Here is a 113,964-nt window from a genome sequence, read left to right as displayed (position 1 = left end):
AGGACTCCAAGCTGCTCACACCTGGTGCCCGGGTCGCCATGGTGCCGCGCATCCAGCGCTGGAGCCTCGCGTACGCCGTCGGCCACGCCTCGCCGGCCGAGATCGACGAGATCGGCATCATCGCGGCGCTGCGCCTCGCCGGCTGCCGGGCCTTGGCGGCCGTCGACGTCCGCCCCGACCTGGTCATCCTCGACGGCAACCACGACTGGCTGACCGCGCCCGACGACGTCGGGCTGTTCGCGTTCGCCGGCGACGACGCGCCGGCGACCCCTCCCGTGACGACGATGATCAAGGCCGACCTGAAGTGCTCCTCGGTGGCGGCCGCCTCGGTGCTGGCCAAGGTCGAGCGCGACGCGATCATGGTCGCCCATGCGCCCGAGCACCCCGTCTACGGCTGGGAGGTCAACAAGGGGTATGCCGCGCCGGAGCACATGGCGGCCCTCGAGGCCCACGGGGCGAGCGAGCTGCACCGACGGTCGTGGCGCCTTCCCGGGGTCGAGCGTGAGCCCGGACGTGAGCCCGGACGTGACCCTCGACGTGACCTCGACCCGGTCACGGACCATGATGGCGAGGACAGCACCGATGGCGGCGGCACCACGACCACCGCGCCCGAACCGGAGATGAGCACCCGATGAGTTCTGAGGACCTCGAGAAGTACGAGAGCGAGATGGAGCTCGCCCTCTACCGCGAGTACCGCGACGTCGTCGGCCTGTTCTCCCACGTGGTCGAGACCGAGCGGCGCTTCTACCTGTGCAACTCCGTCGACGTGAAGGTCCGCAGCGACGGCGGCGAGGTCTACTTCGACGTGACCATGCAGGACGCCTGGGTCTGGGACATCTACCGCCCGGCACGGTTCGCCAAGCAGGTGCGCGTCGTCACGTTCAAGGACGTCAACGTGGAGGAGCTGGCCAAGAGCGAGCTCGAGCTCCCCAAGGACTCCGGCTTCTAGTCCCTGCACAGGGGCATCGATCGGGGCGTCCGTCCACAGGCACGGCCCTGCCCGCCCGCCGTCCACAGGCCGATTCGTCCCTCTCGTCGCGCGCGTCCCGCGCGGCTTTGCTGGAGGCATGACAGAGACCACGGCAGCGCCGGCCCCGGATCCACGCCGCCTCCTCGGGAGGTATGGCGAGCAGCTCGCGGTCCGCTACCTCACCGATCGCGGGTGGTCGGTCCTGGACCGCAACTGGCGGTGCGCGCACGGTGAGATCGACGTCGTGGCGCGGGACGGCGACTGCTTGGTCTTCTGCGAGGTCAAGACCAGGACGACCGAGCGCTTCGGGGGAGCCATTGAGGCGGTGGACCACCGCAAGGCTGCTCGGCTGCGCCGCCTCGCCGCCGCCTGGTTGCAGTCCCATGACGAGCGGGCGGCGCGGGTGCGGATCGACGTCATCGGCATCCTGCGCCCCCGGCACGGACCGGCCCAGCTGCGGCACCTGGTGGGGGTGGGGTCATGACGTTCGGCCGCACGAGGTCGGTGACCCTCGAGGGACTCGTCGGGACGGTCGTGGACGTCGAGGCACACCTGTCCGGTGGGCTGCCGGCCCTGATGCTCGGCGGACTGCCCGACACCGCGTGCGCCCAGTCACCCAACCGCGTGCGTGCGGCCTGCGCCAGCATCGGTCGGCTCCTCACCCAGGACCGGCTCACCGTCAACCTCTCGCCGGCCTCGATCCCCAAGAACGGCAGCGGCTTCGACCTGCCCATCGCTCTGGCTGTGCTGGCAGCCGTGAGCGTCCTGCCGGCGTCCCGGATCGCCGACGTGGTCCACCTCGGCGAGCTCGGCCTCGACGGGACCATCCGTCCGGTGCGCGGGGTGCTCCCGGCGGTGCTCGCCGCCGCGCGCGAGGGATGCCGTGACGTCGTCGTGCCGATCGAGAACGCCGCCGAGGCGAGGCTGGTCCCGGACATCGAGGTGCACGCGGTCGCCCATCTCAAGGACCTCGTCGCGGTCTACACCGACGGTGGCGACCGGTTGTCGATCGGGGTGCCCGCTTCAGCGCCGACCCCGGCGGCCCTTCCGGGGCCGACGACCGACCTCGCGGAGGTGGCGGGACAACCCGAGGCTCGGGCGGCGCTCGAGCTGGCTGCGGCCGGGGGTCACCACCTGTTCCTGCTCGGGCCACCGGGATCGGGGAAGACGATGCTGGCCGAGCGGCTGGTCTCGATCCTGCCGCGGCTGACCCGGGAGCAGTCCATCGACGTCCTCGCCGTGAAGTCGCTGCTGGGGCTGAGTGCCTCCGAGGTCGGGGTGGAGTTCGTGCCGCCGTTCATCGCGCCGCACCACAGTGCGACGCAGGCAGCGATCATCGGTGGAGGCAGCGGTGCCGTCCGTCCCGGAGCGATCTCCCAGGCCCACCACGGGGTCCTGTTCCTCGACGAAGCACCAGAGTTCCGCACCGGGGCGCTGCAGGCGCTGCGGCAGCCGTTGGAGTCCGGGCACGTCGTGGTGTCGCGGGCCCGCACCGCGGTGCGGTTCCCGGCGCGCTTCCAGCTCGTCATGGCAGCCAACCCCTGCCCGTGCGGGCTGGGTCACGGCAAGGGCATCGGGTGCACCTGCACCCCGATGGCCAAGCGCGCCTACGTCGCCAAGCTCTCCGGTCCGCTGCTGGACCGGGTCGACCTCCAGGTGCAGGTCCCGGCCGTCACGCTGTCGTCGCTCGGTGCCGAGCCGGGGGAGTCCAGCGCAGTGGTGGCGTCCCGGGTCGCGCTGGCCCGAGAGGTGCAGGCCGATCGGTGGCGCGACACCAGCTGGCGGCTCAACAGCCAGATCCCCGGAGCATTCCTGCGACGCGGACCGCGGCGACTGCCCCGCTCGGTGACCACCGACCTGGACCGCGCTCTCGACCGGGGGCAGCTGACGCTGCGCGGCTACGACCGGGTTCTGCGCCTGGGCTGGACGGTCGCCGACCTCGGTGGGCGCACCAGCCCGGCCCGAGACGACCTGGGCACCGCCCTGACGCTGCGCAACCAAGGCCCGGTGGCGGCATGAGCCTGGTGGGTGCAGACCGCGTGCCGCGCGGTGATCGCGCAGCCCGGTTGGCCTGGGCCCGGCTCGTCGAGCCCGGCGACCCCGAGTCCGCCCGGCTCGTCGCCGCAGTCGGTGCCGAGGCGGCGCTGCACGGGATCGACCCCGCCAGCTCCCTGGGCCAGCAGGTCGCGCCGCGGCTGGCTGACCTCGACGTCGAGCGCGACGTGCGGATCGCCGCATCCCTCGGGGCCCGCCTCGTGGTGCCGGACGACGACGAGTGGCCACCGGGGTTGGACGTGCTCACCAACCCGCCGTTCTGCCTGTGGGTGCGCGGACCGCTGCACCTGGCCGAGGCGTGCGAGCGCAGCGTCGGGGTCGTGGGGGCCAGGGCCGCCTCCGGCTACGGCCTGCACCAGGCGAAGGAGCTGGCTGCAGGTCTGGCCGAACGTGGCTACACGATCGTGTCCGGGGCGGCGTACGGCATCGACGGAGCCGCCCACGAGGGCGCGCTCGCGGTGGACGGCCGCACGATCGCGGTCGTCGCCGGGGGTGTGGACCGTCCCTACCCTGCGGGTCACGCGGGACTGCTCGCCCGGGTCGCGGAGAGCGGGGCCGTCCTCAGCGAGGTGCCGCCCGGGTCGTCCCCGACCCGGTGGCGGTTCCTGAGCCGCAACCGGATGATCGCCACGATGAGCCGGGGGACCGTCGTCGTCGAGGCCGGACTGCGGTCCGGGTCACGCAACACCGCCAGGACCGCAGCCGACCACCTCCGGGTGGTGTGCGCGGTGCCCGGCCCCGTCTCCTCTGCGGTCTCGGCCGGGTGCCACCTGCTGATCCGCGAAGGGGCTCAGCTCGTCACCGATGCCGCCGAGGTGGTCGAGGCCGTGGGGCCGATCGGGGAGCTGGCGCCGGTCAAGCGGGGAGGCGTCCTCCCGGAGGACGACCTCGAGCCGATCCACCGGGCGGTCCTCAGCGCCCTGCGGGTGCAGTCGGCCACCTCGGTGGGCGCCCTGGCCAAGCAGTGCGGTGCCAGTCTGCGCGACGTCATGGGGGCGCTGGGGGTGCTCGGCGTCAACGACCTCGTCGTCCAGGACGGGGACGGGTACCGCCGGGTCCGTCGACGGCCCTCTGACCGGCCCGCGTCCCAGCGCTCAGCCACCTGACGGGGTGGCGGCTTGTGCGGGGGCCGGGGCTTTGCGACGGTGGCGGCGTGGACCCGACCGCCGGCGTGGAGCAGCCGCACGGCATCACGCTGCCCGTCGGCTGGAACGAGGTGCTCTTCGCTTTCGAGCGGCACCTGCGCAGCGAGCGAGGTCGCTCGGAGCACACGGTGCGCGCCTACCTCGGTGACGTCCGCAGCCTCGTCGGCTTCCTCGCCACGACCGGCGTCGACGACCTGGCCGGAGTCACGCTGCGCGACCTGCGCGCCTGGCTTGCTGCGCTCGCCCAGGACGGTGCGGCGAAGGCGACCATCGCCCGCCGGTCGGCCGCCGCGCGGACCTTCCTGGGCTGGGCGACCCGCACGGGCAGGATCGACCTCGACCCGTCCCTGCGCCTCGCGGCCCCCAAGCGCGGCGGGCACCTCCCGGAGGTGCTGCGCCAGTCCGACGCCTCGGCCCTGCTCGACGTGGCCGCGGTGGCGAGCGACGACCAGGACGCACTGCACCTGCGGGACCGGGCTGCCCTCGAGCTGTTGTATGCCAGCGGGATCCGCGTGGGGGAGCTCACCGCCCTCGACATCGATGACCTCGACCTCGACCGCGGGGTCGTGCGGGTCATGGGCAAGGGGGGCAAGGAGCGGACCGTGCCGTTCGGCATCCCCGCCCGCGAGGCGGTGCAGGCCTGGCTCCAGCTCGGCCGTCCCCAGGTCGTCGGGGCGGACAGCGGTCCGGCGCTGTTCCTCGGCCGTCGGGGACGTCGCGCGGACGCGCGTCAGATCCGGTCCTCCCTGCACTCCCTGCTCGCGCACGTCCCCGACGCCCCGGACATCGGCCCGCACGGACTGCGCCACAGCGCCGCGACCCACCTGCTCGAGGGCGGTGCGGACCTGCGCCTGGTGCAGGAGCTGCTCGGGCACGCGTCGCTGGCGACGACCCAGATCTACACCCACGTCTCGGTGGACCGGCTCAAGCAGTCCTACCGTCAGGCCCACCCGCGTGCCTGAGCAGCCGACCACCCCGTCTCAGCACTTCGGCCCTGACTGGCGTGCCGTCCCACGCTCAGCGGTCATCTCGGGGACAATGGGGAACCGTCACGACCAGCCGTCGCAGCGAGCGACGACCCGCCAGCCGATCCCCGAGGAGAGGTCCGGACCGAGCACGTGAGCACTCCCGGCCAGGCCGCCCAGCGGCCCTCCAGCCACCGTCAGCGCGTCAGCCGGCAGGTGCGGCTGCGGCGTACCGTCGCCGTGGCGACCGCCCTCGTCCTGCTGGGCAGCATCGGCTACCGGCAGGTGACCAAGGACGACGGCGACCCGGTGCGTGCGGTGCCGGCAGCCGCCCAGGGCTCGAGCGCGACCAGCCCCGCTGCCAAGCCGTCGGCCACCAGCAGCGCCACGAACGCCGAGGACGGGTCGCCGACGACGGAGACCACCGCTCCCGACGCGAAGTCCGTGCCGCAGAACGGCAACGGCAAGATCACCGTCGTCGCGGTGCCCGAGGTCAAGGCAGCCACCTCCGGCCGCACGGTCCGCTACACCGTGGAGATCGAGGGCGGCCTGGGCGTCGACCCGGCTGCGGTCGCCTCGACGGTCCAGTCCGTCCTGCTCGACAGCCGCGGCTGGCAGAAGATCGACGGCATCCGCTTCGTCAACGTGACACCGGCCGAGGAGGAGCGTGGCGCCCAGGTCGACATCCGGGTGACCCTCGCGAGTCCCGGCCTCACCGACAAGCTGTGCGCCCCGATGCGCACCCTGTCGCAGGTGTCCTGCTGGAACGGCGAGCGCTCCGTCCTGAACCTGCGTCGCTGGGTCCTCGGCGACGACAGCTACGGCGCCGACGTCGCCCGCTACCGCGAGTACCAGGTCAACCACGAGGTCGGGCACGGCCTCGGCCACCAGCACCGCTCCTGCCCGGCGCCGGGTGAGCGTGCGCCGGTCATGGTCCAGCAGACGCTGAGCCTCGGCGGCTGCAAGCCCTGGCCGTACCCCAGCGGCGCCTGACCCCTGAGCGACGCCTGTCCCGAGGGCGTGACACGCCTGCGGAACATCGGAGCCCGCGCGGAGCCCGGAGGCCGGTGGAGCATCCGGCGCCTCAGGGCATCGGCAGCAGTCGTACCCGGACGGACCCGAGCAGCGTCAGCGGGTCGAGGTACGTGGCCCCTCTGAGAGCGCCCAGGTGCAGGCAGGCCGCGGGTGCGCAGTGCCCGCCCTGCGCCAGCGTCCCCAGCCGCTGCCCCTGCGTCACCACCTGCCCGACCTCGACCACGGCGTCGACGGGTTCGTAGGTCGAGCGCAGGCCCGAGCGGTGCAGCACCGTCACGGTCCCGCGTCCCGCCACCACCCCGACGTGGCTGACCACGCCTGCCTCGACCGCGCGCACCTCGCTGCTCGGCGCAGCGGCCAGGTCGACCCCTCGGTGACCGGCGCCCCAGGTCGAGGTCGGCCTGATGAAGGGGCGGGTGACCGCCGGCCGCGGCGCGAGCGGCCAGGCCCAGCGTCCGCGCGGAGCCGCCGCCGGCACCGCCGTCCGCGGTCCGGTGCTGCGCTCGAGGGGTGGGCGGCCGGACCGGTGGAGGGTCGGGGCGGATACGGCGGTAGCAGCGGGCGCAGGGGGTGCGAGAGAAGCCGCCACCGGTGTTGTGGACCCGCCATCCCGGGCGACGCCGGTGGGCAGGGCGACGACCGACACGGTGGTGACGGCCAGGACCGTGGCCGCGGCCGGCAGCAGGGCTGGCACGAGTGATCGCATGCCCTCGACGGTCGTCCCCGCCCGACGGGACTGCCAGCGGCTCCGGCTCCACCTGTGGACCGCCCCCCCGCCGGCGCCGGGTTGTGGACGGCCGAGGCGGACGCCCGTGTCAGGTGCGCAGGGCCCCGAGGCGTCGGACGGCCTCGTGCAGCACCTCGTCGCGCTTGCAGAACGCGAACCGCACCAACGTCCGCGCTGCCGCGACGTCGTCGTGGAACACCGACACGGGCACCCCGACCACGCCGGCGCGCAGGGGCAGCGACCGGCAGAACTCCAGGGCATCGGTGGCGCCGAGCGGGGCTGCATCCGCGACGACGAAATAGGTCCCGTCCGGCACCGAGACCTCGAGACCGGCACCTTGGAGCCCCGCCACGAGCAGGTCGCGCTTGGCCTCCAACGACGTGGACAGGGACGCATACACCTCGTCGCCGAGGCCCAGGGCCACGGCCGCGGCGGGCTGGAAGGGGCCAGAGCCGACGAAGGTGAGGAACTGCTTGACCGTCCGCACCGCGGCCACGGCCTCCGCGGGCCCGGACACCCAGCCGACCTTCCACCCGGTCGCGGAGAAGGTCTTGCCGGCGGAGGAGATCGTCAGCGTGCGCTCGCGCATCCCGGGGAGCGTCGCGACCGGCACGTGCTCCGCGTCGCCGAAGACCAGGTGCTCGTAGACCTCGTCGGTCACGACCCAGGCGTCGAACTCCCTTGCGAGGGAACAGATGAGCTCCAGCTCGTCGCGCGTGAACACCTTGCCGGTCGGGTTGTGCGGCGTGTTGAGCAGGACCAGCCGCGTCCGCGACGAGAACGCGGCGCGCAGCGACTCCTCGTCGACGGCGAAGTCGGGGAACCGGAGCACCGACGTCCGGCGCACCGCGCCCGCGAGGGCGATCGAGGCGGCATACGAGTCGTAGTAGGGCTCGAAGGTGACCACCTCGTCGCCCGCCTCGCACAACGCCAGGATCGTCGCCGCGATGGCCTCGGTCGCACCCACGGTGACCAGGACCTCCGACCGCGGGTCGAGGTCGATCCCGTAGAAGCGCGACTGGTGCGCGGCCACCGCCTCGAGCAGCTCGGGGACCCCGGGGCCGGGCGGGTACTGGTTGCGACCGCCGTCGATGGCGGCCTTGGCCGCGTCCAGCATCTCCTGCGGTCCGTCGGTGTCGGGGAAGCCCTGGCCGAGGTTGACGGCACCGTGCTCGGTGGCGAGCCCGGTCATCTCGGCGAAGATCGTGGTGCCGAATCCGTGCATGCGGGCGACGAGCGGGTAGGCCATGCGCCGACCGTATGCCGCCTGCGCCGGGTTCGCAGCGCACCGCGCGTACTGTGCGGCCATGGCCGTCGAGCAGCAGGTGTCCGCGATCGCGGGGCGCGGGTGGTTCACGACCGACGGGCTGCGGCGTGGTGACGTCGTCGCGGCCGACCCCAACGGGCTCAACCACTCGTGCGACCCGACGCTGGCGTGGTCGACCGAGGGGGATGGCCTCGTGGCGTTCCGTGACGTCGAGCCGGGGGAGGAGCTGACGATCGACTACGCGACCTCGACCACCGACCCCGACCTGCTGGTCCGCTGCCACTGCGAGACGTACCGGTGCCGCCAGCTCGTGACCGGCGACGACTGGCAGATCCCGCAGGTCCGGCTCCGCTACGCCGGCCACCTCGCCCCGGTCGTCCAGCGCGCCGTCGACGCCCTTACCTGACCGAGGGGGCGCCCGGGGGCACCCGACCGAGCCGTCAGTCCTCGTCGGCGGCGTCGGCGTGGGCGATGTTGTCGAGCTGTCGCCACACCACGATCAGCGTCACGCCGGCCCCGACGAAGGCGAACCAGAACGGCGCCGCCGCCCCGAACTGACGTGCGATGAGCCCACCGAGGAACTGCCCGACGAGCAGCCCGACGATGAGACCGAGCCAGTAGACGCTGCCCACCCGGCCCTGGTACTCGTTCGGCGTGGCTCGCTGGCGGACCGCGGAGGACAGCGATCCCCAGACGAAGGCGTAGCCGCCGAAGAGCACCATGATCGCCATGGCGACCCACGGCACGGTGGTCAGCGCCAGCGCGAGGTGGGTGAGCACCTCCAGGCCCAGGCAGATCTTCATGAGCCGGGCCAACGGGATCCGGGCCTCGAGGCGGTCGTAGAGCAGCACCGAGATGACGCCCCCGATGGCCGAGCAGGTGGTGAGCAGGCCGAAGCCGACCGCTCCCACGCCGAGCCGCTCCTGCGCCCAGTAGACGAGCACACCCCAGGGGGCGCCCCAGGTGATGTTGAAGATGAAGATGACGAGGGTGAGCGTGCGGATCGGGGCGTTCCCGGCGATCCAGCGCAGGCCGTCGAGGATGTCGTGGCCGATGTGCTGCTCCGGCCGGACGGGGTTCTCCTCGCGTGGCAGGTGGACCTTGGTGAACAGTGCCGCCGACAGCAGGAGCGCGCTGCCCTGGACCCCGAAGGGCACCGCGGAGCCGAGCGCGAACAGCCCCGCCCCGACGGCCGGTCCGATGAACTGGTTCGCCACGAGGAACCCCGACATCTGCCGGGCGTTCCCGATCCCGAGGTCCGCCTTGGGCACGATCATCGGCAGGACGGCCCGCCACCCGGTGTCGGCGAACAGCTCGGCGACGCCCACGGCGAACAGCGCCACGAGCAGGAGGGTGATCGAGACGCTCCCCGTGGCGATGGTGACCACGAGCAGGGCCAGGACGAGGACCCGCACGAGGTTGGCGGCCAGGACCAGCCGCTTGCGGTCGACCCGGTCCGCCACGGCCCCGGCGTAGAGCCCGAGCAGCAGCGTCGGCAGGTTCTGCACCATGGCGGCCGCGGCGATGAGCGTCGGGTCGCGGGTCAGCGAGGCGACGAGCAGCGGACCAGCGGCGACGGCGATGCCGTCCCCGAGCTGTCCCACCCACGAGGAGGCGAGGTTCCAGCGGAACGGCACGCCCATCCGTGCCGGGGCGACCCACTCGCCGATGCGGGACAGGACGGTGGCCACAAATCGGACACCCTACGCCCGGCGGCGCGCAGGGCAGGGGAGCACCCGGGCGGATTTCTCGATCACCCTGCTCAGCCCGTACGATGGACGACGGTCACCGTGTGCTCGCACGCGGGGACCTAATTCGCGCGTCTTCTCGCCGGGTGACGAGGTTTCCTCCGAACCCGGGGCGCATCACAGCAGTCCGGCCAGGGTGCCGGTGGGATGCGAGCCAGACGCCAGGCAGGGCCACACCCCCATGGTGGGTCCGACGCAACTGACAACGACACATAGGAGACACGGCATGGCCGTCGTTACCATGCGCCAGCTCCTCGAGAGCGGCGTCCACTTCGGGCACCAGACCCGTCGCTGGAACCCCAAGATGAAGCGCTTCATCATGACCGAGCGCAACGGCATCTACATCATCGACCTGCAGCAGTCGCTGACGTACATCAACAACGCGTACGAGTTCGTCCGCGAGACCGTCGCCCACGGCGGCTCCATCCTCTTCGTCGGTACGAAGAAGCAGGCCCAGGAGCCCATCGCCGAGCAGGCGACCCGCGTCGGCATGCCGTACGTCAACCACCGCTGGCTCGGTGGCATGCTCACCAACTTCAACACGATCTCCAAGCGGCTCACGCGCCTCAAGGAGCTCGAGGAGCTCGACTACGACAACGTCGCGGCCTCCGGCTTCACGAAGAAGGAGCTCCTGATCTTCAAGCGGGAGCGCGACAAGCTCGAGAAGACCCTCGGTGGCATCCGCAACATGGCCAAGGTCCCCTCGGCCGTGTGGATCGTCGACACCAAGAAGGAGCACCTGGCCGTCGACGAGGCGCGCAAGCTCGGGCTCCCGGTCATCGCGATCCTCGACACCAACTGCGACCCCGACGAGGTCGACTACAAGATCCCCGGCAACGACGACGCGATCCGTTCCGTCACGCTGCTGACCCGGGTCATCGCCGACGCCGTGGCCGACGGCCTCATGTCCCGCTCCTCCGGCAAGTCCGGCGAGCAGGCCGAGGGTGTCGTCGCGACCGACGAGCCCCTCGCCGAGTGGGAGCGCGAGCTCCTCGGTGGCGACGCCGCCAAGACCGCTGACGCGGTTGCCCCCGAGGCCGGCGAGACCGCTGCCGCCGACGCTCCTGAGGCTGCTGCTGCCGAGACGACCGAGGCACCTGCCGCCGAGGCCACCGAGGCTCCCGCCGCCGAGGCGACCGAGGCTCCGGCCGACGCCGACGCCAAGGCCTGAGCAACCCTCGTCCACCGAACGCACTCCTGACAGAGAAGAGCTGAGAAACACACATGGCGAACTACACCGCCGCTGACATCAAGGCGCTGCGTGAGTCCACCGGCGCCGGCATGCTCGACGTCAAGAAGGCCCTCGACGAGGCTGACGGCGACCGCGCCAAGGCCACCGAGATCCTTCGTGTGAAGGGCCAGAAGGGCGTCACCAAGCGCGAGGGGCGCACCGCGTCCAACGGGCTGGTCACGGCCAAGGCCGGCGCCGGCACGGGCACCCTCGTGGAGGTCCTCTGCGAGACCGACTTCGTCGCCAAGGGCGAGAAGTTCATCGCCCTCGCCGACCAGGTCCTCACCCAGGCCGTCGCCTCGGGTGTGGCCGACGCGGACGCGCTGCTCGGCAGCACGCTCGAGGACGGTCGCACCGTCAAGCAGCTGCTCGACGACGCCAACGCGACCATCGGCGAGAAGATCGAGGTCAAGCGCGTTGCCCGCGTCGAGGCCCCGGTCGTCGTGTCCTACCTGCACAAGACCAGCCCCGACCTGCCCGCGCAGATCGGTGTCCTCGTCGGCGCCGAGGGTGGCGACGAGCAGGTCGTCCGCGACGTCGCGATGCACGTCGCGGCGTTCAGCCCCACGGTGCTCAGCCGCGACGAGGTCGACCCGACCACCGTCGAGAACGAGCGCCGCGTGGCCGAGGCCACGGCGAAGGAGGAGGGCAAGCCCGAGGCCGCCCTCCCGAAGATCGTCGAGGGACGCGTCAACGGCTTCTTCAAGGAGAACGTCCTGCTCGAGCAGCCGTTCGCCAAGGACGCCAAGAAGACCGTCGCCAAGGTGCTCGAGGAGGCCGGCGCGACCGCGACGTCGTTCGCCCGCTTCCGCGTCGGCAGCTGACACCGGCTCCACCGCAGTTCACGAGGCCCGTCCCCTTCGGGGGGCGGGCCTCCTGCGTGGGCGAGGGTGTGGGCGAGGGTATGGCGCGTGCCCACCCCGGGCGCCCCGAGCCGGTCCGTGATCGTCCGGAGCGTGCGCGCCGGCGGGAGCGGGCCGCATACTCGGAGCATGGGGAGAGCACGCAAGACCGCAGCGAAGGCGCCACGGACCCGCGAGCCACGGGACTTCACCCACCTGCCCGAGCGCGTGCCGCCCGAGCAGATGCGGACCGTCCAGGACGTCGACCCGGGTCCCGACCCGCGGGGCGGGCGCGACACCGAGACCGACTTCCTGCTCAGGAACGCCGGGTTCTGACCAGCCAGGGGTGGAGCAGCCGGGTCACCTGCGGCAGCACGAGGTAGGTCATCACCGGCGTGAGCAGCACGGTCATGAACAGGACCCGCAGCACGAGCGGCCAGTCGCGCGTGAACGGCATGAGCACCCACGTGAAGAGCAGGTTGGTCGGGAAGAACGCCAGCCAGATGGTCACCGCCTGCTTCCAGCGCGGCGGGGCCGGCGGCACGGGCTCGGCCAGCTCGTCGGCGGGGCGCTGCTGCGGCTCGTCGAACCAGCCCTCGATGCCGGTGCGGTGCTCGACCCGCGTGTGCTGCACGAGGTCCTGCGCCGAGCGCAGCCACATGGTGCGCTCCCGCGACTCCTCCCACAGCAGCAGGCTGGCGCGGGAGTCGAAGCGGTAGAGCATGTGCCAGTCGCGGGACCCCGGCCCCGGACGCAGCCACCCGGTGCCCAGGAAGCCGGGGAACCGCTGGGCCAGGGACGTGCCGGCCTCGACCCAGGCCTGCATGAGCTGCTCGTCCTCGGGCCGGACCCGTCGCGTGATGGCGACGGTGACGGGCGGGTCGTCGCGCAGGGTGGCGCTCATCTGCTGCTCAGAAGATGCGGACGCGCTGCTCGGGCGCGAGCCACATGCCGTCGCCCTCGCGGACGTCGAACGCCTCGTGGAACTCGTCGCAGTTGCGCACCGCGTTGGCCCGGATCTCCATGGGGGAGTGCGGGTCGATGGCGAGCAGCCGCTTGGCCTCCTCGGTCCGGGCCTTGCCCGACCAGACCTGGGCCCAGCCCACGAAAAAGCGCTGGGCACCGGTCAGGCCGTCGAGCTCAGGGACCTGCTCACCCTCGGTGGCGATCCGGTACGCGGCGTAGCCGATCGCGAGGCCACCGAGGTCGCCGATGTTCTCGCCGACCGTGAGGGCGCCGTTGACCTTGTCGTCCGGTGCGGCGAGCGGCGACAGCTCGCTGAACTGGGCGATGAGCGCCTGCGTCCGCTCGTCGAAGCGGGCGCGGTCCTCCTCGGTCCACCAGTCGCGAAGCGCACCACGGGCGTCGTAGCGCGAGCCCTGGTCGTCGAAGCCGTGGCCGATCTCGTGCCCGATGACCGCCCCGATGCCGCCGTAGTTGACCGCGTCGTCGGCGTCCATGTCGAAGAACGGCGGCTGGAGGATGCCGGCCGGGAAGACGATCTCGTTGAGCATCGGGTGGTAGTAGGCGTTCACCGTCTGCGGCAGCATCATCCACTCGTCGCGGTCGATGGGGCCGCCGAGCTTGCGCAGCTCGCGCTCGAACTCGAAGTCGTTGGCCCGCCGCACGTTCGCGACGAGGTCGTCGTCGATGGTCAGCTCGGAGTAGTCGCGCCACACGTCGGGGTAGCCGACCTTGGGGGTGAACGACTCGAGCTTCTCCAGGGCCTGCGCGCGCGTCTCGGGGCCCATCCAGTCGAGTCGCTCGAAAGAGCGGCGGAACGCCTCGACGAGGTTGTCGACGAGGGTGACCATGCGCTCCTTGGCCTGCGGCGGGAAGTACTCCGCGGCATACAGCTGGCCCACGACCTCACCGATCGCGCCCTCGACGAGGGAGACCCCACGCTTCCAGCGCTCGCGGTTCTGCGGCAGGCCGCTGATGACGCGCCCGGAGAAGTCGAAGTCGGCGTCGACGAAGGCCTTGCTCAGCAGCGGGGCGGAGGCGTTGACGAGGTGGAAGGACTGCCACGCCTTCCAGTCCTCGATGCTGTGCTCGTCGAGCAGGATCGAGACCCCGTCGAGGAAGCTCGGCTGCCCGACGACGACGTTCTCGAACGCACCCTTGGCGTCGAGCCCACGGATGTACTCCATCCAGAAGATCTCGGGGCCGAGGTCGTCGAGGTCGTAGCGCCCGTAGGGGTTGTAGGTCTTCACGGCGTCGCGCGTGGCGACGTTGTCCCAGTGGTGGGAGGCGAGCGCGGTCTCGAGCGCCACGACGGCCGCCGCGGGGGAGCCGGGCTCCGTGGAGCCCCCGCCGATCCCCACGAGGTCGAGCATGCGCGCCACGTGCGGCAGGTATGCAGCCAGCACGGCTGCGTGCCGCTCCTCGCGGTAGTACGACTCGTCGGGCAGGCCGAGGCCGCCCTGGCTCAGGTAGAGCGTGTACTCCTCGGGGTTCTTGGCGTCCGGGGCGACGTAGAGCCCGAAGAGCCCGGGGACGCCCAGGCGCTGGAGGCGGCCCATCGTGAGGAACAGCTCGTCCGTGCCCGTGATCTTGTCGATGTCCTCGAGGTCTTCGTCGATCGGGGTGTGACCCAGGGCCTCGACGCGCTCCTCGTCGAGGAAGGAGCGGTAGAGGTCGCCGACCTTGCGGGTGGCCGACCCCTTCTCGGCGGTCGTGTCCGCAGCCGCCTGCTCGATGATGCGCCGGACCCGCTCGTCGGACTGCTCGCGCAGCATGTCGAAGGTGCCGTACCGCCCCCGGTCACCGGGGATCTCCGTCTCGCGGACCCACGTGCCGTTGGCGTAGCCGAACAGGTCGTCCTGGGGCCGGACGGCGTCGTCGCGGTGCCCGGGGAGGATGCCTGACCTCATGTGCGTCTCCTTCGCTGCGTGCTGGCCGGGGAGCCGTCGAGGGGTGCTCGAGGTCCACCGCGGCCAACCCTGCCACGCGAGGGGGCCGGGGGCCCAACCCGGGACCGACCACGGGGGCGGTGGTTGGCCGCAGGTGTGGAAGTATGCGGTGACCGCCAGTACAGCCCCAGGAGGATCTGTCGTGACTTCTGCCCCTGAGCAGACCGCCCCAGCCGGATCGTCCATCGACGGGTCGCCCGCCCTGCGGCGCCGCGTCCTGCTCAAGCTCTCCGGGGAGGTCTTCGGCGGCGGCAAGGTGGGCCTGGCCCCCGACGTCGTCCGCGGCGTCGCCCGCCAGATCGCCGAGTCGGTCCGCAGCGGCATCGAGGTCGCCGTGGTCATCGGTGGCGGCAACTTCTTCCGCGGGGCCGAGCTCCAGCAGCAGGGCATGGACCGCACCCGCGCCGACTACATGGGCATGCTCGGCACCGTGATGAACTGCCTCGCCCTCCAGGACTTCCTGGAGAAGGAAGGCATCGAGACGCGCGTGCAGACCGCGATCACGATGGGCCAGGTGGCCGAGCCCTACATCCCGCGTCGGGCCATCCGGCACCTCGAGAAGGGCCGGGTCGTCATCTTCGGCGCCGGCGCCGGCATGCCGTTCTTCTCGACCGACACCGTCTCGGCCCAGCGCGCGCTGGAGATCAAGTGCGACGCGGTGCTGATGAGCAAGAACGGCGTCGACGGGGTCTACGACTCCGACCCGCGCACCAACCCCTCCGCCACGAAGTACGACGAGATCACCTACACCGAGGCCATGCAGCGTGGCCTGCGGGTCGTCGACACGGCGGCGTTCAGCCTCTGCATGGACAACAAGCTGCCGATGGTCGTGTTCGGCATGGAGGGCGAGGGGAACGTCGTCAAGGCGCTGCGCGGTGAGAGGATCGGGACGCTGGTCACCCCCGGGTGAGTCTGCGCCCGCACCACGCACGACCCACCCCGACTGACCACACACCACCGGCGGCCCCGGAACCGGGCCGCCCGAGAAGGAGCCGGACATGATTGAAGAGACTCTGCTCGAGGCCGAGGAGAAGATGGACAAGGCCGTCGAGGTCGCCAAGGAGGACTTCGCGGGCATCCGCACCGGTCGGGCGACCCCGGGCATGTTCAACAAGCTCACGGTCAGCTACTACGGAGCCCCGACCCCCCTGCAGCAGCTCGCGTCCTTCCAGACGCCCGAGGCGCGCACCATCCTCATCTCCCCGTTCGACAAGTCGGCGATGAGCGAGATCGAGAAGACCCTGCGCGACTCCGACCTCGGGGTGAACCCCAGCAACGACGGCAACGTCATCCGCTGCGTCCTGCCGATGCTCACCGAGGAGCGCCGCAAGGACTACATCAAGCTCGCCCGCACCAAGGGTGAGGACGCCAAGGTGTCGATCCGCAACATCCGTCGCAAGGCCAAGGACGAGATCGACAAGCTCGTCAAGGACGGCGAGATCGGCGAGGACGACGGCGCCCGCGGCGAGAAGGAGCTCGACGCCACGACGAAGAAGTACGTCGACAGCGTGGACGAGCTGCTCAAGGGCAAGGAGGCCGAGCTCCTCGAGGTGTGAGGCGCTCGCCCCACCGCCGAAAGGACGTTCGCAGCCCCGCCATGTCCCTTCCCCCATCCCGCAGCGCGCGACGCCAGCGTCGTGACGCATCGTCCGACGCCGTCGGCGCCATCCCGGGCGACTCCGGCGGCGGCCGAGCCGATGACGCGGCACCCGTGACCAGGCCCTCGCGGGCCGGGCGCAACCTGCCCGCGGCGATCTCCGTCGGAGTCGGCCTCGGCATCCTCATCGTCGGGTCGCTGCTGCTGCGCAAGGAGCTCATGCTCGTCGTGGTCGTGGCCGCGGTGGGGGTCGGCGTGTGGGAGCTGCGGCGGGCGCTGCTCCAGGTGTCGATCACCGTGCCCCTCGTGCCCAGCCTCGTGGGCAGCGTCAGCATGATCCTGTCGGCCTACGTGGGCGGCGGTGAGGCGCTGATCGTCACGCTCGGGCTCACCTGCGTCGGCATCCTGCTGTGGCGCATCGCCGACGGCGTCCTCGACGCGGTGCGTGACATCGCCGGCGGGTTCTTCGTCGCGGTCTACCCGTCGTTCCTGGCCGGGTTCGCGGCGCTGATGCTCTCGGCGGAGGAGGACGGCGCACGGCGGATCGTGGTCTTCATCCTCGTCACCGTCCTCAGCGACGTCGGCGGATACGTCTTCGGGGTGCTCTTCGGCCGGCACCCCATGGCCCCCTCGGTCAGCCCCAAGAAGTCCTGGGAGGGCTTCGGCGGCTCGGTGCTCACCTGCGTCGCGGGTGGTGCGGTCGCCGTGGTGCTGCTGCTCGGCGGGCCGTGGTGGGGCGGCGCCCTGCTCGGCGCCTGCGTCGCGGTGGCAGCCACGGTCGGCGACCTCACCGAGTCGACCGTGAAGCGTGACCTCGGCATCAAGGACATGAGCACGATCCTGCCGGGGCACGGCGGCATCATGGACCGCCTCGACTCCCTCGTCCTGGTCGCGCCGGTCGCCTGGGCGCTGCTCGCCTGGGTCGTCCCTGCCTGACACCGGCCTGACGTCGGCTGACGTCTGCTAACGTCGGGGCTCAGTCCTCCTCGCGCCGGGTCATCCCCAGCAGGAGCTCGAGCTCGGGTCCCGGGGTCACGGCGAGGGTGCGCTCCGGGGTCAGCCGGGAGATCTGGCGGATCTCGCCCTCGCGCCACCAGAACACGCTGGGGCTGACCGGTCCGCTGCCCTCGAGGAACCCCGCGGCGGCGAACTGCGGCAGGACCAGCAGGGCGTTCAGCGCGGCCTGCGGCTCCTCGATGACGTGGAACGCCAGCTGGTGGCGGTAGGGGACGGCGAACAGGACGCCCTTCTCGGTGGCCGGCCGCGCGGCATACCGGCGCACGACGTCCGGCAGGAGCAGGGCCAGGCTCGCGGTGTAGACGCTGTCGCCGAGCAGGCAGGAGAAGGAGGCGTCCTCGTGGGTGACCTCCTCGAGCTCGTACTGCTCGGTGTCGAGCTGCGCGCGCAGGTTGGCCAGGCCGCGGTCGAACCACGGCCCGAGGGGCGCGAATTCCTCAAGGGCGGCAGGGGGCACCACCTGCACGGTCTGCGGGGTGTCCACGACGACGACCTGACGCACGCCCGGAGCCCACTCCAGGCCGCGGTCGATCCAGTCGGGGGTCTGCCGCAGCCCGTCCTCCTCCATGAGGCGGGTCACGACGTGCGCCCGGAGGTACTCGTCGGTGAGTGGCTCGTCGTCGCCGGCGGCCATGATCGTCGTGAAGTGCTCCCGGATCGCGGACGGCCACTGCTGCGGGTCGGTCCCGGCGCAACCGGCCGCGAGGTTCCACAGGCCCCACTGGCGGCCGTCGTCGGTGGTCACGTGGTCGACGAGGACGGTGACCTCGTAGCCCATCTCGGCCAGGGTCTCGCGGACCGTCGCCCGGAACCTCGCGGCCTGAGCCGACTCGAACATCGTGAGCGCCTCGTCGACCTGGCGGGGAGCGGGCTCGTCCGGGTCGGGCGAGCCCTTGCTGCGCGAGAACAGCCCCATGGATGCACTTCCTCCCGTGGTCGGTGTTCCCACCCTAGGACGGGTCGGCCTCGGGCGATTGGGCAGTTCCGGCGGGGGCTGCGAAACTGGGGGAGCCATGACGACCTCCCTGCCCGAGCCCACGACGCAGCGCCCCGCCCCCGGCGCCCTGACGTTCACCGCACCGCGACGGGGCAAGCCCCCGCGCCACCTCGCCGACCTCTCCCCGGCGGAGCGCAAGGAAGCGGTGGAGGCCTTGGGGCACAAGGGGTTCCGCGCCAAGCAGCTCTCGACGCACTACTTCGAGCGCCTCGTCGGGTCGCCCGACGAGATGACCGACCTGCCCAAGGGCATCCGCGACGAGCTCGTGGCCGACCTCCTCCCGACGCTGCTGACGCCGCACGTGCAGCGCACCGCCGACGACGGCATGACCATCAAGTCGGCGTGGAAGCTGCACGACGGCGCCATCGTCGAGTCGGTCCTCATGCGCTACCCCAAGCGCGTCACCATCTGCATCTCCAGCCAGGCCGGGTGCGGCATGAACTGCCCGTTCTGCGCCACCGGCCAGGCCGGCCTCACCCGCAACATGTCGGCCGGCGAGATCGTCGAGCAGGTCGTCCAGGCCGCCCGCATGCTCCGCAGCGGCGACCTCGCCGCCTCGGTCGAGGGCTCCGACACCGAGGGCGCCGAGCTCGGTGACGAGGACGGCGCCCCCGAGGTGAGCGGTCCGACGCGCATCTCGAACGTCGTCTTCATGGGCATGGGCGAGGCGCTGGCCAACTACAAGGCCGCCGTCGGGGCGATCCGGCGGATGACCGACCCGGCCCCCGACGGCCTGGGCATGTCCGCCCGAGGCATCACCATGTCGACGGTGGGACTGGTCCCGGCCATCGACAAGCTCGCTGCCGAGGGCATCCCCGTCACCCTCGCCCTGTCGCTGCACGCCCCGGACGACGAGCTGCGCAACGAGCTCGTCCCCATCAACACGCGGTGGAGCGTCGACGAGGCGCTCGACGCGGCGTACCGCTACTACGAGGCGACCGGGCGCCGGGTGAGCATCGAGTACGCGCTCATCAAGGACATCAACGACCACGCCTGGCGCGCCGACCTCCTCGGGAAGAAGCTGAACGCCCGCGGACGGGGCTGGGTCCACGTCAACCCCATCCCGCTCAACCCCACGCCGGGGTCGAAGTGGACCGCCTCGCGTCCGGGGGTCGAGCAGCAGTTCGTCGAACGCCTGCGGGCCCACGGCATCCCGACGACGATCCGCGACACGCGCGGCCAGGACATCGACGGCGCCTGCGGCCAGCTCGCCGCCTCCACCGCCTGACCGGAACCCTCCCTCGCCGGTGCCGGCGCTCCCTACACTCGTGAGGTGAAGCGACGCAGCCACGGGACCCGCCGTTCGACGGCACACGCCGTCGTCACCCTGGTGGGCGTGCTGCTCCTCGGCGGGTGTGCAGGTTCTGTCGCCTCGGTCGACGACCCAGGCGTGCCCGGTGACCAGGGCGGCGCACCGGCGGCCGCGTCGACCTCGACCCCCGCCACGACGGCCCAGGGGCACGGTGCCGGACACGGCAGCGGGCACGGCGCCGCGACGTCGCCGACGACGCCCGCGGCCCCGCTGCGTGCCGGTGAGCGGTCGGTCACGCTCACCATGCCGCAGGCGTACACGCCGAAGGCCCCCGCGGCGCCGGGCACGGACGACTACCGCTGCTTCCTGCTGGACCCGGAGGTGCGCGAGAAGTCGGTGGTCACCGGCATCGACGTCCTGCCGGGCAACCCGGACGTGGTGCACCACGTCATCCTGTTCCGGGTCCCGCCGGACAAGGTGGCCCGTGCCGAGGAGCAGGACCGTGGGCAGGCCGGCCAGGGCTGGACCTGCTTCGGCGGCACGGGCGTCGAGAGCCAGGGCAGCGGTCTCGACGACGCCCCCTGGCTCGGGGCGTGGGCGCCCGGTGGCGGCGAGCGCCTCCTGGCCAAGGACCTCGGCATGCCGCTCGAGCCGGGCTCGCGGATCGTCATGCAGGTCCACTACAACCTGCTCGCGGGCGACCAGCCCGACACCACGGCGGCCCGGCTCAGGGTCGCCCCCGACGACGGCAGCCGCAAGACGCTGGAGACCGTGCTCCTGCCCGGCCCGGTGGAGCTGCCCTGTCGTCCGGGTCGCACGGGTCCGCTCTGCGCGCGGCCGGCGGCCGTCGCCGACGTCCAGCAGCGCTTCGGGTTCGCAGCCGGCTCCACCGCCAACGCCCTGCACCTGCTGTGCGGGGAGCTGCGGGCGACACCCACCCAGTCCTGCACTCGCCCGGTGACGCAGGCGGGCACCATACGGGCGACCGCCGGGCACATGCACCTGCTCGGGCGGAGCATCTCCATCGTGGTCAACAAGGGGAAGCAGGACGAGCAGACGGTGCTCGACCTGCCCGTCTGGGACTTCGACGACCAGGGCAGCAAGCCGGTCACGCCGGGGGTCCGGGTGGCGCCGGGTGACACGCTCACCGTCACCTGCCGCCACGACCAGAGCCTGCGCGACCAGCTGCCGGCGCTCGCCGGGGTGCCCGAGCGGTACGTCGTCTGGGGTGAGGGGACGACCGACGAGATGTGCCTGGGCATCGTGCTGATGACGCGCCCCTAGGCTGTCCGCGTGCACCAGTCCCTGCCTGCGTCCGCCGAGAGCGGCCGCGAGTTCGTCCTCACCGTCTCCTGTCCCGACCGCCGCGGTATCGTCCACGCCGTCTCGGGGGTGATGCTCGAGCAGTCGATGACCATCCTCGACAGCCAGCAGTTCGCCGATGCGACGTCGGGAGAGTTCCACCTGCGCATGCACCTCGTGCGTGAGGGCAGGGCGCTGCCGGTGGCCGACGTCGACGCGGCCCTCGCGCCCGTGGCTGCGGAGTTCGCGATGGAGTACGCCGTCCACGACCTCTCCCGCCGCCCCCGCGTGCTGGTCATGGTGAGCCAGCAGGGGCACTGCCTCAACGACCTGCTCTTCCGGGTCGAGAGCGGGTCGCTGCCGATCGAGGTGCCGGCGATCGTGTCCAACCACGAGGACTTCCGCGGCCTCGCGGAGTGGCACGGTGTCCCGTTCCACCACGTCCCCGTCACCCGCGACACCAAGCCTGCCGCCGAGCAGCAGCTGCGCGACCTCGTCGCCGAGCACCGCGCCGACACGATCGTCCTGGCGCGCTACATGCAGATCCTCTCCGCTGACCTGTGCGCCGACCTGCCGGGCCGCATCATCAACATCCACCACTCGCTGCTGCCGAGCTTCAAGGGGGCCAAGCCCTACACGCAGGCGCACGACCGCGGGGTCAAGGTCATCGGGGCCACCGCGCACTACGTCACGGCCGACCTCGACGAGGGCCCGATCATCGAGCAGGACTTCCGGCGGGTCGACCACCGCATGAGCCCGGCCCAGCTGGCCTCCGTCGGTCAGGAGCTCGAGGCGATGGCGCTCGCGCGGGCGGTGCGGTGGCACGCCGAGCACCGCGTGGTCCTGCGCGGCCGCCGCACCATCGTCTTCGACTGACCCACGCCCCGCCCGCACCGTGCTCCGCAGGACGCCGGTTGCGCGGCAACAGTCGGGACAACAACCCGCGGTTTCCCGCGCAACCAGCGTTGTGCGGGAGGGGTGGGGTCAGGGGGCGTCGGTGGCGCGCTGGAGGGCGCGCAGGTAGCCCAGCGCGGAGACCTTCTGGAGCTGCCAGCTCACCGGTCCGCCGAGGCGGGCCAGGAGCGTGGCGGCGCGCGCGTAGGCCCGGATGACGGCGTACACGTCATCGCCGCGGCGCTCGATGAGGAATCCCTCCTCGCCGCTCTCGATGTGGCCGCGCAGCGTGCCGTAGCCGAACCCGGTCCGGTCGGGTCCCTCGACCGCCCAGACGACGCGACAGGGGATGGGCAGGACCGCGAGGTGGCTGAGGATCTCGACGCCCTCCGCGGCCCGCGGTGCGGTCGCGACGGGCCGCAGCCCGATCCCGCGCTGCGGTGCCCAGCGCATGAGGGCCTCCGACGCCCTGGCGTATGCCGCGTCGCCGGCTCCCAGCCGGCGCTCCACCTCGAGGTGGTGGAAGCCCTCAGGGAGCGGCCCGTCGAGGGTGAGCCCGCGGGGTTCGTAGGTGAGGGGGAGGTGGGCGAGGTCGGTGAGCTTCACGGGGTGACTCGTTCCGGGTCGGGGGTGCGGCGCAGGGCGTAGAGGGCACAGAGGGCGAAGCCGACGGCGTTCGCGAGGCCGTGGGTCCACGCCATCCACTCGATCGGCAGGTGCGGCACGGCGTCGACGACGTGGCCGAGCGCCCAGTCGAGGGCGAGCAGCATCGTCGCCACGAGGGTGACGGCGCTGACCCCGAGCAGGAGACGGGTGCGCGGGTCGTTCGTCGCCGCGCGCGAGCGGGTCCACAGGGTCCACCCGACGAGCCACATCCCGGCGGTGAGGATCGCGGCGCCCAGCAGCTCGACCTCGTCGTTGACGAAGTAGCCGAGCAGGACGACGAGCGTCCCCGTCGGGACCGACCACGCGGCAGCGGTCGTCACGGCACTGGGGTGGGCGGCGGCGACGAGGTGGGCGACCAGCGCTGCGGCGAAGCCCGCGTAGTGGAAGTGGGGGACGGTGAGCGCGAGGATCTTGAGGCTGAACCCGAAGACCTCGAGCGACGAGCGCTCGCTGACGAGGGCGAAGGCGGCGATGGCCGGACACGCCAGCGCAGTGATGGCTGCTGCGTCCGTGGCCCGGAACGCCTTGCGGGACAGGCAGTTCCACGCATACCGCGCTGCGAGGGCGACGAGCAGGAGCGTACCCACGCCGTACCAGCAGGCCAGGGTCGTCGACAGCGCACCACGGGGGAGCCCGAGGGCGATGACACCGGGGACGGCGAAGACCGGGTAGATCCGGGCGACGCGGTCGGTCCCGGGGACGGGCAGCAGGCGCAGGCCGAGCGGGACGATGACGAGCATGCCGAGCGTGACGACGGCGTTGACGACGGGAGTCACGCGGCGCCCCCAGGGGCGTCCTCGATGACAGCCACCGCGTCCTCGACGGTGTCGACGAGGTGGAGGGCCTCGCCGAGGGGGCGGCCCTGCCCGAGGGCCCGCACCGCCGACCAGATCGGCACGGTGTCGGTCCAGTGCTCCTGGCCCACGAGGACCACCGGGGGCAGCGGGCGGGAGCCGAGCGCCTCCGGACCGTCGGTGGCGGAGGCGGCGTAGTACAACGGCGTCAGCGCCTGGAAGACCTCCTGCACGGTGCCGGCGGAGCCCTCGAGGACGACGAGTCCGGCGGTGGCCCGCGCGAGCAGGCCGTCCTCGCGGATGGCGTTGGAGAAGTACTTGCCGATCCCGTCGCAGAAGACGTTGGGCGGCTCGTGGCCGTAGAACCACGTGGGGATGCCGAGGCTGCGCGCGGGCGCGGGCCGAGCGGTCGCCGCCGGATCCACGCCGGGCAGAGGGCCCTCGCCGGGCTGAGGGTCCTTGCCGGGGTGCCGGACGGTGACGAGGTCCTTGCGCACGTCGAGGGCCAGCGCGGCCCAGGCGCCGATGTCGGGGCGGAAGGACGGCACCGCGGCCAGCCGGTCGAGAGCCGTCGCCAGGCCGCCCTCGTCCGGGGCAAGCGCACCGAGGTTGGCGGCCTCCATCGCCCCGGGGCCACCACCGGTGGCCACGACGAGCCCGAGGCCGGCGAGTCGGTGCCCCAGCCGCGCGGCCTCGGCGTAGGCGGCCCGTCCGCGCTCGAGCGCGTGCCCGCCCATCACCCCGACGACCGGTCGTCCGTGGACGACCTCGTCGAGCGCATCCGTGATCGAGTCGTCGTGGATCGCGCGCAGCAGCGTGACGAACGCGTCGTGGTGGTGCGTCCCGTCGAGCGCCCAGCGGTACGCGCGGGCATCGGGGGTCGCGTCGTACCCGTGCTCCCCGAGCCCCGCGTAGAGCTCGTCGGGGGAGTACAGGGTGGCGCGGTAGGGGTCGACCGGCGCGTGCGGGTCGGTCGGGAAGACGAGGGCGTGGTGGGCCCTCAGGTGCGCGTCGAGCGCCGCGGAGAGCCGACCACCGAGGACGACCAGCCCGCTGAGGTCGCTGCGGGCGAGCAGCTCAGCCTCGTGGCCGGTGAGGTCGAGGTCCTGGAGGCGGGCGCCGGTCAGCGGCCTCCCGGAGGCGAGCAGCGCCTCGAGCGCGGGCAGCGACTCGACCTCCCGGGTGGTGCTCCTGCGGGCCCCGACCATGGCTCGACTCTAGGGGTGGGCCGCTCAGACGTTGCCGAGGACCCGGTCCACGGCGATCTCGATGACCACGCGCTCGGGGTTCTCGCGAGGCACGCGGTAGCGGGCGGCATACCGCTGCTCGGCGTCGGCGACCGAGTCACGGTCGGTGAGGACGCGGGCGGGTCCCTCGAAGGACAGCCAGTGGCGGCCGTCGACCTGGCACACGACCGCGCGGGTCCCCGCCGCCGCGTTGCGCGCCTTCTGGCTGGTGCCGCTGGTGATCACCCGGACCACGAGCGCCTCGCTGTCCCAGGTGAACCCGACGGGCACGACGTGCGGACTCCCGTCCCGGCGCAGGGTGGTCAGGGTCGCGAGGTGGCGGACGGTGACGAACTCGAGGGCGGCGGCCGAGAGCTCGGCGGGAGGCGTGGACACCCTCGGAGTCTGCCAGCGACGCGGTCGTGGCGCTGGCCGCCCGGGTCAGTGGCCGGTGAGGGCCTCGAGGAGACGGCCGATCCGCGCCGGTCGGCCGGTGCGGGACTCCTCCCGGTCGGCCGCGTGCGCCAGGCGCAGCCCGGCGTTGATCCCGACCCACCGCGCCGGCTCGGGCTCCCAGCGTCGGCTGCGGTGGCCGACCCACGGCAGGTCCGTGATAGCCGTATGGCGTCCGAGGACGAGGTCGGCGAGGGTGCGCCCTGCGAGGTTGCTGGCCGCGACCCCGTCACCGACGTAGCCCCCGGCCCACCCGAGCCCGGTGGCCGGGTCGTGGCCGACCGACGGGTGCCAGTCACGGGCGATGCCGAGCGGACCGCCCCAGGCGTGGGTGAACGCGACACCCTCGATCTGGGGGAGGAGGTCGCGCAGGGTGGCGCGCAGATCGGCGAAAACTGTTGCGTCGTGGTCGAACTCGGGACTGACGCGGGAGCCGAAGTGGTAGGGCGCGCCGCGTCCGCCGAAGGCCAGCCGGTCGTCAACGGTGCGCTGGCCGTAGATGATCACGTGGCGGTGGTCGGCGAACGTCTCCCGCTGGGCCAGGCCGATCTGGTCCCAGAGACCGGACGGCAGCGGCTCGGTGGCCACCATGAGGGAGTAGACCGGGGCGACGGTGCGCCGGTGCCCGGCCAGCACCGGGGTGAAGCCCTCGGTGGCGCGGATGACGTGCCGGGCCGCGATGGTGCGGCCGTCGGCCAGGAGTGCCGACCCCGGCTCGATCGCCTCGACCCGGAACCCCTCCATGATGCGGGCGCCCTGACGGCGGACCTCGGCGGCCAGTCCGTCCACGAGGCGGCGGGGGTGCACCCGGGCGCAGTGCGGGTTGTACGTCGCGCCGAGCACGCCGTCGGCCGCGAGCCGCTCGGTCGCCTCACCGGCGTCGAGCCAGCTGGTGTCGATGCCCCACTCCTGCGCGTGGGCGACCTCGGCGTGGGCGCGGGTGGCCTGGGCCTGCGAGCGGGCCAGGCCCAGCGTTCCGCCCTTGCGGAATCCGCAGTCGATGCCCGCGGATTCCGTTGCCCTGCCGACCTCGTCGACCGTGTGGCGCAGCTCGGCCAGCATCGCCTCGGCGGCCGCCCGGCCCGAACGGCGGGCCAGCGTGTCGGGTCCGACCGGCCACAGCGCCGAGACCCAGCCGCCGTTGCGACCGCTGGCCCCGAACCCTGCGTGCCGCGCCTCGAGCAGGACCACGTCGAGCGACGGGTCCGCTGCCAGGAGGTAGTGCGCGGTCCACAGCCCGGTGAACCCGGCGCCGACGATGACGACGTCGGCGCGCGGGGGCAGCGGGTCTGGCGACGAGGTGGTGGACGAGGTGAGGGGCCCGGAAGCCGAGGAGGGCCCGTGTGCCGACGACGCGGCATACGAGCCCTCCTGCTCCGTGGCCTCGGACCAGAGTGGCTGGGTCACGAGGGCGGCCGGCTCAGAGGTGCTTCTCGGCGTCCTTGAGGACCGACCGCAGGCGGCTCTCGATGTCGTCGAACTCGGGCTGGCCGATGATGAGCGGCGGCGCGAGCTGGATGACCGGGTCGCCACGGTCGTCGGCGCGGCAGTAGATGCCGGCGTCGAAGAGGGCCTTGGAGAGGTAGCCACGCAGCAGGCGCTCGGACTCCGCGTCGTTGAACGTCTCGCGGGTCTCCTTGTCCTTGACGAGCTCGATGCCGTAGAAGTACCCGGCGCCGCGGACGTCACCGACGATCGGCAGGTCGCGCAGCTTCTCCAGGGTCGCCCGGAAGTTCGGGGCGTTCTCCTTGACGTGGTCGTTGAGGCCCTCGCGGTCGAAGATGTCGAGGTTGGCCATGGCGACCGCCGAGCTCACCGGGTGGCCACCGAAGGTGTAGCCGTGCGGGAAGCTCGTCGTGCCCTTCTTGAACGGCTCGAACAGGCGGTCGCTGGCGATCATCGCGCCGATGGGGGAGTACCCGGAGGTCATGCCCTTGGCGCAGGTGATGATGTCGGGGACGTAGTTGAAGTCGTCGCAGGCGAACATCGAGCCGATGCGGCCGAACGAGCAGATGACCTCGTCGGAGACCAGCAGGACGTCGTACTCGTCGCAGATCTCCCGGACCCGCTCGAAGTACCCGGGCGGCGGCGGGAAGCAGCCACCGGAGTTCTGCACCGGCTCGAGGAAGACGGCGGCCACGGTGTCGGGGCCCTCGAACTCGATGGCCTCGGCGATGCGGTCGGCGGCCCAGCGGCCGAAGGCCTTCTCGTCGTCGCGCAGGTGCTCCGGCGCGCGGTAGAGGTTGGTGTTGGGGACCTTGAAGGCGCCCGGCACGAGCGGCTCGAACATCTCCTTGGCGGCCGGGATGCCGGTGATGGACAGGGCTCCCTGCGGGGTGCCGTGGTAGGCCACCGACCGCGAGATGACCTTGTGCTTGGTGGGCTTGCCGGTGAGCTTGAAGTACTGCTTGGCGAGCTTCCACGCGGTCTCGACGGCCTCGCCACCACCGGTGGTGAAGAAGACGCGGTTGAGGTCGCCGGGGGCGCCGGCGGCGAGGCGCTCGGCGAGCTCGATGGCCTTCGGGTGCGCGTAGGACCACAGCGGGAAGAAGGCGAGCTCCTTGGCCTGCTTGGCCGCGGCGTCCGCGAGCTCCTGGCGACCGTGGCCGACCTGGACGACGAACAGGCCGGCGAGCCCGTCGATGTACTCCTTGCCCTTGTCGTCCCAGATCTTGTGGCCCTCACCGCGGACGATGACGGGGACCTTGCCGCCCTCCTCGTACGTGGAGTGGCGGGTGAAGTGCATCCACAGGTGGTCGCGGGCGGCGTCTGCGTAGGCGGTGCCGGCCGGGGTCGTGGACGTGGAATCGATGCTCATCGGGTACCCCAGTTGTAGTGCTGCTTGTTGAGTTTCAGGTAGACGAACGTCTCGGTGGACTGCACCCCCGGCAGGGGGCGGATCCGCTTCGTGAGGAGCTCGAGCAGCTCGGTGTCGTCCTCGCAGACGACCTCGGCGAGGATGTCGAACGATCCTGCCGTGGTGACGACGTAGTCGACCTCAGCCATGGCCGACAACGCGTCACCGACAGGCGTCAGGTCCCCGTCGACGCGGATGCCGATCATCGCCTGGCGCCGGAACCCCACCTGGAGGGGGTCGGTGACGGCGACGATCTGCATGACCTCCTGGTCGAGGAGGCGCTGCACCCGCTGGCGCACCGCCGCCTCCGACAGCCCGACGCGCTTGGCGATCGTGGCGTAGGACTGCCGCCCGTCCTCCTGCAGCAGCTCGATGATCGCCTTCGACACGTCGTCGAGGCGCACATCGGTGCCGTTGCCGGGGGTGCGGGTCACGCGGCCATGGTGTCGTTTGATCGTGTTCGGCGCAAGTCCCTGCGCGACTGATTCCGTTGCCGAAATGTAAATTCGATGTTGATTTCCGCAACGAACCCTCGAGAACCTATTGAAATCCGTGGAGCTGGGTCTACAGTGCCAACCACCGGAATCCGTTCCCGAGCTTCCTTGGAGTGTCAGTGACTGCCACGCACGCCGGCGCCACACCCCCCGCACCGTCCTCAGCACCGTCACCGGCGCCAGCGTCGGACCCGTATGCCGCGACGGCCGTCGGCGACCCGGGCGCCGGGTCCGCCCCGCGCAGGCTGCGCAACTTCGTGGGCGGTCGCTACGTCGACGCCCAGACCGACGTCCGCGCCGACATCGTCAGTCCCGTCACGGCACGGGTCGTCGCCACCGCCGCGGTGTCCACGGCGCAGGACGTCGACGACGCGTACGCCTCGGCGAGCGCGGCGTTCGAGGAGTGGGGCCAGACCACCCCGAGCGAGCGCCAGGCCGCGCTGCTCAAGTTCGCCGACGCCATCGAGCGCCGCGCCGACGAGTTCGTCCGGCTCGAGTCCGAGAACACCGGCAAGCCGCACGCCCTCACCGCGAGCGAGGAGGTGCCGCCGATGGTCGACCAGATCCGCTTCTTCGCCGGTGCCGCCCGCGTGCTGGAGGGCCGCTCGGCCGGCGAGTACATGAGGGGCCACACGAGCTGGATCCGGCGCGAGCCGATCGGCGTCGTCGGCCAGGTCACCCCGTGGAACTACCCGATGATGATGGCGACGTGGAAGATCGCCCCGGCCCTGGCCGCGGGCAACACCGTCGTGCTCAAGCCCTCGGACACCACGCCCGAGACCACCTTGCTCATGGCCGAGATCGCCTCGGAGTTCCTGCCGGCCGGCACGTTCAACGTCGTCACCGGCGACCGGGAGACCGGCCGGGCCGTGGTCGAGCACCGCACGCCAGCGCTCGTCGCGATCACCGGCTCGGTGCGGGCAGGCATGCAGGTGGCCGAGAGCGCGGCCCGCGACCTCAAGCGGGTGCACCTCGAGCTCGGGGGCAAGGCGCCGGTCATCGTCTTCGACGACGCGGACCTCGAGGCCGCCGTGGAGGGGATCGCCACCGCGGGCTACTTCAACGCCGGCCAGGACTGCACGGCCGCCACCCGCGTGCTCGTGGCCCCACGGATCCACGACGACTTCGTCGCCGCGCTGGCGGAGCACGCGAAGACCTCGGTCAAGGTGGGCCTGCCCGAGGACCCCGACGCCCTGCTCGGACCGGTGAACAACCGCAACCAGCTCGAGCGCGTCGAGGGGTTCCTGTCGCGGCTCCCGGACCACGCGACCGTGGCCGCCGGTGGGCACCGTCTGACCTCGCTCGGCGACGGGTTCTTCCTGGAGCCGACCGTGCTGTCGGGGCTGGCCCAGGACGACGAGGCCATCCAGGACGAGATCTTCGGCCCGGTCATCACCGTCCAGCGGTTCACCGACGAGCAGGAGGCGATCCGCTGGGCCAACGACGTGGACTACGGCCTGGCCTCCAGCGTCTGGACCAAGGACTTCGGCCGGGCGATGCGCGTCTCCAAGGCGCTCGACTTCGGCTGCGTCTGGATCAACACCCACATCCCTGTCGTCGCGGAGATGCCGCACGGCGGCTTCAAGAAGTCCGGTTATGGCAAGGACCTGTCCATGTACGGCTTCGAGGACTACACGCGCATCAAGCACGTGATGGCCAACATCGACAGCTGACCTCCGTCCCACCCGGCCGGTGCCCTCGGGCGTCGGCCGGCCGAACCCTAGTGAGTGCCGATGAAACCACTGCGACCCCCCGCAGACCCCGTCACCCGCGGCCTGGTCCGTGCCGCGATGTCCGCCGGTCGTGACCGGTCGATGACCCGTCGAGGCCTCCTCGGCGCCTCGCTCATGGGAGGTGCTGCGGCAGCGCTCTCGGCGTGCGCACCGCCCGCGCCGCCGGCCAGCGGCGCCGTCGCGGTCAAGCTGCCGACGGACGTCTCCGCAACCGACAAGACCCTGAAGTGGGCCAACTGGACGGCGTACCTCGACTACGACGAGGACACCAAGAAGTACCCCACCCTCGAGGCCTTCATCAAGAAGACCGGGATCCAGGTCACGTACAGCGAGGACGTCGACGACAACGACTCCTACTTCAACAAGATCGCGCCGCAGCTGCGGGCCAAGCAGGACATCGACCGCGACATCTTCGTCTTCACCGACTGGATGGCCAACCGCGTGATCCGGGACGGCCTCGCCCAGCCCCTCGAGCTGATCCGCATGCCGCACGCGGCCAACCTGCTCGACTCGCTCAAGGACGTCTCCTTCGACCCGGGTCGCCAGCACTCGCTGACCTGGCAGAGCGGGTTCGCCGGCATCGGCTACGACAAGTCCAAGGTGGGGCGCGAGCTCAAGAGCCTCGACGACCTGTGGCAGGACGACCTCAAGGGCAAGATCGTCGTGCTGAGCGAGTTCCGCGACACCCTGGGGCTGGTCATGCTCCAGCAGGGCGTCGACATCTCCGGCGGGTTCGGCAAGGCGCAGTTCGAGGCAGCGGTCGCCGAGATCGACAAGCGGATCAGCGACGGCTACATCCGACGGGTCAAGGGCAACAGCTACCTCGAGGACCTCAAGAGCGGCAACGCCATCGCCGGGATCGTCTGGAGCGGCGACCTGTTCGTCCTGCGGGCCGAGACCGAGAACGACAACTGGGAGTTCGTGATCCCCGAGTCGGGCGGCACCCTCTGGAGCGACAACATGATGATCCCGATCACCTCGACGCACCGGAAGAGCGCCATGGCGCTCATGGACTACTACTACCAACCGGAGGTCGCGGCCGAGGTCGCCGCGTACGTCAACTACGTCTGTCCGGTCACCGGTGCCCAGGCCGAGATGGAGAAGATCGACCCCGAGCTCGCCAAGAGCCCGTTCATCTTCCCCAGCGAGTCCTACATCAAGGACAACAACATCAAGGGTTTCCGGGCGCTCTCCGCACAGGAGGACGCCGACTACAGCGGCATCTGGGCAAAGGTGGTCGGTAACTGATGGCACTCTTCTCCTCCGGCGGGTCCGGTTTCCGCACGGCCAAAGGCGACCTCAACCTCGAGTCGGTGACCAAGCAGTTCGCCAGCTTCACCGCCGTCGACGACCTGAGCCTGACCGTCCCGCGCGGCTCGTTCTTCGCCCTGCTCGGCCCGTCCGGCTGCGGCAAGACGACGACCCTGCGCATGGTGGCCGGTCTCGAGCAGCCGACCCGTGGCCGCATCCTCATCGGTGACACGGACCTCACCGGGTCCAAGCCCTACGAGCGTCCCGTCAACACGGTGTTCCAGAGCTACGCGCTGTTCCCGCACCTCACCATCCGTGACAACGTCGGCTTCGGTCCCAAGCGCCGCGGCGACGCCGACGCGGCCAAGGCCGCCGACGACGCGCTCGAGCTCGTGCAGATGTCGGGCTTCGCGGCCCGCAAGCCGGCTCAGCTCTCCGGTGGCCAGCAGCAGCGCGTGGCACTGGCCCGGGCCCTGGTGAACCGTCCCGAGGTCCTCCTGCTCGACGAGCCGCTCGGTGCCCTCGACCTCAAGCTGCGTCGTCAGATGCAGGTCGAGCTCAAGCGCATCCAGACCGAGGTCGGCCTGACCTTCATCCACGTCACGCACGACCAGGAGGAGGCCATGACCATGGCCGACACCGTCGCCGTGATGAACGCCGGGCAGATCGAGCAGATGGGTCACCCCGAGGAGCTCTACGACCTGCCGCGCACGTCGTTCGTGGCCAACTTCGTCGGGCAGTCCAACCTCGGCGTGGGCGAGGTCACCGGCACCGACGGTGACAACCTCGTCGTCGACGTCGCCGGCACGTCCGTGCGGATCCCGAAGGCCAGGTCGGCCGTCCACAGCGGCAAGATCATGTTCGGGGTGCGTCCCGAGAAGGTGCGGATCACCACCGACCAGCCCACCGGTGCCGGGAACGACGTCAAGGCCACGCTGGTCGACGTGTCCTTCACCGGGGTCGCGACGCAGTACCTCGTGACCGTCCCCAGCGGCAGCACCTGGGCCGTCTACGAGCAGAACCTCGACGTCGAGCGCAACACCCTGCGCCCCGGCGACACCGTGTGGCTCGAGTGGGACTCCGGGCACGCGTTCGGGGTCGAGGTGGACGAGGCAGCTGCGGCCGAAGCCAAGGTCGCGTCGTGAGCGCCCTCGCCCACGTGGGCGGGGGGACACCGGCGGCACCGGACCACGGACCGCCGCAGGAGCGCGGCGGTCGGTCGTGGGCGGCATACCTGCTGCTCGTCCCCGGCGCCCTGTGGTTGCTCGTCTTCTTCGTGCTGCCGCTGGTGCAGCTCTTCACGGTCTCGCTCCAGAGCGGGTTCCCCGGCTACCCCGGCTACTACTACCGGGACGTCAACTTCGGGAACTACCTCACGGCGATCACCGACTTCGCACCGCACTTCGGGCGGTCCCTGCTGTATGCCGGCCTGGCCACCTTCTTCGCGTTCGTCCTGGCCTACCCCCTGGCGTACGCGATGGCGTTCAAGGCCGGTCGCTGGCGCAGCGTCATGATGATCTGCGTCATCGCCCCGTTCTTCACCTCGTTCATCCTGCGCACCATCGCGTGGCGCCAGATCCTCGCGGACAACGGGCCGGTCGCGGACACCCTCAACTTCCTGCACCTGCTGCCCGGGGGCCGGATCACCGAGACGTGGGTCGCGGTCGTCGCGGGCCTGACCTACAACTTCCTGCCGTTCATGGTGCTGCCGATCTACGCCTCGCTCGAGCGGGCCGACCCCAAGGTCATCGAGGCCGGTGGCGACCTCTACGCCAACGGCCTCACCACCTTCCGCAAGGTCACGCTCCCGATGAGCCTGCCGGGCGTCATCGCCGGCACGCTGCTCACCTTCATCCCGGCGGCGGGTGACTACGTCAACGCCGAGCTGCTCGGCTCGGACCGCAGCACCAAGATGGTCGGCAACGTCATCGAGAGCCAGTTCTTCCGGGTGCTCGGCGGCTTCCCGACCGCTGCCGCGCTCAGCTTCACCCTCATGGCGATCATCCTCGCGATGGTGTTCGTCTACATCCGCAAGTTCGGCACGGAGGAGCTCCTGTGACCGCCACCGCCTCACGCCCCCGCACGGGTGGGTCCACGCCCCCTCGGTCGGACGCCGCCGGTCCGACGACCGGCGCCCGGGTGAAGACCTGGCTCACCACGCACGTCGCGATGATCGCCGCGCTCGCGGTGCTCGTCTACCTCTTCGTCCCGGTGGCCTACACGTTCGTCTTCTCCTTCAACGACTACCGCAAGTCCAACATCGTCTGGAACTCCGCGGCCGGTCCCACGCTGAAGCACTGGAAGGACCCCTGCGGCGCCCCCGGCGTGTGCGAGGCGCTGGTGACCTCGATCCAGGTCGGGGCGATCGCGACGGTCGTGGCCACGGTGCTGGGCACGATGCTCGCCTTCGCGCTGGTGCGGCACCGCTTCCGCGGGCGGGCGACGAGCAACGTGCTCGTCTTCGTCCCGATGGCGACGCCCGAGATCGTGCTGGGAGCCAGCCTGCTGACGATCTTCGTGCAGGGCTTCTCCCGCTTCGGCCTGCGGCTGGGGTTCTGGACGATCGTCATCGCCCACGTGATGTTCTGCATCAGCTTCGTCGTCGTCACGGTCAAGGCCCGGCTGCAGAGCCTGGACCCGCGCCTCGAGGAGGCGGCCCAGGACCTGTATGCGGGGCCGGGTGGGACGTTCTGGCGGGTCACCTTCCCGCTGGTGCTCCCGGGCATCGTCGGAGCCGCGCTGCTGGCGTTCTCGTTGTCCTTCGACGACTTCATCATCACCAACTTCGTGTCCGGTGACGAGACGACGTTCCCCAAGTTCGTCTACGTCTCGTACCTGCGCGGGATCCCCGCCCAGGCCAACGTGATCGGCTTCTCGATGTTCGTCATCGCGGTGCTGCTCGTCGTGGCCGGCCAGCTCATCGGCAACGCGCGCAAGCGCTGACCCACCAGACAAGGAACACCCATGCGGATCCTCATGATCGGCGCCGGTGGCGTCGGTGACGCCGCCGCGCGCATCGCCGTCGAGCGCGACTTCTTCGAGCTGCTCGTCGTCGCCGACTACGACCTGGCGAGGGCCGAGGCGACGGTCGCCAACGCCTCGGCACGACGGGAGGGGGAGACCCGCCTCGTGGCTGCGGTGGTCGACGCCTCCGACGGTGCGGCGGTCGCAGCGGTGGCGGCGCAGTACGCCGTCACCCACGTCTTCAACGCGGTCGACCCCCGCTTCGTGATGCCGATCTTCCGCGGTGCACTGGCCGCCGGGGCGAGCTACCTCGACATGGCCATGAGCCTGTCGCAGCGCCACCCCGAGGAGCCCTATGCCAAGGCGCACGTCAAGCTCGGCGACGAGCAGTTCGCGATGGCGGGGGAGTGGGAGGCGTCGGGGCAGCTCGCGCTGCTGGGCATGGGCGTCGAGCCCGGCCTGTCCGACGTGTTCGCGCGCTACGCGTCCGACCACCTGTTCTCGCACATCGAGGAGCTCGGCACCCGCGACGGCGCCAACCTGGCCGTCCACGACGCCGACGGGAACGAGACCTTCGCGCCCGGGTTCTCGATGTGGACGATCATCGAGGAGTGCCTCAACCCGCCCGTGGTGTGGGACCGGGCACGGGCCGAGGCCGCCGGCGGTGACGTCGAGGCGGGGTTCTCCACGCTCCCGGCGTTCGCCGAGCCCGAGGTGTTCGACTTCCCCGAGGGCATCGGCCCGGTGGAGTGCGTGCACGTCGAGCACGAGGAGGTGCTCCTCATGCCGCGCTGGGTCGAGGCAGACCGGGTCACCTTCAAGTACGGCCTCGGCGAGGAGCTCATCAGCATCCTCAAGACGTTGCGCACCCTGGGCCTCGACCGCACCGACATGGTCACCGTGAAAGGCGTGCAGGTGTCGCCGCGGGACGTCGTCGCGGCGGTTCTTCCCGACCCTGCGACCATCGGACCGCAGATGAAGGGGAAGACCTGTGCGGGCCTGTGGGTCACCGGCACCGGCAAGGACGGGCAGCCCCGGCGCACCTACCTCTACCACGTGTCCGACAACGAGGACACGATGAGGGAGTACGGCGCCCAGTGCGTCGTGTGGCAGACCGCCGTGAACCCCGTCGTGGCCCTCGAGCTCATCGCCAACGGCACGTGGAGCGGCAGCGGGGTGCTCGGCCCGGAGGCCTTCGACGCCGTGCCGTTCCTCGACCTGCTGAAGGCCCCGAAGCCCGAGGGCTACGGTTCCCCCTGGGGCATGGAGGACCGCTGAGACCGATGACCGCTGACGCGGCTAGGGTCGGATCATGACGCGATACGGGCAGCAGTACGGACCCGACTTCACCTTCCTCGGCGTGGACCGCTGCGACCTCGACGACGAGAGCACGTATGCCGACGCGGACGTCGTGATCCTCGGTGCACCCTTCGACGGCGGGACCTCCCACCGTCCGGGGACCCGCTTCGGACCGCAGGCGATCCGCATGACGGACTACCTGCCGCACGACGGTTCCCGGCCCTCCCTCGCGATGCGGACCGACGGCCTCGTCGACCTGCGGGTCGTCGACGCCGGGGACGTCGAGATGTACTCCGGCGACATCGAGCGGTCGCTACCCAAGCTCGAGGCAGCGGTCGAGAAGGTCACCCGGGCGGGCGCCATACCGGTGGTCCTCGGTGGGGACCACTCGATCGCGTTCCCGGACGCCAAGGGAGTCGCCAACGTGCTCGGCCACGGCCGCGTGTCGATGATCCACTTCGACGCGCACGCCGACACCGGCGACATCGAGTTCGGCTCGCTGTGGGGCCACGGCCAGCCCATGCGCCGCCTCATCGAGTCCGGCGCCCTGCGCGGCGACCGGTTCCTCCAGGTCGGGCTGCGCGGCTACTGGCCGCCGCCGGAGACGCTGGACTGGATGGCCGGCCAGCAGATGCGCTCGTTCGAGATGACCGAGATCGTGCACCGCGGCCTCCAGGAGTGCCTCACCGACGCGTTCGCCATCGCCACCGACGAGTGCGAGGGCGTCTTCCTCTCGGTCGACATCGACGTCTGCGACCCGGGTCACGCGCCGGGCACCGGCACGCCCGAGCCCGGCGGGCTGTCCGCCCGCGAGCTGCTCGACTCGGTGCGCCGGATCTGCCTGGAGCTGCCCGTCGTCGGCGTCGACGTCGTCGAGGTCAGTCCGCCCTACGACCATGCCGACATCACCGCGGCCCTGGCGAACCGCGTTGTCCTCGAAGCGCTCTCGGCCATCGCCCGCCGTCGCCAGGACGCCCGGGAGGGGACCCGCTGGGACCCCGCGCAGCCCCTGCTGGCGGGCCGCGCCGGCGCCATACCGGAGGGGCACATCCCCTCGCACCACCACACGCACGAGACGCACGACCACGCACCCACGGAGGAACAGTCCTGATGGCCATCACCCAGAAGTCGCTCATCGAGTCCGTCCCGAAGGGCCTGCTCATCGGCGGGAAGTGGCGCGACGGCAGCGACGGCCTGACCATCGCCGTCGAGGACCCGTCCAACGGCTCGACGCTGGCCCACGTCGCCGACGCCTCCGTCGAGGACGGCAGGGCTGCGCTCGACGCAGCCGTTGCGGCGCAAGGGGACTGGGCGAAGACGCCGCCCCGCGACCGCGGTGAGATCCTGCGCTCGGCCTTCGAGAAGCTCACCGAGCGGGCCGAGGAGTTCGCCACGCTGATGACGCTCGAGATGGGCAAGACCCTGGCCGAGTCCCGCGGCGAGGTGACCTACGGCGCCGAGTTCTTCCGGTGGTTCTCCGAGGAGGCCGTGCGCATCAGCGGTCGCTGGTCGACCGCCCCCAACGGTGCGACCCGGTTGCTGACCATGAAGAAGCCGGTCGGCCCCACGCTGATGATCACGCCGTGGAACTTCCCGCTGGCGATGGGCACCCGCAAGATCGGGCCCGCCGTCGCCGCCGGGTGCACGATGGTCGTCAAGCCCGCGAGCCAGACCCCGCTGACCATGCTGGCACTGGCCGAGCTGATGCGGGAGTGCGGCCTGCCGGACGGCGTCCTCAACGTCGTCACCACGTCGCGCACCGGTGAGGTCATGGAGCCCATCATCCGCGACGAGCGCCTGCGCAAGCTCACCTTCACCGGCTCCACCAACGTCGGGCGACGCCTCGTCGAGCAGTCGGCCGAGCAGCTCCTGCGGGTCTCGATGGAGCTCGGCGGCAACGCCCCGTTCCTCGTCTTCGAGGACGCCGACCTCGACCGGGCCGTCGACGGCGCGATGCTGGCCAAGATGCGCAACATCGGCGAGGCCTGCACCGCGGCCAACCGGTTCTACGTCCACGAGAGCGTCGTCGAGGAGTTCGCTGCCAGGCTCGCGAAGCGGATGGGTGCGCTCACCCTCGGCAAGGGCACCAAGAAGGGCGTCGACGTCGGACCGCTCATCGACGGCAAGGCCCGTGACGGTGTCGCCGAGCTCGTGGACCACGCCCGCGAGCAGGGCGCCACGGTCGTCACCGGAGGCAAGGCCGCGCCCGGCCGCGGCTACTTCTACGAGCCGACCGTGCTGACCGGTGTCGCCAAGGACGCCCGCATGATGCGCGAGGAGATCTTCGGCCCGGTGGCGCCGATCGCGTCGTTCAGCACCGAGCAGGAGGCCATCGACCTGGCCAACGGCACGGAGTACGGCCTGGCGTCCTACGTCTTCACGAACGACCTGAGCCGGGTGATCCGGGTCAGCGAGGCGCTGGAGTACGGGATGATCGGCATCAACCAGGGGATCATCTCGAACCCGGCCGCTCCGTTCGGCGGCGTCAAGGCCTCGGGATTCGGCCGCGAGGGCGGGTTCGAGGGGATCGAGGAGTACCTCGAGACGACGTATGTGGGGATCGCGCCCTGATCGCACCACACGTCCGGTAGGTCCGGTAGGTCCGGTAGGTCCTCGGAGGATCGTGAGATCCCTCGAGGAACTTGGCCGAAGTGCTCCCGTCCGGAGGGCAATGGGGGTTCAATCGCCCCATGACCACCGTCGAGTCCTCCGAGGCCTCGGCCGAGCCTGCCCCCGAAGCTGCTCGTGAACCTGCGCCAGCCCCTGCACAAGGGCCGAGCGTGCTTCCGGGGCGGGCGGCACCGCGGCTTCGGTCGCTCACCGAGGTCCTCGCCGAGACCGACGAGAAGATGCGCACCGGCCGAGCCGCCGGAGCCCGGGTCTGGCCGACCGGTTTCGACACCCTGGACGTCGCCCTCACCGGCGGCTTCCGCTCCGGTGAGCTGATCCTCCTCGGTGGCCCGCAGGGCCTGGGCAAGACCGCGATGGCGCTGCAGATGCTGCGCAACGCGGTCGCCGCCAACCGGTCGGCGGTCTTCTTCTCCTACGAGCACGACGCGCACAGCGTCCTCGAACGCCTGCTGGCGATCGAGGCGGGTGCGATCGCCGGGTCCGACGGCATCAGCCTCACCAAGATCCGACAGCGGTTCGAGGCCCGGCACAGCAACGCCCACTCCATGCACGAGCGCTTCGCCAACGCCCGCGGCGGCGCCGAGGCCGTCGTCGCGCTCGAGGGGTATGGCGAACGGCTGCACGTGCACACCTCGAGCGGCCTGCACACGACGCTGGACGAGATCCGCACGGCCATCGAGCAGGTCGTCAGCCGGGAGAGCCAGCCGCCGCTGGTCCTCGTGGACTACCTCCAGAAGGTGCCGGTCGCGAACTTCTCCGGGAGCGAGGAGGAGCGCGTCGCCGTCGTCGTCGAGCGGCTCAAGGACCTGGCGCTGGAGTTCCAGGTGCCGGTGCTCGCGATCGTGGCCGCGGAGAAGGGCAGCCTCGTCGCCGGCAAGCGCATGCGCGTCAACGACCTGCGCGGCTCCTCGGCGCTCGCCTACGAGTCCGACGTCATCCTCATCCTCAACGACAAGTACGACGTCGTGGCCAAGCACCACCTCGTCTACCACTTGGAGAACGCCGAACGCTTCCGCCAGTGGGTCGTCATGTCGATCGAGAAGAACCGCAGCGGCGTCGACCACGTCTCGCTGGAGTTCCGCAAGCGGTTCGAGCAGGGCCGCTTCGAGCCCGAGGGGCGCCTCGTCGAGGAGCAGCTCATCGAGGAGCGGGTCTTCCGCGAGTGAGCCCGTCCTCCCGTCGCGTCGTCCACGGAGTCGTCGGTGCGGTCGCGGTCGCCGCGATCCTCTGGCAGCTCGCGCTCGTGGTGTCCGGTGCGTCCGTGCTCGAGACGGCTGCCCAACCCGGTCTGGTCACCCGGCTCGCCAGGTTCGTCTCCTACTTCACGATCTTGTCCAACCTCCTCGTCGCAGGAGTGTCGTTCGCACTGGCCCGCGACCCCGCGAGGGACGGGCGCCGCTGGCGGGTCGTGCACCTGGCCACCCTGTCGAGCATCACGGTGACCGGGGTCGTCCACTGGTTCTTCCTGCGCCCGATCCTCGACCTCCAGGGGGCGAGCTACGTCGTCGACAAGCTGCTCCACGTCGTCGTGCCGGTCCTGGCCGTGGTCGCGTGGGTGGTGGCGGGTCCCCGGGGGAGGGCGGTCCGTGCCGCGATCCTTCCGTCCCTCGGCTGGCCGCTCCTGTGGGGTGCGCTCACCCTGGCGCGCGGGACCGCCACCGGGTGGTGGCCCTACCCGTTCATCGACGCCGACACGCTCGGCTGGGGGCGCGTCCTGCTCAACCTCGTGGCGATCGCCGTCCTGTTCGCCGTGGTGGGCAGGGCGCTGGTGGCGGTGGACCGTGCGCTGGCGGCCCGGCAGGTGCCCGCCGAGCGGTCCGGGCGGTCCGCCGACTGAGCCCGACGGCGGGGACTGCGACAATGGGAGCGTGACCTCCCTGCGCACCGTCGCCATCCTCGGCTCGACCGGATCCATCGGGACCCAGGCGCTCGACGTCATCTCGCGCAACCCCGACCGGTTCCGCGTCACGGCCCTGTCGGCCGGCTCCAACCTCGACCTCGTCGCCGAGCAGGCCGTGACCTTCGAGGTGGATCTCGTGGCCGTGGCCACCGGCACCTCCGAGCAGGTCGCCGAGGCGATCGGTGCGTATGCCGCCCGCGCCGGCCGCGCGGCATACCGGCCCCAGATCGTGGTCGGGGACGACGCCGCGGTGACGGCGGCCTCGTGCGGTGCGGACGTGGTGCTCAACGGGATCACCGGCGCCATCGGGCTGCGGCCCACCCTCGCGGCCCTCGCGGAGGGCTCGGTCCTGGCGCTGGCCAACAAGGAGTCGCTCATCGTCGGTGGCCCGCTGGTGAGGGCCGCGGCCCGACCCGGGCAGATCGTGCCGGTGGACTCCGAGCACTCCGCCATCGCGCAGAGCCTGCGCGGTGGGCGCGCCGAGGAGGTCCGGAGGCTCGTCGTGACGGCCAGCGGTGGTCCGTTCCGCGGTCGGTCGCGCGAGTCCCTGCGCGACGTGACGCCCGAGCAGGCGCTGGCCCACCCGAACTTCACGATGGGCCGGGTCATCACGACGAACTCGGCCACGCTGGTCAACAAGGGGCTCGAGGTCATCGAAGCCCACCTGCTCTTCGACATCCCGTTCGACCGGATCGACGTCGTCGTCCACCCCCAGCAGATGATCCACTCGATGGTGGAGTTCGTCGACGGCTCGACCATCGCGCAGGCCGGTCCGCCCCGGATGCTCGTGCCGATCGCCCTCGGGCTGTCGTGGCCCGAGCGGCTCGCCGACGTCGACGTCCCCGTGGACTGGACGAAGGCGCAGTCGTGGGAGTTCGAGCCGCTGGACGACGAGGCGTTCCCCGCGGTGCGGCTGGCGCGCCAGGTGGGGGAGGCCGGCGGCACGCACCCCGCCGTCTACAACGCCGCGAACGAGGTGGCCGTCGACGCGTTCCACGAGGGACGGATCGGCTTCCTCGACATCGTCGACACGATCGACCGTGTGGTCGCTGACCATGCTGACCACGCGAACACCGTTGCCGTGGGGATCGAATCGACGACACTGACCGTTGAGGACGTGATGCGCGCCGACAGGTGGGCTCGCGAGCAGGCCCGAGCAGTGCTGGGCCTGGCCGACGACAGACTCACCGATGATCGACTGGCTGACGAACCACTGACCGACGCCGAGGGGGCGCTTCGCTGATGACCGTGCTGTTGTTCCTGCTCGGGGTGCTGTTCGTGGTGCTCGGGGTGGGGCTGTCCATCGGCCTGCACGAGATCGGCCACCTCGTCCCTGCGAAGAAGTTCGGCGTGAAGGTCACGCAGTACATGGTCGGGTTCGGCCCCACGCTCTGGTCGCGCACCCGCGGCGAGACCGAGTACGGCATCAAGGCGATCCCGCTGGGCGGCTACATCCGCATGATCGGCATGTTCCCCCCGCGCCCGGGTGACAAGCCCGGGACGCTGCGGGTGTCGAGCACCGGTCGCTTCTCCCAGCTCGCCGACGAGGCCCGCCAGCTCAGTCTCGAGGAGGTCAAGCCGGGCGACGAGGACCGCGTCTTCTACAAGCTGCCGGTGCACAAGAAGGTCATCGTCATGCTCGGTGGACCGATGATGAACTTCGTCATCGCCGTGGTGCTGCTCACCGGGATCCTCACGACGTACGGCGTCGCTACCGCCCAGGCCGGCGCCCGCGTCGCCAGCGTCTCCGAGTGCGTCGTGCCGGCCAGCGAGGCGGCCACCAAGACCACCTGCGCGGCGGATGACCCGAAGACCCCGGCCTTCACCGCAGGCATCCTGCCCGGCGACGAGATCGTCTCCGTGGCGGGCCAGCCCATCACGACGACCGCCGACGTGGGCAAGCTCATCCGCCCGCGCGTGGGCCAGCAGGTGGACGTCGTGGTGCGCCGTGACGGCGTCGAGAAGACGCTCACCGCGACGCCGATCCGCAACTCCGTCCAGCAGGTCGGCCCCGACGGGACACCGCTCGTGGACGCCGACGGCCGGCCGATCGTCCAGGAGACGGGGTTCCTCGGCGTCTCGTCGGGGGCGATCATCGGCTACGAACGGCAGTCGGTCACCGCGGTCCCCGGGTTCGTGGGGGAGCAGCTGCTCGCCACCGCCGGGGTCGTCCTGAAGATCCCGCAGAAGATGGTCGGCGTCGCCCAGGCGGCGTTCGGCTCCGGCGAGCGCGACCCGAACGGCCCGGTGTCGGTGGTCGGCGTCGGCCGGATGGCGGGCGACGCCACCGCCGGCAAGATCCCGTGGATCGGCGGCGAGAATGGCATGGACCCGTTCGTCTTCCTGCTGTCGCTGATGGCCTCGCTCAACCTCGCGCTGTTCGTCTTCAACCTCATCCCGCTCCTACCGCTCGACGGTGGTCACGTCGCGGGCGCGCTGTGGGAGGGCACCAAACGTGGGTTCGCCAGGCTCCGCAACCGCCCCGACCCCGGTCACGTCGACGTCGCCAAGGCGCTGCCGGTGGCGTATGCCGTGTCCTCGGTCCTCATCGTGATGTCCGTCCTGCTCATCTACGCCGACCTGGTCAAGCCGATCAGCCTCGGCGGCTGAGCCTCTTCGCGCCCCGGGGCCCCCGCCCGGGGGCGCCGTCCCGAACCCCCTGGGAGATACTTCAACCATGACTGTTGGACTCGGCATGCCGTCCCTGCCCCCGCCCGTGCTCGCGCCGCGGCGCAAGACCCGCAAGATCAAGGTCGGCAAGGTCGAGGTCGGCGGGGACGCTCCCATCTCGGTGCAGTCGATGTGCACGACGCCGACGACGGACATCAACGCCACGCTCCAGCAGATCGCCGAGCTGACGGCCTCGGGGTGCGACATCGTCCGGGTGGCGTGCCCGAGCCAGGACGACGCCGAGGCGCTGCCCGCCATCGCCCGCAAGTCGCAGATCCCCGTCATCGCCGACATCCACTTCCAGCCGAAGTACGTCTTCGCCGCGATCGACGCCGGCTGCGCGGCCGTCCGGGTCAACCCGGGCAACATCCGCAAGTTCGACGACCAGGTCAAGCAGATCGCCGCCGCGGCCAAGGACGCCGGCGTCTCGATCCGGATCGGCGTCAACGCGGGGTCCCTCGACCCGCGCCTGCTCGAGAAGCACGGCAAGGCCACCGCCGAGGCGCTCGTGGAGTCCGCGGTCTGGGAGGCGTCGCTCTTCGAGGAGCACGACTTCCACGACTTCAAGATCTCGGTGAAGCACAACGACCCGGTCGTCATGGTCAAGGCCTACGAGATGCTGTCGGAGCGAGGCGACTGGCCGTTGCACCTCGGGGTCACCGAGGCCGGCCCTGCCTTCCAGGGCACCATCAAGTCGGCGACGGCGTTCGGCGCCCTGCTGTCCAAGGGCATCGGCGACACCATCCGGGTCTCGCTGTCCGCTCCTCCCGTCGAGGAGGTCAAGGTCGGCAACCAGATCCTCCAGTCGCTCAACCTCAAGCCCCGCAAGCTCGAGATCGTGTCCTGCCCGTCGTGCGGACGCGCCCAGGTCGACGTCTACAAGCTGGCCGACGAGGTCACCGCGGGCCTCGAGGGCATGACCGTCCCGCTGCGCGTCGCCGTCATGGGCTGCGTCGTCAACGGTCCGGGGGAGGCCCGCGAGGCCGACCTCGGGGTCGCCTCGGGCAACGGCAAGGGCCAGATCTTCGTCAAGGGCGAGGTCGTCAAGACGGTCCCCGAGTCGCAGATCGTCGAGACCCTCATCGAGGAGGCCATGCGCATCGCCGAGGAGATGGGCGAGCCCATCGACGAGGCGAGCGCGGGCGCACCCTCCGTCACCGTCGGCTGACGCGCCGCCTCGGCAACGCGCTCGTTGTCCAGAGGGCGTCCACATGGTGGGCGAAGCGTGACCCCGGTTATCACTCCGCGTTATGGCTGGGATAACTTTCTGATGTGTTCATGACGAGCGGCCGCAGGGTCGCGGTGCCGGCTCCCGGCCCCGCGCGGGTCTGTCCGTAGCCGCACGCGCACGACGCCTCCGGGTGGCCCGCGTGCGGCACGCCCGCGTCATACCCACCGACACACCCTCACGCCGCTGAGGCACCACCGACGCGAACGGTCTGTCCGTCCGCGCCCGGGTCACCGCCGACCCGACCGTCTCCCCCGACCCAAGGAACCGATCACCCATGTCCGTGCGCCGTCGCGCCCTCGCCCTCGCCACCTCCGCCGCGCTCGCGCTGTCCCTCGCCGCCTGCGGTGGGGGGAGCAGCAGCTCCGACGAGGCCAACCCCTACGACCTCCAGCAGCCGGGCACCCTGCGTGTCGGCACGCTCACCGACGCCCCGCCGAACGTCTTCCTCAAGGACGGCAAGTTCACCGGCTTCGACAACGACCTGCTCACCGCGGTCGCCGCCAAGATGGGGCTCAAGGTCGAGTTCGTCGGCACCGAGTTCAGCTCGTTGCTCGCCCAGGTCAAGACCGGCAAGTACGACCTCGGGTCGTCCTCGATCAGCATCACCGACGCCCGCAAGAAGACGGTCGACTTCTCCAACAAGTACGACTTCGGCTTTCTCGGCCTTGACGTCCCGAAGGGTTCGCCCATCACGTCGTTCGACCAGCTCGCCGGCAAGCGCGTCGTCGTCGTCCAGGGCACGGTCCAGGACGACTTCGCCACCCGCGAGAAGCTCGACCCGGTGCGCGTCCCCGACTACAACGCCGCGCTGAACCAGCTCAAGTCCGGCACGGCCGACGCGTGGATCACTCCCGCGGAGATCGGCGAGAAGACCGCCGGCGAGTCCGGTGGGAAGGTGCTCGCCGTCGCCAAGCAGCTCGACGTCGGTGGCCAGGCCTATGCCGTCAACCAGCAGAACGACGCGCTTCGCGAGGCCGTCAACAAGGCCCTCGACGAGGTCATCGCGGACGGCACCTGGGCCAAGCTCCAGAAGCAGTACTACCCGAGCCGTGAGATCCCCGCCGACTTCAAGCCGGGCAGCGGCTCGGTCGCCATCGGCGCCGCGAAGTAACCACCCACCTGCGAGAGGAGGGCCAGCGAGATGGATGTCCTGAGCACCCTGTGGCAGACGTTCTTCGACGTCGACGCCATGCGCACCGCGCTGCCCGAGCTGATCAAGGTCGGTCTGCCCAACACCCTGATCCTGGCCCTCACCTCGGCCGTCATCGGCACCGTCGTCGGCATGGTCCTGGCCATCGCCGGCCTGTCCAGCAGCCGGTGGCTGCGGTGGCCGGCGCGGGTCTACACCGACATCTTCCGCGGCCTGCCGGCGGCGGTCACGATCCTGCTCATCGGGGTCGGGCTGTCGCCGGTCGGGCTGGAGATCTGGGGCCCGAACCCGTACCCGCTCGGCATCCTCGCGCTGTCGCTCATCGCCAGCGCCTACATCGGTGAGATCTTCCGCTCCGGCATCCAGAGCGTCGACGCCGGCCAGCTCGAGGCTGCCCGGGCGCTGGGGTTCTCGCGGCCCAGCGGCATGCGGCTGGTCGTCATCCCGCAGGGCATCCGCCGGGTGCTCCCGGCGCTGGTCAACCAGTTCATCGCCCTCATCAAGGAGTCGTCGCTCGTCTACTTCCTGGGGCTGCTCGCCAGCCAGCGCGACCTGTTCCGCATCGGCCAGGACGCTGCCGCCAACACCGGCAACGAGTCGGCGCTGCTGCTGGCGGGCCTGTTCTACCTGCTCATCACCGTCCCGCTGACCCACGCGGTCAACGCCATCGACCGGCGGTTGCGCGACGGCCGCCGCGCCGACGGCGCCGAGCACGCGGACGACGACCCGACCGGTCCCGCGGCTCCGTCCCTCGACCTCGCCCAGGAGGCCCACCGATGACCACCACCGCCACGTCGGGCACCACCCCGGCCACCACGCCCGGGGTCTCGGTCGCCACCCGCGACGTCCACCTCTCGTTCGCCACCAACCACGTCCTGCGCGGTGTCACGCTCGACGTGCCGGCTGCGTCCACGACCTGTGTCATCGGGCCGTCGGGCTCGGGCAAGTCGACGCTGCTGCGCGTCGTGAACCGCCTCCTGGAGCCGGACTCCGGCGACGTCCTGCTCGAGGGGCGCAGCGTGCTGGCCGACGACCCGGACGAGCTGCGCCAGCGCGTCGGCATGGTCTTCCAGCACTTCAACCTGTTCCCGCACAAGACCGTCCGCGACAACATCACCCTCGGCCTCACCCGGCTGCGCGGCCTGTCCAAGGACGAGGCGGCCGAGCAGGCGCTGGTCCAGCTCGACCGGGTCGGCCTGCGGCACAAGGCCGACGTGCGTCCCGGCACGCTCTCGGGCGGCCAGCAGCAGCGGGTCGCGATCGCCCGGGCGCTGGCGATGCAGCCGCAGGTGATGCTCTTCGACGAGGCCACCTCGGCGCTCGACCCGGAGCTCGTCAAGGGCGTCCTCGCGACGATGGCCGACCTCGCGGCGGGGGGCATGACCATGCTCGTCGTCACCCACGAGATGGGCTTCGCCCGCTCCGTCGCCGACCAGGTGCTCTTCATGGACCGCGGCGTCGTCGTCGAGTCCGGCTCGCCCGACACGGTGTTCGAGGACGCCCGCAGCGACCGGCTGCGCCGGTTCCTGTCGCAGGTGCTGTGAACGGACGGCGTCGCGTCGTCCGTCGATAGCGACGCGGCGAGGTCGCGCAGCGCCTAGGCTGGCTCCGTGCTGCGCACCCGGAACCCGGTCCACGCCCTGACGGCGGCGGACCGCGACGACGCCCTCGAGGTGTGTGCGCGCAACCTCCCGGCCAACGTCTTCGTGGCCGCCCGCCTGCTCGAGGGCGTGCTCGTGACGCAGCCGGGCACCGTCCTGGGCCACCGGGTCGACGGCCGGCTCCAGTCGTTGTGCTGGTCCAGCGCCAACCTCGTCCCCGTCGAGGCGGACGACACCGAGATCGCCTTCTTCGCCGACCGCGTCCGCCGCTGGCGACGGCACTGCGCCTCGATCCTCGGACCGGCCGACCAGGTCACCGAGCTGTGGCGCCACCTCGCCCCGGCCTGGGGACCGGCGCGGGCCGTGCGCGCCGAGCAGCCGCTCATGAGCGCCATGGACCTGCCGTCGTCCCTGGGCGTCGAGCTCGACCCGCGCGTACGCCCGGCGACCCCGGACGAGGTGGACCTCGTCATGCCCGCCGCGGCGCACATGTTCGAGGGGGAGATCGGGTACCCGCCCTACTCGGGCTCCGGCGCGGCATACCGGACCGCCCTCCTGGCCCTCATCGACCGGGGACACACGTTCGTCGTCGTCGAGGACGGCGCCGTCGTCTTCAAGGCGGACGTCGGGTCGGTGGCCCTCGGCTGCGCCCAGCTCCAGGGCGTGTGGCTGGCGCCGCACCTGCGCGGACAGGGCCTGGCGGTGCCGCTGATGGCCTCGGTCGTCGAGCAGGTCATGACGACCCGCGCGAAGTGGGTCACGTTGTACGTCAACGACTTCAACACCAGTGCGCGGGCGACCTACGCCAGGGTCGGCTTTGAGGACGTCGGTTCGTTCTCGACCGTCCTGCTCTGATGCAGCAGGACGCTCCTCGCGAGGACGACCCGGCCGCAGGCAACGCCCTGGTGTGGTTCACGGGGTCGCTGCTCGCCTTCGGGCTGTTCGTCGTCATCGTCCCCGGTGTTCAGCCCGCGGGCCGGACGTGGCTCTGGGTGGGGACCGCGCTGGTCGCCCTCGGTGGCGTCACCTTCGCGCTCGCGCTGCGGGCCCGGCTCCGCTGGCTCGCCGAGCACCGCGCCCCCGAGCCGGACAAGATGGACCCATGACCGCATCGAGCACCCTGCGCGCCGTCGGCGACACCACCCCACCGCTGAGCAAGGACGTCGCCGGACTGGCCGCCCTGTTCCTCACCTCGGGGGTGACCCACCTGGCCAAGCCGGAGGTGTTCGAGCCGCTGGTGCCGAATGCGCTGCCGCGACGGCGCGAACTGGTCTACGCGTCCGGGGTCGCCGAGCTGGTCTGCGCGGCGGGGCTGCTGCATCCCCGCACCCGTCGGCTCGCAGGCTGGGCCAGCGCGGCCCTGCTGGTCGCGATCGTGCCGGGCAACGTCCAGATGAGCGCCAACCACGCCAAGCGGGCCCAGCGGAAGCAGACCACCGGGGCGAAGGCGATGTTCGCCGGCACCGTGGCCCGACTGCCCCTGCAGATCCCGCTCATCCGCACCGCCCTCAGGGCCGCCGGCCGCTGACTGTCGGGTCTTTGAGCGCCTGACCACGTCCTGGCGTGGTCAGGCGCTCAAAGACCTGGGGTATGCAGTCGGGCCGGGTCAGTAGAGGCCGGTGGAGTACTGCTCGCCGTAGTACTTCTCGAGCTCCGCGACCGAGTCCTCCGGCCGCTCGAGCGCCTTGGCGATCTCGGGTCGCGAGCCGACGGCCATCGGGTCCCAGGTCGCCGGGTGCCACAGCTTGCTGCGCATGAATGCCTTGGCGCAGTGGAAGAAGACCTCCTCCACGTCGACGACGAGCGCCAGCACCGGGCGGTGGCCCTTGACCTCCATCTCGTCGAAGAACGGGGCGTCGCTGACCAGGCGGGCGCGACCGTTGACCCGCAGCGTGTCGCCGCGACCGGGCACCAGGAAGAGCAGCCCGACGTGGGGGTTCTCGAGGACGTTGAGGTAGCCGTCGACGCGCTTGTTGCCCTTGCGCTCGGGCACGGCGAGCGTCGTGTCGTCGAGGACCTTGACGAACCCGGCCGGGTCGCCCTTCGGGGAGGTGTCGCACCGCCCCTGGGCGTCCGAGGTCGCCAGGACGCAAAACGGCGACGCCGCGATCCAGTCGCGGTCGAGCTCGTGCAACGACGTCCGCACCTTGTCGCGCACGCGGGGGAGCGGCTCGCCGACGAGTGCGCGCAGCTGCTCCTCGGTCTCGATGCGGTGGGTGTCGACGGCGTCCGTGGGTCGCATGCCGCCAGTGTGCCAGCGCCCACCCGGCCGACCTGCGGACCACCGCGGGAGTCCGCGGGCACAACTGGGGTGAGCGGGCGCCATACGCACCGATATCCTCTGGTGGTTGTCCACCACCTGAGGAGTCCGAAGTGGCACTGCGCATGTCGACCCTGTTCCTGCGAACCCTTCGCGAGGACCCGGCCGATGCCGAGGTGCCGAGCCACCGGCTGCTCGTCCGGGCCGGCTACATCCGCCGCGTCAGCCCCGGCATCTACACCTGGCTGCCGCTGGGCCTGAAGGTCCTGCGCCGCGTCGAGACCATCGTCCGCGAGGAGATGGACCAGATCGGCGCCCAGGAGCTGCTCTTCCCGGCGCTGCTGCCCAAGGAGCCCTACGAGGCCTCGGGTCGCTGGACCGAGTACGGCGACAACATCTTCCGTCTCCAGGACCGCAAGGGCGCCGACTACCTGCTCGGCCCGACGCACGAGGAGATGTTCACCCTCGCGGTGAAGGACCTCTTCTCGTCGTACAAGGACCTGCCGCTGTCGATCTACCAGATCCAGACGAAGTACCGCGACGAGGCGCGTCCGCGCGCCGGCATCCTGCGCGGCCGTGAGTTCGTCATGAAGGACTCCTACTCCTTCGACATCGACTCGGCCGGGCTGGACAAGAGCTACCAGCTGCACCGCGACGCCTACGTGCGCATCTTCGACCGCCTCGGCTTCCACTACGTCATCGTCCAGGCGATGGCCGGCGCCATGGGTGGGTCCAAGAGCGAGGAGTTCCTCGCCACCGCGGAGAACGGCGAGGACACCTACGTCCACTGCCGCAACTGCGGGTATGCCGCGAACGTCGAGGCCGTGCAGGTCCCGGTCCCCGACGCGGTGCCCTACGACGACGCGCCCGCCGCGCACGCGGAGGACACCCCGGACACCCCGACCATCGACACCTTGGTCGACCACCTCAACGCGGCGTTCCCGCGCGAGGACCGCCCCTGGGCGGCGGGCGACACCCTGAAGAACGTCCTCGTGGTGCTCGTGCACCCCGACGGCACCCGCGAGCCGCTCGCCATCGGCGTGCCCGGCGACCGCGAGATCGACGAGAAGCGCCTCGGCGCCCAGGTCGAGCCCGCCGAGGTGGAGGCCTTCGAGGAGAAGGACTTCGCCGCCCACCCGGCGCTCGCCAAGGGCTACATCGGGCCCGGTGCGCTCGGCTCCGAGTCGGCGTCGGGGATCCGCTACCTGCTCGACCCCCGCGTCGTCGAGGGCACCCGCTGGGTCACCGGCGCCGACGTGGCCGGCAAGCACGTCATCGACCTCGTCGCTGGCCGCGATTTCACCGCCGACGGCACGATCGAGGCGGCTGACGTCCGCCCCGGCGACGCCTGCCCGTCGTGCAACCACCCCCTCGAGGCCGCCCGTGGCATCGAGATGGGCCACATCTTCCAGCTCGGCACGAAGTACGCCGAGGCGCTCGACCTCAAGGTGCTCGACCAGAACGGCAAGCTCCAGACGGTCACCATGGGCTCCTACGGCGTCGGCGTCTCGCGTGCCGTGGCGTGCGTCGCCGAGGGCAACCACGACGAGCTCGGCCTCTGCTGGCCGCGCGAGATCGCCCCGGCCGACGTGCACCTCGTCGCCGCCGGCAAGGACATGACGCGCGACCCCGAGGTCTTCACGAAGTCCGAGGAGCTGGTGCGCGGGCTCGAGGCAGCCGGGCTGACCGTGCTGTTCGACGACCGGCAGAAGGTCAGCCCCGGCGTGCGGTTCAAGGACTCCGAGCTCATCGGCATCCCCACGATCGTCGTCGTCGGCAAGTCGCTGGAGAACGGCATCGTCGAGGTCAAGGACCGCGCCACCGGTGAGCGCACCGAGGTCCCCGTCGACGACGTCGTCGCGACCGTCCTCGCGGCGGTGCGTGGGACGGCCTCGGGCACGGCCAGCGCCGACGGCGCGGCCGGCTGATGGTGGGGCAGCACGCGCCGCTCCAGGCGGTCATCTTCGACTGGGGCGGCACGCTCACGCCGTGGCACACCGTCGACCTGCCCCAGCAGTGGCGGGTCTTCGCGCGCGAGGTCCACGGCCTGCCGGTCGAGGATCCGGCCATGCCGGTCGACGACCTCGCCGAGGCGGACTCGCTCGCGTTGCGGATCCACGAGGCCGAGGAGAAGGCCTGGGCCCGCGGACGCCAGACGCACGAGAGCGCGTCCATCGAGGCGATCCTCGCGGAGGCCGGCGTGGACCCCGAGCACGACCGGCACCTGCTGGCGCTCGCGGCATACCGGAGGTTCTGGGAGCCGCACACCCACACCGACCCGCAGGTCCGTCCACTGTGGGAGGGGCTGCGCGATCGTGGGCTCAAGGTGGGCGTGCTGTCCAACACCATCTGGACCCGCGCGTACCACCGTGAGGTGTTCCAGCGCGACGGCGTCCTCGACCTCCTCGACGGCGACGTCTACTCCTCGGAGATCCACGTCGTGAAGCCGCACCGCGAGGCGTTCCTCGCCGCGTGCGCGGCCGTCGGGGTCGAGCCGGAGTCCGCCGCCTACGTGGGGGACCGCCCGTTCGAGGACGTGCACGGCCCGCAGCAGGTGGGGATGCGCGCGATCTGGGTGCCGCACAGCGACATCCCCGCGACGCAGCAGGTCGCCGTCGACGTCACCCCCGACGCCGTGGCGCACGAGCTGCTCGACATCCTCGACGTCGTCGACGGCTGGCTGGGCCGGTAGGTGCAGGCTCCCGACCGTGCCTGACCTCGACCTGTCGACGATCCTGCTCATGGCCCTGGCGGGGTTCGGCGCGGGCTGGATCGACGCCGTCGTCGGGGGTGGCGGGCTCGTCCAGCTGCCGGCCCTGCTGCTCGGCTTCCCCGGGGCGACCCCGGCGCAGCTGTTGGCCACCAACAAGATCGCCGGCATCTTCGGGACCACGACGAGCTCGATCACCTACTGGCGCAGGGTCCGTCCCGACCTGCGCACGGCCCTGCCCATGGCCGCGGTAGCGTACTTCGGTGCCATCGGTGGCGCCCTGCTCGGGCTGCACATCCCGAAGTCGGCGTTCAACCCCGTCATCCTCGTCATGCTCGTCGTCGTGGGTGCCTACACGGTCGCCAAGCCGAGCCTGGGGCACGAGACGGCCCTGCGGTTCGACGGCCACCGGCACACGGTCATCGCCATGGTCACCGGGTTCGTCATCGGGGTCTACGACGGGGCGCTCGGCCCGGGCACCGGCTCGTTCCTCGTCTTCGCGCTCGTCGGGCTGATGGGCTACGCCTTCCTCGAGGCCAGCGCCAAGGCCAAGATCGCCAACTTCGCGACCAACCTCGGCGCGCTCACGGTCTTCGTGCCCGGCGGCCACGTCATGTGGAAGATCGGCGCGGTGATGGCCGTCGCCAACATCCTCGGTGGCTACGTCGGCGCCCGGACAGCAGTGGCCCGCGGGAGTAGGTTCGTGCGCGTGGTCTTCGTCGTCGTCCTCGTCGCGTTCATCGTGCGCATCGGCGGTTCGGTGCTGGGGTTCTGGTCATGACCCCGATCGCGGACCCGCGCCTGCTGGACCGCTGTGCCGCTCTCGTGCGGGCCGCGGCGGAGGGCACGGACGGCGCACGCGGCCATCGACGCATCGTGGGCATCAGCGGTGCTCCCGGAGCGGGCAAGACCACCCTCGTCCTTGCGGTGCTCGCGGCAGCCGCGGCGGACCCCCGACTGGCCGGCCGGGTGGCCCACGTCCCGATGGACGGCTACCACCTGCCGAACGCCGACCTCGACCGCCTCGGCCGCCGTGACCGCAAGGGGGCGCCCGACACCTTCGACGTCGACGCGTATGCAGCCACCCTCGCCGCAGCTCGCGCCGTCCCGCGGGCGGGCCTCTGGGCTCCGAGCTTCGACCACGGCGTGGGGGAGCCCGAGCCGGACACCATCGAGGTGCCGCTCGACGCTGACCTCGTGCTGACCGAGGGCAACTACCTGCTGCTCCCGGACGGTGGCTGGCCGAGCGTCCGGGAGCAGCTCGACGAGGTATGGTTCTGCGACCTCGGCGCCGAGCAGCGCCGTAGCCGGCTCGTGGAGCGGCACGTGCTGACCGGGCGCGAGGTCGACGACGCCGAGGCGTGGGTCGACCGCTCCGACGAGGCGAATGCGCGGCTCGTCGTCTCCGGGCGGGACGCGGCCGACGTGGTCGTCGTCGACGGCGCCGTCACCAGCTGACCCCGGGCCGCTCGGACCCAGAGCGAGGTCACGGCCGGTCCACAGCAAACTCCTAGGGTCGCGCCCCACAGTTCATCTCGTGACCACGATCAACGTGCCCGCACCGGCGGTGCCCGCCCCCACCCACGCCGACCCGGCGGCATACCGGAGCCGTGCGGTCCGGACCGTCCCGCGCTGGTGGCGTGACGCCTCCGCAGCCGCCTTCTGGGTCGTGCTGCTGTGGGTCACCGCCCTCTGGGTGGCGAACGGTGGGGTCCAGGACCTCGGGTCCGTCGCCGGGGCGCTCACGAGCACCGGTCGCCTCACCGGGCTCATCGCGTCGGCGCTGCTGCTCGTGCAGGTGTTCCTCATGGCGAGGGTGCCGTGGTTCGAGCAGGCGTGGGGCCAGGACGAGCTCGCGCGGACGCACCGGCTGGTCGGGTTCACCTCGTTCAACCTCCTTTGGGCGCACATCGTCCTCATCACCCTCGGGTACGCCGCGGGCACACCCACCGGCATCTGGGGCACGCTGGTCGACCTGGTGCTGCACTACCCGGGCATGCTCCTGGCCACCGCCGGCACGGTCGCGCTCTGCCTGGTCGTCGTGACCTCGGTGCGCAGGGCGCGGCGCCGCCTGCGGTACGAGTCGTGGCACCTCATCCACCTCTACGGCTACCTCGGCGCCGGGCTCGCCCTCCCGCACCAGCTGTGGACCGGCCAGGAGTTCCTCGCCTCCACCGCCTCGACGATCTTCTGGTGGAGCCTGTATGCCGCGTGCGCGGCTGCAGTGCTCGTCTTCCGGATCGGGGTGCCGGCCTGGCGTTCGCTGCGGGCTCCGCTGCGGGTCGCCTCGGTGGTCACCGAGGGCCCCGGGGTCACCTCGGTCGTCGTCGCCGGTCGCGGGGTCGAGAAGCTCGACGTGGCCGCCGGACAGTTCCTCCAGTGGCGGTTCCTCGACGGCCCCGGCTGGAGCCGCGCCCACCCCTACTCGCTCTCCGCAGCCCCCGACGGCCGGACCCTGCGGATCACCGCTGCCGAGGTCGGCGACGGGACGGCCCGCCTGGCCACGATGGAGCCCGGCACCCGGGTGCTCATCGAGGGGCCGTACGGTCGGCTCCACCCGGGCGTCCGGACCCGCCGCAAGGTCCTGCTCATGGGGGCTGGGATCGGCATCACGCCGATCCGGGCCCTGCTCGAGGGCCTCGACCAGGACCCCGGCGACGTCGTCGTGGTCCACCGCGCCCACAGCCGCGACCAGTTCGTCTTCGCCGGCGAGCTGTTCGAGCTGGCGCGGGAGAAGGGCGCCCGGTACGTCACCGTGGAGGGCCCCCGCGTCCCCGGTCGTGACTCGTGGCTGCCGGCCGCTGCCGCGCACCTGACCGACGCCCAGGCGCTGGGCCAGCTCGTGCCCGACGTGGCCGAGCGCGACATCTTCCTCTGCGGAGCACCGACGTGGATGGACGCCGCCCGCCGGGCCGCCCTCGACTGCGGTGTCCCCTCCGACCACATCCACCTCGAGCTGTTCGAGTACTAGGAGAACCTCCCGTGCGACGCATCACCCTGTGGAGCCTGTCCACCCTCACCACGCTGGTCCTGCTGTTCAGCTACCACACGTCGACCTCGAGCAAGGGCTCGACGGTGGCTGCCCCCGTCATCGCCCAGGCGGCGAGCCCCGCGGCGGTGCCGACGCCGGAGTCGACCACGGAGTCGACTCCGTCCACCGACAGTTCCGGCGACGACTCGACCTCGGCCGGGTCCTCCGGGACGTCGACCGACACCCCGACCGACACCCCGACCGACACCCCAAGCGACACCTCCACGTCGTCCTCGTCCAGCTCCTCGTCGGGGTCGTCGTCGGGGTCGTCGTCGGGGTCGTCGTCGGGGTCGTCGTCCCAGTCGGCCGCCAAGACCTACGACGGTGACGCGGTAGGCACGAGGTACGGCAACGTGCAGGTGCAGATCACCGTGGCCGACGGCAAGATCACCGCATCGCAGGTGCTCCAGGTCCCGTGGAACGACCACCGGGACCAGGAGATCAACTCCTACGCCGTGCCGATCCTCAACCAGGAGGCGGTGTCCTCGCAGAGCGCGAGCATCGACATGGTCTCGGGGGCGACGTACACCTCGGACGGCTACATCCAGTCGCTCCAGTCGGCCATCGACCAGGCCCACCTGTGAGCGCCTCGACGCTGGAGCGCTCCCCGGCTGCCGGCGCGGATCCCTCCGGCCGGTCCAGCGCCCGGCGCGCGTTCGTCATCCAGGTGATGGGCCTGCCCGTCTCCGCGCACGTCCGCGGACGCACCGACGCCCCCGAGGTGGAGGAGGCCGTCGGCCAGGTCTGGTCGATGCTGCGCAAGGTCGACAGCCTGTTCAGCACCTGGCGCGAGGACAGCGAGCTGATGCGGCTTCGGCGCGGCGAGCTCGACGGCGCCGCGGCACACCCGTGGCACGAGGAGGTCGCGCTGCTCTGCGCCGAGGCGCACCAGCGCACCGCCGGCCTGTTCGACGCCTCGTACCCGGGCGCCGGCGGCTACGACCCCACCGGCCTGGTCAAGGGCTGGGCGGTCGAGAAGGCGGCGGCCCACCTCGCCAACGTGCCGGGGATCTCGTTCTGCCTCAACGCCGGTGGCGACCTCGTCGCAGGGGCGGGACGGGAGGCGTCGCCGACCGCATGGCGGGTCGGGATCGAGGACCCCGCGCGCGCCGGCAGCATCGCGGCCTCGCTCGACATCGTCACCGGCGGGCTCGCGACCTCCGGCACCGCGGCGCGCGGCGCGCACATCGCGGACCCGCGTTCGGGTGGCGTGGTGGAGCGCGCCGGCTCGGTCACCGTCTGGGGCCCGAGCCTGGTGTGGGCCGACGTGTGGGCGACGGCCCTGTTCGTCGACCCGGTGGCAGGACGTGCGGCGTTGGCCACGGCCGACCCGCAGTACCGCTCCTTCGTGCTCTGAGGTCCTCTGGCACAGTGGCCGGGTGCAGGTCTGGTACGCGAGCTACGGCAGCAACCTCGCCCGCGACCGCTTCCTCTGCTACCTCCAGGGCGGTCGCCCACCCGGCGCCACCCGCACCTACCCCGGGGCCCGGGACACGACGGCCCCGGCGGACGACCGTTCGCTCACGCTGCCCGGCGAGATGTTCTTCGCGTGGGAGTCGCCGACGTGGGGAGGGGGCATCGCGTTCTACGACGCCACCTCGCCGGGGACGACCCTGGCTCGGGCCTACCTGCTGAGTGACCAGCAGTTCGCCGACGTCGCGGCCCAGGAGATGCACCGCCAGCCGGGGCAGGACCTCGACCTCGCGACGGTGCTGGCGCGGTCACGCCACGACCTCGGGCCGGGAAGGTACGAGTCGCTGCACCTCGTGGGCGAGCTGGAGGGCCACCCGGTGCTCACCTTCACGACGCCGGATCCCACTGGGCTGCAGCGGAATCCGCCTACCCCTCCCTATGTCACGATGATCGCCCGCGGCCTCGCCGACACCCACGGGCTCGGCGCGGACGAGATCACGGCCTACCTCGCTGCTCGCCCGGGCGCCGAGCTCGGGTGGGACGAGGCATCCCTGCGCGACGTCGTCAGCTCAGCGCTGCGCTGAGGGAATCCACGTCGGTCACGGGTGCGTCGCAGACGAACCCGCGACAGACGTATGCCGCCGCCCCGCCGGCGACCAAGGGTCGCTGCGCCAGCAGCGGGATCCCTTCGGCATCAGGCTCGCCCACGATGCTGACGAGGCCGGGTGACGTGGACCGGCGCACCACTGCCGCCAACGCCTCGGCCTTCGGACCACTGCCGACGACCGCCACCTGGAGGGGGCCGGCAACATCTGCCTCGGCGACGGCGAGGGCCCAGCCACCGAACCGGGGGTCGCGGGACGCCAGCTGACCCGAGGCGGCGAGGGCGGCTTCGGCCCGCTCGCGCATCGCGGGGTCGCCGGTGAGGGCGGAGCAGGTGAGCAGAGCCCCGGCGAGGGCGGACTGCCCGGACGGCTCGGCGTTGTCGGCGGCGCTGCGCGGACGGGTGAACAACGCCTCGGCATCGTCCGCGGTGTCGTGGAAGCCGCCGTCCTCGGCGGTGAAGCGATCAGTGGCGGTGCCGAGGAGCTCCCGCGCGACGGTCAGCCACCGGGCCCGGCCGGTCGCCTGGTGGAGGGCGAGGAGCCCTTCGGCGAGGTTGCCGTAGTCGTCGGCCACCCCGGCGGCGGCCCCCACCACGCCGTCCCGCGAGGCACGCCGCAGGCGGCCGTCGACGAGGTGGGTGCCCACGACGAACTCGGCGCAGCGCTCGGCCGCCTCCAGCAGCGACGCGTCCCCGAGCAGCGCACCCGCGTCGGCAAGGGCAGCGATGGCGAGCCCGTTCCACGACGTGACCACCTTGTCGTCGCGGGCCGGCTGGGGCCGCTGGTCGCGGGCCGCCAGCAGACGGGTCCGGGCGGTGGCCCACCATTCCTCGTCGTCCGGGTCGTCCAGCAGTTGCAAGGTGGAGGAGCCGTGCTCGAAGGTCCCCGCCTCCGTGACCGTGAGCAGCGCAGCCGCCCGCGCACCGTCCTCCTCGCCGAGCACCTCGACGAGCTGGGCGGAAGTCCAGGCGTACGTGAGACCCTCGACCCCGTCGGTGTCGGCGTCCAGGGCAGAGGCGAAGCCACCCTCGTCGGTGCGCAGGTCGCGCAGCAGGAACTCGGCCGTCTCGACCACCACGCGACGCGCGAGGGCATCACCCGTGCTGCGGAACAGGTGGGTGTACACGCGCAGCAGCTGGGCGTTGTCGTAGAGCATCTTCTCGAAGTGGGGGACCACCCAGCGGGCGTCGACGCTGTAGCGGGCGAAACCACCCCCGAGCTGGTCGTACATCCCTCCGCGCGCCATCGCCTCGCACGTCCGGGCAGCCATCGCCAGGGCGTCCGGCGACCCGGTGCGGGCGTGGTTGCGGAGCAGGAACTCGAGCACCATCGACGGCGGGAACTTCGGCGCACCGCCGAATCCGCCTGCACCGTGGTCGAACTGGCCGCGCAGCGTGTCCACCGCGGCGTCGAGAACCTCCGCGGCGAGGGCGTGCCCGGTCGCCGGAGCGGACAGGCCCCGCAGCGTCTCCGCGATGTGCGAACCGCTCTCCAGCACGCGGTCGCGCTGGTCGGTCCACGCGCTCGTCACGCCGGACAGCAGCTGCAGGAACTGTCCCTTGGGAAAGTAGGTCCCCGCGAAGAACGGGTCACCGTCCGGGGTGAGGAAGCAGGTCATCGGCCAGCCACCGTGACCCGTCAGCGCGGTCGTCGCGGCCATGTAGACGGCGTCGATGTCCGGACGTTCCTCACGGTCGACCTTGATCGCCACGAAGTCGGCGTTGACCACCTGGGCGACGCCGTCGTCCTCGAACGACTCGTGGGCCATGACGTGGCACCAGTGGCACGCTGCATACCCGACCGAGAGCAGGACCGGGACGTCACGGCGACGCGCCTCCGCGAAGGCGTCGGGGCCCCACTCCTGCCAGTCGACGGGGTTGTCCCGGTGCTGGAGGAGGTAGGGGGAGGTCGAGTTCGCGAGGCGGTTGGCCATGCGCCCACCGTATGCGGCGGGTGCGGCGGGTCGCCTGCGCGTCCACGCAGATCCGCCCGTTCCGCCACGAAGAGGACGCTGGCGACCGTACGATCTCGCCGGAATTCTGGATTCTTGGGGGAACTGTGACTCGCTTCGTCGGACACCGCCGCGCGGGACTGCTCGCGACCGTCCTCGCCGTGCTCGCCGGCGTCCTGGCGGCCTCGCCTGCCCGGGCGACCGAGCCGCCGGTCGTGACGTCGATCTCGGTCAGCCCGACGACGGTGACAGCACCGGGCTCTGTCGTTGTCGGCTACGTCGGCAGCAGTGACGTGCCCCTGTGGGACGCATGGGCGTACTTCATCGACAGCCGCAACCGGTTCCAAAGGGTGGACCTGAACTCCACCCTGCCCAGCGGCGAGGGGACCCTCTGGGTGCCGGAGGGCGCCGAGAGCGACACCTGGCGCATGACCTCGATGAACCTGCGTGGTCCGAACGGGACGGCCAAGGTCTGCGGGAGGTCCCAACCGTCATGCACCGAGATCCGCGACCTCTCGGCGTACGACATGCACGTCAAGGGCGTCGCGCCCGAGTTCGACGCCCCCCGGCTGCGGAGCGTGAGCGTCAGCCCGTCGTCCCCCGCCTCGGTGCGTCCCCAGCGCCCGGTCACCCTCGCCTGGACGCTGCAGGCCCCTGCGCCCGACCTCGCCGAGGTCGATGCGACCTTCGGGAAGGGCGCGGACCCGGACGGCGAGTTCCACCTCTCCTGCCGCTGCGGGTCCGCGCTCGCCGGCGGGTCGGTCGCGGTGTCCGTGCCTGCGCACGTCGCGAACGGCGACTACACCCTGCGAACGCTCGCCCTGACGGACCGGCTGGGCAACCGCGCGGAGTACCGGCCGGACGGGTCGGTCCTGCTCTCCGGCGGGGCGCGGACGCCGACCGGCGCACAGCCGACCTTCGCTGCACCGTCCCTGCGCGTCTACGAGGACCGGGTCCCGCCGTCCCTGACCTCGCTGGTCCCGGTCAACGCCCCGGTCGGCGTCGGCACCTCCGTCAAGGTGGACTACCGGGTCGATGACGAGCAGTCCGTCCTCGGCCGCGTGCGGCTCTTCTACACAGCCCTCGACGCCGAGAACCGTGACTTCGACGTGATGGCCGACGCCGTTCCCCGGTCTGGCCGGCTCAGCCAGGTCGTCGCCTCGATCGGGCGCTACCGCCTCGACTCGGTGTTCGTGGACGACGGCTACCAGACCTCTGCCTACCTTCGCGACAAGACGCTGTGGCACGGCGCCAACCGGGTCGGCGTGCACGCCTTCGACTTCTCCGCGCTGGACGTCCGGGTGGTGCCCCGGGCGCCGAAGATCACCGGCAGGGCGTGGCCGCACGGTGCGAAGGTCTCCTTCGGCTCGGTGCCGGGCAACGAGAGGTCCACCGGGTACGAGGTGGTGGCCGAGCCGGGGCACCACGTCCGCAGGCTCACCGGCCCCAACATCTACACCGCGGTGATCGACGGGCTGACCGCGGGCACGACCTACACGGTGTCGGTCCGGGCCCTGAGCGACGCGGGGCCCGGACCGTCGGCCACCTTCACCACCACGCCCCTGCTGACCTCGTCGGTCGTCGGGGTCGGTGACCTGAGCAAGGACGGTCGTGGCGACCTCGTCGCGTTCCAGCGCGACTCGGTCGCCACGCGCGGCTACTGGGGCAACGGCAAGGGCGGCATCTCCGGGGGCGCGCACCTCATCACCGACGTGGTCCCGGCCACCCGGGTGACCCCCGGCGGGGACATGAACGGCGACGGCAGGCCAGACCTGTTGGCGGACAACGGTGGTCGGCTCCAGCTCTACCTGGGCTCGACGGGTGGCTTCCTCACCGACCCGTTGCTCGTCGGGACGGGCTGGGCCGGCATGCGCTTCATCACCGGCGGGGGAGACTTCTCCGGCGACGGTCGCGCGGACGTCCTCGTCGTCGACGCCCAGGGTCGGCTCAACCTTTACGCAGGCAACGGAAAGGGCAAGGTCTACGCCGGCCGCACGATCGGCACCGGATGGGGCAGCTTCGTGGCGGTGTTCGCCACCGCCGACCTCAACGGTGACCGCACCCGCGACGTCATGGCCATCGACCGGGCCGGCGCGCTCTGGCTCTACCCCGGCAACGGCAAGGGCGGCTTCAAGGGGGCCCGCACGAAGGCCGGCAGCGGCTGGGCCGGTCTGGCCATGGCCGGACCTGTCGGCGACTTCACCGGCGACGGGCGCGCAGACGTGCTCGCCGTCACCAACGACGGGACGCTGCGGGTCTACGCCGGCGACGGCAGGGGCCACCTCACTTCGGCCCGCACGGTCAGCACGGGGTGGCGTCGCTACTTCTGAGTCGCGGTGCCCGCTCCCGGCCAGGACCCCCGGCTGACCCGGTAGAGGACGTGGCGACGCGTCGGATCGCCCTCCGCGATGAGGGGGTGGTCGAAGTCGGCGGACTCGTCGCGCGCCATACCGATCTTGCGCATGACGGACTGCGAGCGGTCGTTGGCGGGGATCGTCATGGCGACCACCTCGTCGAGGCCCAGGGGACCGAAGGCGTGGGCCAGCGCCGCGCGGGCAGCCTCGGGGGCGTACCCGCGGCCCCAGGAGGAGCGGGCCAGGCGCCAGCCGATCTCGACGCACGGCGTGAAGTGCTCCTCGAAGCGCGGGATCGACAGCCCCACGAACCCGATGAACTCCCCGGTCTCGAGCACCTCGGTGGCCCAAAGCCCCCAGCCGTGCTCGGCCAGGAAGGCCTCGATCCGGTCGGCCATGGCGTCGCTGGCCTCCCGTGTGAGACGGCCCGGGAAGTGCTCCATGACGCCCGGGTCGTCGTTGAGCGCGGCGAACGGCGCCCGGTCCTCCGGGCGCCACTGGCGCAGCAGCAGGCGTTCGGTGCGGAGCTCGGTGACGGGAGTGGTCGGGTCGGCCATGCGCCCACCGTATGACGCCTGCGTCACCCCCGCGGGCAGGCGTGGTCCGTCCGTGGCACGGTGAGTCCATGCATGACGTCGTGGTGGTGGGGGCAGGGCTGGCCGGGCTCACGTGCGCGGTGGCGCTCGAGGAACGCGGGCTCGACGTGCTGGTCCTCGAGGCGGCCGACGAGGTCGGCGGCCGCGTGCGGACCGAGGTCGTCGACGGCCACCTGTGCGACGTGGGCTTCCAGCTGCTCAACCCCGCCTACCCGGCCGTGCGCCGCCTCGTCGACGTCGACGCCCTCGCCCTGCAGACCTTCGGCGCGGGGGTCGAGGTATGGCGCCGGCAGGGCAGTGGGCGCACCGTCACCGCGCTGCTGGCCGACCCGCGCCGCGAGCCGGCGAGCGTCCTGCGCACCCTCGCCAGCGGCATGCTCGCCCCGGGTGAGCTGGCGTCCCTGGCGCGCTGGGCGGCGCCGTCGCTCGGCCCCGTCCGGCGCCTGCTCGACGGGCCGGACACCTCCCTGGCGACCTCCCTCGACGCCGCAGGCGTCCACGGGGCGCTCCGCTCCGAGGTGCTCGAGCCCTTCCTGGCCGGGGTGCTCGCCGACGGCGAGGGGGCCACCTCCGCGGCGTTCGTGAAGCTGCTGCTCAGGTCGTTCCTGCTCGGCACGCCGGGCCTGCCCGGCGATGGCATGCGGGCCCTGCCGGCCCAGCTCGCTGCCCGCCTGCGGCGGCCCGTGGAGCTCGGTGCGCGTGCCACCCTCGGCGACGGGACGACGGTCCGGACCGGCTCCGGGGAGGTGGCCGCGCGTGCAGTCGTCGTGGCGACGGATGTCGCGTCGGCCTCCGACCCCTCCCTCGACGTCATCGCGCCCGCGCCCACGAGGGGGCTGCGGACCTGGTGGTTCTCCACGACGGACCCGGCGCCGACCAGCCGGTGGCTGCGCGTCGACGGCTCGCGGGGTCCGGTCGTCAACACGGCGATCGTCTCCGACGCCGCACCGTCGTACGCCCCACCCGGTCGCAGGCTCGTCCAGGCGACGACGCTGGCCACTGCCCCCGATGACGAGGCGCTGGTTCGCCGCGAGGTCGGGCGGCTCTGGTCGACCCCGACCCGGTCGTGGGACCTGTTGGTACGACACGATGTCCGGGCCGCGCTGCCCTTCGTGCCGCCGCCGCTGTTGGTGCGACGGACGGTTGCCCTCGGCGAGGGCCGGTTCGTCGCCGGTGACCACCGCGACACCTCCTCGATCCAGGGGGCGATGGTGTCGGGACGACGAGCCGCCCGCGCGGTCGTCGCCCACCTCGGCGCACCCTCATGAGGACCGACCCCGGGTCGGGACCGGTCCTCGACCCGCAGGGGCCACCCCTGCCGACGACGCAGATCATGAGCCAGTGGTGGCGCGACATCGCCTTCCTGCACTGGCCGGTCGAGCCGGCCCTGCTCGCGCCACTGATGCCCCGGGGCGTGCGGCCCGACGAGTTCGACGGCTCGGCGTGGGTCGGGCTGATCCCGTTCCGCATGGTCGACGCCGGCGTCCTGCGTGGCGGTCCGGTGCCGTGGCTCGGGACCTTCCCCGAGACGAACGTCCGGATCTACTCGGTGGACGACCGCGGCCGGAACGGGGTCGTGTTCCTGTCGCTCGAGGCGTCGCGGCTGCTCGTCGTGCTGGGCGCCCGCCTCGGGTTCAACGTGCCCTACCAATGGGCCTCGATGCGGGTCCGTGACGCCGTCGGTGCGGGGACCGCCGAGGACGTCGGCGCCCGCGGCGCCGGCCGCGCTGATGCCCCTGGGCGGGTGCTGACCTACACGACGCGCCGGGCCACCCGGTCCCGGGTTGCCGGCATCGGACGACCGCACTCGCGGATCAGCATCCGGGTGGGGGAGCCGGTCACGGAGCCGGAACCGCTGGACCTGTTCCTCACCGCGCGGTTCGGGCTGCACACCTCGGTCGCCGGCCGGTCGCTCTGGGTGCCGAACACCCACGGGCCGTGGCCGTTGCGCCGGGCCGAGGTGCTCGAGCTCGATGACGACCTCGTCGCAGCGGCCGGCCTCGGGTCGTTCGCGCGGACCACACCGCCGACGAGCGTGCTGTTCTCCGAAGGCGTCCGCACCACCTTCGGCTTCCCCCAACACCTCTGACGCCGGCCGCCCTGAGGCCCCTGGCAGACACGCACGCCACCACTGCTGCCGCGAGGGCAGAGGTGGTGGCGTGGGGCGCCATACGGCCACGAGTCCTGCCGTGCGGGCAGAACTCGTGGCGCGGGCGTCAGTGTCCGGCGGTCACCGAGTCGGGATCGCCGACGCGGTCCGGTTCGTGGTCGTCGACCATCGTGGCCTCGTCGAACGGGTCGTTCCCGGCGAGCACGTTGTCGAGCTTGGCCCGGTCGAGCTCGCCGACCCAGTGGCCGATGAGCACCGTCGCGATCGAGTTGCCGGCGAAGTTGGTCAGCGCGCGGGCCTCGCTCATGAGGCGGTCGATGCCGACGATGAAGCCGACACCGTCGACCAGGTCGGGGCGGTGCGACTGCAGGCCACCGGCCAGGGTCGCCAGGCCTGCACCAGTGACACCGGCAGCACCCTTGGAGGCGATGATCATGAACACCAGCAACGAGATCTGCTGACCGATGGAGAACGGCTTGTCCAGGGCCTCGGCGATGAACAGCGACGCCATCGTCAGGTAGATCGCCGTGCCGTCGAGGTTGAACGAGTAGCCCGTGGGGACGGTGATGCCGACGACCGGGCGGCTGACACCGAGGTGCTCCATCTTGGCGATGAGGCGGGGGAGGGCCGACTCGGAGGACGACGTCGAGAGGATGAGGAGGAACTCGCGGGCAAGGTACTTCAGCAGCGAGAAGACGTTGATGCCGGTGACGATCTTGAGGATGCCACCGAGGACGACGAACACGAACAGCGCGCAGGTGATGTAGAACGCGACCATGATCAGGCCGAGGCTCTTGAGGGCCTGGATGCCGGTGGCACCGACGACGGCCGCCATCGCGCCGAACGCACCGATCGGCGCGACGTACATGATCATCGCCATGAGGCGGAAGACGAGTCGCTCGAGGTGCTTGATGCCACCGAGGATCGGCTCACCGGCCTTGCCCATCTTCTGCAGCGCGAACCCGACGAGCAGGGCGACGAGCAGCGTCTGGAGCACCGAGCCGGAGGTCAGCGCCGACACCAGGGTGTCGGGGACCAGGCCGAGGACGAAGTCGGTCGTCGACTCGCTGGCCTCGCCGACCTGCTTCTGGCCGGTGGCCGCGAGCTCGTCGGTGAGGTTGAGGCCGGCACCCGGCTTGACGATGTTGCCGACGATGAGGCCGATGGCCAGGGCCGCGGTCGACATCGTGATGAAGTAGCCGAGGGCGAGGCCACCGACCTTGCCGACCTGCGCCGCGCGGCGGACCGAGCCGATGCCGAGGACGATGGTGCAGAAGATGATCGGGCTGATCATCATCTTGATGAGGTTGACGAAGGCCGTGCCCAGCCACTTCAGGCTGACGCCGAAGTCGGGGAACAGGAAGCCCACGGCGATGCCGAGGACCATGGCGATGATGACGGCGATGTAGAGGTAGTGCGTCCTGTCGCGGCGTGGTGCCGGACGGTCGACGGCGCTGTCGGCTGCGGTGCTCACGTGTACTCCAGTGGACTCGTGGTGGGGCTCCCTCCCGGGAGGCGCCCGGGGTGGGGTGAACTCCGCACGAGTATGGACGGCCCAGTGACTAGGGTCACCCTTGTGTTCATTGAGTTCCGACGTGTCGCCGGGGAAGGCAGGGGCGGCGGCCGCCGTGGCGGGCAGGCCGAACGTCCGGGCGTCGGTCACGTGGTCGACGCGGGCGCCGGTCACCGGATGTGCACGACGCGGTGCGGCGTATGGCGCTGAGCCACCGGCGGTGGGCGAGCTCACCGGCGCGCTGGAGCGTGGCCGGCCAGACGTTCGCGCTCCAGGTGCTCGTCGCCCTGCTCGTCGTCGGGATCGGGACCGGGGCTGCCTACGCGCAGGCGCAACGGGCGGGCACGCAGGAGGCGACGGCACGGGCCCTGGCCGTGGCCCGCACGGTCGCGAGCAGCCCGGACGTCGTCGCCGCCGTCCAGGACGGCGACAGGGATGCCGCCCTGCAGCCCTTCGCGGAAGAGGTCCGGCGGAGGACCGAGACCGACTTCGTCGTCGTCATGAGCCCCAGCGGGATCCGTTACTCCCACCCCGACACCTCGCTGATCGGCAAGCAGTTCATCGGTCACATCGAGGACGCCCGGGCCGGGGGCACGGTCGTGGAGGACTACACCGGTTCGCTGGGCCCGTCCCGGCGTGCCGTCGTGCCGGTGCGGGCGGGCGACAGCGCCGACGCACCCGTCGTCGGCCTGGTCGCCGTCGGCATCCGCAACGCGGTGGTGAGCCAGCGGCTCGAGGGGCAGCTGGTCGCCCTGCTCGCGGCCGGGCTGGCGGCCGCCGTCCTGACCGGGCTGGCGACGGCCCTGGTCGCCCGACGGGTGCGCCGCCAGACGCACGGGCTGGGGGAGCGCCAGCTGCGCGAGATGGTCGAGTACTACGACGCGGTGCTGCACGCGGTGACCGAGGGACTGCTCCTCATCGACCTCGAGGGTCGGCTGCGGCTGGCCAACGACGAGGCGGTGCGGCTGCTCGGGCTCGGCGAGGGGGCGGTCGGCACCCGGGTCGAGGAGCTGGCGCTGTCGGGGCCGCTGACCACGGCCCTCACCGACGACACCCCACGCAGCGACGAGCTGCACGTCACCGCAGCCCGCGTGCTCGTCCTCAACACCGCACCGGCACGCTGGGACGGCAAGGTGCTGGGCCAAGTGGCCACGTTGCGCGACCGCACCGACCTCGAGCACCTCACCGGCGAGCTGGACTCGGCGCGGGGGCTGACCGAGGCCCTGCGCTCGCAGGCCCACGAGTCCGCGAACCGGCTGCACACCATCGTCTCCCTCATCGAGCTCGGCCACCCCGACCGGGCGCTGGCGTTCGCGACCGAGGAGCTCGAGCTGTCCCAGCTGCTCACCGACCGTGTCGTCGCCGGGATCGAGGAGCCGGCCCTCTCGGCGCTGCTGCTGGGCAAGGCCGCCGAGGCGAGCGAGCGGGGCATCGACCTGCGCATCGACGAGGGAGCGGTGTGGCCGGTGGACGCCCTGCCCGCCCGTGACGTCGTGACCATCGTCGGCAACCTCATCGACAACGCCTTCGACGCCGTCACCGGCCAGCCCGGGGAGCGCCAGGTGCGCGTGGACACCCGGCTCGACGAGCAAGGATCCCACGGCGCGGCGCTGCTGCTCACGGTCGCAGACACGGGTCCAGGCCTGCCGCCGGGCGCGGTGGCCCGGGCGTTCGAGCGGGGTGTCTCGACCAAGGAGCAGGGCGGGGAGGGCCGCCGCGGCATCGGCCTGGCGCTCGTGGCGCAGGTGGTGAGTCGGCTCGGCGGTTCCCTGTCGGTCGGCGGCGGCCCCGGGGCCGTCTTCACGGTCCGACTACCGCTGACCGGAGGCGGCCATGACTGACTCGTCCGACCTGCGCGTCCTGGTCGTCGAGGACGAGCCGGTCGCCCTCGAGGCCCACGCCGCCTACGTCGGCCGGGTCGCGGGGTTCGTCGTGGTGGCCACGGCGAGCACCGCCCAGGCCGCCCTCCAGGCGCTCCAGGACCGCTCGGTCGACGTGGTCCTGCTCGACATGAACCTTCCCGACGGGCACGGGCTCGACATCATCCGAGCCATGCGGGGAGCCGGGCACCGCGCCGACGTCATCGCCGTCACCTCGGCCCGCGACCTCGACGTCGTCCGGGGAGCGGTGTCGCTCGGGGTGGTGCAGTACCTGCTCAAGCCGTTCGTCTTCGCCACCCTGCGCGACCGGCTCGAGGCGTATGCCGCCTACCGCCGCCAGCTGCCGTCGGCGGAGCACGTCGACAGCCAGGCGGAGGTCGACGACCTGCTCGCCGGGGTGCGGCCGGCCACGCGGACCTCGCTGCCGAAGGGGATGAGCGAGGACCTGCTCGCCCAGGTGACCCGGACGCTGCGTGGTCGTGGTGCGACCGCGGGGATGTCGGCCAGCGAGCTCGCCGAGGAGGTCGGCGTCAGCCGCGTCACTGCTCGCCGCTACGCCGAGTTCCTCTGCGAGACAAGAACGGTCGCACGCCGGTCGCGGTATGCGGGGCAGGGGCGCCCCGAGGTCGAGTACCGCTGGGTGGGGTGACCCACCACCGACGGGCAGCGTCCTCGGGGGGCCCCGTTGCTCAGCGGCCGATCTCGGTGAGCCTCGGCGCGACCTGCTCGCCGAACGCGGTGACGGCAGCCGCAGGGTCGGGAGTCATGGCCCGCAGGTGGATGTGCTCGACCCCGAGGTCGGCGTACTCCTGGGCGAGCCGCAGGAAGCCGTCGACGTCGTCGAGCGGGTCCCCCTGCGGACCCATGACGGTCTTCTCGATGGTGTCGTAGTCGCGGCCGAGGTCGTCGCAGTGCCTGCGCAGGACGTCGAGCTTGTGCGCCAGCTCCTCGGTCCCGGACACGATGAGGTTGGTCGCGTCGGCATACTGCGCCACCAGCCGCAGCGTCTTCTTCTCGCCGCTGCCGCCGATGACGATCGGGGGGTGCGGACGGGTGAGGTTGCCGGGCTCGTTGATCGTCTCGGCGAGCTGGTAGTGCCTGCCCTCGAACGCGCCCTCGTCCTCGCCCCACATCTGCAGGATGATCTGCAGCGCCTCCTCGAGGCGCTCGAAGCGCTCGCCCAGCGGCGGGTACGGCACGCCCAGGGCCTTGTGCTCGCGCTCGTACCAGGCGGCGCCGATCCCCATGAAGGCCCGACCCCCGCTGAGGACGTCCAGCGTCGTCCCGATCTTGGCGAGCAGGCCGGGGTGGCGGTAGGTCACGCCCGTCACCACGGTGCCGAGCTTGACCTTCTCGGTGACTCCGGCGAGGAAGCCGAGCGTGGCGTAGGCCTCGAGCATCGGGTCGTGGGCGGTGCGGAAGAACTCCATCTGGAAGTAGTGGTCCATCACGGTGAACCACGAGGCGCCGACGTCCTCGGCGGCAGCCGCGGTCGAGCGCAGGGCCGGGGCGTAGGACGCCGGGCCGTCTGGGAGGTTGAAGTCGAGGAAGTGGAATCCGAAGCGCATGGGTGCAGTGTGCAACTTCTCCGCCGGATGTGCACTCGGTCCCGCGTCGGGCAGGAGGCTCCGCGCCATACCGGGCCGGATCCGCGGCTCAGCCGTCGAGGGCCTTGAGCAACGCGATGTTGAACGACACCCCGCTGGTGTCGTCACCGCCTGCGGCCCAGCGGGCCTCCATGGCGGTGTGCACGTAGGTCCAGGCGAGGGCCTCGTCCTCGTCGATGCCGGCTGCCTCGCAGGTGACCTCGAGCCGGCGCCGGACGAGGTAGCGGAAGGCCGACCCGGTCCCGAGCTCGTCGACCCGGTTGCGCAGCAACGGCTGGATCTCGAAGCCCGGGTGCCCTGCCATCGGGTGCGGGTCGATGGCCAACCACGAGGGTCGGTCCGAGCCCGGGAGGCTGTGCAGGACGTTCCGGTAGTGCAGGTCGGTGTGCACGAGGGTCGCGTCGCAGGCCGGGTCGGAGGTCAGGTCGCGGACGAGTCCGGCCGTGCGTTCGACCATCCGGCGGGGGAGCAGGCCTTCGGTGTCCTGGAGCTTGCGGACCTGGTCCTGCGCGAAGTCCGACAGCCGCCGCAGCCCGGCCGGTGCCGGGACGTGCAGGTCGCCCAGCAGGCGCCCGGCCACCTCGCAGGCGCTGTCGACGTCCTGCGAGGAGAGGTCGCGGGAGGCGTCGAGGGCCTCGAGCAGGAGGGCCCCGCGGCCGGGGTCGGCGGCGACGAGGCGCACCGCGCCGCGGCCGTCCCAGTGGCGCAGGGCCAGGGGTTCGTCACGGGCCTCGACGTGCGGCCAGACGAGCTTGAGCGCCAGCGGTAGCCCGTCACGACGGACGGGGACGACCAGCGCGGTCCAGCCCGTGCGGGCGTCGCCGGCGACTTCGAGCTGCCAGTCGTCGAGGACCTCGGCGAGCAGCCGGGGGAGCCGGTCGGCCCAGTCCGCTCCGGAGGGTCCGTGGACCCCGCCGTCCTCCGCGGTGAACCGACCGACCGCGTCGCGGAACGCCGTCGGCACCAGCGCCGCAGCGTCCTCGGTCCGGAGCCGGTGCCCGGGGCTCACGTGGACCCGGGGTTCACGTCAGCCCGGGGAACGGCTCGAGCGCCACACCCCAGCGGGACGCCAGCACCTCGGTGTCGGCGAGCCACTGCACCACCGCACCGAGCGGGCCGACCTCGCCGCCGGTCGAGGCCAGCTCCCGGGCGACGGCGGCCCGCAGGTCGGTGAGCACCCGGACCGCAAGAGTCCGGGCCGCGGCCGGCGTCGTGACGGTGAACGGCAGCGGATACCCGAGCGCCGGAGGCGTGGCCGCCGCACCGGCGAGCGCCTCCTGCTGGCCGGCACGAGCCTTCAGGGTGGCGAGGGTCGCGAGGGCCAGCGTGCGCTGGGCGCCCTTGGGCGACTGGGCCGCGACGACCTCGAAGGCGTACGTCGCCGCGCGGGTGCTCTCCAGGTAGGACGCCGCGAGGGACGGCTCGGACCACGTCGGCTCGGGCCAGGTCGCAGCCTCGCCCAGCAGCGTCGCGGCGGCCGCCCGCTGCGCGAGCACCGCGCCCGCCAGCGGCATCGTCTCTGGGACCACGGTGCCGAGGGCAGTGATCGCCGCCGGGCCGAGGTCGGTGGCCTCGGCGGCGGCGAGGGCCGCAAGACCGGCCGCTCCCGACGCGGAGGACGGCCCGGTGGACGGTGCGGTGGGGGCCGTCGTGGTGGTCGCGCTGGTCGATGCGCCGGGGGTGGCGGTCGCGACGGGGGCGTCGAGCACGGTGCGCGGCACCCCGAGGCGCAGGAGCTCGGTCTCCAGGACCGCAGCCTGACGGGTGTGCAGCGTCGCCAACCGGGCCGGCACGGACCTCGACGAGCCCCCAAGGGCGCGGGCCTGGCCGGCGAGGTCGGTGCAGTGCTGGCGCAGGGTGAGCAGCCAGGCCTCGCCGGCGACCGGTTGGCGCGTGGGCAGGCCCGGAAGGCGTGGTGCGTCGTCCTCGAGGCGGATGCCGCAGGCCGTCAGGGAGGCCGCGACGACAGCGCCTCCGCCGAGCTGCAGGCCCATCGAGAGCACGCGGCGCCGGGTCGGGCGCGGCAGCGCGACGGCGGGCTCCTCGGGCATGCGCCGATCCTGCCATGCGCCCCGACGCTGGCATGCGTCCCGCTCCCGGCGTGGATAGAGTGGGCCCCGCACGACCACCAAACTTCAGAGAGGACGAGTCAGTTGAGCGTCAAGGACCAGATTCGTCCCGCAGTCGAGCAGCCCCTCGCGGCCCTCGGTCTGCTCGTGGAGGACGTCGCGGTGACCGCGGCCGGGAGACGGCGGCTGGTCCGGATCTGGATCGACCGGGTGCTGGCCGCGTCCGCCGACGCCACCACGACCGTCACCGCCCCCCTCACCCTCGACGAGGTCGCCGACGCGACCCGCGCGGTGAGCGACACCCTCGACGAGACCGACGTCATGGGGGAGCAGCCCTACACCCTCGAGGTCACCTCACCGGGCGTGGACCGCCCGCTGACCGAGGCGCGCCACTTCCGCCGCAACGTCACCCGCCTCGTCACCCTCACCCCCACCGAGGGCCCCGCCGTGACCGGCCGCATCGTGCGCGCCGACGACGAGACGGTCACCCTCGAGGTGCCCGCCGCCAAGAAGACCCCCGCCCGGACCGTGAGCCTCGCGTATGCCGCGGTGGAGCGGGCCGTGGTCGAGGTCGAGTTCTCGCGTCCGTCCGCCGACGAGCAGGGCGCCGACGACCAGGGCGCCGACGACCAGGGCGCCGACGACCCCGACCAGCCTGACGACCAGCACGACGACCTGCACGACGACACCGAGGAGAACTGACGATGGACATCGACCTTGCGGCCCTGAGGGCGCTGGAGCGCGAGCGTGACATCTCCCTCGACATCCTCATCCCGGCGATCGAGCAGGCGCTGCTCGTGGCCTACCACCGCACCGATGACTCCTACCGCACCGCGCGCGTCGAGCTGGACCGCAAGACCGGCCACGTCGTGGTGTGGGCCCAGGAGGAGCTGGAGCAGCCCGAGCCCGTCGAGGGCCAGGAGCGTCCGCCGCGGGAGTACGGCCCCGAGTTCGACGACACCCCGACCGGCTTCGGTCGCATCGCTGCGGCCACCGCGCGCCAGGTCATCGTCCAGCGCCTGCGCGACCTCGAGGACGACGCCATCATGGGCGACTTCAAGGGCCGCGAGGGCGACGTCGTCGCGGGCGTGATCCAGCAGAGCCCCGACCCGCGCCACGTGACCGTCGACTTCGGCACCGTCGAGGGCATCCTGCCGCTGTCCGAGCAGGTCCCGGGGGAGAAGTACGTGCACGGGGAGCGCCTGCGCTGCTTCGTCGTCTCCGTGCGCCGCGGACCCAAGGGCCCGCAGATCGGCCTGTCCCGCACCCACCCCAACCTCGTCCGCAAGCTCTTCGCGCTCGAGGTGCCCGAGATCGCCGACGGCTCCGTGGAGATCGCGGCCCTGGCCCGAGAGGCCGGTCACCGCACCAAGATCGCGGTCCACTCCAAGATCGCCGGTCTCAACGCCAAGGGCGCCTGCATCGGCCCGATGGGCGCTCGCGTCCGCGCCGTGATGACCGAGCTGCACGGCGAGAAGATCGACATCGTCGACTACTCCGAGGACGCGCGGACCTTCGTGGCTGCCGCCCTCTCGCCCTCGCGGGTCGAGTCGGTCGAGATCGTCGACCCCCAGCTGCGCTCGGCACGGGTGGTCGTCCCCGACTACCAGCTCTCGCTCGCCATCGGCAAGGAGGGCCAGAACGCCCGCCTCGCCGCCAAGCTCACCGGCTGGCGCATCGACATCCGCCCGGACACCCAGCCCGCGGACGGCCAGGGCGCTGGTGCTGCCGGTGCTGGTGGTGGGAGTGCGGCGCGAGGTGACTCCCGAGGTGGCTCCCAGGGTGGCTCCGGCGCCCCGCGGCGCAGCACGGGTGACGCACCCGAGCGCCGCTAGGGGATAGACTGGTGGTGACCGACCGGACTGGACCCCAGCCCGCAGCACAGGACGACACCACCCGCACGACGGCCCGGACTCCCGTCCGGACGTGTGTGGGGTGCCGCGGGACGGATAGCTGGTCGGCACTCCTGCGAGTGGTCGCGGAGACGGACGACACCGGGGCGACCCGGTTGGTGCCCGATCTGTGGCGCCGCCTGCCGGGGCGTGGCGCATGGCTGCACCCCACGGGCGACTGTCTCGAGCAGGCCCTACGCCGCCGAGCGTTCGGTCGAGCGCTGCACACCAGCGCACCGACCGATCCCGAGGCGGTCGCACGACACGTTCGGCAGCTGGCCGGTGACCTCGGTCCCGACCACACGCCGGACAGTCTTTGAACCAACCGTCCATCGCTATGGGAACCGACCATGACTCTGAACAGAGAGTGGGTTTGACCGCTGATGAGCACCCGATGAGAACTCAGCAATGAGCTCCCCCCAGCAGTAACGACGGTCCGCGCCTGTCCTGGCACGGACCAGGAACAGGAGAAACGTGGCCAAGGTCCGTGTAAGCGCGCTCGCGAAAGAGCTCGGCACCGACAGCAAGACGCTGATCGCCCACCTCAACAGCATTGGCGAGTACGTCAAGACCGCCAGTTCGACCATTGAGGCCCCCGTCGTCCGCAAGGCGACGGAGACTTTCCCGGAGGACAAGAAGTCCCCGGCCTCCAAGGCTGCCCCGGCGAAGCCGGCAGCTGCCGCTCCCGCCGCCCCGGCGGCACCGACCCCGCCGGCCCCGGCCAAGCAGGCACCCGCAGAGCCCCAGGCTCCTGCGGCCACCGCTGCCCCGGCACCGGCTGCCCCCGCCGCCAAGGCGTCGCCCGCCCCGGCGGCACCGGCGCCCGCGGCTCCTGCTGCACCGGCCGCCAAGGCGACCCCCGCAGCCCCCGCCCCTGCTGCTCCGGCGGCTCCTGCCGCCAAGGCGGACGTGCAGTCCGCCCGCGACGGTGGCAAGCAGTCCTCCGGCGTCCCCGCCTCACCGCGTCCCGGCTCCGCGCCGCGCCCCGGTGGCTCGGCCCCCCGTCCCGGCGCTCCGCGTCCGGGCAACAACCCGTTCGCGCCCAGCCAGGGCATGCGCACGGGTCGTGACGGCGGCCGCGACGGCGGTCGTGAGGGTGCCCGCGAGGGCGGCGCTCCCCGTGAAGGTGGCTCGCGCGAGTCCACCCGTCCCGGGAACAACCCGTTCGCCCCGTCGCAGGGCATGCCGCGCCCCCAGAGCCGCCCCGGCGGCCCCGGTGCAGCCGGCCCGCGTCCGGGTGGCACCGCCGGTCCCGGTGGGCCCCGTCCCGGTGGTCCGCGTCCCAGCCCGGGCATGATGCCCGACCGCAGCGCGGTCGGCCGTCCCGGTGAGCGTCCCGCCCGTGGTGGCGCCCGTGGCCCCGGTGGTCCCGGCGGTGCCGGCCGTGGCCCTGGTGGTCCCGGTGCCGGTGGTGGCGGCGGTTTCGCCGGTCGCCCCGGTGGCGGTGGCTTCCGTGGTGGCGCAGGTCGCGGTTCGACCGCGGGTGCGTTCGGTCGCGGTGGCGGTCGTCCGGTCCGAGGCCGCAAGTCCAAGCGCGCGAAGCGCCAGGAGTTCGAGCAGATGCAGGCGCCGTCGCTCGGTGGCGTCAGCGTGCCCCGTGGCAACGGCGACACCCTCATCCGGGTGCGTCGCGGCTCGTCGCTCAGCGACTTCGCCGACAAGATCAACGCGAACCCCGGTGCACTGGTGACGGTGCTCTTCCACCTCGGCGAGATGGCCACGGCCACCCAGTCGCTGGACGAGGACACCTTCAAGCTGCTCGGTGCCGAGCTCGGCTACAACATCGAGGTCGTCTCCCCCGAGGAGGAGGAGAAGGAGCTCTTCGACGCCTTCAACATCGACCTGGAGACGGGTATCGAGGGTGAGGACGACGACGACCTCGAGGCGCGTCCGCCGGTCGTGACCGTCATGGGTCACGTCGACCACGGAAAGACCCGCCTGCTCGACGCCATCCGCAACGAGGACGTCGCCGGTGGCGAGTCCGGTGGCATCACCCAGCACATCGGTGCCTACCAGGTGCACAAGATGCACGAGGGCGTCGACCGTCCGATCACCTTCATCGACACCCCGGGTCACGAGGCGTTCACCGCCATGCGTGCCCGTGGTGCGAAGGTCACCGACATCGCGATCCTCGTGGTCGCGGCCGACGACGGCGTGATGCCGCAGACCATCGAGGCGCTCAACCACGCCCAGGCTGCGGACGTCCCGATCGTCGTCGCGGTGAACAAGATCGACGTCGAGGGTGCGAACCCGTCCAAGGTCCGCCAGCAGCTCACCGAGTACAACCTCGTGGCTGAGGAGTACGGCGGCGAGACGATGTTCGTGGACGTGTCCGCCAAGGCCGGCCAGAACATCGACGCCCTCCTCGAGGCCGTCCTGCTCACCGCCGACGCGGCCCTCGACCTGCGTGCCAACGCCGACCGCGACGCCCGCGGCGTCGCGATCGAGGCCAACCTCGACCGTGGCCGTGGCGCCACGGCCACGGTGCTGGTCCAGGCCGGCACGCTGCACGTCGGTGACGCCATCGTCACGGGTTCGGCCTACGGCCGCGTCCGCGCGATGCTCGACGAGCACGGCAACAACCTCAAGGAGGCGGGTCCGTCCCGTCCCGTGCAGGTGCTCGGTCTGTCCTCGGTCCCGCGCGCCGGTGACACCTTCGTGGTGGCCCCGGACGACCGCACGGCCCGTCAGATCGCCGAGCGGCGCGAAGCGGCCGACCGCCAGGCCTCCCTGGCCAAGGCCCGCAAGCGCATCTCCCTCGAGGACCTCAACGAGGCGCTCGCGGCCGGCAAGGTCGAGACGCTCAACCTCATCCTCAAGGGCGACGTGTCCGGTTCTGTCGAGGCGCTCGAGGACGCGCTCCTGCAGATCGACGTGGGCGACGAGGTCGACCTGCGGATCATCGACCGCGGCGTCGGTGCGATCACGATGAACAACATCAACCTCGCGATGGCGTCCGACGCCATCATCATCGGCTACAACGTCCGGGCCGAGGGCCAGAACGCTGACTACGCCGAGCGCGAGGGCGTCGAGATCCGCTACTACTCGGTGATCTACCAGGCCATCGAGGAGATCGAGGCAGCCCTGAAGGGCATGCTCAAGCCGGAGTTCGAGGAGGTGGAGCTCGGCACCGCCGAGATCCGCGAGATCTTCCGCTCCAGCAAGTTCGGCAACATCGCCGGATCGATCGTCCGCAGCGGCGAGATCAAGCGCGGCACCCGCGCCCGGATCACCCGCAACGGCGTGGTCATCTCGGAGAACGTCGAGATCGCCGGCCTGCGCCGGTTCAAGGACGACGTCACCGAGGTCCGCGAGGGCTTCGAGTGCGGCATCAACCTGGGGTCGTACAACGACCTCCAGCTCGGCGACCTCATCGCCACCTACGAGATGCGCGAGAAGCCGCGCGCCTGATCGTATGCAGCGTGAGCCGGGGGCGGCCTGTGGTCGCCCCCGGCTTCGCCTTCGCCCCACCCCTGAGCTCATCGACTGCAGCAGCAAGGAGTCCCGTCATGGCTGACACCGGACGCGCCCGCAAGATCGCCGACCGCATCAAGGTCCTCATCGCGGCCAACGTCGTGTCGATCGTCAAGGACCCCGACCTCGGTTTCATCACCATCACCGACGTGCGGGTGACCGGTGACCTCCAGCACGCATCGGTGTTCTACACCGTCTTCGGCGACGAGGCGCAGCGCGCGAAGACCGCTGCGCTGCTCGAGAAGAACAAGGGTCGGCTGCGCTCGTTCGTCGGGCAGCAGATCAAGATCCGCCTGACGCCGAGCCTGGACTTCTTCGCCGACGCCATCCCGGAGACGGCCTCGCACCTCGAGGACCTCCTGCGCGAGGCCAAGGAGCGCGACGCCGCGGTGGCCGCCGCGGCTGCCGGCGCGACGTACGCCGGTGACGCCGACCCGTACCGCAAGGACGAGGACGTCGACGCGCTGGGCGACGAGACGGACCTAGGCGAGGACGACGTCTCCGCGGACGTGACCGAGGACGGTACGGCGCCGAATGCCCGCGCCTGACGGCCTGCTCGTCGTCGACAAGCCGGCAGGCTGGACCAGTCACGACGTGGTGGGGCGAGGCCGCCGACTCTGCGGCACCCGCAAGGTCGGCCACGCCGGGACGCTCGACCCCATGGCCACGGGCGTCCTGGTCCTCGGCATCGGCCGGGCGACGAAGCTGCTGACGTTCCTCGTCGGCTGCGACAAGGACTACACCGCGACCATCCGCCTCGGGCAGTCGACGATCACCGACGACGCCGAGGGCGAGGTCACCACGGCGGTCGCCGCTGACGGGGTCACCCGCGCGGAGGTCGACGCGGCGGTCGCCACGCTCACCGGGCCGATCCAGCAGGTGCCGAGCAGCGTCTCGGCCATCAAGGTCAACGGGCAGCGCTCCTACCACCGCGTCCGCGCCGGGGAGGACGTCCAGCTGCCGGCCCGACCGGTGACCGTCGAGCGGTTCACGGTGCTCGACACCCGGGCGCACGAGGTCGACGGCACCCCGGTGGTCGACGTCGACGTCGAGGTCACGGTCAGCTCGGGCACGTACGTGCGCGCGCTCGCCCGCGACCTCGGCACCGCGCTCGGCGTCGGGGGTCACCTCACCGCCCTGCGCCGCACCCGCGTCGGGGCCTTCACGCTCGACGGAGCGCACGACCTCGAGGACCTCGGGCGGCTCGAGGGTCCCGAGCACATGCCGGTCACCACGCTCGCCGACGCGGCCCGCGCGCAGTTCGCCGTGCGAGAGCTCAGCGAGGAGCAGGCCCGCACCATCGGCTACGGCCAACGGGTCGACTCCGCCGAAGCCGGACGCACCGAGCCGGTCGCGGCCTTCGCCCCCGACGGCACCCTGGTCGCCATGCTCGATGAGTCCGGTCACAAAGCCCGGTCGCACGTCGTGTTCGCTCCCGCGGGTTCGTAGAGTGTCCTCCGTGCACCGCTGGACCGACCCCGCCCAGACCCCTGACCCGCTGCGACGCAGCGTGGCCACCTTCGGCAACTTCGACGGCGTCCACCTCGGGCACCGTGCCGTGCTGGGCCGGCTGGTCGAGGAGGGGGTGCAGCGCGGCCTGCCGAGCGTGGCCGTCACCTTCGACCCGCACCCGGCGGAGATCTTCCACCCCGAGGGCGGCCTCGAGCTGATCGCCCCGGGACGGCTGCGCGACGAGCTCCTGGCGCAGACCGGGATCGACGGGCTGCTGGTGCTCGACTTCACCCGCGAGTTCGCCGAGCAGACCGCCGAGGAGTTCATCGTCCGCACCTTCGTCGAGACGCTCGGGGTCGCCGCCCTCGTCGTCGGCGCCGACGCCCGGGGCTTCGGCCGCGGCTACACCGGCGACGTCGACACGCTGCGAGAGCTCGGTGCCGTCCACGGCTTCGACGTCGTGGTCCTCGACGACCTCGGTGACGGGGAGCGCTGGTCGTCCTCCGCCGTGCGTCGACACCTGGGCGCGGGCGAGGTGGCCGCCGCGGCCGCGATCCTGGGACGCCCGCACCGCATGACCGGCACGGTCGTCCACGGCGCGCACCGCGGTCGTGAGCTCGGCTACCCGACGGCCAACCTCTCCGACGACGCCCTCGGGCTGGTCCCCGCCGACGGGGTGTACGCCGGTTGGCTGACCCGCACCGGGCTGGACGGCCAGGACCCCGAGCGCACCCTCCCGTGCGCCATCTCGGTCGGGACCAACCCGACCTTCGACGGCACCGTCCGCACGGTCGAGGCCTACGTCCTCGACCGCACCGACCTCGACCTGTACGACGAGCAGGTCACCGTGGAGTTCGTGGAGCACATCCGCCCGACGCTGCGCTTCGAGTCGATCGAGGAGCTGCTGGAGGCCATGGCCGGGGACATCGAGAAGTGCCGACGGGTCCTGGCCTCGATCGTCCCGTCCTGACCGGAGCCCGCCGAGGAGGGGGCTGGTCCAGGGCGAGCGGGGGAGCCGCCCTGTGGGCCCGCAGCGACTGGGGCCTGGTCATCGCCGCCCTCGGTCTCTCCCTCGTCGGTGCGCTGCTCGTCTGGTCCGCGACCCGGCAGGTGGCCGGGTCGGCATACCTCGTCCGGCACCTGTTCACCACGGCGGTCGGCGTGGTCATCGCCGCACTGGTGACCCGGATGGGCCACCAGCTGCTGCGGGCGATCGCCCCGCTGCTCTACCTCCTGTCCGTCGGTGGGCTGCTGCTGGTGCTGACCCCCGTCGGGTCGACCGTCAACGGGTCGCACTCGTGGATCCTGCTGCCGGGTGGTTTCTCGGTGCAGCCCTCGGAGTTCGCCAAGGCGGCGCTGTGCCTCGGGCTGGCGATCATCCTCGGCGAGCGGCTGGACCGCGGGGCCGCGCCCAACGCGCGCGACCTGGCTCTGGCCGTCGTGGTCGCCGCCGTGCCCGTGGGCCTGGTGCTGCTCCAGCCGGACCTCGGCTCGGCGCTCGTCCTCGGGGCGCTGGCCCTCGGGGTCGTGGCTGTCGCAGGCACCCCCAAGCGCTGGCTGGCCCTGGCGGCCGGGCTGGTGGCCGCCGCGGTCGTCGTGGCCCTGACGACCCCGGTGCTCAGCGGCTACCAGCGGGACCGCCTCACGGCGTTCGTCGACCCCGATGCAGACCCCCAGGGGATCGGGTACCAGACGCGGCAGGTGCGGATCGCCATCGGCTCCGGGGGATGGCAGGGGCAGGGCCTGTTCGAGGGACGGCAGACCCAGGGTGGGTTCATCCCGTTCCAGCAGACCGACTTCGTCTTCTCGGTGGCGGGGGAGGAGCTCGGGTTCGTCGGAGCAGCGGGCCTGCTCGTGCTGCTGGGGTTCGTCGTGCTCCGGGCCGTCCTCGTCGCGGCACGGGCCCAGGACGCCTTCGGGCGGTTGATGGCGATCGGGGTGGCGACCTGGCTGCTGTTCCAGGTGTTCGAGAACGTCGGGATGAACCTCGGCCTCACCCCGGTGACCGGTCTGCCGCTGCCCTTCCTCTCCTACGGTGGGTCCTCGATGTTCGCCTGCTGGCTCGCGATCGGCCTCGTCAACAACGTGCACTTGTCGACATACCGGGCGTGACGCACCCGGCGCGGGTCGCCATTCGGTGTCAATCACGCTGATCGGCCCCACGCCGTCCGGTGGCATGGCACGATCCACGGCATCCACTCATCGTCGAGCCGAGGAAGGTCATGTCGACCACCACACAGCGCCGCGCCACCGCACTGGACGAGCGCGTGAACACCACCGCCATCGAGGGGCGCGCCCAGAGCGTCGCCCACCTCTTCCGTGACCGGGTCGCCAAGACCCCCGACGCCGAGGCCTTCCGCTTCGCCGAGGGCGGACGCACGCAGACGTGGAAGTCGGTGACCTGGACCGAGGTGCGCGAACGCGCCTACCGTCTGGCCGCCGGCCTCATCGCCCTCGGGGTCGGCCCCGAGGACCGTGTCGCCATCGCCTCCTCGACGCGGTACGAGTGGGCCCTGACCGACCTCGCCGTCATGTGCGCGGGTGGTGCGACGACGACGATCTACCCGACGACGATCGCCCCCGACGTCTCCTACATCGCGGCCAACTCCGGCAGCCTCGTCGTGTTCGCCGAGGACGACGAGCAGGTGGCCAAGCTGCGTGACCGCCGCGTGGACATGCCCGACGTCGCCCGGGTGGTGACCTTCACCGGCACCCCTGACGGAGACTGGGTCATCGGGCTCGACGAGCTCGAGGCGATGGGCGTCGAGCTGCTCGCCACGAACCCGTCGGCCGTCGACGACCGCATCGACGCGCTCCAGCCCGACCAGCTCGCGACGATCATCTACACCTCGGGCACCACCGGCCGCCCCAAGGGCGTGCGCCTCACCCACGACGCCTGGACGTACGAGGCCGCGGCCGTCGACGCCATCGGCATCCTCAACCGCGACGACCTCCAGTACCTCTGGCTGCCGCTCGCGCACGTCTTCGGCAAGGTGCTGCTCACCCTCCCGCTCCAGGTCGGCTTCCCGACCGCCATCGACGGACGGGTCGACAAGATCGTCGACAACCTCGCCGTCGTGCAGCCGACGTTCATGGGGGCTGCGCCGCGCATCTTCGAGAAGGCCTACGGCCGGATCACCACGATGATGGCCAAGGAAGGTGGGCTCAAGGAGAAGCTCTTCCACTGGTCGGTCTCGGTCGGCAGCGAGGTCGCCGGCATGCGGGCCCGTGGCGAGGAGCCGAGCGGCATGCTCGCCAAGAAGCTGGCGCTCGCCGACAAGCTGGTGCTGCACAAGGTCCGTGGCCGCTTCGGCGGACGCATCCGGTTCTTCATCTCCGGCTCCGCCGCACTCAACCGCGACATCGCGACCTGGTTCGACTCGATCGGCCTGACCATCCTCGAGGGCTACGGGCTCACCGAGACCAGTGCCGCGTCGTTCGTGAACCGCCCGTCCTCCAACGAGATCGGCACCGTCGGTTGGGCGCTGCCCGGCACCGAGGCCAAGATCGCCGAGGACGGAGAGGTGCTGCTGCGCGGCCCCGGCGTGATGCAGGGCTACCACAACAAGCCCGACGAGACGGCCGAGACCAAGGACGCCGAGGGCTGGTTGCACACCGGCGACATCGGGGAGCTCGACGACCGCGGCTACCTGCGGATCACCGACCGCAAGAAGGACTTCTTCAAGACCTCGAGCGGCAAGTACGTCGCCCCGTCGATGATCGAGTCCACCTTCAAGGGCATCTGCCCCTACGTCAGCCAGTTCATGGTCTACGGCGCCGACCACAACTTCGTCACCGCGCTGGTCACGCTCGACCCGGACTCCATCCAGGACTGGGCGGCCAACCACGGCGTCTCCGGGTCGTACCGCGAGATCGTGACCTCGAAGGAGGCGCACGACATGGTGCAGGTCTACATCGACACCCTCAACGTGAACCTCAACCGCTGGGAGCAGATCAAGAAGTTCACGATCCTCGACCACGACCTCACGATCGAGGACGGCGACCTCACGCCCAGCCTCAAGCTGCGCCGCAAGGCCGTCAGCGAGAAGTACCAGGGCATGCTCGACAGCCACTACACCGGCTGAGCACACGCCGACGCCGACACGACGCCGACGCCGGCCTGACGCGCACACGACGCCGCCGACACCTCCAGGGTGTCGGCGGCGTCGTCCTTCCCCTGCAGTAGGTTCGTCGGCTCGACCACCACGACGGACGGAGAACCATGCGCGACGCGACCTACTACGTCGCCACGAGCCTCGACGGCCGGATCGCCGCCCCGGACGGCGACTGGAGCGCCTTCCCGGTCGAGGGCGACCACATGGCGACGATCGTCGGCGAGTACACCGACACGCTGCCCGGTCACGTCCAGTCCGCCCTGGGGCTCACCGCCGACTGCTCGATGTTCGACACTGTCCTCATGGGCTGGAGCACCTACACGCCTGCCCTCGACGTGGGCATCGACAGCCCGTACCCCCACCTGCGGCAGGTCGTCGCCTCGAGCAGGGACCGCACCGTGCCCGACGACGTCGAGCTCACCGCCGACCCGCTCGGTCGCCTCCGCGAGCTCAAGCAGGAGGACGGCACCGGGATCTGGGTGGCCGGTGGTGGGACCCTCGCCGGGGCCGTGATCGACGAGATCGACCACCTCGTGCTCAAGATCAACCCCGTCGTCCTGGGAGCGGGCATCCCCGTCCTCGGGTCGACGACGTATGCCGCCCGCGACTTCCGGCGGACCCGGCTCCGCTCGTTCGAGTCCGGCGTCGTGATCGCCGAGTACAGCCGCGCGGGGGGCTGACTCAGCGGCCGGGGGCCTGCTGGGTCGCGTGGTGCGACGTGGGGGCGGGGTCGGGTCCCGGCCCGATCCAGTGCGCCGACATCGCCACGGCGAGCAGCAGGCCGAACCCGGCGATGATCCTGACCGTCGACGCACGCATGGGTCGGGAGGCTACGACGACGGTCTGGGAACTTGCTGGGAGTCGCGCTCGGCCAGCTCGGCGAAGGTCCGCAGCTGCTTGCGCATCATGACCAGGTCGCCCCAGTCCAGCAGGACACCCGCCGCTCGACGGGGGAGCGAGGGTCTCGGGGCGCAGTGCATGACCCCGACGATCCGGCTGCCGCCACCTGTCGCCGACGGAGCCGGCCACACGGCGTACGTCGAGCGGATCTGCCCGAACGCGGCGGTCGCGCGCCCCGGGCGCAGCGTCATGGTGAAGCTCTCGCCCTGGACGAACGACTCGAGCACGAACACGGTCGCGACCACCTGCCCCGGTGCGAGGTCGGCCACCGCCGGGTCGAGCGTGCGGGGGCTGCGACGGCCGAGGTTGTCGACCCAGTCGTAGGAGTAGGGCGCCCGGCGCATCATGCACAACCACGGCCACAGCGCCTCGGGCGGGGCGGAGCACGAGACCCCACGCATCAGGCGGACCCAGCCGGGACCGGTGCCCTCGTCGCACGGGAGTGCCGTCGCCCACTCCTGCTCCGTGACGCCCCAAGCACGGGGGAGGCCGGGCAGGGGACCCAGGACCGGACCGGTTCGTCCCGCTGGGGGCTGCGCACGCTGCATACCAGCCAGTCTCGTCGTTTTCGGCAGCGGCGGCCCGCCCGGTTACCCTTGTCCCACCATGACCGACACCCCAGGCACCTCTGTCTTCGCCCGCCTCGAGCCGCTGCTCGAGCAGGTCAGCAAGCCCATCCAGTACGTCGGGGGCGAGCTCAACTCCACCGTCAAGGACTGGGACTGCGGCGGCTTCGGCCCCGGGGGCGAGGCGCTGACCACGCGCTGGGCCCTGATGTACCCGGACGCGTACGAGGTGGGCGTGCCCAACCAGGGCGTCATGATCCTCTACGAGGTGCTCAACGAGCGCGAGGACGCCCTCGCCGAGCGCACGTATGCCGTGTGGCCGGACCTCGAGGCCCTGATGCGGGCCGAGGGCGTGCCGCAGTTCACCGTGGACGCGCACCGCAGCATCCGCGACTTCGACGTGCTCGGCATGTCGTTCTCGACCGAGCTGGGCTACACCAACATGCTCACCGCGCTCGACCTCGCCGGCATCCCGCTGCACGCGGTCGACCGCGGTGACGAGGACCCGCTGGTCATCGCGGGTGGGCACGCCGCCTTCAACCCCGAGCCGATCGCCGACTTCGTCGACGCCGCCATCGTCGGTGACGGAGAGGAGGCCGTGCTCGCGGTCACCGACCTCATCGGCGCCTGGAAGGCGCAGGGTATGCCGGGTGGTCGCCGAGAGCTGCTGCTGCGGCTCGCGCGCACCGGCGGGGTCTACGTCCCGTCGCTGTACGACGTGTCCTACCTCCCCGACGGCCGCATTCAGCGTGTCGCCCCGAGGGCCGACGCGACGGGTGTCCCGTGGCGCGTCTCGAAGCACACCGTCATGGACCTCGACGCGTGGCCGTACCCCAAGCAGCCGCTGGTGCCGCTCGCTGAGTCGGTCCACGAGCGGATGTCCGTCGAGATCTTCCGTGGCTGCACCCGCGGCTGCCGCTTCTGCCAGGCCGGCATGATCACGCGCCCCGTGCGGGAGCGAAGCATCACCGGCATCGGCGAGATGGTCGAGCGAGGCCTGGCAGCAACGGGTTTCGAGGAGGTGGGGCTGCTGTCGCTCTCCTCCGCCGACCACTCCGAGATCGCCGACATCACCAAGGGTCTGGCCGACCGCTACGACGGCACCCAGACGGGTCTGTCGCTGCCCTCGACCCGCGTCGACGCGTTCAACATCGACCTCGCGAACGAGCTGACCCGCAACGGTCGTCGCTCCGGCCTGACCTTCGCGCCGGAGGGCGGGAGCGAGCGGATCCGCAAGGTGATCAACAAGATGGTGTCCGAGGAGGACCTCATCAGCACCGTCGCCGCGGCGTACGGAGCGGGCTGGCGCCAGGTGAAGCTCTACTTTATGTGCGGCCTGCCGACCGAGACCGACGAGGACGTGCTCCAGATCGCCGAGCTCGCGAAGAAGGTCATCGAGACCGGTCGGCAGGTCAGCGGTCGCCGCGACATCCGCTGCACCGTGTCGATCGGTGGTTTCGTGCCGAAGCCGCACACGCCGTTCCAGTGGTGCGGCCAGCTCGGCGCGGAGGAGACGGATGCCCGCCTGGCCAAGCTGCGCGAGGCCATCCGGTCCGACCGCCGCTACGGCTCGTCGATCGGATTCCGTTACCACGACGGCAAGCCCGGCATCGTCGAAGGACTGCTGTCCCGTGGTGACCGCCGCGTCGGCAAGGTGATCGAGCAGGTGTGGCGCGACGGCGGCCGGTTCGACGGCTGGAGCGAGCACTTCTCCTACGAGCGCTGGATGACCGCGGCAGAGACGGCGCTCGCCGAGCTGCCCGTCGACGTCGCCTGGTACACCACCCGTGACCGCGCCGAGTCCGAGGTGCTGCCCTGGGACCACATCGACTCCGGCCTCGACAAGGAGTGGCTGTGGGCCGACTGGCAGGACGCCCTCGACGAGACCGAGGTCGACGACTGCCGCTGGACCCCGTGCTTCGACTGCGGCGTGTGTCCCCAGATGGGCACCGACATCGAGGTCGGTCCCACCGGCAAGACCCTGCTCCCGCTCACGGTGCTCGGCTCCGGCCGCGAAGCGATGCTCGAGTCCCACACGCACTGAGGAGCAGTCAGGTCCCGGGCGTCCACGGCGAGAAGACCGCGCGATCCGGGACCTGTCGGATCTGGCTCGCAGATCGATGACATTTGTCATCGGCGCGGGGCCCTCGTGCAGTGTCGAATGGGACTGCCAGCAAGGGCCGGTCACCCCCGGCCCCCAGTGGTAGGCGTGGTGCACGCGGTCGATCTCCTCCTGGCCGCACACGCGTCGACAGGACGGCCCCTTCACCGCCCTGTCGGTGAGTGCCTCGGAACGCTCGTGCGGAGAGCTTCGAGGACAGCCGCCCGCTCACCCAGGCCCTCGGGCCAGGGGTGAGCGGGCGGCATACCTCGTTCTGGGGCCTCTTTCGGGGGGCCGCGTTTCGGGGCCGGGTTTGCTGGTGCGAACCCGGCGTCAGCTCACGAGCTTCGGGTCACTCGAAGAGCGCGCCCACGACCTCGCGGAAGACCTCGGTGTGCCGGTCGACGTCGACCCGCGTCGTCTCCGGGCACATGAGGGCCATGTTGTGGAACGGCGTCATCAGCACACCGCGGTTGCACAGCGCGAGGTGCAGGTAGGCGTCGAGCTCGTCGTCGGCCGCCGCCGCGGACTCCTCGCCGGTGCGCGGCGCGGGGCGGGCGAAGCGGTACTCCGCGCGGGCTCCGAGCTGGGAGACCGACCACGGGACGTCGAGCTCGTCGAAGGTGGCCTGCACGCCGGCCGTGAACGCCGTGGCGAGTTCGACCATGTGGGCGAACGCGTCCTCGGTGAGCACCTCGCCCAGTGTCGCGCGCATGGCTGCCGTCGACAGCGCATTGCCGGCGAGGGTGCCGCCGACCCCGCCCACGTCGACGATGTCCGCCTCACCGGCATCGGTGTGCCGAGTGACCGCCGCCGCGACCTCGCGGGTGATGCCGTAGGCGCCGCAGGGGATCCCGCCGCCGATCGACTTGCCGATCACGAAGATGTCGGGCTCCAGGCCCCACGCGCGGGTGGCCCCGCCCCAGCCGGCCGAGAACGTGTGGGTCTCGTCGATGAGCAGCAGCGCACCGTGCTCGGTGGCGAGCTCGCGCACGCGCTCGAGGAACCCGTCCTCGGGCAGCACGATGCCGATGTTGGTCAGGGCGGGCTCGGTGAGGACGACGGCCACGTCGCCGTGGGCGAGAGCCGCCTCGACCGACTCGATGTCGTTCCAGGTCGCGACGCGCGTCGTGAGGTCGAGGTCGACCGGGGGAGCGACGTTGCCCGGGCGGCTCTGCGCCTTGCCCTCGGGGCCGGGCAGCGCGAACGCCTCGTCCACCGACCCGTGGTAGCAGTACGCGAAGACGAGCACCTTGGGCTTGCCCGTCGCCAGCCGGGCGAGGCGGATGGCCCACCGGTTGGCGTCGGTGGCCGACAGGGTGAAGCTCCACAGCGGCATACCGAACCGTCGCTCGAGCTCGGCTCCCACCCACTGGGCGTCGCCCGTGGGGAGCATCGTCGTGATGCCGCCGAGCTCGCCGGCACGTCGCTGCACCGCGGCCACGGTCGGCTTGGGCGAGTGACCGGCCATCGCGCCGGTGTCACCGAGGGCGAAGTCGACGTAGGTGTGCCCGTCGACGTCGGTGACCCGGTTGCCCGTCGCGTGGTCGAGGTAGAGGGGGAACCCGCCGGTCCACATGTTCATCCACGTCATCGGCACCCGGCCGAAGAGGTTGTCCGCCTGCCCGAACAGCTCACGGCTGCGGGGGTGGTTGCTCGTGTATGCGGCCTGCTCCTGCTCGAGGAGGGAGGCCAGTCGTGCGCGGTCCAGGGTTGCCATGGGGCAACGCTAGGGGTGGCAGGGGGAGTGCCGCACGGGAGTCCGGATTCCGTGGGTGGGCGGCCTCGCCCCTAGGCTTGCCCACCATGGCTCGACAGCGCGTACCCGAAGGCCCGCCCCCCGCCCCGGCGGTGATGAAGCTCCGGATCAGGTACGCCAAGCGCGGTCGCCTGCGCTTCTCCTCCACCCGTGACTTCCAGCGGGCCCTCGAGCGGGCGCTGCGGCGGGCGGGCGTGCCCATGGCGTTCTCCGCCGGGTTCCACCCGCACCCCAAGGTCAGCTACGCGAACGCGGCGCCCACCGGCACCGCCAGCGAGGCGGAGTACTTCGAGATCTCGGTGACCGAGCGGGTCGACACCGAGTCGCTGCGGGCCGCCCTCGACGAGGCGCTGCCCGACGGACTCGACGTGCTCGAGGTCGTCGAGGCGGCACCGGGGTCGCTGGCCGACCGGCTGCAGGCCAGCGACTGGGTCATCGAGTTCCGCGGGGTACCGGTCGAGGAGGTCCATGCGGCGGCCGACGAGCTGCTGTCACGTGACGTCGTCGAGGTGAGCCGCACCTTCAAGACCGGCCCGAGGACCTTCGACGTGAGGTCGGCCGTCGTGTCGTTGGCCGTCAGCGCGTCAGAAGAGGCCGACTGTGCGATACTGCGGGTGGTCGTACGGCACACCACACCGGCCGTACGCCCCGACGACGTCCTGACCGCGCTGCGAGCAGTAACGGAGCTGGCACCACCGACACCACCCCTGGTGACCCGACTGGCGCAAGGCCCGCTGCACTCCGCAACCGCTGGGGTGGCTGATCCACTGGCTGCCGACGAGAACGACGACGGCGCCTGACCCGGTGCCGCGCGACCTGCGCGAGCCTCGTCGGACGTAAGCCAAATGACTTCCGTGTCGACAGCACCCGTTGCCGACACGACTGCACGAACCGCGCACCACGTGGCTGATCGGAAGGCCCTGACGGGACCTTCGGGTGTGGCCCTCACCTCGTGGGTGACGGAAGGACGCCGAGATGGCCTCCACGGAAGACCAGTTCCCCACCAACGACGGCACGACGGGCACCCAGCAGCCCGCGGATGCCACCACCGATGCCCCCACCGACGTCCCGGCCAAGGCTCCGGCGCGCAAGCGCGCGCCACGTCGCGCCACCAAGAAGACCTCCGCCCCGGCTCCGGCCCCCGTGGACGGCCTGGCAGAGGCACCCGTCGACGCGGTGGCCGAGCCGGTCGCGCCTGCGGACATCGACGTCGTCACGACCGAGGCCGCCCCGATGCACGAGGCGACCGACCTGCCCGCCGCGACCGACGGCGACACCGGGGACGATGCGCCGGCACCGGCGAAGAAGACGGCCCGCAAGGCCACCGCCAAGAAGACGGCGAAGAAGGCCGCCACCAAGCGCACCTCGAAGAAGGCCGCCGCGGCTGCGCCCGCCGAGACCGGTGCGGCCGTCCTCGACGCGGACGCCCTCGAGCTGACTGCCGACCCATCGGGTGACCCCGCCCCCCTCGCCACCACCTCCACGGACGGCGACGGGGTGCTCCCGGCCGTCTCCGAGGACGCCAGCGTGGCCGAGACCGACGAGGAGGCCGAGGCTGCTGCTGCCGCCGAGGCTGCCGCGCAGGAGGCCTCCGCCGCCGCGACCGTGCCGAGCTTCGGGCTGCTGTTCCAGGCTCCGGACCCGGCCAAGGCCGCGCCGCGCCGCCGACGGGCAAGCGCCGCCGCTGGTGCCCCCGCGCCCGCCGGGCCGGCACAGTCCAGTGCCCCCGCCTCGTCCTCACCGTCGGCCTCCACGCCGGTCGAGGCCGACGAGCGCAGCGGGCAGGGCGACACCGACACCACCACCGACCAGACCGACCGGACCGACGCCCGCGAGGGTGGGCAGGGCGGCGACGCCGAGCAGCCGACCGGTTCGCGACGCAGCCGTGGCCGCGGTCGTGGCCGCGGATCGCGCGGTGGCGCCTCGGCCGACGCCGGCGAGGCCACCGACAGCGCCACCCTCGAGGGTGACGCCGAGGACCAGGACGGCGCGGGGCCCGGCGACAACGACGCCAGTGACGACGAGACGTCCTCCGAGGGCGGCCGCCGTCGTCGTCGCCGTGGCGGCAAGGGCCGTGGCCGGGGCCGTGGCCAGTCCGACTCCGACGCGTCCGACACGACCGACTCGACCGACTCGGATGCCTCCGACTCCGCGGACTCCGACGAGGCCACCGACCAGACGTCGACCGGTCCCGACTCCGACGACGAGCAGGGCGACTCCGAGAGCACCTCGAGCCGTCGTCGCCGTCGTCGCCGCCGCAGCGGTTCCTCCGCCGAGGGTGACGACCCGCCCGGCACCGTGACCAGGGTCCGCGAGGCGCGTCGCCAGAGCGACGAGCCCCAGAGCGTCAAGGGTTCCACCCGCCTCGAGGCCAAGAAGCAGCGCCGCCGCGAGGGTCGAGAAGCCGGCCGCCGCCGCACGATCATCACCGAGGCCGAGTTCCTCGCCCGTCGCGAGAGCGTCGAGCGGGTCATGGTGGTCCGCGAGCGCGAGGGGCGCACCCAGATCGGTGTCCTCGAGGACGACGTGCTCGTCGAGCACTACGTCTCCCGCGAGACCAATGTGTCGATGGCGGGCAACATCTACCTCGGCCGGGTCCAGAACGTGCTGCCCTCCATGGAGGCCGCGTTCGTCGACATCGGCAAGGGCCGCAACGCCGTGCTCTACGCGGGTGAGGTCAACTGGGACGCCGCCGGGCTGGACTCCAACGCGCCCAAGCGCATCGAGAACGCCCTCAAGTCCGGTGACTCCGTGCTCGTGCAGGTCACCAAGGACCCGATCGGCCACAAGGGCGCCCGCCTCACCAGCCAGATCTCGCTGCCCGGCCGCTACCTGGTCTATGTGCCCGAGGGCAGCATGACCGGCATCTCCCGCAAGCTCCCCGACACCGAGCGCGCCCGCCTCAAGGGCATCCTCAAGGAGGTCGTGCCGGACCGCGCAGGCGTCATCGTGCGCACCGCCGCCGAGGGTGCGAGCGAGGAGGAGCTGCGGGCCGACGTCGAGCGCCTGACCAAGACGTGGGAGAAGATCAAGGCCAAGGCCGACTCCAAGTCCGGCGGCAAGGGCAAGGGCGCCGCGCCGGTCCTCGTCCACGGCGAGCCCGACCTCACCGTCCGCGTCATCCGCGACGTCTTCAACGAGGACTTCACCTCGCTCGTCGTCGCGGGCGACCAGGCCTACGGCGAGGTCAGCGAGTACCTCGGCGACGTCGCCCCCGACCTGGCCGAGCGCCTGCACAAGTGGACCTCCGAGGAGGACCTGTTCACCCACTACCGGGTGGACGAGCAGATCGCCAAGGCCATGGACCGCAAGGTCTGGCTGCCGTCCGGTGGCTCGCTGGTCATCGACCGCACGGAGGCCATGACCGTCGTCGACGTCAACACCGGCAAGTTCGTCGGCTCCGGGGGCAACCTGGAGGAGACCGTCACCAAGAACAACATCGAGGCGGCCGAGGAGATCGTGCGACAGCTCCGGCTGCGCGACATCGGCGGCATCATCGTCATCGACTTCATCGACATGGTCCTCGAGAGCAACCGCGACCTCGTGGTCCGGCGCCTGCTCGAGTGCCTCGGTCGCGACCGCACCAAGCACCAGGTCGCCGAGGTCACCTCGCTCGGCCTCGTGCAGATGACGCGCAAGCGGGTCGGCTCCGGCCTCATCGAGGTGTTCTCGGAGAACTGCGAGCACTGCGGTGGTCGCGGGATCATCGTCCACGCCGACCCCGTCGACAAGGCGTCCGGCGGCGACAACGGTGGCTCCGGCGCCGGTGGCGGCTCCCAGCGCAGCGGCGCGGCCGGTGCCGGTGGCGGCAGCACGCGCAGCCGTCGCGGCGGCCGCGCCGGCTCAGAGGCCCAGGGTGCCCAGGGCTCCCAGGGTTCCCAGGGCTCCTCGTCCCAGGGTGGTCGTGGACCGTCCTCGGGCGGTCAGGACTCCGGCGCCCCGGTGCACTCGGGGCCGACCCCGGCCCAGATCGCGGCTGCTGCCCACGCGGCGGCGCTGAAGTCGGCGGGCGAGCACCACGACGAGGACGCGCTGCTTGCCGTCCCGGCCCAGGACGAGCCCATCGTTCAGGTGCGCGAGGCCGACAGCCAGGACGAACCCGAGCCCAAGGCCGCGGTGGAGGCCTCGACCGAGCCCACGACCGAGCCCATGACCGAGCCCACGACCGAGCCCGCAGTCGAGCCCGAGCCGGTGGTGGAGTCCGAGCCGACCCCCGCGCCCGAGCCCTCCAGTGAGCCCGACGCCGAGAACCCCGCCGAGCCCGAGCCCTCCGTCGAGCCGGCGGGCGCAGCACCTCAGGTCGAGGAGCCGACCCCCGTCGCCGAAGAGCGGGCCCCCGTCGCCGAGGCGCCCGCCCCCAAGCGGCGTCGCCGTGGCCGGGTCGTCGCCCCGGCCGGCCCGCCGCGTGCCGCCGAGGTGGGGGAGTCCACCGACTCCGCCCCGTCCGGCTCCTGATCACCGCTGGTCAGCCCTGCCGAGCCGGTTTGGTCGGCAGGGCAACCACCGGGTATTCTCAACTCTTGGTGCGCCCACCGCTCTGATGTCCGCGTCTTGACTCGTCAAGCCGGGTAGCTATCGGACGGTCCAGACAGAGAGCGCGTGCCTCCCGAAGTACTGAAAGAGAGTTCCACGTGTACGCGATCGTTCGCGCAGGTGGTCGCCAGGAGAAGGTTTCCGTCGGCGACGTCCTCATCATCGACAAGGTCAAGGGCGCGGCTGGCGACAGCATCGACCTGACCCCCCTTCTCGTCGTCGACGGCTCGACCGTGACCAGCGATGCTGCCAAGCTCGCCAAGTTCACCGTCAAGGCCGAGGTCGTCAAGCCCACCAAGGGCCCGAAGATCACGATCATGAAGTTCAAGAACAAGACGGGTTACCGCAAGCGTCAGGGCCACCGTCAGCACTCGACCCAGGTCAAGATCACCTCGATCGACGCCTGAGTCGGCACCCTTTTCGGAACCCCAGAGACTTAGCAGAAGGCAGGCACTGACATGGCACACAAGAAGGGTGCGTCCTCGACCCGCAACGGTCGCGACTCCAACGCACAGCGACTCGGCGTGAAGCGCTTCGGCGGCCAGCTCGTCAACGCGGGCGAGATCATCGTCCGCCAGCGCGGCACGCACTTCCACCCCGGTGAGGGTGTCGGCCGCGGTGGCGACGACACGCTGTTCGCGCTCGTCGCGGGCAACGTGGAGTTCGGCACCAAGCGTCGCCGCAAGGTCGTCAACATCGTCCCGCTCGAGACCGCGGACGCCAGCTGACATTCGGTATGCCGCGTGGCCCGGCCACGCGGCATACCTCCTCGAAGGGGGCGGACCTGAACGGGTCCCGCCCCCTTCTGCTGTCCGTCACGGCGAACGACCCCAGCACGTCCCCTCCTAGACTCGGGGACGGACCGACCAGATCAGAGAGAAGAGCCCCATGACCAGCTTCGTCGACCGCGTCGTGCTGCACGTCGCCGCCGGCGACGGTGGCCACGGTGTCGCTTCCGTCAAGCGTGAGAAGTTCAAGCCCCTCGGTGGACCCGACGGCGGCAACGGCGGTCGCGGAGGCGACATCATCCTGCGCGTGGACCCCCAGGCGACCACGCTGCTCGACTACCACCGCCACCCCCACCGCACGGCCACCAACGGCAAGCCCGGCGCCGGTGACGAGCGCAACGGCGCCGACGGAGGCGACCTGGTGCTGCCCGTCCCGGCCGGCACCGTCGTCAAGGACACCGACGGCACCGTCCTGGCCGATCTCGTGGACCAGGACGCCGAGTTCGTCGCCGCCCGCGGTGGCCGCGGTGGCCTGGGCAACAAGGCGCTCGCGTCGGCCCGCCGCAAGGCACCCGGCTTCGCCCTGCTCGGTGAGCCCGGCGACTCCGGCGACATCCTGCTCGAGCTCAAGTCGCTCGCGGACGTCGCCCTGATCGGCTTCCCCTCGGCCGGCAAGTCCTCGCTGGTGTCAGTGCTGTCCGCAGCCCGGCCGAAGATCGCGGACTACCCGTTCACGACGCTGGTGCCCAACCTCGGTGTGGTGCAGGCCGGCGAGTTCCGGTTCACCGTCGCCGACGTGCCCGGCCTCATCCCCGGCGCGAGCCAGGGCAAGGGCCTCGGCCTGGAGTTCCTGCGCCACGTCGAGCGCTGCTCGGTGCTCGTGCACGTCATCGACTGCGCGACGCTCGAGCCCGGTCGCGACCCGATGACCGACCTCGAGGTGATCGAGGAGGAGCTGGCGCAGTACGTGCCGGACGAGACCCTCGGTGGGCGCCCGCTCGCAGAGCGCACCCGCATCGTCGTCCTCAACAAGGCCGACGTGCCCGAGGCCCACGAGCTGGCCGAGATGGTCAAGCCCGACCTCGAGGCCCGTGGCATCGAGGTTTTCATCGCCTCGGCCGTGGCCCACACCGGCCTGCGCGAGCTGATGTTCGCGATGGCCCGCCACGTCGGCGAGGCGCGCAAGGAGCTCGAGATCGCCTCGGCGACGCCCAAGCGCGTCATCATCCGGCCCAAGTCGGTCGACGACAGCGGCTTCAAGATCGTGCGGGAGAACACCCCCGACGGCGAGGTCTTTCGCATCGACGGCGAGCGCCCCACCCGGTGGGTCCGCCAGACCGACTTCTCCAACGACGAGGCCGTGGGTTACCTCGCCGACCGCCTCGGACGCCTCGGTGTCGAGGAGGCTCTGTTCAAGGCTGGTGCCGTCGCCGGCGCCACCGTGCTCATCGGGCCCAAGGACAACGCGGTCGTCTTCGACTGGGAGCCCACCCTCATCGCCGGTGCCGAGCTGCTCGGCCAGCGCGGGACGGACCTGCGCCTCGAGGAGGCCACCCGGCCCACCCGTGAGGACAAGCGCGCCGACTACGCCGACCGTCGGGCTGCCCGCACGGCCGCCCGCGCGGAGCTCGCGGAGGAGCGCAAGGCCGGTCACTGGGCGACGGCCAAGAGCGAGGACGTCGAGGACGCCGAGGGCTCCCAGGGATGAGCGTGGCCGACCGCCGGCGCGACGTGGCTCGCGCCCGGCGCCTGGTGGTCAAGGTCGGCTCGTCGTCGCTGACCGAGCCGGGGGGCGGGTCCCTCGACGAGGCCAGGCTGGTCGCCCTCGTCGACGCCCTCGCGGCCCGACGCCTCGCCGGCCAACAGGTCGTCCTGGTGTCCTCGGGCGCCATCGCCGCCGGGATCGGCCCGCTCGGGCTGGCCCGGCGCCCCGGTGACCTCGCGACCCAGCAGGCCGCCGCGAGCGTGGGGCAGGGAGCCCTCGTCGCGGCATACCAGCGGGCGTTCGGTGCCCACGGGCTCACCGTCGGCCAGGTGCTCCTCACCGCCGACGACGTGACCCGGCGCTCGCACTACACGAACGCCAGGCGCACCCTGGACCGGCTGCTCGAGCTCGGCATCGTGCCGATCGTCAACGAGAACGACACCGTGGCGACGCACGAGATCCGCTTCGGCGACAACGACCGTCTTGCTGCGCTGGTGGCCCACCTCGTGCACGCCGACGGCCTGCTCCTGCTCACCGACGTCGACGCCCTGTACGACGGTCCGCCGTCCCGCGCCGGGAGCCAGCGGGTCCCGTCCGTGGTCGGGGGAGAGGGTCTGGAGCAGCTGGACATCGGCGGCACCGGCTCGAGCATCGGCAGCGGCGGCATGCTGACCAAGGTCGAGGCGGCGACGATCGCGAACGCCGCGGGCATCACCACCGTCCTCACCTCGGCCGACCGCATCGTCCGGGCCCTGGGCGGCGAGGACGTCGGGACGGTGTTCGTCCCCACCGGGTCACGACGCACGTCCCGCAAGCTGTGGCTCCAGCACGCGACCACCCCGCGCGGCAGGCTGCTGCTGGACCCGGGCGCCGTGCGTGCGGTGACCGAGCGCCGTACCTCGTTGCTGCCCGCCGGGATCACGGGTGTCGAGGGGACGTTCGCCGACGGCGACGCGGTCGACCTGTGCACGCCCGACGGGACGGCGATCGCCCGCGGCCTGGTCAACTACACCTCGGTCGAGCTGCCGGGCATGCTCGGCCGGTCGACGCGCGAGCTGGCCAAGGAGCTCGGGCCGGAGTACGAGCGCGAGGTCGTCCACCGCGACGACCTGGTCCTGCTCTAGGGGTCAGCCCTCAGCGGACCTGGGTGACCTCGAACTGGAGGCGCGGGTTGGCCAGGGCCTCCTGGGACTGCACCAGCTGGAGCTCGCGCTCGCCGGAGTCCAGGGTCGTCTGCAGCAGGTCGAAGACGCTGCTCGCCGTGCGCGCCAGGGCGACAGCGGGGTCGCCGGTCTCCAGCAGGTGGGCGGTGAACAGGGCAGCCGTCACATCGCCGGAACCGTTGGCCTTCATGGGAAGTCGCGGCGTCTGGACGATCCATGCCCCGTCACCGGTCACGGCCATCATCTCGATGGTGTCCTCGGGGGCATCGGGTCGCTCGACGCTGGTCACCAGCACCGTCGACGGCCCCATCGCGCGAGCCAGGTCGACCGAGGCGAGGGTGTCCTCGATGGTCCGCGGCTCGGTGTCCGTGAGGAACCCGAGCTCGAACTGGTTGGGCGTAATGAGGTCGGCCGCCGGGACCACGCGCTCGCGCAGCAGCACCGGGATTGCGGGGTGGACGAAGCAGCCGCTCCTGGCGTTGCCCATCACCGGGTCGCAGGCGTAGATCGCGGCAGGGTTCGCGGCCTTGACGCGGGCGACGGCGTCGAGGATCACGTCACCGATCTCCTCGCCACCCTGGTAGCCCGAGAGCACCGCATCGACGTTCGGGAACGCGCCGCGCTCCTCGACGCCCTCGATCACCGCGCGCACGTCGTCGGCCGGCATGAGCGGGCCCTTCCACGCGCCATACCCGGTGTGGTTGGAGAAGTGCACCGTGTGCACCGGCCACACCTCCACGCCGAGCCGCTGGAGGGGGAAGACGGCGGCGCTGTTGCCGACGTGGCCGTACGCGACGGAGGACTGGATCGACAAGATGCTCACCGGTGCATTCAACCAGTCCTCCCACCCCCGACCTCGTACCCGCCCTTCCGCTCACGAGGACTCCCACCGGCCAGATGGGCGGAACATCGGTCACGGGGTCGGGGTGGGGGTGGTCTGAGGGACGGGACGCACGGCCGGGTGGCGGACGGCGCGGCCTACCCTTGGACCATGGCCGAGATCGATCCCGCCGCCGTCGCCCAGGTCGCCGACGCGGCCCGCGCTGCCCGCACCGCCTCCCGCCGCCTCGCCCTGCTCTCGCGGGCCGACAAGGACGCCGCGCTGCGTGCCCTCGCCGATGCCCTCGACGCCGCCACCGACCGCATCGTGGCCGCCAACGCCGAGGACCTCGACCGGGGCCGCGAGTCCGGTATGGCGCAGGGCCTGCTCGACCGCCTCGCCCTCAGTCCGGAGCGGGTCGTCGCCGTGGCCCAGGCCCTCCGAGACGTCGCGGCGCTTCCGGACCCGGTGGGGGAGGTGGTGCGCGGCTCGACCCTGGCCAACGGGCTGGAGATCCGCCAGGTCCGCGTCCCCATGGGCGTCGTGGGCATGGTCTACGAAGCCCGCCCCAACGTCACCGTCGACGCGGCCGGGCTCGGCCTCAAGTCCGGCAACGCCGTCATCCTGCGCGGGGGTTCGGCCGCCGGGTCGACCAACCGCGCCCTCGTCGACGTCCTGCGCGACGCCCTCGTCACCCAAGACCTCCCCGCCGACTCGATCACCCTGCTCGAGGGTGGTCGTGACGCCGTCCGAGCGCTGCTCACCGCCCGTGGCCTGGTCGACCTGATCATCCCGCGCGGGGGAGCCGGCCTGATCCAGACCGTCGTCACCGAGTCGACCGTCCCCGTCATCGAGACCGGGGTCGGCAACTGCCACGTCTATGTCGACGCCGCGGCCGACCTCGACAAGGCGCTCGCGATCGCCGTCAACGCCAAGGTCCACCGCCCGAGCGTCTGCAACTCCGCCGAGTCGCTCCTCGTCCACGAGTCCGTCGCCGCCGACTTCCTTCCCAAGGTGCTCGCCGAGCTCTCCGGCGCGGGGGTCGTCCTGCACACCGACGACGCCGCCGGGGCTGCGGCCGAGCGCGCCGGGGTCCCGCACGAGGCCGCGACCGAGGAGGACTGGGGCACCGAGTACCTCGCGCTGGAGATGAGCGTGCGCGTCGTCCCCGACCTCGACACCGCCATGGAGCACATCAGGACGTACGGCTCGGGTCACACCGAGGCGATCGTCACCGAGGACCGCGCCGCTGCCCGCCGGTTCACCAGCGAGGTCGACGCCGCGGTGGTCATGGTCAACGCGTCCACCCGCTTCACCGACGGTGGCGAGTTCGGCTTCGGTGCCGAGATCGGCATCTCGACCCAGAAGCTGCACGCCCGCGGGCCCATGGCGCTGCCCGAGCTCACGACGACCAAGTGGGTCGTCGAGGGCGACGGACAGGTGCGCAGCTGAGCCGGCGACGCGGCATACGCAGCGCCGCAGCGGACGCGTCCCGGACCCGGACTGACCGCATGGCAGGATGAGCGCCCGTGGAAGGCACTGAGGTCCGAAAGCTGGCCGCGCTCGAGGACGCCCACTGGTGGTACCGCGAGCGCCGGCACCTGCTGTCCAGGATGGTCGCCGAGGTCACTCCCGGGACGGCCCTCGACATCGGTGCCGCCGGCGGCGGCAACACCCGCGTCCTGCAGGCGGCGGGCTGGTGCGTGGCAGCCCTGGAGTATGGCGCGGACGGCGCCGAGGTGGCTGCCGAGCGCGGGCTGTCCGTCCTGCGCGCGGACGCCACCGCACTGCCTGTGGCCGACGACTCGCTGGACCTCGTCGTGGCGTTCGACGTCCTCGAGCACATCCTCGACGACGACGCCGCGGTCGCCGAGGTGGCCCGCGCCCTGCGACCCGGTGGCCGGTTCCTCGTGGCCGTCCCCGCCGACCCTCGGCTGTGGTCCGACCACGACGTCGCCGTCGACCACGTCCGTCGCTACACGCGGACCACGCTGCGCGAGGTGCTCGAGCGCGGGGGGTTCGAGGTGGCCTCGATGACGTCGTGGAACGTGCTGCTGCGTCCGGTCGTCGCGCTGCGCCGCCGGACCTCGAGCGGGTCCGACCTCGACACGGTGCACCCGGTGGTCAACCTCGGGCTGCGCGCCATCGTCACCGTGGAGCGCTGGCTGCCGGTGAAGGCTATGCCCGGCGTGACTCTGCTGGTAGAGGCTCGTCCGCGGGCGTGACCGGCCCCGTCAGGGAGTCGTAGGCCACGAAGTAGGTGGGCCTGGCCTGGAGGTGGGCGTACATGCGCCCGACGTACTCGCCCAGGATGCCCAGGCACAGCAGCTGCACCGCGCCGACACCGGCGACGGCGACGACCGTGGACGTCCAGCCGGGCAGCGTGTGGCCCGAGGCGCTCGCGACGAGGGCGTAGGCCAGCAGCAGGAACGCCGCGGCGCCACCGACCAGCCCCAGCCAGGTCGCGGCCCGCAGGGGAGCGGTGGAGAAACCGGTAACGCTGTCCAGCGACAGCCGGATCATCTTCGCGAGCGGGTACTTGGACTTGCCGGCGGCCCGCTCGTCACGACGGTAGGTCACCGAGGCGGACGGGAAGCCGAGCGCCGGGACGACGAACCGCAGCACCCGGTGGTGCTCGGGGAGCGCGTTGATGGCATTGACCGTCGCCCGTGACATGAGGCGGTAGTCGCCTGCGTCGACCTGCGCCCGCGTCCCGGACAGCACCCGGATGAGGCGGTAGAAGGCGCGGGCGCTCAGCCGCTTGAACACCGAGTCGGTGGAGCGGTCCGAGCGGACGCCGTAGACGACGTCGGCGCCGTGGGCACGGGCCTGGGCCAGCATCTCCGGGATGACCTCGGGCGGGTCCTGCAGGTCGGCGTCGAGGGTGACGACGTAGCCGCCACGGGCGCTCGCGAGGCCGGCCGAGATGGCCGCCTGGTGTCCGGCGTTCGCGCGGAGCCGGACGATTCGCAGCTGCGGCCACTCTCGCAGCATCCGCTGGAGCACCACCGGGGAGGAGTCGCTGCTGCCGTCGTCGACCGCGACCACCTCGTAGGTGGTGTCGAGCGCGTCCGCGACGGGGCGCAACCGGGCCGCGAGCAGGGGCAGGACGTCCTCCTCGTTGTACACGGGGATGACGATGCTGAGCTCCGGCGACATGCTCCAAGACTAGGCGGTGGGCCGGGCCCGGCGGGTGAGCGCGCGCCATACCTGCGTCGTGGTCCGGGGCCGTGCGCGCACGGTGCCGGACAGGGGAGAAGGGCACGGCAGGAAAGAGGTGAGGGCCCCTCGACGTATGAGATCGAGGGGCCCCCAGGTCGACCGCGCACGGTCCGGCGAACCGGGTCGTGCCCACTGCGACGGTGGCGTCCCTGTGCACCGGCGGACCGGGCACCGGGTCGGTGCGATCTGGTCAGCGGTCTCGGAGTTCCTCCGCGGCGTCGCCCGCGGACCCGTGGCCCGGAGGCCGCAGGACCTCTCCCGGGCGAGCCCGGTCGAGGCGGTCCACCGTTATCCGGCTGACCTGTGCCCTGGTCCTCGAGCCGGTCCGGGTTGCCCCTTCACGACCCTCCGACCGGAGCGCGTGAGAGATTTCTAGCGCTCGGTTCTGTTTGCCCGCAAGGGCTTTCGACAGGCTCTTTCTGTCCACGGGTTGCCCACACCGTCGTCCACATCCGGCTCTGCTCGCACCCGCCGTTGTGCACAGGGGTGTGCACAACATCCGTGGACAACGGGCGTGAGGCGACCTGCCCCGCGACCGGTAGGCTGAGGCCCATGACGTCGTCCCTGTCGAATCTGTTCGCCGCTGCCGAGGAGCCCCTCCGCGAGCTGCCCATGTCGCCGTACGCCTTCGGGGCCATCGCGTTCATCGCCTTCCTCGCGCTGCTCGGTGTCCTCTGGGGTTTCCGCGGCACGGCGCAGAAGCTCGCCGCCGGGTCCCACCACGGTGAGCACAGCAACCACAGCACCCACAACACACAGGGCGGCCACCACTGAGCATGCGTCTCGGGGTGATGGGCGGGACGTTCGACCCGATCCACCACGGCCACCTCGTGGCCGCCTCCGAGGTGCAGACCCGGTTCGGGCTCGACGAGGTCGTCTTCGTCCCGACGGGGGAGCCGTGGCAGAAGGACGCCCGGGAGGTCAGCCCCGCCGAGCACCGCTACCTCATGACCGTCGTCGCGACGGCGTCCAACCCGCGGTTCACGGTCAGCCGGGTCGACATCGACCGGCCTGGACCCACCTACACGATCGACACCCTGCGTGACCTGAAGACGCAGCGTCCGGACGACGAGCTGTTCTTCATCACCGGTGCCGACGCGCTCGCCCAGATCCTGTCCTGGAAGGACGCGGACGAGCTGTTCGACCTGGCCCACTTCGTGGGGGTCACCCGCCCGGGCTACGTCCTGTCGGAGTCCGGCCTGCCGGCCGACAGGGTCAGCCTGCAGGAGGTGCCGGCCATGGCCATCAGCTCCACGGACTGCCGCGCTCGCGTCGAGCGGTCCGAACCCGTCTGGTACCTCGTGCCCGACGGCGTCGTCCAGTACATCAACAAATACCGCCTGTATGCCGCCGACTCACCTGTCGGCGCAGCGGCACGAACGTAGGAGTGCAGTGCCAGCCACCGACCGAGCCCTCGAGCTCGCCAAGACCGCAGCCATCGCCGCTGACGACAAGCTCGCGACGACCGTCGCCGGCATCGACGTCAGCGAGCAGCTCGCGCTGACCGACGTCTTCGTCATCGTCTCCGCCAGCACCGACCGCCAGGTCGGCGCCATCGTCGACGCCGTCGAGGACTCGCTGCGCGAGAAGGGCGCCAAGCCCATCCGCCGTGAGGGTGAGCGTGACGGCCGCTGGGTCCTGCTCGACTTCGGCGACATCGTCGTGCACGTCCAGCACGACGAGGAGCGCGAGTTCTACGAACTCGAGCGCCTCTGGAAGGACTGCCCCGAGATCGACCTCGGCGTGCCCAAGCGCCGCGACGCGTGAGCGCTGCCCGGCGGGTCCTGCTGGTCCGCCACGGGGAGACCGAGCACAACGCCGGGGGCGTCTGGCAGGGCCAGCTCGACACCGCCCTGTCCGAGCGCGGCGTGGAGCAGGCGCGTGCCGCGGGTCGGGCCATCGCGGCATACCGTCCCACCCGGGTGCTCGCCTCCGACCTGGAGCGGGCCCGGGTCACGGCCGAGCACGTGGCCGAGGCGGCGGGCGTCGAGGTGACCCTCGACGCGCGCTGGCGCGAGATCCACGTCGGTCAGTGGCAGGGGCTGCACACCACCCAGGTGCGCGCCCAGCACGGCGACCTCCTCGAGCAGATGGACGGCGAGGACATCCGTCGCGGCGTCGACGGCGAGACCCTCGCCGAGGTCGGGGCGCGCACGGGGGAGTCCCTGCGGGAGCTCCTCGAGGCGCTCGGTGACGACGAGACCGTCGTCGTCGTGGCGCACGGCGTCTCCACCCGGGCCGCCGTGGCTGACCTGCTCGGCCTGGACCAGCACCTGGCCACGCAGGCCCTGCGCACGCTCGGGAACTGCCACTGGGCCGAGCTCGCGGAGAGCCGGATCGGGTGGCAGCTGGGCGTCTGGAACGCGCACGCCTGACCCGATTTGGTGAAACGGGTGGGTCACTGGGTAAACTTCCGCAGTCGCCTCCGGGGGACACCCTCTCGGGGAAACTCGGGGCTGTGGCGCAGTTGGTAGCGCACTTCCATGGCATGGAAGGGGTCAGGGGTTCGAATCCCCTCAGCTCCACCGAGAAGACGAAGGCCAGGCACCGAGTGCCTGGCCTTCGTCGCGTCCGGGCTGCCGGATGGGTGGGTTGACCGGTTGGCGGAAGATTCTCGACCGTTCGGTCAGGCTGCACTGGCCGCTCGTCCGGGATGACCTCGGAATGCTCAGTACGGCTCGGCCGATGAGGAACGCTTGACCCATGTTCTCCCCCACCTCCCCCGAGCTCTTCATCCTGGTCTTCATGGCCGGCGCCCTCCTGCTGACCTTCGGTGCCGTGGCCGTCCTGATGCGCACCGCGACCGCCGCCCCGCGTGGCGTCGCCGTCACCGGCCGGTTCGACTCGCGCACCGGTCGCTGACCCGACCAGACCGCGCTCGCCCCGTAACGACCCCCAGAGCCCCACACACAAGGGGGTCATGATCCGCCCGTTTTGTCCGTAGGTTCGCCGGAGACCACTTCCCGGGACCACGGAGGCGACACATGGCCGGCACCCCGACGCAGGAACGCCACCGCGCGGGCGTGGTCCACCTCGCGCCCTACGTGCGCGAGCACCGAGGTGCGTTCACCGTCCTGATCGCCCTGTCCCTGCTCGCCTCGGCCACCGCCCTGGTCCAGCCGTGGGCCGTCACCCAGGTCGTCGACACCGGTGTGGCCGGTCGGCCCGTCACCGGGGTCGTGCTGGTCCTGGTCGCGGTCTCGGTGGGCGACCTGGTCCTCGCCGCCGTCCAGCAGTACCTCCTCCAACGCACCGCCCACGGCCTGGTCCTCGGTGTTCGAGAACGGTTGCTGCACAAGATCCTGCGGTTGCCCGTGCGGGAGTACGACCAGCGGACCATGGGCGACCTCGTCTCCCGCGTCGGAGCCGACACGACGGCCATCCACTGGGCCGTCACCGCGGGACTCGTCGAAGCCGCTGCGGCCGGGTTCATGGTCGTCGGCGCGGTCGTCCTTGCCTTCCTCATCGACCCGCTGCTCGTGGCGCTCACGCTGGGGCTGATGCTCACCGGCATCGTCGGGGCGTTCCTGCTCATGCGCACGGTGCAGGACCTCGCCCGGGTGGAGCAGGACGAGTTCGCCCAGCTCACGGCAGCGACGCTGCGCTCACTCACGGCGATCCGGACCATTCGCGCATGCGGTGCCACCGACCGTGAGACCGATGTGGTGACCGGTCGGGCCCGGATGACGTATGCCGCCGGCATCCACACCGCGAAGGTCGCCGCCGCATCGCTGCAGCCGGCCTCGGCGGCCTTCAAGGCGGCCAACATCGTGGTGCTGTGCGTGGGTGCCTTCAAGGTGGCCGACGGCCAGCTCACCCTCGGGCAGCTCGTGTCCTTCATCCTCTACGTCAACCTCATCATCGGGCCGTTCCAGGTCCTGGTGTCGTCGTGGAGCCGGCTCCAGCAGGGGCTGGGTGCGATGCAGCGGATCGCCGAGGTCGAGGCCCTGCCCACCGAGGCTCAGGCATCGCCCGTCGTTCCGTCGCCAGCACCCCGCGCGGAGGACGAGGTCCTCGTCGCGCTGCGCGGCGTGAGCTTCGAGTACACCCGGGGCGGCGGCGGCCTGCGCGACGTGAGCTTCGACGTCCGCCGCGGGTCGACGGTGGCACTCGTGGGACCGTCCGGCGCCGGCAAGTCGACGGTCCTGGCCCTGATCGAGCGGTTCTACGAGCCGGGCGTGGGGGCAATCGCCCTAGAGGGCACCGACGTCCGTGCCCTCAGCCACGACGAGCTGCGCTCGCGGATCGCCTACGCCGAGCAGGACCCGGCCGTCCTCGAGGGAACCCTGCGCTCCAACGTCGCGCTCGCGGCGCCCGACGTCCACGACGACGTCGTCCGCGAGGCGCTGGCCGGGGTCAACCTGTCCGGTCTGGAGGAGCGCTCCGACGACGGCCTCGACGTCCAGGTGGGCGAGCGTGGGACCCGGCTGTCCGGTGGGGAGAAGCAACGCCTGACCATCGCCCGCGCCCTGCTCCCGGTGCGCGACCTGCTCCTCCTGGACGAACCCACCGCCCAGCTCGACCCGGCCAACGAGGACCAGCTGCGGGACGCCATACGGGCCCGCGACGGGCGCACCGTCGTCGTCGCCGCGCACCGGCTGTCCACCGTCATGGACGCCGACCAGATCGTCGTCATGCAGGACGGAGCGGTGGTCGCCACGGGGAACCACGACGAGCTCGTCGCATCGTGCCCGCTCTACCTGTCGATGGCGCAAGCCCAGCGGCTCGCCTGACACGCACCCGGCCCGTTCGGTCGGGAACGGACCCGGCGACGGGCGGTGGACCCACGCCCTTGAGACGATGGCGGGGTGTCCGTGACCTTCGACTACGACAACACCAGCGGCCGCCCGACAGGGGCGTTCATGGCGGTGCTCCAGGCGCTGCTGCCCGGAGTCCGTTCGGTGCGGCGCCAGATCGACCCGTACGCGCAGGACTGGGCCGAGGCGAACCGCGCCGCGCTCGCCGCCGACGGACCGTTGTGGGTCGCCCTGGGTGACTCGATGACGCAGGGGATCGGCGCCTCCTCCTTCGACCGCGGCTGGGTCGGCCAGCTCGCCGACCATCTGCGGGAGCGGGGGCGCCCGCACCGGGTGGTCAACCTCGCCGTCACCGGGGCTCGCATCGACGACGCGCTCGAGCGCCAGGTGCCGGCGCTCGAGGCCCTGGTCGCCGCGGGCCAGGTCCCCGACCTGATCACGGTGGTCCTCGGCTCCAACGACGTCGTCACGCCGCGGTACCGCGCAGGGATGACCGATCGCTTCGCCACCCTCCTCGACCGGCTGCCCGACGGTGCCGTGGTCCTCAACCTCCCGAACCCGCACAAGGAGGCCCGCCGACTCGACGCACTGCTGCGCGAGCGCCAGGCGCAGGGTCGCCTCGTCCTGGCCGACATCCGTCGGCACGGACCGCGCTCGTGGCGTGGCCGCCTCGCGCCGGACCGCTTCCACCCCAACGACGAGGGGTATGCCGCGATGGCCCGCGTGTTCGAGCTCGCCCTCGAGGGGCGTGAGACCTCGCCCCGCTGACTTCGTCCAGCGGGGTTTGTCGTGCGGGCACTGCGGGTAGGCCGCAGGCATGACCGAATCGACGAGCACCACCCCCACCACTGCCGGCAACGGTGACCGCCTCACCGCCCTGGCGATCACGTGCAGCCTCAAGCCGTCGCCTGCCGACTCGAGCACCGACCTGCTGACGCGCCAGCTCCTCGACGCGCTGGAGCGGCACGGCGTCGATGGCGAGCTGGTCCGAGCCGTCGACCACGACATCCGTCCGGGCGTGGAGGCCGACATGGGCGACGGTGACGGCTGGCCGGCGCTCCGGGAGAAGATGCTCGCGGCCGACATCCTCGTCATCGGCACCCCGACCTGGATGGGCCAGCACTCCAGCATCGCCCAGCGCGTCCTCGAGCGCCTCGACGCCGAGCTCTCCGACACCAACGAGGCAGGCCAGCCGCGCACCTACGGCAAGGTCGCCGGTGCCGTCGTGGTCGGCAACGAGGACGGCGCGCACCACATCAGCGCCGTCATCTTCCAGTGCCTCAACGACGTGGGCTTCACCATCCCGGCCGGGGGAGTGACCTACTGGAACGGCGAGGCGATGCACGCGACCGACTACCAGGACCTCGACGAGACGCCCGAGAAGACCGCCTCCACCACGGCGACCCTCGCCGCGAACGCCGCCCACCTCGCGCGCCGGCTCCGCGACGCGGCATACCCGGCGGCCTGAACCGACCGCACACGGTCCGGCTGGCGCGCCCGGTCGGACCGCCCGTGCCAGAGTGGGCGCACCAGCCCGAACCCCGACGAAGGAACCCATGCCCGTCAGCACCGCAGATGCCGTCGTCGTCGGCGCCGGACCCAACGGCCTCGTGGCCGCCAACGCCCTCGCCGACGCAGGGTGGGACGTCGTCCTCGTCGAGGCCAACGACGAGGTCGGTGGGGCGGTCCGCAGCGCCGAGGTGACCGCGCCCGGGTGGACCACCGACCTGTTCAGTGCGTTCTACCCCCTCGCCGCCGCGAGCCCGATCATCCAGGACCTGCACCTCGAGGAGCACGGCCTGGTCTGGCGCCGCGCCCCGCACGTCCTCGCCCACGCCCTCGACGACGGCAGCGCAGCGCTGCTGTGCTCGCGGGCGGAGGACACCGCTGCCGGTCTGGACGCCGAGGCACCCGGCGACGGTGACGCGTGGATGGAGCTCGTCGAGGGCTGGGACCGCATCCGCGACCCGTTGCTCGACGCCCTGTTCACCCCGTTCCCGCCAGCTTCCTCCGCCCTTCGTATGGTGCGCCGCATGGGCGCCGGGGGCACGCTCGACTTCGCGCGGCTCGCCGTGACCCCGTCCAGGCGGATCGGTCAGGAACGGTTCGCCGGGCAGGGGGCCGGGCTGCTGCTCACCGGCAACGCGCTGCACAGTGACGTCCCGCCCGATGCCGCTGGGAGCGGGTTGTTCGGCTGGCTGCTGTGCATGCTCGGCCAGGACGTGGGGTTCCCGGTGCCCGAGGGCGGGGCCGGGGAGCTCGCCGGGGCGCTGCGGCGCCGGGCGGAGAGCCGAGGGGTGCGGGTCCTGACGGGGACCCCGGTGACGTCCGTGACGACCAGCGGCGACCGGGCCACCGGGGTGAGGCTGGCCGACGGCACCGAGCTGCGCGCCCGCCGTGGCGTCCTCGCGGACGTGCCGGCGACGACCCTCTACCGCGAGCTGCTCACCGACCACCCGCTGCCGGCGAAGCTGCACCGCGACCTCGACCGGTTCCAGTGGGACAACGCCACGGTCAAGGTCAACTGGGCGCTCGACCGCCCGGTGCCGTGGACGGCCGACGCCGCCCGCGGGGCGGGGACGGTGCACCTCGGCGTCGACAACGACGGCTTCGTCGACTTCGCCGCCGACCTGTCCGTCGGGCGGGTGCCGCAACGGCCGTTGCTGCTCTTCGGGCAGATGACGACCTCCGACCCGTCCCGGTCCCCGGCCGGCACCGAGTCGGCCTGGGCCTACACCCACGTGCCGCACGGCGAGTGGGGCGAGCAACAGCTCGCCGACCACGTGGAGCGCATGGAAGACGCGGTCGAGCGCGTCGCCCCGGGCTTCCGGGACAGCCAGGTTGCTCGCCACGTGCAGGGACCCGCCGACCTCCAGGGCGAGGACGCGAGCCTCGTCGGGGGTGCGATCAACGCCGGCACGTCGGCCCTGCACCAGCAGCTGGTGTTCCGCCCCACGCCGGGGCTGGGCCGACCCGAGACCCCCGTCCCGGGTCTCTACCTCGCCAGCGCCTCAGCCCACCCCGGTGGTGGAGTCCACGGAGCCTGCGGCTGGAACGCCGCCCGGGCCGCGCTCGGTGCCAACGGGCTCACCGGAGGCGTCCGACGGGCACTGACCCGCACCGCGTGGGACCGCCTGCTCAGGACGTGACGCGCTCGCGGTAGCGGCCCTCGGCGAGATAGGCGAGCCGACGCAGGGCTTCGACGTTGCGCGGCCCGATCGCCATCTGCCGCAACGGCTTCGGCACCAGCGCGCCTGGACCCTTCACCGCGTCCTCGGCGATGGCGACGGTGCAGGTCTCGTCCCCGCGCGCGGTGACGGTGATGACGACCGCGGCCTCCCCGGCCGGCCAGCCCCGCGCCACGAGGGTCAGGGCGGTCGGCGGGGTGGAGGCGATGACCTTGGAGGTGTCGGAGATGAGAAGCGGCCACACCCCGAACGAGTGGTGCAGCTGGGCGCCCTCGGCGGGCCAGGAACGGTCGACGGCCCGGACGCGGGAGGCGCCGACCACCCAGGTGGCGTAGTCCCAGCCGTCAGCCAGGACGTCCCAGACGGCCTGGACCGGAGCGTCGACGTCACGGCTCACCGTGACGATGCCCTCGTGGTCGGTGCTGCTCGTGGTGCTCATCGGCGGAGCTTCTTCCTGGTTGCGTACGAGGTGAGGGTGGCGGCGGTGGCTGCCGCCCCGACGGCTGCCGGACGCAGCCAGTGTCGTCCCCAGCGGCCGTGCAGGGCATCGCCCGTGGGTTGGGGATGCAGGACGTTGCCCGGCGAGTTGGCAGTCGCTGATCGGGAGATGCCTCCGGCGCGCATCAATGGGGTGACGAGGCGGTCGAAGATCGCTGGAAACACTCGGAACCCGAGCACTGCAACATGGTTCGCTGCTCCCACCGAGACCTCGCGACGGGGGTGCGTGAGCGCCCGGACGATCGCCCGAGCCACCTTCTCGGGGGAGTCGACCGGAGGCGGCGGCCGTCCGTGCCGCTCGAGGTAGGTCCCGGCCTGGAGGTAGACGGGGGTGTCCACGCCACCCGGGGAGACGAGGGAGACGTGGATGCCGGGGGTGCTCCGCGCCTCGACCTGAAGGGTCCGGACGAGCCCGTGGACGCCCCACTTGGCGGTGACGTAGGAGCTCATCCACGGTGTGCTGATCTTGCCGAGCAGCGACCCGACGACGACGAGAGAGCCGCCGTCCGGGGAGAGGGAGAAGGCGGACAGCGCGCTGCGCGCGACGTTCGCCGTACCACCCAGGGTGGTCCGCAGTGCCGCGTCGAAGACCTCGACCGGCACGTCCTCGAACCGGCCGTAGGCCAGCACTGCGGCAGCGTGCACGACGGCGTCGACCCGACCGAAGACCCGCTCGGCCGAACGGAAGGCGCCGGCGACCGCTTCGGCATCGCCCACGTCCGCCACGGCGACCAGCGCCCGTGCGCCGAGGTCGACGCACTGGGCCTGGACCTGCTCCAGCGGAGCGAGCGACCGGGCGACGAGGACGACGTCGGCACCCCGGCGGGCGAGCAGGATCGCGGTCGCCCGCCCTATGCCGCTGGAGGCCCCGGTGACCAGGACGGTCCGGGCGGCGAGGGAGGTCACGGTTGCAGGACCACCTTGACGCAGCCGTCGGCCTTGGCCTGGAAGAGCTCGTAGCCCCGCGCTGCGTCGGAGAGCGGCAGGACGTGGGTCGCCAGCTGGGCCGTACCGAGCGGGTCGGCGGGGTCGAGGACGAACGGCATGATCTCGTCGATCCAGCGCTTCACGTGGCACTGGCCCATCCGTACCGAGATCCCGCGGTCGAACATCTCCATCAGCGGAAGCGGGTCGACCTCGCCGCCGTAGACGCCGCTGATCGACACGGTGCCTCCGCGGCGCACTGCCTTGAGCGCGGACAGAAGCGCGTCGAGCCGGTCCACCGCGAGCTTGTCGATGAGGGGCTTGGCGAGCGCGTCGGGGAGCAGGCCCACCGCCGCCTGCGCGGTCTTGGCGACCGGGTTGCCGTGCGCCTCCATGCCGACGGCCTCGAGGACACCGTCGGGCCCGCGGCCACCGGTCATCTCGATGAGTGCCTCGGCGACGTCGTCGACCTCGCGCAGGTCGAGCGTCTCGATCCCGTGCTCGCGGGCCAGGGCCAGGCGCTCGGGGACGAGGTCGACCCCGATGACGCGGCCGGCGCCGAGCTGCTTGCCGATCCGGGTGGCCAGCTGGCCGACCGGACCGAGCCCGATGACGGCGAGGGTCCCGCCCTGAGGCACCTCGGCGTACTTCACGCCCTGCCACGCGGTGGGCAGGATGTCCGAGAGATAGAGGAAGTGCTGGTCGGTCGGGCCCTCGGGCACGACGATCGGCCCGAACTGAGCCTGCGGCACGCGCAGGTACTCCGCCTGCCCACCGGGTACCGCGCCGTACAAGCTGGTGTAGCCGAACAGGCTCGCGCCCTTGCCCTGGTCGCGGTTCTGGGTCGTCTCGCACTGGGCGAACAGGCCACGGGTGCACATCCAGCAGTGGCCGCAGGAGATGTTGAACGGGATGACGACCCGGTCGCCGGGCTTGAGGTTGGTGACCTCGGGGCCGACCTCCTCGACGATCCCCATCGTCTCGTGACCGAGGATGTCACCGGGCGTGAGGTACGCGCCGAGGACCTCGTACAGGTGCAGGTCGGAGCCGCAGATCGCCGTCGAGGTGACCTTGATGATCGCGTCGGTGGGCGCCTCCAGCTCGGGGTCGCGCACCTCCTCCACGCGCACGTCGCGCTTGCCCTGCCAAGTCAGTGCCTTCACCGGTGATGTCCTCTCGTGGGGTGCGGCGACCGGGTCCGGTCACGCGCGTCGTCCTAGGTGTTCTGTGCCCCGTGAGGGCATCGCGCAAACCTCGACGGGGGAAGGGTGAGCCGCCCGGCCCACGCTGTTGGAGCCGGACGGCCCCACCTCGTGAGTACCCCGGGGAAGCAGTCCAAAACGGACAGCGCGGTCCGTCTCACGCCGTGACGACCCAGCGGTCGCTCGCCGGGTCCAGCGCGGCGAGGCCGCGCTCGGAGAAGGCGGCCAGCCACCCCTCCATCGGGAACCATCCCCACCGCTCACGAAAGACGTTGGCGTTGCGGACGATCGAGACGAGGTGCCGCACCGGTGGTGCCTCCGTGGGGTGGTGCTGGTGGTATGCCGCGGCACCACCGACCCAGAGCATCGTGCCGTTCGCGTCCCTCACGCGCTGACCGAAGTCGGTGTCCTCGGCGCCGTACCCGAGGTAGTCCTCGCTGAACCCGCCGAGGCGTTCCCAGTCCGCGGAGGTCAGGGCGAAGGACAGCGACCAGAAGAGGCGCAGGTCGTCGGCCACGAGGACCTCGTCGCCGGTGGGGACTGGACGACCGGGGTGCGGGTCGGCCAGTTCGGAGAGGGCGTCGGTGCGGTAGTCCTCGGGATGGTCGACGGGCGGCAGGTAGGCCACGGTCCCGCACGCGACCACCGGCCGGGCGGCGACCGGCTCTGCGGCGACAGGTGCGGCGACGACCGCGGCGTCGAGGACGGCGGCGTACCGCTCCAGGGTCGGTGGGGCGGGGATGCAGTCGACGTCGAGGAACACCAGCCGGTCTGCCCCGGCCGCGATGGCGGCGCGGGCGCCGACGTTGCGCGCGCGGGCCAGGGGGAGCTCACCGTCGTCGTCGAGGTCGACCGCGACGACGAGGGTGGTGGAGGTCTCCCGCGCAACGACCTCGGTGATGGCGGGGTCGCCCATCGCCACGACGACGTGCAGATCGGCAGGGGCGCTCTGCTGGGCCAGTCCCCAGAGCTGGCCGCGCAGGTGGTCGTGCCGGCCGTGGGCGATGGTGATGACTGCCGTGCGGCGAGGCGTGGTCACGGTGCGACCGGCACGGCGGTGAGCCGGGCGAGGTGGTCGGCGACCTGATGCGCGCCGGTGCCGTCGGACCAGCGCGACCAGCCGTGACCGCCACGGGCGGCAGCGAGGTCGAGCAGCTCGGGCCAGGTGTCGGCCTCGGGCCAGTCGGTGCGCCCCACCGCGATGCGCCAGTCGTCGATGCGCCGGGCGGTCGACTCCTGCTCGGCGTGCGGGCGGGGCTGCGCCACGATGACCGCCGGGCGGCGCGCGGCGGCGATCTCGGCGACGGCGTTCTGCCCGGCGTGGCTGACCACGACATCGGCCCGCTGGAGCTCGTCCCACAGGTCCCGGGTCCCGTCGACTGCGGGGGAGCGTTCGACCCAGGTCCAGCCGGGGGTGGCGTCCTGGGCCGCGCGGACGTCGGCGGCGGTGGTCGTGCGCCCGCCCGCACCCCACAGCAGCAGGACGGTCCGTGGCTCCTCGCCGGTGTTGGTCGGCTGCTCCGGGTCCACCGGGGACTGCGACGAGACCGCCGACACCGACGCCGAGGTCGGCACATCGCGACCGTCGAAGCGGGAGATCCCCCCGACGAACCACGCCTTGTCGACCCAGCGGTCAGGCCAGTGCAGGTCGTGCGCACCTCGCGGCCACGGGGCGAGCAGGGCGTCGGCGGTGTCGTACGCGAGCCGGTGGGCCGGGTCCTCGCGACGTCCCGGCATGGCCACGACGACGGTCGGCACGCCGGACAACCGCGCCAGCAGGGCCACCTCGACCGAGACGTCGACGACGATGGCGCGGGGCTGCTCGTCGGCGGCCCAGGCGGTCAGCTGGGCGGCTCGCCGGGCGAGCCCGCGGTGGTGCTGCGGCACCCAGTGCAGGGCGCCGTGTGCGGTCACGTCCCTGTCGCCGACGTGCTCCGGCCACGGCTCGTCGTCCCGGGCGAGGGTCGTCCAGCCGCCCTCCCAGCCGGGCGGGCAGGGAGCCGAGCTGAGGCCCCATACCGGCTCGTCGAGGACGGCCGCGATGCTCTGCATGCGCGTGAGGTGGCCGGCGCCCTGGTGGTGCGCGTAGTAGCCGATCACGCGGCGGCCAGGGTGGCGCGGCTGAGGGTGAGGTAGACGTCGAGGTAGGCGTCCACCATGGCGTCGAGGGAGCAGTGCTCGACCGCGTGGGCCCGGCAGGCGTCCCTGCTCAGCCGCGTGACCGACTCGACCGCGGAAGCGGCAGCGGCGACGTCACCGGGGTCGACGAGCACGCCGCAGCCGTCGATGACGAACTCCGGCAGCCCACCACGGCGGTAGCCGAGCACCGGTGTGCCGCAAGCCATCGCCTCGGCGGCGACCAGGCCGTACGGCTCGTCCCACGCCGGGGTCACGAGCATCGCGGCGCTGGACCCGACCAGGGTGCGGAGGCTGGGGACGTCGAGGTGACCGACGTACTCGGCGGCCGGACCGAGGAGGGGTTGGAGCACCTCGCGGAAGTAGACGGGGTCGCCGATCGGCCCGGCCAGTCGCAGGTGGCGCCCGCTCGCGGCAGCGATGCGCACCGCCTCGTGGGGCGCCTTCTCGGGGACGACGCGACCGACCCAGACGAGGTCGTCACCGCCGAGGCCGGGCGTCCAGACCTCCGTGTCGACCCCGTTGTGCACGACCGCAGCGTCGGTGACGTGACCCCACTGCTGCGCGGTGTAGCCGCTCACGGCGACGAACTGCGACCGGCGCTGGTCCATCAGCCGGATCGCGGGTTCCAGCCACGGCGTCGGCGGGGTGTGGAGCGTGGTGAGCATCGGGGCTGGGCACGACTGCGCCAGAGCCACGGGGAGGTGGTGCAGGCTGTTGTTGTGGATGAGGTCCACGTCGGTGCGCCCGGCCAGCTCGAGCATCACCTGGAGGTAGGCGTGGTGCTCCTGGAGCCACGGCTCGGCCGGCATCGAGACGTCGGCGCGCGCAGCGTCGCTGAGCTCCAACGGCAGCACGGTGATCTCGCGGGCGTCGAGAGCGGGGTCGCTGCCCGGTCCGGCGAACAGCGTCACGTCGACCCCACGGGCACGCAGCCCCTTGACCAGGGCCCAGGTGAGCGACTCCAGGCCACCGGCGAACGGCTGCTGCAGCGGGTGGCGGGCCGAAGCGAGGATCACGACGTGCATGCGAGCCTCCGCAGTCCCGCGCGGGCGACGGACCGCGTGTAGATCGCCTCGTGCGCCCTGGCCAGCGAGGCCCGTTCGGTATGGCGCTCGCGCACCGAGGCGCGCGGCGCCACGTCACCGTCGAGCCAGTGGTCGTGCGCCGTCCGCACGGCGTCGACGAAGGAGGTCACGCGGCTCGGGCCGGACGCGGCATACGACAGGACCGGGCGCTGGTCGGCGTAGAAGCCGCAGTCGGGCGCCACCACCCAGGTGCCGAGGTCGTGGCAGGCCTCGAGCCAGCCGGAGTGGGTGCCGAAGCGGTAGGCGAGCACCGACACGTCGAGCCCGTGCAGGTAGGCGAACAGCTCGTCGTCGGTGAAGAAGTCGTGCACCGCCAGCTCGAGCCGTCCGTCGTCGGCCAGCGACTGCAGGCGAGCGGACAGCTCCGCGTCGTGGCGGGGGAAGCCCTCCGTCATGACGTCGGTGTGGGCGTCCACCCGCAGCACCGCGCCGGGCAGGGAGGGCAGCGCCTCGAGGAGCGCGTCGACGAGGGGGATCGGGTCCATGTTGGCGCGCAGGCTCTTGGCGTGGATGCCGATGACGAACGCCTGGCCGTCGATGCGCGGCTGCTTGAGCCACTCGTCGGAGACGACGTGGGGGTGCGGCAGCACGGTCGCGGCCCGTCCCCAGCGGCGCAGGATGCTGGCCGCCGCGCCCTCGGTGAGCGTGATCAGCTCGTCGGCCTCGGCCACGAGGACACCCAGCTGGGCCTCATGGGTCTCGGGGTCCTCGTGGTGGGGGTTGCGCAGGTCGTGCACCGTGAGGACCAGGGGCTTGTCGTGCGCGC

Annotated in this window: 109 protein-coding genes and 1 tRNA gene (2 of these 110 running past the window's edge); 78 read left to right on the top strand and 32 right to left on the bottom strand. The window is 71.8% G+C overall.

Translation table 11 applies throughout. The features are described from left to right. The 7 genes from ABD286_RS04695 to ABD286_RS04665 all read left to right on the top strand — a co-directional run. A protein-coding gene (locus ABD286_RS04695) for a ribonuclease HII (RefSeq protein ID WP_344190775.1) crosses the window boundary here: on the top strand, positions 1–635 show its 3' portion. Its footprint begins 196 nt before the window's first position; only the last 635 of its 831 coding nucleotides appear in the window; its start codon lies beyond the left edge, outside the window; it ends in the stop codon at positions 633–635. Continuing rightward, positions 632–949, top strand: a complete 318-nt coding sequence (locus ABD286_RS04690) for a DUF2469 domain-containing protein (RefSeq protein WP_056883649.1) — start codon at positions 632–634, stop codon at positions 947–949. Before ABD286_RS04695 ends, ABD286_RS04690 begins: the two co-directional genes overlap by 4 nt. Before the next feature lie 118 nt (positions 950–1,067). Further along, positions 1,068–1,454 carry a YraN family protein gene (locus ABD286_RS04685; RefSeq protein WP_344190772.1) on the top strand — a complete coding sequence of 129 codons (387 nt, stop codon included), beginning with the start codon at positions 1,068–1,070 and terminating at the stop codon, positions 1,452–1,454. Continuing rightward, positions 1,451–2,989, top strand: a complete 1,539-nt coding sequence (locus ABD286_RS04680; protein ID WP_344190770.1) for a YifB family Mg chelatase-like AAA ATPase — start codon at positions 1,451–1,453, stop codon at positions 2,987–2,989. The genes ABD286_RS04685 and ABD286_RS04680 overlap by 4 nt, the downstream gene beginning before the upstream one ends. Continuing rightward, entirely contained in the window at positions 2,986–4,131 is a 1,146-nt protein-coding gene (dprA, locus tag ABD286_RS04675) for a DNA-processing protein DprA (RefSeq protein ID WP_344190768.1), read from the top strand. Before ABD286_RS04680 ends, dprA begins: the two co-directional genes overlap by 4 nt. A 47-nt stretch (positions 4,132–4,178) precedes the next feature. Next, on the top strand, positions 4,179–5,132 hold the full coding sequence (locus ABD286_RS04670) for a tyrosine recombinase XerC (RefSeq protein ID WP_425565313.1): 954 nt from the start codon (positions 4,179–4,181) through the stop codon (positions 5,130–5,132). Between the two features lie 156 nt (positions 5,133–5,288). Continuing rightward, a complete protein-coding gene (locus ABD286_RS04665) occupies positions 5,289–6,128 on the top strand; it encodes a DUF3152 domain-containing protein (protein WP_344190766.1) in 840 nt (279 codons plus the stop codon). Between the two features lie 91 nt (positions 6,129–6,219). Here ABD286_RS04665 and ABD286_RS04660 read toward each other — a convergent pair whose 3' ends face one another. Both ABD286_RS04660 and ABD286_RS04655 read right to left on the bottom strand, forming a co-directional pair. Then, a complete protein-coding gene (locus ABD286_RS04660) occupies positions 6,220–6,876 on the bottom strand; it encodes a murein hydrolase activator EnvC family protein (protein WP_344190764.1) in 657 nt (218 codons plus the stop codon). 109 nt (positions 6,877–6,985) lie between these two features. Then, complete coding sequence (locus tag ABD286_RS04655) at positions 6,986–8,146, bottom strand: pyridoxal phosphate-dependent aminotransferase (protein WP_344190762.1); 1,161 nt, start codon at positions 8,144–8,146, stop codon at positions 6,986–6,988. Between the two features lie 58 nt (positions 8,147–8,204). Between ABD286_RS04655 and ABD286_RS04650 the strand changes: the two genes are divergently transcribed. Further along, positions 8,205–8,570: an SET domain-containing protein-lysine N-methyltransferase gene (locus ABD286_RS04650; protein ID WP_344190760.1), complete on the top strand. Its 366-nt coding sequence runs from the start codon at positions 8,205–8,207 to the stop codon at positions 8,568–8,570. A gap of 34 nt (positions 8,571–8,604) precedes the next feature. Here ABD286_RS04650 and ABD286_RS04645 read toward each other — a convergent pair whose 3' ends face one another. Next, complete coding sequence (locus tag ABD286_RS04645; protein ID WP_344190758.1) at positions 8,605–9,855, bottom strand: MFS transporter; 1,251 nt, start codon at positions 9,853–9,855, stop codon at positions 8,605–8,607. Positions 9,856–10,138: 283 nt separating this feature from the next. Here ABD286_RS04645 and rpsB point away from each other — a divergent pair, with 283 nt between their 5' ends. The 3 genes from rpsB (at position 10,139) to ABD286_RS04630 (ending at position 12,321) form a co-directional block, all read left to right on the top strand. Next, positions 10,139–11,083, top strand: a complete 945-nt coding sequence (gene rpsB, locus ABD286_RS04640) for a 30S ribosomal protein S2 (protein ID WP_344190756.1) — start codon at positions 10,139–10,141, stop codon at positions 11,081–11,083. Positions 11,084–11,136: 53 nt separating this feature from the next. Then, entirely contained in the window at positions 11,137–11,967 is an 831-nt protein-coding gene (gene tsf / locus ABD286_RS04635) for a translation elongation factor Ts (protein WP_344190754.1), read from the top strand. A 168-nt stretch (positions 11,968–12,135) separates the two neighbouring features. Beyond that, the gene (locus ABD286_RS04630; protein ID WP_344190752.1) at positions 12,136–12,321 is read left to right on the top strand and encodes a hypothetical protein; all 186 of its coding nucleotides are present in this window, start codon (positions 12,136–12,138) and stop codon (positions 12,319–12,321) included. On the opposite strand, the gene ABD286_RS04625 is transcribed toward ABD286_RS04630, so the two are convergent. Next, the gene (locus ABD286_RS04625) at positions 12,302–12,889 is read right to left on the bottom strand and encodes an antibiotic biosynthesis monooxygenase (RefSeq protein WP_344190750.1); all 588 of its coding nucleotides are present in this window, start codon (positions 12,887–12,889) and stop codon (positions 12,302–12,304) included. The two genes, ABD286_RS04630 and ABD286_RS04625, sit on opposite strands and share 20 nt — an antisense overlap. A gap of 7 nt (positions 12,890–12,896) precedes the next feature. Next, the gene (locus ABD286_RS04620) at positions 12,897–14,858 is read right to left on the bottom strand and encodes a M13 family metallopeptidase (RefSeq protein ID WP_344190748.1); all 1,962 of its coding nucleotides are present in this window, start codon (positions 14,856–14,858) and stop codon (positions 12,897–12,899) included. A 223-nt stretch (positions 14,859–15,081) separates the two neighbouring features. Here ABD286_RS04620 and pyrH point away from each other — a divergent pair, with 223 nt between their 5' ends. The 3 genes from pyrH to ABD286_RS04605 all read left to right on the top strand — a co-directional run bounded on the left by pyrH (position 15,082) and on the right by ABD286_RS04605 (position 17,430). Beyond that, positions 15,082–15,807, top strand: coding sequence for a UMP kinase (gene pyrH, locus ABD286_RS04615; protein WP_344193257.1), 726 nt, complete (start codon positions 15,082–15,084; stop codon positions 15,805–15,807). Positions 15,808–15,895: 88 nt separating this feature from the next. Next, positions 15,896–16,453 carry a ribosome recycling factor gene (frr, locus tag ABD286_RS04610; RefSeq protein WP_344190746.1) on the top strand — a complete coding sequence of 186 codons (558 nt, stop codon included), beginning with the start codon at positions 15,896–15,898 and terminating at the stop codon, positions 16,451–16,453. A 155-nt stretch (positions 16,454–16,608) separates the two neighbouring features. Continuing rightward, positions 16,609–17,430 (top strand): phosphatidate cytidylyltransferase, encoded by an 822-nt coding sequence (locus tag ABD286_RS04605; RefSeq protein WP_344190744.1) that lies wholly within the window; start codon positions 16,609–16,611, stop codon positions 17,428–17,430. A gap of 40 nt (positions 17,431–17,470) precedes the next feature. On the opposite strand, the gene ABD286_RS04600 is transcribed toward ABD286_RS04605, so the two are convergent. Further along, entirely contained in the window at positions 17,471–18,427 is a 957-nt protein-coding gene (locus ABD286_RS04600; RefSeq protein WP_344190742.1) for a hypothetical protein, read from the bottom strand. A gap of 97 nt (positions 18,428–18,524) precedes the next feature. On the opposite strand from ABD286_RS04600, the gene rlmN reads away from it, so the two are divergent. Genes rlmN through purU form a run of 3 tightly spaced genes read left to right on the top strand, consistent with a single transcriptional unit; the run spans position 18,525 to position 21,938 of the window. Next, complete coding sequence (rlmN, locus tag ABD286_RS04595; RefSeq protein ID WP_344190740.1) at positions 18,525–19,736, top strand: 23S rRNA (adenine(2503)-C(2))-methyltransferase RlmN; 1,212 nt, start codon at positions 18,525–18,527, stop codon at positions 19,734–19,736. A gap of 45 nt (positions 19,737–19,781) precedes the next feature. Then, the gene (locus ABD286_RS04590) at positions 19,782–21,044 is read left to right on the top strand and encodes a monooxygenase (protein WP_344190738.1); all 1,263 of its coding nucleotides are present in this window, start codon (positions 19,782–19,784) and stop codon (positions 21,042–21,044) included. 9 nt (positions 21,045–21,053) lie between these two features. Beyond that, entirely contained in the window at positions 21,054–21,938 is an 885-nt protein-coding gene (gene purU, locus ABD286_RS04585; protein WP_344190736.1) for a formyltetrahydrofolate deformylase, read from the top strand. A 108-nt stretch (positions 21,939–22,046) separates the two neighbouring features. Here purU and ABD286_RS04580 read toward each other — a convergent pair whose 3' ends face one another. From ABD286_RS04580 to ABD286_RS04550, 7 genes are read right to left on the bottom strand one after another with little or no spacing between them, the layout of a single operon-like run. After that, positions 22,047–22,562 (bottom strand): DUF1990 domain-containing protein, encoded by a 516-nt coding sequence (locus ABD286_RS04580; RefSeq protein ID WP_344190734.1) that lies wholly within the window; start codon positions 22,560–22,562, stop codon positions 22,047–22,049. Then, a complete protein-coding gene (locus ABD286_RS04575; protein ID WP_344190732.1) occupies positions 22,559–23,398 on the bottom strand; it encodes a YndJ family protein in 840 nt (279 codons plus the stop codon). Before ABD286_RS04575 ends, ABD286_RS04580 begins: the two co-directional genes overlap by 4 nt. Then, a complete protein-coding gene (locus ABD286_RS04570) occupies positions 23,395–24,624 on the bottom strand; it encodes an LOG family protein (protein WP_344190730.1) in 1,230 nt (409 codons plus the stop codon). The genes ABD286_RS04575 and ABD286_RS04570 overlap by 4 nt, the downstream gene beginning before the upstream one ends. A gap of 24 nt (positions 24,625–24,648) precedes the next feature. Further along, the gene (locus tag ABD286_RS04565) at positions 24,649–25,038 is read right to left on the bottom strand and encodes a pyridoxamine 5'-phosphate oxidase family protein (protein WP_344190727.1); all 390 of its coding nucleotides are present in this window, start codon (positions 25,036–25,038) and stop codon (positions 24,649–24,651) included. Positions 25,039–25,083: 45 nt separating this feature from the next. After that, on the bottom strand, positions 25,084–26,502 hold the full coding sequence (locus tag ABD286_RS04560; protein ID WP_344190725.1) for an NAD(P)/FAD-dependent oxidoreductase: 1,419 nt from the start codon (positions 26,500–26,502) through the stop codon (positions 25,084–25,086). Between the two features lie 13 nt (positions 26,503–26,515). Continuing rightward, positions 26,516–27,913 carry an aspartate aminotransferase family protein gene (locus ABD286_RS04555; protein WP_344190723.1) on the bottom strand — a complete coding sequence of 466 codons (1,398 nt, stop codon included), beginning with the start codon at positions 27,911–27,913 and terminating at the stop codon, positions 26,516–26,518. After that, positions 27,910–28,386 (bottom strand): Lrp/AsnC family transcriptional regulator, encoded by a 477-nt coding sequence (locus ABD286_RS04550; protein ID WP_344190721.1) that lies wholly within the window; start codon positions 28,384–28,386, stop codon positions 27,910–27,912. Before ABD286_RS04550 ends, ABD286_RS04555 begins: the two co-directional genes overlap by 4 nt. 305 nt (positions 28,387–28,691) lie before the next feature. Here ABD286_RS04550 and ABD286_RS04545 point away from each other — a divergent pair, with 305 nt between their 5' ends. From ABD286_RS04545 to ABD286_RS04455, 19 genes are all read left to right on the top strand, one after another. Continuing rightward, a complete protein-coding gene (locus tag ABD286_RS04545; protein WP_344193255.1) occupies positions 28,692–30,119 on the top strand; it encodes a gamma-aminobutyraldehyde dehydrogenase in 1,428 nt (475 codons plus the stop codon). A gap of 60 nt (positions 30,120–30,179) precedes the next feature. Beyond that, the gene (locus ABD286_RS04540) at positions 30,180–31,427 is read left to right on the top strand and encodes an ABC transporter substrate-binding protein (protein ID WP_344190719.1); all 1,248 of its coding nucleotides are present in this window, start codon (positions 30,180–30,182) and stop codon (positions 31,425–31,427) included. Beyond that, positions 31,427–32,575, top strand: a complete 1,149-nt coding sequence (locus tag ABD286_RS04535) for an ABC transporter ATP-binding protein (protein WP_344190717.1) — start codon at positions 31,427–31,429, stop codon at positions 32,573–32,575. The genes ABD286_RS04540 and ABD286_RS04535 overlap by 1 nt, the downstream gene beginning before the upstream one ends. Beyond that, positions 32,572–33,489, top strand: a complete 918-nt coding sequence (locus tag ABD286_RS04530; RefSeq protein WP_344190715.1) for an ABC transporter permease — start codon at positions 32,572–32,574, stop codon at positions 33,487–33,489. The genes ABD286_RS04535 and ABD286_RS04530 overlap by 4 nt, the downstream gene beginning before the upstream one ends. Positions 33,490–33,599: 110 nt before the next feature. Next, positions 33,600–34,373 carry an ABC transporter permease gene (locus ABD286_RS04525; RefSeq protein ID WP_344193253.1) on the top strand — a complete coding sequence of 258 codons (774 nt, stop codon included), beginning with the start codon at positions 33,600–33,602 and terminating at the stop codon, positions 34,371–34,373. A gap of 21 nt (positions 34,374–34,394) precedes the next feature. Continuing rightward, the gene (locus tag ABD286_RS04520; RefSeq protein ID WP_344190713.1) at positions 34,395–35,672 is read left to right on the top strand and encodes a saccharopine dehydrogenase family protein; all 1,278 of its coding nucleotides are present in this window, start codon (positions 34,395–34,397) and stop codon (positions 35,670–35,672) included. Positions 35,673–35,706: 34 nt separating this feature from the next. Continuing rightward, positions 35,707–36,804, top strand: coding sequence for an agmatinase (gene speB / locus ABD286_RS04515; protein ID WP_344190711.1), 1,098 nt, complete (start codon positions 35,707–35,709; stop codon positions 36,802–36,804). After that, positions 36,804–38,264, top strand: a complete 1,461-nt coding sequence (locus ABD286_RS04510) for an NAD-dependent succinate-semialdehyde dehydrogenase (protein WP_344190709.1) — start codon at positions 36,804–36,806, stop codon at positions 38,262–38,264. Before speB ends, ABD286_RS04510 begins: the two co-directional genes overlap by 1 nt. Positions 38,265–38,383: 119 nt before the next feature. Beyond that, a complete protein-coding gene (locus ABD286_RS04505) occupies positions 38,384–39,490 on the top strand; it encodes a DnaB-like helicase C-terminal domain-containing protein (protein WP_344190707.1) in 1,107 nt (368 codons plus the stop codon). Beyond that, positions 39,487–40,161 (top strand): Pr6Pr family membrane protein, encoded by a 675-nt coding sequence (locus ABD286_RS04500; protein WP_344190705.1) that lies wholly within the window; start codon positions 39,487–39,489, stop codon positions 40,159–40,161. Before ABD286_RS04505 ends, ABD286_RS04500 begins: the two co-directional genes overlap by 4 nt. A gap of 31 nt (positions 40,162–40,192) precedes the next feature. Beyond that, the gene (gene dxr, locus ABD286_RS04495; protein WP_344190703.1) at positions 40,193–41,467 is read left to right on the top strand and encodes a 1-deoxy-D-xylulose-5-phosphate reductoisomerase; all 1,275 of its coding nucleotides are present in this window, start codon (positions 40,193–40,195) and stop codon (positions 41,465–41,467) included. Next, on the top strand, positions 41,467–42,834 hold the full coding sequence (locus ABD286_RS04490) for a M50 family metallopeptidase (RefSeq protein WP_344190701.1): 1,368 nt from the start codon (positions 41,467–41,469) through the stop codon (positions 42,832–42,834). The genes dxr and ABD286_RS04490 overlap by 1 nt, the downstream gene beginning before the upstream one ends. A gap of 67 nt (positions 42,835–42,901) precedes the next feature. Then, a complete protein-coding gene (ispG, locus tag ABD286_RS04485) occupies positions 42,902–44,062 on the top strand; it encodes a flavodoxin-dependent (E)-4-hydroxy-3-methylbut-2-enyl-diphosphate synthase (RefSeq protein WP_344190698.1) in 1,161 nt (386 codons plus the stop codon). Positions 44,063–44,399: 337 nt separating this feature from the next. After that, entirely contained in the window at positions 44,400–45,236 is an 837-nt protein-coding gene (locus ABD286_RS04480) for an ABC transporter substrate-binding protein (protein ID WP_344190696.1), read from the top strand. Positions 45,237–45,266: 30 nt separating this feature from the next. Then, a complete protein-coding gene (locus ABD286_RS04475) occupies positions 45,267–46,055 on the top strand; it encodes an amino acid ABC transporter permease (RefSeq protein WP_344190693.1) in 789 nt (262 codons plus the stop codon). Further along, entirely contained in the window at positions 46,052–46,819 is a 768-nt protein-coding gene (locus ABD286_RS04470; RefSeq protein ID WP_344190690.1) for an amino acid ABC transporter ATP-binding protein, read from the top strand. Before ABD286_RS04475 ends, ABD286_RS04470 begins: the two co-directional genes overlap by 4 nt. A gap of 66 nt (positions 46,820–46,885) precedes the next feature. Further along, positions 46,886–47,731, top strand: a complete 846-nt coding sequence (locus tag ABD286_RS04465) for a GNAT family N-acetyltransferase (RefSeq protein ID WP_344190687.1) — start codon at positions 46,886–46,888, stop codon at positions 47,729–47,731. Then, positions 47,731–47,982: a hypothetical protein gene (locus ABD286_RS04460; RefSeq protein WP_344190685.1), complete on the top strand. Its 252-nt coding sequence runs from the start codon at positions 47,731–47,733 to the stop codon at positions 47,980–47,982. Before ABD286_RS04465 ends, ABD286_RS04460 begins: the two co-directional genes overlap by 1 nt. After that, on the top strand, positions 47,979–48,404 hold the full coding sequence (locus ABD286_RS04455; protein WP_344190683.1) for a DoxX family protein: 426 nt from the start codon (positions 47,979–47,981) through the stop codon (positions 48,402–48,404). Before ABD286_RS04460 ends, ABD286_RS04455 begins: the two co-directional genes overlap by 4 nt. A 78-nt stretch (positions 48,405–48,482) precedes the next feature. Here ABD286_RS04455 and ABD286_RS04450 read toward each other — a convergent pair whose 3' ends face one another. After that, positions 48,483–49,118, bottom strand: coding sequence for a pyridoxamine 5'-phosphate oxidase family protein (locus tag ABD286_RS04450; RefSeq protein ID WP_344190681.1), 636 nt, complete (start codon positions 49,116–49,118; stop codon positions 48,483–48,485). Positions 49,119–49,249: 131 nt separating this feature from the next. On the opposite strand from ABD286_RS04450, the gene ABD286_RS04445 reads away from it, so the two are divergent. The 8 genes from ABD286_RS04445 to ABD286_RS04410 all read left to right on the top strand — a co-directional run bounded on the left by ABD286_RS04445 (position 49,250) and on the right by ABD286_RS04410 (position 56,874). Next, positions 49,250–51,064 carry a proline--tRNA ligase gene (locus tag ABD286_RS04445; protein WP_344190679.1) on the top strand — a complete coding sequence of 605 codons (1,815 nt, stop codon included), beginning with the start codon at positions 49,250–49,252 and terminating at the stop codon, positions 51,062–51,064. Next, positions 51,064–51,828: an HAD family hydrolase gene (locus tag ABD286_RS04440; protein ID WP_344190677.1), complete on the top strand. Its 765-nt coding sequence runs from the start codon at positions 51,064–51,066 to the stop codon at positions 51,826–51,828. Before ABD286_RS04445 ends, ABD286_RS04440 begins: the two co-directional genes overlap by 1 nt. A gap of 49 nt (positions 51,829–51,877) precedes the next feature. Next, complete coding sequence (locus ABD286_RS04435) at positions 51,878–52,627, top strand: TSUP family transporter (RefSeq protein WP_425565355.1); 750 nt, start codon at positions 51,878–51,880, stop codon at positions 52,625–52,627. Then, entirely contained in the window at positions 52,624–53,304 is a 681-nt protein-coding gene (locus tag ABD286_RS04430) for a nucleoside/nucleotide kinase family protein (protein ID WP_344190673.1), read from the top strand. Before ABD286_RS04435 ends, ABD286_RS04430 begins: the two co-directional genes overlap by 4 nt. Positions 53,305–53,383: 79 nt before the next feature. Further along, entirely contained in the window at positions 53,384–54,817 is a 1,434-nt protein-coding gene (locus ABD286_RS04425) for a ferredoxin reductase family protein (protein ID WP_344190671.1), read from the top strand. 11 nt (positions 54,818–54,828) lie between these two features. After that, positions 54,829–55,461, top strand: coding sequence for an FMN-binding protein (locus ABD286_RS04420; RefSeq protein ID WP_344190669.1), 633 nt, complete (start codon positions 54,829–54,831; stop codon positions 55,459–55,461). After that, positions 55,458–56,234 carry an FAD:protein FMN transferase gene (locus ABD286_RS04415; protein ID WP_344190667.1) on the top strand — a complete coding sequence of 259 codons (777 nt, stop codon included), beginning with the start codon at positions 55,458–55,460 and terminating at the stop codon, positions 56,232–56,234. The genes ABD286_RS04420 and ABD286_RS04415 overlap by 4 nt, the downstream gene beginning before the upstream one ends. Positions 56,235–56,256: 22 nt before the next feature. Then, the gene (locus tag ABD286_RS04410; protein ID WP_344190664.1) at positions 56,257–56,874 is read left to right on the top strand and encodes a histone deacetylase; all 618 of its coding nucleotides are present in this window, start codon (positions 56,257–56,259) and stop codon (positions 56,872–56,874) included. On the opposite strand, the gene ABD286_RS04405 is transcribed toward ABD286_RS04410, so the two are convergent. Then, positions 56,855–58,828, bottom strand: coding sequence for a thioredoxin domain-containing protein (locus ABD286_RS04405; RefSeq protein WP_344190662.1), 1,974 nt, complete (start codon positions 58,826–58,828; stop codon positions 56,855–56,857). The two genes, ABD286_RS04410 and ABD286_RS04405, sit on opposite strands and share 20 nt — an antisense overlap. Before the next feature lie 125 nt (positions 58,829–58,953). On the opposite strand from ABD286_RS04405, the gene ABD286_RS04400 reads away from it, so the two are divergent. Then, a complete protein-coding gene (locus ABD286_RS04400; RefSeq protein ID WP_344190660.1) occupies positions 58,954–61,176 on the top strand; it encodes an FG-GAP-like repeat-containing protein in 2,223 nt (740 codons plus the stop codon). Here ABD286_RS04400 and ABD286_RS04395 read toward each other — a convergent pair. After that, the gene (locus tag ABD286_RS04395) at positions 61,167–61,757 is read right to left on the bottom strand and encodes a GNAT family N-acetyltransferase (RefSeq protein ID WP_344190658.1); all 591 of its coding nucleotides are present in this window, start codon (positions 61,755–61,757) and stop codon (positions 61,167–61,169) included. The genes ABD286_RS04400 and ABD286_RS04395 overlap by 10 nt on opposite strands. A gap of 68 nt (positions 61,758–61,825) precedes the next feature. Here ABD286_RS04395 and ABD286_RS04390 point away from each other — a divergent pair, with 68 nt between their 5' ends. Beyond that, the gene (locus ABD286_RS04390) at positions 61,826–63,064 is read left to right on the top strand and encodes an FAD-dependent oxidoreductase (protein WP_344190656.1); all 1,239 of its coding nucleotides are present in this window, start codon (positions 61,826–61,828) and stop codon (positions 63,062–63,064) included. Further along, positions 63,061–63,885, top strand: a complete 825-nt coding sequence (locus tag ABD286_RS04385; RefSeq protein ID WP_344190654.1) for a YqjF family protein — start codon at positions 63,061–63,063, stop codon at positions 63,883–63,885. The genes ABD286_RS04390 and ABD286_RS04385 overlap by 4 nt, the downstream gene beginning before the upstream one ends. A 127-nt stretch (positions 63,886–64,012) precedes the next feature. Here the strand turns inward: ABD286_RS04385 and ABD286_RS04380 are convergent, their stop codons facing one another. Next, positions 64,013–65,380: a cation:dicarboxylate symporter family transporter gene (locus tag ABD286_RS04380; RefSeq protein WP_344190652.1), complete on the bottom strand. Its 1,368-nt coding sequence runs from the start codon at positions 65,378–65,380 to the stop codon at positions 64,013–64,015. 239 nt (positions 65,381–65,619) lie between these two features. On the opposite strand from ABD286_RS04380, the gene ABD286_RS04375 reads away from it, so the two are divergent. After that, positions 65,620–67,260, top strand: a complete 1,641-nt coding sequence (locus ABD286_RS04375) for a sensor histidine kinase (RefSeq protein WP_344190650.1) — start codon at positions 65,620–65,622, stop codon at positions 67,258–67,260. After that, on the top strand, positions 67,253–67,948 hold the full coding sequence (locus ABD286_RS04370) for a response regulator (RefSeq protein ID WP_344190648.1): 696 nt from the start codon (positions 67,253–67,255) through the stop codon (positions 67,946–67,948). Before ABD286_RS04375 ends, ABD286_RS04370 begins: the two co-directional genes overlap by 8 nt. A gap of 40 nt (positions 67,949–67,988) precedes the next feature. On the opposite strand, the gene ABD286_RS04365 is transcribed toward ABD286_RS04370, so the two are convergent. The 3 genes from ABD286_RS04365 to ABD286_RS04355 form a co-directional block, all read right to left on the bottom strand. Beyond that, complete coding sequence (locus tag ABD286_RS04365; protein WP_344190646.1) at positions 67,989–68,867, bottom strand: LLM class F420-dependent oxidoreductase; 879 nt, start codon at positions 68,865–68,867, stop codon at positions 67,989–67,991. Positions 68,868–68,955: 88 nt separating this feature from the next. Continuing rightward, the gene (locus ABD286_RS04360; protein ID WP_344190644.1) at positions 68,956–69,915 is read right to left on the bottom strand and encodes an aminoglycoside phosphotransferase family protein; all 960 of its coding nucleotides are present in this window, start codon (positions 69,913–69,915) and stop codon (positions 68,956–68,958) included. A 13-nt stretch (positions 69,916–69,928) separates the two neighbouring features. Then, entirely contained in the window at positions 69,929–70,957 is a 1,029-nt protein-coding gene (locus ABD286_RS04355; RefSeq protein ID WP_344190642.1) for a DUF4439 domain-containing protein, read from the bottom strand. A gap of 102 nt (positions 70,958–71,059) precedes the next feature. On the opposite strand from ABD286_RS04355, the gene rimP reads away from it, so the two are divergent. From rimP to ABD286_RS04305, 10 genes are all read left to right on the top strand, one after another. Then, the gene (gene rimP / locus ABD286_RS04350) at positions 71,060–71,677 is read left to right on the top strand and encodes a ribosome maturation factor RimP (RefSeq protein WP_344190640.1); all 618 of its coding nucleotides are present in this window, start codon (positions 71,060–71,062) and stop codon (positions 71,675–71,677) included. A gap of 2 nt (positions 71,678–71,679) precedes the next feature. Next, a complete protein-coding gene (gene nusA / locus ABD286_RS04345) occupies positions 71,680–72,810 on the top strand; it encodes a transcription termination factor NusA (RefSeq protein ID WP_344190638.1) in 1,131 nt (376 codons plus the stop codon). An 11-nt stretch (positions 72,811–72,821) separates the two neighbouring features. Then, entirely contained in the window at positions 72,822–73,187 is a 366-nt protein-coding gene (locus tag ABD286_RS04340) for a YlxR family protein (protein WP_344190636.1), read from the top strand. 154 nt (positions 73,188–73,341) lie between these two features. Then, on the top strand, positions 73,342–76,278 hold the full coding sequence (gene infB, locus ABD286_RS04335) for a translation initiation factor IF-2 (RefSeq protein ID WP_344190634.1): 2,937 nt from the start codon (positions 73,342–73,344) through the stop codon (positions 76,276–76,278). 98 nt (positions 76,279–76,376) lie between these two features. Continuing rightward, entirely contained in the window at positions 76,377–76,889 is a 513-nt protein-coding gene (gene rbfA / locus ABD286_RS04330; RefSeq protein WP_344190632.1) for a 30S ribosome-binding factor RbfA, read from the top strand. Next, positions 76,876–77,790, top strand: coding sequence for a tRNA pseudouridine(55) synthase TruB (gene truB, locus ABD286_RS04325; protein WP_344190630.1), 915 nt, complete (start codon positions 76,876–76,878; stop codon positions 77,788–77,790). The genes rbfA and truB overlap by 14 nt, the downstream gene beginning before the upstream one ends. Before the next feature lie 10 nt (positions 77,791–77,800). Beyond that, positions 77,801–78,763 carry a bifunctional riboflavin kinase/FAD synthetase gene (locus ABD286_RS04320; RefSeq protein WP_344190628.1) on the top strand — a complete coding sequence of 321 codons (963 nt, stop codon included), beginning with the start codon at positions 77,801–77,803 and terminating at the stop codon, positions 78,761–78,763. Then, entirely contained in the window at positions 78,727–79,905 is a 1,179-nt protein-coding gene (rodA, locus tag ABD286_RS04315) for a rod shape-determining protein RodA (protein WP_344190626.1), read from the top strand. Before ABD286_RS04320 ends, rodA begins: the two co-directional genes overlap by 37 nt. Before the next feature lie 110 nt (positions 79,906–80,015). Then, the gene (locus ABD286_RS04310; protein WP_344190624.1) at positions 80,016–81,878 is read left to right on the top strand and encodes an AMP-dependent synthetase/ligase; all 1,863 of its coding nucleotides are present in this window, start codon (positions 80,016–80,018) and stop codon (positions 81,876–81,878) included. A gap of 137 nt (positions 81,879–82,015) precedes the next feature. Beyond that, positions 82,016–82,588, top strand: coding sequence for a dihydrofolate reductase family protein (locus ABD286_RS04305; RefSeq protein ID WP_344190622.1), 573 nt, complete (start codon positions 82,016–82,018; stop codon positions 82,586–82,588). Position 82,589: 1 nt separating this feature from the next. On the opposite strand, the gene ABD286_RS04300 is transcribed toward ABD286_RS04305, so the two are convergent. Together ABD286_RS04300 and ABD286_RS04295 are read right to left on the bottom strand one after the other, a co-directional pair. Continuing rightward, a complete protein-coding gene (locus ABD286_RS04300; RefSeq protein WP_344190621.1) occupies positions 82,590–82,727 on the bottom strand; it encodes a hypothetical protein in 138 nt (45 codons plus the stop codon). Between the two features lie 11 nt (positions 82,728–82,738). After that, the gene (locus ABD286_RS04295) at positions 82,739–83,356 is read right to left on the bottom strand and encodes an SRPBCC family protein (RefSeq protein WP_344190619.1); all 618 of its coding nucleotides are present in this window, start codon (positions 83,354–83,356) and stop codon (positions 82,739–82,741) included. A 58-nt stretch (positions 83,357–83,414) separates the two neighbouring features. Between ABD286_RS04295 and ABD286_RS04290 the strand changes: the two genes are divergently transcribed. After that, positions 83,415–85,418: a TIGR03960 family B12-binding radical SAM protein gene (locus ABD286_RS04290; RefSeq protein ID WP_344190617.1), complete on the top strand. Its 2,004-nt coding sequence runs from the start codon at positions 83,415–83,417 to the stop codon at positions 85,416–85,418. Between the two features lie 409 nt (positions 85,419–85,827). Here the strand turns inward: ABD286_RS04290 and ABD286_RS04285 are convergent, their stop codons facing one another. Continuing rightward, positions 85,828–87,195, bottom strand: coding sequence for a transaminase (locus tag ABD286_RS04285; protein ID WP_344190615.1), 1,368 nt, complete (start codon positions 87,193–87,195; stop codon positions 85,828–85,830). 86 nt (positions 87,196–87,281) lie between these two features. On the opposite strand from ABD286_RS04285, the gene ABD286_RS04280 reads away from it, so the two are divergent. The 6 genes from ABD286_RS04280 (at position 87,282) to proB (ending at position 95,324) form a co-directional block, all read left to right on the top strand. Then, positions 87,282–88,034 carry a TIGR03936 family radical SAM-associated protein gene (locus tag ABD286_RS04280; RefSeq protein WP_344190613.1) on the top strand — a complete coding sequence of 251 codons (753 nt, stop codon included), beginning with the start codon at positions 87,282–87,284 and terminating at the stop codon, positions 88,032–88,034. Positions 88,035–88,209: 175 nt separating this feature from the next. After that, positions 88,210–91,689, top strand: coding sequence for an Rne/Rng family ribonuclease (locus tag ABD286_RS04275; protein WP_344190611.1), 3,480 nt, complete (start codon positions 88,210–88,212; stop codon positions 91,687–91,689). A 176-nt stretch (positions 91,690–91,865) separates the two neighbouring features. After that, on the top strand, positions 91,866–92,174 hold the full coding sequence (gene rplU / locus ABD286_RS04270) for a 50S ribosomal protein L21 (protein ID WP_344190609.1): 309 nt from the start codon (positions 91,866–91,868) through the stop codon (positions 92,172–92,174). A gap of 51 nt (positions 92,175–92,225) precedes the next feature. Continuing rightward, on the top strand, positions 92,226–92,495 hold the full coding sequence (gene rpmA, locus ABD286_RS04265) for a 50S ribosomal protein L27 (protein ID WP_344190607.1): 270 nt from the start codon (positions 92,226–92,228) through the stop codon (positions 92,493–92,495). Between the two features lie 160 nt (positions 92,496–92,655). Next, complete coding sequence (gene obgE, locus ABD286_RS04260) at positions 92,656–94,203, top strand: GTPase ObgE (RefSeq protein WP_344190605.1); 1,548 nt, start codon at positions 92,656–92,658, stop codon at positions 94,201–94,203. Then, positions 94,200–95,324: a glutamate 5-kinase gene (gene proB, locus ABD286_RS04255; RefSeq protein ID WP_344190603.1), complete on the top strand. Its 1,125-nt coding sequence runs from the start codon at positions 94,200–94,202 to the stop codon at positions 95,322–95,324. Before obgE ends, proB begins: the two co-directional genes overlap by 4 nt. 10 nt (positions 95,325–95,334) lie before the next feature. Here proB and pdxY read toward each other — a convergent pair whose 3' ends face one another. Continuing rightward, entirely contained in the window at positions 95,335–96,186 is an 852-nt protein-coding gene (pdxY, locus tag ABD286_RS04250) for a pyridoxal kinase PdxY (protein WP_344190601.1), read from the bottom strand. A 168-nt stretch (positions 96,187–96,354) separates the two neighbouring features. Between pdxY and ABD286_RS04245 the strand changes: the two genes are divergently transcribed. Both ABD286_RS04245 and ABD286_RS04240 read left to right on the top strand, forming a co-directional pair. Continuing rightward, entirely contained in the window at positions 96,355–97,635 is a 1,281-nt protein-coding gene (locus ABD286_RS04245; RefSeq protein WP_344190599.1) for a glutamate-5-semialdehyde dehydrogenase, read from the top strand. Between the two features lie 77 nt (positions 97,636–97,712). Beyond that, complete coding sequence (locus ABD286_RS04240; protein WP_344190597.1) at positions 97,713–98,408, top strand: class I SAM-dependent methyltransferase; 696 nt, start codon at positions 97,713–97,715, stop codon at positions 98,406–98,408. Here ABD286_RS04240 and ABD286_RS04235 read toward each other — a convergent pair. After that, the gene (locus ABD286_RS04235; RefSeq protein ID WP_344190595.1) at positions 98,362–99,342 is read right to left on the bottom strand and encodes a glycosyltransferase family 2 protein; all 981 of its coding nucleotides are present in this window, start codon (positions 99,340–99,342) and stop codon (positions 98,362–98,364) included. The genes ABD286_RS04240 and ABD286_RS04235 overlap by 47 nt on opposite strands. 615 nt (positions 99,343–99,957) lie before the next feature. Here ABD286_RS04235 and ABD286_RS04230 point away from each other — a divergent pair. From ABD286_RS04230 to ABD286_RS04185, 10 genes are all read left to right on the top strand, one after another. Further along, a complete protein-coding gene (locus tag ABD286_RS04230; RefSeq protein ID WP_344190593.1) occupies positions 99,958–100,179 on the top strand; it encodes a hypothetical protein in 222 nt (73 codons plus the stop codon). Between the two features lie 2 nt (positions 100,180–100,181). Further along, complete coding sequence (nadD, locus tag ABD286_RS04225; protein WP_344190591.1) at positions 100,182–100,790, top strand: nicotinate-nucleotide adenylyltransferase; 609 nt, start codon at positions 100,182–100,184, stop codon at positions 100,788–100,790. A 7-nt stretch (positions 100,791–100,797) separates the two neighbouring features. Then, a complete protein-coding gene (rsfS, locus tag ABD286_RS04220; protein WP_344190588.1) occupies positions 100,798–101,172 on the top strand; it encodes a ribosome silencing factor in 375 nt (124 codons plus the stop codon). Next, positions 101,169–101,780, top strand: coding sequence for a histidine phosphatase family protein (locus ABD286_RS04215; RefSeq protein WP_344190586.1), 612 nt, complete (start codon positions 101,169–101,171; stop codon positions 101,778–101,780). Before rsfS ends, ABD286_RS04215 begins: the two co-directional genes overlap by 4 nt. Before the next feature lie 77 nt (positions 101,781–101,857). After that, a tRNA-Ala gene (locus ABD286_RS04210) sits at positions 101,858–101,930 on the top strand. 178 nt (positions 101,931–102,108) lie between these two features. Further along, positions 102,109–102,267 carry a hypothetical protein gene (locus tag ABD286_RS04205; protein WP_344190584.1) on the top strand — a complete coding sequence of 53 codons (159 nt, stop codon included), beginning with the start codon at positions 102,109–102,111 and terminating at the stop codon, positions 102,265–102,267. A gap of 122 nt (positions 102,268–102,389) precedes the next feature. Continuing rightward, positions 102,390–104,138, top strand: coding sequence for an ABC transporter ATP-binding protein (locus tag ABD286_RS04200; RefSeq protein WP_344190581.1), 1,749 nt, complete (start codon positions 102,390–102,392; stop codon positions 104,136–104,138). 75 nt (positions 104,139–104,213) lie between these two features. Next, positions 104,214–104,930 (top strand): SGNH/GDSL hydrolase family protein, encoded by a 717-nt coding sequence (locus ABD286_RS04195; protein ID WP_344190579.1) that lies wholly within the window; start codon positions 104,214–104,216, stop codon positions 104,928–104,930. Positions 104,931–104,979: 49 nt separating this feature from the next. Next, the gene (locus tag ABD286_RS04190) at positions 104,980–105,630 is read left to right on the top strand and encodes a flavodoxin family protein (protein ID WP_344190577.1); all 651 of its coding nucleotides are present in this window, start codon (positions 104,980–104,982) and stop codon (positions 105,628–105,630) included. 88 nt (positions 105,631–105,718) lie between these two features. Then, positions 105,719–107,311 carry a phytoene desaturase family protein gene (locus ABD286_RS04185; protein ID WP_344190575.1) on the top strand — a complete coding sequence of 531 codons (1,593 nt, stop codon included), beginning with the start codon at positions 105,719–105,721 and terminating at the stop codon, positions 107,309–107,311. Here the strand turns inward: ABD286_RS04185 and ABD286_RS04180 are convergent. The 7 genes from ABD286_RS04180 to ABD286_RS04150 form a co-directional block, all read right to left on the bottom strand. Beyond that, positions 107,301–107,789, bottom strand: a complete 489-nt coding sequence (locus tag ABD286_RS04180; RefSeq protein ID WP_344190573.1) for an SRPBCC family protein — start codon at positions 107,787–107,789, stop codon at positions 107,301–107,303. The genes ABD286_RS04185 and ABD286_RS04180 overlap by 11 nt on opposite strands. Then, complete coding sequence (locus ABD286_RS04175) at positions 107,786–108,754, bottom strand: SDR family NAD(P)-dependent oxidoreductase (RefSeq protein WP_344190571.1); 969 nt, start codon at positions 108,752–108,754, stop codon at positions 107,786–107,788. Before ABD286_RS04175 ends, ABD286_RS04180 begins: the two co-directional genes overlap by 4 nt. Further along, positions 108,751–109,935, bottom strand: a complete 1,185-nt coding sequence (locus tag ABD286_RS04170; protein ID WP_344190569.1) for a zinc-dependent alcohol dehydrogenase — start codon at positions 109,933–109,935, stop codon at positions 108,751–108,753. The genes ABD286_RS04175 and ABD286_RS04170 overlap by 4 nt, the downstream gene beginning before the upstream one ends. 196 nt (positions 109,936–110,131) lie before the next feature. Beyond that, positions 110,132–111,013, bottom strand: coding sequence for a glycosyltransferase family 2 protein (locus tag ABD286_RS04165; RefSeq protein ID WP_344190567.1), 882 nt, complete (start codon positions 111,011–111,013; stop codon positions 110,132–110,134). Further along, positions 111,010–112,074: a glycosyltransferase gene (locus ABD286_RS04160; protein WP_344190564.1), complete on the bottom strand. Its 1,065-nt coding sequence runs from the start codon at positions 112,072–112,074 to the stop codon at positions 111,010–111,012. Before ABD286_RS04160 ends, ABD286_RS04165 begins: the two co-directional genes overlap by 4 nt. Next, a complete protein-coding gene (locus tag ABD286_RS04155; protein ID WP_344190562.1) occupies positions 112,071–113,138 on the bottom strand; it encodes a glycosyltransferase family 4 protein in 1,068 nt (355 codons plus the stop codon). Before ABD286_RS04155 ends, ABD286_RS04160 begins: the two co-directional genes overlap by 4 nt. Continuing rightward, positions 113,126–113,964: the 3' portion of a glycosyltransferase family protein gene (locus ABD286_RS04150; protein ID WP_344190560.1), read on the bottom strand. 283 nt of this gene lie beyond the right edge of the window; 839 of the gene's 1,122 nt are visible here — the last part of the coding sequence; its start codon lies beyond the right edge, outside the window; the stop codon is at positions 113,126–113,128. Before ABD286_RS04150 ends, ABD286_RS04155 begins: the two co-directional genes overlap by 13 nt.

The organism is Pedococcus aerophilus, from assembly GCF_039532215.1.
In the GTDB taxonomy this organism is placed as follows: Bacteria; Actinomycetota; Actinomycetes; order Actinomycetales; family Dermatophilaceae; genus Pedococcus; species Pedococcus aerophilus.
The sequence above is the reverse complement of the archived record's forward strand: the minus strand, read 5'-3'. Positions and strand labels throughout refer to the sequence as shown.

Excerpts from the sequence above, each read along its gene's own strand:
- rlmN (WP_344190740.1), top strand. The coding sequence starts at position 18,525 with ATGACGACCTCCCTGCCCGAGCCCACGACGCAGCGCCCCGCCCCCGGC.
- ABD286_RS04680 (WP_344190770.1), top strand. The coding sequence starts at position 1,451 with ATGACGTTCGGCCGCACGAGGTCGGTGACCCTCGAGGGACTCGTCGGG.
- ABD286_RS04690 (WP_056883649.1), top strand. The coding sequence starts at position 632 with ATGAGTTCTGAGGACCTCGAGAAGTACGAGAGCGAGATGGAGCTCGCC.
- ABD286_RS04630 (WP_344190752.1), top strand. The coding sequence starts at position 12,136 with ATGGGGAGAGCACGCAAGACCGCAGCGAAGGCGCCACGGACCCGCGAG.
- ABD286_RS04555 (WP_344190723.1), bottom strand. The coding sequence starts at position 27,913 with ATGAGCATCGATTCCACGTCCACGACCCCGGCCGGCACCGCCTACGCA.
- ABD286_RS04460 (WP_344190685.1), top strand. The coding sequence starts at position 47,731 with ATGCAGCAGGACGCTCCTCGCGAGGACGACCCGGCCGCAGGCAACGCC.
- nusA (WP_344190638.1), top strand. The coding sequence starts at position 71,680 with ATGGACATCGACCTTGCGGCCCTGAGGGCGCTGGAGCGCGAGCGTGAC.
- ABD286_RS04385 (WP_344190654.1), top strand. The coding sequence starts at position 63,061 with ATGAGGACCGACCCCGGGTCGGGACCGGTCCTCGACCCGCAGGGGCCA.
- ABD286_RS04620 (WP_344190748.1), bottom strand. The coding sequence starts at position 14,858 with ATGAGGTCAGGCATCCTCCCCGGGCACCGCGACGACGCCGTCCGGCCC.
- ABD286_RS04540 (WP_344190719.1), top strand. The coding sequence starts at position 30,180 with ATGAAACCACTGCGACCCCCCGCAGACCCCGTCACCCGCGGCCTGGTC.
- ABD286_RS04525 (WP_344193253.1), top strand. The coding sequence starts at position 33,600 with ATGATCGCCGCGCTCGCGGTGCTCGTCTACCTCTTCGTCCCGGTGGCC.
- ABD286_RS04480 (WP_344190696.1), top strand. The coding sequence starts at position 44,400 with ATGTCCGTGCGCCGTCGCGCCCTCGCCCTCGCCACCTCCGCCGCGCTC.
- ABD286_RS04310 (WP_344190624.1), top strand. The coding sequence starts at position 80,016 with ATGTCGACCACCACACAGCGCCGCGCCACCGCACTGGACGAGCGCGTG.
- ABD286_RS04275 (WP_344190611.1), top strand. The coding sequence starts at position 88,210 with ATGGCCTCCACGGAAGACCAGTTCCCCACCAACGACGGCACGACGGGC.
- ABD286_RS04300 (WP_344190621.1), bottom strand. The coding sequence starts at position 82,727 with ATGCGTGCGTCGACGGTCAGGATCATCGCCGGGTTCGGCCTGCTGCTC.
- ABD286_RS04625 (WP_344190750.1), bottom strand. The coding sequence starts at position 12,889 with ATGAGCGCCACCCTGCGCGACGACCCGCCCGTCACCGTCGCCATCACG.
- proB (WP_344190603.1), top strand. The coding sequence starts at position 94,200 with ATGAGCGTGGCCGACCGCCGGCGCGACGTGGCTCGCGCCCGGCGCCTG.
- nadD (WP_344190591.1), top strand. The coding sequence starts at position 100,182 with ATGCGTCTCGGGGTGATGGGCGGGACGTTCGACCCGATCCACCACGGC.
- ABD286_RS04505 (WP_344190707.1), top strand. The coding sequence starts at position 38,384 with ATGACCACCGTCGAGTCCTCCGAGGCCTCGGCCGAGCCTGCCCCCGAA.
- ABD286_RS04535 (WP_344190717.1), top strand. The coding sequence starts at position 31,427 with ATGGCACTCTTCTCCTCCGGCGGGTCCGGTTTCCGCACGGCCAAAGGC.
- rpmA (WP_344190607.1), top strand. The coding sequence starts at position 92,226 with ATGGCACACAAGAAGGGTGCGTCCTCGACCCGCAACGGTCGCGACTCC.
- ABD286_RS04510 (WP_344190709.1), top strand. The coding sequence starts at position 36,804 with ATGGCCATCACCCAGAAGTCGCTCATCGAGTCCGTCCCGAAGGGCCTG.
- ABD286_RS04370 (WP_344190648.1), top strand. The coding sequence starts at position 67,253 with ATGACTGACTCGTCCGACCTGCGCGTCCTGGTCGTCGAGGACGAGCCG.
- ABD286_RS04365 (WP_344190646.1), bottom strand. The coding sequence starts at position 68,867 with ATGCGCTTCGGATTCCACTTCCTCGACTTCAACCTCCCAGACGGCCCG.
- rbfA (WP_344190632.1), top strand. The coding sequence starts at position 76,377 with ATGGCTGACACCGGACGCGCCCGCAAGATCGCCGACCGCATCAAGGTC.
- ABD286_RS04355 (WP_344190642.1), bottom strand. The coding sequence starts at position 70,957 with ATGCCCGAGGAGCCCGCCGTCGCGCTGCCGCGCCCGACCCGGCGCCGC.
- obgE (WP_344190605.1), top strand. The coding sequence starts at position 92,656 with ATGACCAGCTTCGTCGACCGCGTCGTGCTGCACGTCGCCGCCGGCGAC.
- ABD286_RS04155 (WP_344190562.1), bottom strand. The coding sequence starts at position 113,138 with ATGCACGTCGTGATCCTCGCTTCGGCCCGCCACCCGCTGCAGCAGCCG.
- rpsB (WP_344190756.1), top strand. The coding sequence starts at position 10,139 with ATGGCCGTCGTTACCATGCGCCAGCTCCTCGAGAGCGGCGTCCACTTC.
- speB (WP_344190711.1), top strand. The coding sequence starts at position 35,707 with ATGACGCGATACGGGCAGCAGTACGGACCCGACTTCACCTTCCTCGGC.
- ABD286_RS04245 (WP_344190599.1), top strand. The coding sequence starts at position 96,355 with ATGGCCGAGATCGATCCCGCCGCCGTCGCCCAGGTCGCCGACGCGGCC.
- ABD286_RS04600 (WP_344190742.1), bottom strand. The coding sequence starts at position 18,427 with ATGGGGCTGTTCTCGCGCAGCAAGGGCTCGCCCGACCCGGACGAGCCC.
- ispG (WP_344190698.1), top strand. The coding sequence starts at position 42,902 with ATGACTGTTGGACTCGGCATGCCGTCCCTGCCCCCGCCCGTGCTCGCG.
- ABD286_RS04520 (WP_344190713.1), top strand. The coding sequence starts at position 34,395 with ATGCGGATCCTCATGATCGGCGCCGGTGGCGTCGGTGACGCCGCCGCG.
- ABD286_RS04450 (WP_344190681.1), bottom strand. The coding sequence starts at position 49,118 with ATGCGACCCACGGACGCCGTCGACACCCACCGCATCGAGACCGAGGAG.
- ABD286_RS04230 (WP_344190593.1), top strand. The coding sequence starts at position 99,958 with ATGACGTCGTCCCTGTCGAATCTGTTCGCCGCTGCCGAGGAGCCCCTC.
- truB (WP_344190630.1), top strand. The coding sequence starts at position 76,876 with ATGCCCGCGCCTGACGGCCTGCTCGTCGTCGACAAGCCGGCAGGCTGG.
- ABD286_RS04295 (WP_344190619.1), bottom strand. The coding sequence starts at position 83,356 with ATGCAGCGTGCGCAGCCCCCAGCGGGACGAACCGGTCCGGTCCTGGGT.
- ABD286_RS04475 (WP_344190693.1), top strand. The coding sequence starts at position 45,267 with ATGGATGTCCTGAGCACCCTGTGGCAGACGTTCTTCGACGTCGACGCC.
- ABD286_RS04290 (WP_344190617.1), top strand. The coding sequence starts at position 83,415 with ATGACCGACACCCCAGGCACCTCTGTCTTCGCCCGCCTCGAGCCGCTG.
- ABD286_RS04430 (WP_344190673.1), top strand. The coding sequence starts at position 52,624 with ATGACCCCGATCGCGGACCCGCGCCTGCTGGACCGCTGTGCCGCTCTC.
- ABD286_RS04390 (WP_344190656.1), top strand. The coding sequence starts at position 61,826 with ATGCATGACGTCGTGGTGGTGGGGGCAGGGCTGGCCGGGCTCACGTGC.
- ABD286_RS04435 (WP_425565355.1), top strand. The coding sequence starts at position 51,878 with ATGGCCCTGGCGGGGTTCGGCGCGGGCTGGATCGACGCCGTCGTCGGG.
- tsf (WP_344190754.1), top strand. The coding sequence starts at position 11,137 with ATGGCGAACTACACCGCCGCTGACATCAAGGCGCTGCGTGAGTCCACC.
- ABD286_RS04395 (WP_344190658.1), bottom strand. The coding sequence starts at position 61,757 with ATGGCCGACCCGACCACTCCCGTCACCGAGCTCCGCACCGAACGCCTG.
- ABD286_RS04280 (WP_344190613.1), top strand. The coding sequence starts at position 87,282 with ATGGCTCGACAGCGCGTACCCGAAGGCCCGCCCCCCGCCCCGGCGGTG.
- ABD286_RS04285 (WP_344190615.1), bottom strand. The coding sequence starts at position 87,195 with ATGGCAACCCTGGACCGCGCACGACTGGCCTCCCTCCTCGAGCAGGAG.
- ABD286_RS04235 (WP_344190595.1), bottom strand. The coding sequence starts at position 99,342 with ATGTCGCCGGAGCTCAGCATCGTCATCCCCGTGTACAACGAGGAGGAC.
- ABD286_RS04405 (WP_344190662.1), bottom strand. The coding sequence starts at position 58,828 with ATGGCCAACCGCCTCGCGAACTCGACCTCCCCCTACCTCCTCCAGCAC.
- ABD286_RS04440 (WP_344190677.1), top strand. The coding sequence starts at position 51,064 with ATGGTGGGGCAGCACGCGCCGCTCCAGGCGGTCATCTTCGACTGGGGC.
- ABD286_RS04205 (WP_344190584.1), top strand. The coding sequence starts at position 102,109 with ATGTTCTCCCCCACCTCCCCCGAGCTCTTCATCCTGGTCTTCATGGCC.
- ABD286_RS04375 (WP_344190650.1), top strand. The coding sequence starts at position 65,620 with ATGGCGCTGAGCCACCGGCGGTGGGCGAGCTCACCGGCGCGCTGGAGC.
- ABD286_RS04650 (WP_344190760.1), top strand. The coding sequence starts at position 8,205 with ATGGCCGTCGAGCAGCAGGTGTCCGCGATCGCGGGGCGCGGGTGGTTC.
- ABD286_RS04185 (WP_344190575.1), top strand. The coding sequence starts at position 105,719 with ATGCCCGTCAGCACCGCAGATGCCGTCGTCGTCGGCGCCGGACCCAAC.
- ABD286_RS04660 (WP_344190764.1), bottom strand. The coding sequence starts at position 6,876 with ATGCGATCACTCGTGCCAGCCCTGCTGCCGGCCGCGGCCACGGTCCTG.
- ABD286_RS04200 (WP_344190581.1), top strand. The coding sequence starts at position 102,390 with ATGGCCGGCACCCCGACGCAGGAACGCCACCGCGCGGGCGTGGTCCAC.
- ABD286_RS04305 (WP_344190622.1), top strand. The coding sequence starts at position 82,016 with ATGCGCGACGCGACCTACTACGTCGCCACGAGCCTCGACGGCCGGATC.
- ABD286_RS04470 (WP_344190690.1), top strand. The coding sequence starts at position 46,052 with ATGACCACCACCGCCACGTCGGGCACCACCCCGGCCACCACGCCCGGG.
- ABD286_RS04570 (WP_344190730.1), bottom strand. The coding sequence starts at position 24,624 with ATGGTCGGGGCCCGCAGGAGCACCACCCGGGAGGTCGAGTCGCTGCCC.
- dprA (WP_344190768.1), top strand. The coding sequence starts at position 2,986 with ATGAGCCTGGTGGGTGCAGACCGCGTGCCGCGCGGTGATCGCGCAGCC.
- ABD286_RS04490 (WP_344190701.1), top strand. The coding sequence starts at position 41,467 with ATGACCGTGCTGTTGTTCCTGCTCGGGGTGCTGTTCGTGGTGCTCGGG.
- ABD286_RS04655 (WP_344190762.1), bottom strand. The coding sequence starts at position 8,146 with ATGGCCTACCCGCTCGTCGCCCGCATGCACGGATTCGGCACCACGATC.
- ABD286_RS04190 (WP_344190577.1), top strand. The coding sequence starts at position 104,980 with ATGACCGAATCGACGAGCACCACCCCCACCACTGCCGGCAACGGTGAC.
- frr (WP_344190746.1), top strand. The coding sequence starts at position 15,896 with ATGATTGAAGAGACTCTGCTCGAGGCCGAGGAGAAGATGGACAAGGCC.
- ABD286_RS04685 (WP_344190772.1), top strand. The coding sequence starts at position 1,068 with ATGACAGAGACCACGGCAGCGCCGGCCCCGGATCCACGCCGCCTCCTC.
- ABD286_RS04180 (WP_344190573.1), bottom strand. The coding sequence starts at position 107,789 with ATGAGCACCACGAGCAGCACCGACCACGAGGGCATCGTCACGGTGAGC.
- ABD286_RS04455 (WP_344190683.1), top strand. The coding sequence starts at position 47,979 with ATGACCGCATCGAGCACCCTGCGCGCCGTCGGCGACACCACCCCACCG.